Origin of the sequence: Paenibacillus sp. UMB7766-LJ446 (genome assembly GCF_030226665.1) — a bacterium.
Taxonomy (GTDB): domain Bacteria; phylum Bacillota; class Bacilli; order Paenibacillales; family Paenibacillaceae; genus Paenibacillus; species Paenibacillus vandeheii.
The window spans coordinates 461372-576714 of record NZ_JASOYM010000004.1; the positions used below are offsets into that span (position 1 = coordinate 461372).

The following is a 115343-nucleotide window of genomic DNA, read 5'->3' on the forward strand; positions in this document are numbered from 1 at the left end:
TTTCCTCTCGGAAGATTAAGGGATTGTTCATTAGGATCTCGAATGAAATAAAATCCAGCGAGTCCTGCGTAGATGTTCAATCTTGTAATTCCTACTGTGTGGTCGTGATACCATAACATCGTAGCTCGTTCAATATTTGGATACGTATAAACCTCTCGTTCAAACAAAGGCCCCGTTTGCTCGAAATTTCTCGTAAACCAAGCTTCAGGATAGCCATCACTATGAGCCGGCGTTCTTCCTCCGTGTAAATGCACAACGCTTCTTCCTTCTGGAAGAGTTATTTCCGAACCATGAATCGTATTATCAACGGGAAGAAAGTGCTTATTGGGCAGGTCGTTCATCCATTTAACAAACACGGTTTCATTCTTCATCACTTCAAACGTAGGACCTGGAAATGTTCCGTCATAACCCCATAAACGGGTTGGCCCGAGGTCTCTATGCAGCTTCTGAGAAAACTCTTTCATAGTCACTTCGTAATATGAACTATGACTACTTCGTTTCTTGGGAGACAACGTATTTGGAATAGGCAGTTCATCCACGAATTTTTGCAGTTTTATCTTTTCAGGCATAAGAATTGGGAGCCTCCCTATGGTTAGGATCATTATGTAATTTTATGATCTTGAACTTGTTCATTATGTTAGCTATATAGAGGAATAAAGGAGAAGCAAACAATATCTTACCTTCGTGCTATGACCCAGCAATTAATACAGTAACGATTGATGCTGCATGCTCTTGGTGTGTCAGCATCAGGAATATAATCGAGTGTTGAAGGCAGATCTAGGTCAGCAACTGGTTCATGTACGTTTGCAGGTGAGCGTATTGCGGTTCGAGCCCTTTTTTTTGAAGATGACGTAAATAGCCTTGTCAATACACAAAGAGTTGAATACCTTATGACATAACACAAAAGAGGAGGAGATTACATGAGCGAAGTAGGATATGGAAATGTTGGAGGTCTGGGTGGATACGGTGGTTTCACATCCACCGGCGCAATCCTTGTTCTGTTCATCTTGTTGGTCATCATCTCTAAAGCATTCCTGGTTTAATTCTTTCATCTTCTGAACAACCCTGCTGGCATCACGCCGGCAGGGTCTTTTTGTCATGATTGTATTACCTTCGAAGGCTTAATCAGGACTTGTGTTCATACAAAATACAATTTGAAAGCGTTTGACTTATTGAATTATCAATCTATAATTATGGAGTTATGCATTCAACATAGAATGGATGAAGTTAAGGAGAATAGGTTGGAATGACACTCAAAAAAAGAATCTTTTTGCTGTTTTTTCTCAGTGCGTTTATCCCCTTCATAAGTATATTTGCAATTTCCTACTACACCATTGATTCCATTTTTGCGAACAAAATCGATGATGGCATTCGGAGCAATTTACAGCAGGTAACTTCCTCACTGGAGAATTCGATCACCAACCTGAATCATGTTACTCAGCAATTGTCCTACAGTGGTACATTAGGCAAGAAGCTGGATGAGGTGTTGAAACCGTCCTCCAATATATTTGAATTGATTGAAACGCGGGATGAATTAAAGAGCGAATTAAATGTCGTGACGTTTACCAATCCGAATATCGGTTTGACGTTGTATTATTTTCAGGAGGATGGCACGACACAGTTCGGTAACTTTCCCATAAAGGATCGCTTTTCACCGGAATCTTTGCCTATGCTATCCAAAGCATATGGGATTACCTACTATGGTCCTCATGTCAGTATGAACAGGTTTGATGATCAGCTCGTTCTATCCGCTATGCGGAAGGTAAAACTGCCCCAGAGGGACGATGTTTATATTTACGTTGAATCCGGATTTCACCTTGCGCAGGATATATTGGGTTACAATCAGTACAAAGGGGATTTATCCCATCTGATTCTAGATGGAGAGGGAAACATTGTGTATAGTGAGATTCCGGAAGCGATGAAAGTCGGTGAGAATTTCTCCAGCTTATCCAAAGATGCGGCATCGGACGGAATAGCTCGCGGTCACCATTGGTTCAGACAGGACTCCACTCAGAACTGGAGTGTTGTATCGGTGATCTCGCAGGCCAAGTATCAACAGGAGAAAAACCAGTGGTTGCTTCAAATATTCCTGGTCGCTTTATTTTTCCTGGGCTTTACCGTATTTCTGGCTTGGCTGCTGTGGAAGATGGTCTATAAACCCCTCGGTCTGTTCCATTCGGAAATCAACGGAATGTCTCAGAACCCACAAACGACAGGTAGTCAGACCCGAACGCAAATTCCCGAATTCGATTTTCTGTTGGGCGAATTCTCCAATATGCAGCATCAAATCGGTGACCTTTTCAAAGAGGTACAGCTGAAGGAGAAAATTCGTGCAGATCTTGAAGTGGAAAAGCTGCTGTATCAGATTAATCCTCATTTTTTGATGAATACACTGGATACGGTACACTGGCTGGCCGTTATGAATGGACAAGGGGAGATTGACAAGCTGGTGCAGTCGCTGAATAAGCTGTTGTATTATAATTTGGGCAAATTAGGTCAGGTTTCCACGATGGAAGAGGAAATTGACGCGCTTAGACAGTACTTGATCTTGCAGCAAATCCGATATGACTTTGAATTTGATGTACGTATTTCGGCTGATGAGCAAGTGCTTCAAATACCAGTACCTCGTTTTATTCTACAGCCGTTAGTTGAAAATTCACTTTACCATGGACTGAGTGACGAAGGTTTTATTCAGATTGAAGTGACACGCAAAGAAACGTTGAACATTATGATTCAGGATAATGGAGCAGGTATGACGGAGGAAGCGATTGAAAGGCTTCTGAATAATCGTACACCTGAGCATAAAAAAGTAGGCATGGGCATCGGGCTCAATTATGTTCACCGCATGTTAAAAGCACAGTACGGGGATCAAGCTCAACTGGTGATCGAGAGTGAGTTGGGAACAGGGACAAGTATATTGCTTATACTTCCTATCAAAGGAGAAGATATCTCGGCATGATTAAGGTATTGATTGTGGATGACGATAAATTGGTACGAAAAGGAATAAGCTCCGCGATGCCATGGAACGAGTTCGGCATGGAGGTTGTTGGAGAAGCAAGTAATGGGGCCAAGGCGCTGGAATTTCTGGAATCCAACCCGGTAGATCTGATGTTAACGGATCTTGCGATGCCGGTAATGTCAGGCATTGAGCTAATGCGAGCCGCAAGGCAGCACTACCCGGAACTTCATATTGTCGTGCTTACCCTACATCAGGATTTTGATTATATCCAGGAAGCACTCAGGCTGGGAGCGATCGACTATATAGCCAAGGTTCAGCTTGAGAAGGAGCAATTTGAACACGTCCTGAATCGGATACATACCCGGATTGGTGAGTTGGCTAATACAAGACGAAAGCTGCCGCTAATCGGTGAAACCAACGTTCATTACCGTAAAGTGTATGCACTTGTTTCACTGGACCGGAAGTCCGGACAGAGCTGGCCGTTTGAACTTGAATCCAATGTAGACGAGATTCGCTTTGAAGTGGAACGGAACAGCTGGATGTGGGCGACACCCCTGAATGGTGAGGATCAACTATTTGACAGATTGAAGGGATACTTGGATCAAATTCCACAAGCAGCCCTGCTGGTATTGTCTGATGTGCAAGAACGGACATGGTCGCAAATCCAAAACTGGATTATGAACTATACAGAAACGTCCTTATTTTATGCGTATGACCCTCAAGATCCGGTGGTTGCCGTTTCGCTAGATGAAGAAGACTCCTTTCCAATAGAACCTCAGGATGAGGAGATGGATCGTATTAAACGAAGTTGGTTTCTGTCTCCATGGACTCATAACGACCATTATTACAACCAACTTATTGAAGAGTTTAAATCATTAAGACTGCAAAAAGGTCAGCTGATGGGATTACTGTACTCTCTGGTCATGGAGTGGAACCATCTTTTTGCCCAGACTACGCTGGGCAGAATCGCCATGATCCATTCTTTTCAATCCTGGTACGAAGTGGAACAGTGGACCAAGCAGACCTCTGAGAGTATTCGAAAGGCCGATGAACAGACTTCGTATTCTCAGGAAATGATAGATGGGGTGAAAAAAGCCGTGATGATCATGCAGAATGATTTGGATCAGGCTTTTACAGCTTCAGGGCTGTCCCAGCAGCTTAACATTAGCCGAAGCTATTTCAGCCAATGCTTCAAGGACATCATGGGCAAAACCTTTAACGATTATTCCCGATATATACGAATGGAGAAGTCAAAAGAGTATTTATTGAACACAAACAACACGATTTTCTGGATTGCAGAGCGGGTGGGTTATACGGATGAAAAATATTTCAGCCGAATTTTTCGCGAACTGACAGGCTTGCTGCCTAGTGAATTTCGACAGCTGGGCAGAGGGGACAAATAGCGTAGGTTCCGCATACCCAACTGAGAATCCGGATGAAAGAAGGGAAAGAGATGATCAAGAAGATGGCTGCGTGTATTGTTGTCGTCAGCTTGATTGCAGGTATAGTATTCTTCAGCATTTCGTACTTTCGGGAATCTCTGGAATCGTCAATGGGGCAAGCGCCAACCATATCTGACACTGCCGCCACCGAGCCATTCACCAAATATGAACATCCGGTCTCCATCCGGTTGGGATATGTGGTCGATCCGACAGGAACGGATCTCTCTGAAGGAGAGACATTAGAGAAGAATATGTGGAAAACGATGATTAAGCAAAACCTTAACATGGATGTTGAAGTCATGTGGCAGGTATCCAAGGAGAATTTCGGTCAGAAAATTGATTTGGCTATCGCCAGCAATGATTTACCAGATGCAATGATCGTTAATCAGGTTCAGTTGAATGAGATGGTCAAAGCAGGAGAAATTGAAGATCTGACCGAGGCATATGCAAGCAGCGCTTCACCCGAGATGAAGAAAATTATCGACAGCACGAATGGATTGGCTCGGGAACAAGTGACCTTTGAAGGGAAAATGATGGCTGTACCGTCTGTCACGGCGGAAGATTTCAGCATGCTCTGGATCAGGCAGGACTGGCTGGATCGTCTAGGATTGAAACCACCAAAAACGGTGGATGAACTGGAAGCGATCGCCAAGGCTTTTGTGGAGCAGGACCCGGATGGAAACGGGAAACGGGATACGATCGGGCTTGCTTCAAGCACGGGTCTATTTCAGGATTTTAACAACAGCGCATTTGCTTTTGATCTAACGCCGATTTTCTCGGCTTATGGGGCTTTCCCCGGATACTGGCTCGAAAAAGATGGAAAACCTGTGTACGGTTCGCTGCTGCCAGAGACAAGGAACGCCTTGGTTAGGCTTCGTGATATGTATGCCAAAGGTCTCCTTGATCCAGATCTGGGCATCCGCAAAGAACCAGAGGAAACCGTCATTAACGGACAGGCGGGCATGTTCTTTCAAGGTTTCTTTGCAGGATACTGGCCGCTTCCAAGCGCTTGGCTGAATGATCCAAAGGCTAACTGGCAGGCCTACGCGCTCCCGCTGGATGCAAACGGAGCCTATCATGTGAAGGTCGATAATCCTTCAAGCTCTTTCCTTGTGGTTCGAAAGGGATACGCTCATCCGGAGGCGATCATTAAAATAAACAATCTGTACCTTCGTGATGAGTTCAAGTATGGTACGAGTTTTATGCTAAGTCGCAATTTCTTTGCTCCGGCAGATGAAGCCCGATATGAATCCAAAGCTGTGCAGGATATTCTGGCAGGCACCAAAACACCAGCCGATTTCAAGGACAAGTCCGAATATAAACTGCTGGAAAATACAGTTTCGACGATAAAACAAACCAAGCTAAAGCCTTATGACCAACTTGGCATTTCATATTGGGACCAGCACAACGAGAATTTTATGCGAGGTTACTCTCTTCTTGTCGGAGGAAGAAACTTCTTTGATCCGAACATTCATAAAGTACGAAGTCTTACTTACAAGCGTACACCAGCAGTGGAGAGGTTGTGGGGCAAACTGTCCAAGCTGGAACATGATACATTTTTGAAAATTATTTTGGGTGCTGCGCCTATGGATTCATTCGATCAATTTGTAGAGGAGTGGAAGGAACAGGGGGGCGACCAAGTGACTGCTGAAGTGCTGGCTTCCCACAGTGCACACTTGAAGTAGCTAAGCATTAGACGATTCGATAACTTTTACAGGACTGTTCTGAATTCCCATCCATAGCCGGCATTCTCCTGTTCAAGGAGCTTGCTGGTTTTTTTATTTCACGTGCCTGATGAAGAGAGGATAGACAAATGTAAGTCGATAGGTAAGATAAATGCTCACAACCTCAATGCTGCTCGTTGAACCCAGCAAAAATTGTACACATTTCTCTATCCAAAGAAGCGTTTAATCCCTATCTCGATTAGGCTTCTCCAAGTTTTATAATGAAAGCGCAAACAACATGATAGAGAAATAAACAGAACGAAGGGGAGTTGAATTTGATGAGAAATAATTGGTCAATAAAAAGCAAACAGTTGACGAAACGACTGGCTGTGCTGTCCATGTCCGCCTTAATGGTTTCCATCCTTGCAGCATGTGGGGGGGCCTCCAATCCGCCGACTGCTGAGGATGCGGGCCAATATGAGGTGACACCTGGAGACCCATTCAGTGCCTATAAAGACGAAGTAACGGTAACGATGGGACGTGTTACGACGGCGAACCCGAAATTGCCCGCAGGAGATACATACGAGAATAATGCGTATACCCGTCTGGTCAAAGAATCGTTCAACGCACAAATTAAGGACCAATTTGAGGCCAATGGTGAAGATTACAGCCGTCAAGTTTCTCTTGCAATCGCTTCCGGGGAACTGCCTGACATGATGCGTGTGGATTCCAAGGATGAGCTCAAAGAACTGGTTGATAATGATTTGATTGAAGATATGACGGAAGTGTACAAACAATATGCTACGGATAATATCAAGCAGATTTACGACTCCTATGATGGCCGTGCACTGGACAATGCCACGATTGATGGACGTCTGATGGGTCTTCCGGCGACTTCGCTGGATTCTGCGCCAACCATGGTCTGGGTTCGGCAGGATTGGCTGGATGTGCTGGGAATCAAACTCGATGCTGACGGAGACGGTGCCATCAAGCTGGAAGATGTAGAGAAAACAGCAGAAGAGTTCCTGAAAAAAGATCCTGGGCAAACCGGGAAACCGGTAGGCATCCCTTTTGTGAACACTCTGAATACGACAGACTATAACGGATCTGCCTATACCATGCTGGGCGTCGCTTCTACCAAAGGCGCGTTTCCTCAATATTGGATGAATGGCGAGGACGGCAGCATCGTTTATGGCTCGACTACAGCGGAAACCAAACAGATGCTGGGTGTTATGGCCGACTGGTTCAAGAGAGGCATCATTGACCCGCAATTTGGAACCCGTACATTTGACGATATCACTGCACTTTACACCAACGGCCAGAGCGGGATTGCTTTTGGACCGTGGCACATCCCAGACTGGGGACTGAGCAGTGTCAAACAGATGGATAAACACGCGAAATTCACCGCTTACACGCTGGAAGATGAAGATGGCAAGGTAAATGTGGCACACGCCAATCCATCCGGTCAGTTTATCGTTGTGAGAAAAGGGTATGAGCACCCTGAGCTGGCCATTAAAATTATTAACCTGTTCTACGATAAATTGGCTAATGACAAAGACGTGGCAACCTCCATGCCAGAGGCAGCCAAATATTTGGAGAGCGGCGTAGACGGTTCCACCAGACCGTTTAACATTGAAGTCAACTCGGCTACATCGCTGCTGGATGATTACTCCGATGTCGTTCGCGGAATTAAAGGCGAGATTGGTCTGGATCAGGTCCGGACAACGGAATCGAAGAACAATATTGGCAGTATCCAAACGTACTTGAAAGACCAGGATACAGACGATATAACGGCTTGGTCGAAATATCACTCCCGTATGAACGGAGTGGGGCTGATCGACAAGCTGACCCAGGAAGGCAAATTCAACTGGATGACGCCAGCGTTCTCCGGAACTACTCCAAGCATGAAACAGACGTGGGCTAACCTGACCAAAATGGAACAGGAATCTTTCATCAAAATCATAACGGGTGCGGAACCGCTGGATTACTTCGAAACGTTCGTCAGCAACTGGAAGAAACAAGGCGGCGATCAGGTGATTCAGGAGATTGAAGCTGAAACCAAAACTCAAAAATAATAAGGCTAACACTGCTGACAGGCTGCGATAAGCAGCCTTTCTTCAGGAAAGGGGTTCATCCATGAAACAGGAAAATGTTAAAGCAAGAAACCGATTGGGCACAGGTGCCATGTATCATATGATGATGCTGCCGGGCATTTTATTTTTGCTGGTATTCAGCTACATTCCCATGGTTGGTGTCATTACGGCGTTTCAGGACTATGTACCAGCCAAAGGTATGTTTGGCTCCGAATTTGTTGGGCTCAAGCATTTTATTTATATGTTCAAACTGCCGGACATCGGCCAAGTGATTAGCAATACGTTGGTGATTGCCATCGCCAAGATTCTGCTCGGCACACTGATGGCCATCATTTTTTCCATTTTATTAAACGAGATTCGCTTTAAATTTGTTAAAAAATCCGTGCAGACGATTGTATATCTGCCTCACTTTTTGTCTTGGGTCGTTCTGGCCTCCGTGGTTGTTAACATGTTCAGCCTGGATGGAAGTGTGAATCAGATATTGGCCTTTTTCGGATTGGATAATATTAATTTTCTAGGAAGCAACACCTGGTTCCAGCCGCTGATTATTGGAACAGACGTATGGAAGGAATTCGGCTACAGTTCCATCGTTTATTTGGCAGCCATTACCTCGATTGATCCGGGTTTGTACGAAGCGTCAGGGATTGATGGAGCAAGCTGGTGGAGAAAAGTATGGCATATTACGTTGCCGGGTATGCTGCCAATTATCCTGCTCATGGGGGTCATGAGTCTGACCAATATTTTGAGTGCAGGCTTCGACCAAATCTACAATCTGTACAATCCGGTTGTCTATGAGTCGGGCGATATTCTGGATACCTATGTATACCGGATTGGTCTCGTTGGCAGACAGTATAGTTTTGGTACAGCTGTTGGACTGTTCAAGTCAGTGATTGGTATTGTTCTACTATTGTCAGCCAACCAATTGGCCAAAAAATACACCGACAGAAAAATATTCTAAGGAGGCGAAACTTGTGTCTTATTCCGCAAGCCTGAAAGACCGAATGGGCCGGTTTGTCATCTACGCCATCGTTATACTGCTGGCCTTGATCTGCCTCCTTCCATTATGGAATATCGTTGCGATTTCATTCAGCAGCAGCGAGGCTGTCTCGGCCAACAGCGTAGGTCTGTTACCCGTCAATTTTACGACAGCAGCTTATTCGAAAATTATTGATGATGCGCAGTTCTGGCGCTCCTTTGGCATTTCCGTTCTACGTGTGGTTCTATCCCTTGCGCTCAACATGATTCTTATTGTTTTGATGGCTTATCCGCTATCCAAGTCGAAAAGGGAATTTAAGGGCAGAAATATTTATATGAATGTCATGATTTTTGCCATGCTGTTCAGTGGTGGCATGATTCCCAGCTATCTGCTGATCAAAAACCTGGATATGCTCAATACAATTTGGTCGCTTGTCCTGCCAGGTGCTGTTCCAATATTCAGTGTCATCCTTGTAATGAACTTTTTCGCCGCAGTGCCGAAAGCGCTCGAAGAAGCGGCTTTCATTGACGGGGCGAACGCATTGCAGGTTCTGTTCAAAGTGTATGTTCCCGTCTCTATTCCGGCACTGGCGACGGTATCCCTGTTCAGTATCGTAGGCACGTGGAATGACTTCTTCAGTGGACTGATCTATATGACCAAAGTCAGCAATTATCCGCTGATGACCTATATTCAGTCGCTTAATGTAAATATTGCCGAACTTCTTCAAGCCGGCACGAACTCCGCTCAGCTCAGCAATCTGACTGAGATTTCGAACAAAAATCTGAATGCAGCCAAAATCGTAGTGGCTGTCATTCCGCTGCTGCTGATTTATCCGCTGCTGCAAAAATACTTTGTGACCGGAATTGTTGTGGGATCGGTAAAAGAATAAAAGATAAGGGTTGAAGGCGAAAAAAAGCCTTCAATCCTTATTTTTTGACGAAAAGAAGCTTCTGTAAAAAGACATCCAGTGCCATGGATTGGGAATGCTCCTTGTTGCGAATGATGGAGAAGCTGCGTTCCAGATGCAGCTGTCTGATTCGCAGCTCTTCGACTTCCCCGGTTGCCAGCTCCTTATGAACGATCCATCTGGATACCATCGCAATTCCGAGCCCGGCAGCAACAGCTTCCTTCACACCCTGACTGCTGGTGAAGACATAGGACCGCTTGGGACGGATCGCTGTCTGTTCCATAAAATGATCGCTGAAAGCACGTGTTCCCGAACCCAACTCACGAAGGACCCAGACCTGATCCTGAAGCATGTGCTGCTCTACCACGACGGAACCGGAGAGGGGATGGCCGGAAGGAGCTACAACAATCATTTCATCCTTCATATAAGGGATAACGTCAAGATCTGACGAGGCTTGCGCTTCACCCTCCACAAATCCAATATCCAGCTGATTTCCCCTAACCGCAGACAGAATCTCCTGGGTATTGCCAATAGTAACCTGAAGGTTGACCTGCGGATATTGAGCTGCGAATTCTGCCAGCTTCTTAGGCAAAATATATTCACCTATGGTGAAGCTGGCACCGATCTGAATACTTCCGGTCACTTCATCCCGCAGCATCTGGATCTCCTGCCTTGCTTCATCGTAGCGAGCCTGAATGACCTTGGCATGTCTGTAGAGGATCGCCCCCGCTTCAGTCAGAGATACCTGCTTTGGCGAACGATGTAGCAGTTTGGCTCCCAACTCATTCTCCAGATTTTTGATATGCAGGCTCACCCCCGGCTGGGACAGGTTCAACAATTCTGCGGCCTTCGAGAAATGGCTTTGCTCCGCAACGGTAACGAAGACCTTTAATGCATCAGTAATCATTATAATTCCTCATTTGTATAGTGAATTTTCATGGGAATAAGCCTATTGAACTCATTTTAGCATAAGATAGGCAATCAATCATAAGTTTTTGTAATGATTAGGATCGCAGATTCATATTTCACTTCTTATCATTCTGCTTCTATAGTGAGGATATACTTTATCCAATAAGGAAGTGCAGAGCTATGATCTTACAGACACAGTTGAGATTCGTCAAAAATATAAAAGTGGTTAGAAACCGGGGATTTTTGCAGGGGATTGGACTGACCTTACTACTCTCGTTCATTGCCAAGCTGCTGGGTTATCTGCCGTTTCTGAATATCATGGGACAATTGGTTATTGCCATTCTGCTTGGCATCCTGTACCGGGCCATACGAGGCGTACCGCTGAGCGCTCAATCCGGGATCTCCTTCTCGGGAAAACGATTGCTGCGATTCGGCATCATTCTGCTGGGGCTGAAGCTGAACCTGCTGGATATTGTCCATGCAGGCTACAAAGTGGTTGCGCTAGCGGCAATCAATGTTGCGGTTACGATCTTTGTCGTCTACGGACTGAGCAAGTGGTTAAAGATCGACAAAAGAATAGGGCTGCTGACTGCATGTGGAACAGCCATCTGCGGTGCCGCAGCCGTGGTCGCGATTGCGTCACAGATCAAGGCTAAAGATGAAGAAACCGCAGTAGGTGCAGCCACGGTGGCTATATTGGGCACCATTTTCACTCTGGCTTATACATTCCTGTATCCGGTATTGGGTTTAAGTGCGAATGGATATGGCGTTTTCACAGGCGCTACACTGCATGAAGTGGCCCATGTCATCGCGGGGGCTGCACCAGGAGGGCAAGCAGCACTGGATATGGCAGTTATCGTGAAGCTAACCCGGGTCGCGATGCTGGTCCCGATTGCGCTGATCATCGGTTTGTGGAGTGGACGACAGGCGCGTGGGGGAGAGCAACAATCAGCTAAAGGAATCCGGTGGCGTGAATTGCCTGTACCCTGGTTCATTTTCGGTTTTCTGGCGATGAGTGGATTAAATACGCTGGGTATTATTCCGCAAGAGATGATCTCGGGGCTTCTGGTTCTTTCCTATATGCTGCTTGCGATGGCCATGGCTGGATTGGGGTTAGGTGTGGATATTGCTACCTTCCGCCGTATGGGCAAAAAGCCTTTCTTGGCAGGGCTGCTTGGCTCTATTGTTTTGTCGGTAATCGGCTTCGTGCTGGTTTGTGTTTTTGGTCTGAACTAGGTCGTTTGTTTAAACTCAGGCAGGCCACAACGAACACTCTTCTGCAAGCCGAATGACTCAACCAAACACAACAAAAAGCACGCATTGACTCTTAGTGGATCAATGTGTGCTTTTTGTTGTTCGACAGATGGTGATCATCAGATCCAGAAGAACACGACCAATGAAATGACGAACATCATGCAAATATCATGCCGAAAATATAAATATTTTCCTTTTATGGTTGAAAAGTCCGAAATGCACACAGGAAAGTCTGGATAACGATGTACTTTATGTTCGCAAGTATTCAGGTTGTACGTAAACATCCGAAAAGGAACATTAGAAGTCCGAATACCGTATCTAGGGGTCCGATAAGGAGAATGGGAAGCGGTTTATACTGAAGCTAATCCAGCGATGGAAGATCCAAGTAAGATAGCAGGATGAGTATTTTAATAAGGGGGTGATGATCGGCGCAGAGAAATAGGCTGGAATTCAACCGTTCGTTTATTGAATAACAATTTTGCTAATAACCTGAGGAGGAATTTAATGCGCAACAAGTATATCGTATGGTCACTCGTATTGACACTACTAGTCTCGAATTTATTTCTGACTGTCGGATCCCCAGCTTCTGTATCAGCAGCAGGAGGACCAGACTTGGCACAGGGCAAAAATGTTACTGCGAGCGGATACAACCAAACATACAGCCCGACCAATGTGATTGACAACAACCAAGCAACCTATTGGGAAAGTACCAACAGCGCTTTCCCCCAATGGATTCAAGTGGATCTAGGAAGCAACACCAACATTGACCAAATCGTATTGAAGATTCCGGCAGCATGGGAAAAGAGAACCCAAACCATAACCGTGCAAGGCAGCACGAACGGTTCAACCTTTACGGACATCAAGGGTTCCGCGGATTATGTATTTGATCCATCCGTTGGGGAGAACTCGGTTACCGTCGATTTTCCTGCTGTCGAGACAAGGTACGTTCGCTTAAGCGTAACGGGTAATTCCGAGTGGCCGGCAGCTCAACTGTCTACATTTGAAATCTACGGCCCGAGCAGTGAGGGACCAACTGTACCTGGCCCCGATCCTGTGGAGCCTCCACTCCCTACAGAGGGAAGCAACATTGCCAGTGGTAAGTCGATTACTGCATCGTCCAGCACCTTAAACTTCGTAGCTGCGAATGCAAACGATAACAATATCAATACGTACTGGGAAGGCGGCAGCAATCCAAGCGCATTGACGCTGGATCTCGGTTCGAATCATAAGATTTCATCCATCGTGCTGAAGCTGAACCCGGATTCCGTCTGGAGCACGCGTACACAGACCATTCAAGTGCTCGGACATAATCAGGACACAACAACGTTCAGCAATCTGGTATCCTCACAATCGTATACATTCAACCCAGCTTCCGGCAACACCGTGACCATTCCCGTATCAGCAACGGTTAAACGTCTGCAACTGAACATTACGGCGAACTCAGGCGCTCCGGCTGGGCAAATTGCTGAATTTCAAGTGTTTGGCACACCTGCACCCAATCCTGATCTGACGATTACAGGCATGTCCTGGTCTCCGTCTTCTCCAGTGGAGAACAACTCAATAACGCTTAATGCCATCGTCAAAAACATTGGCTCTGCTGCTTCTCCAGCTTCTACCGTGAACTTCTATTTAAACAACGAACTGGCTGGTTCATCACCGGTAACTGCTCTGCAAGCAGGAGCTTCAACAACGGTCTCGCTTAATGCAGGTAATAAAGGAGCTGCATCATATACGCTCAGCGCCAAGGTGGATGAGAATAACCAGATCATCGAAGAGAATGAAGGAAACAACAATTACACGCACTCCTCAGCTTTGGTGGTTGCGCCAATCACAAGTTCTGATCTTGTAGGCACGGTCTCTTGGAGTCCCAGCAACCCTACAGCAAACAGTGCAGTAACGTTTACGGTTAATCTGAAAAATCAAGGCAACATGGCCTCCGCAGGCGGTGTGCACGGAGTTACGGTTGTTCTCAAGAATGCTGCCGGAGCAACGCTTCAGACGTATAACGGTTCCTATAACGGCACATTGGCACCGGGAGCTTCAGTCAATGTCAATGCTGGAACGTGGACTGCTGCCACCGGTAATTACAATGTGACAACTACCGTAGCAGTGGATACTAATGAAGCTCCGGTAAAACAAACGAATAACGTAGTTACAACAAGTTTGAACGTATATTCTGCCCGTGGTGCAAGCATGCCTTATACCCGTTATGATACGGAAGATGCTACGCGTGGCGGCAGTGCCGCACTGAAGTCCGCACCGACTTTTGATCAGGCATTGACGGCTTCGGAAGCATCTGGGCAGAAATATATCGCTCTTCCTTCCAACGGTTCTTATGCACAATGGACAGTTAGACAAGGGGAGGGAGGCGCAGGTGTAACCATGCGCTTCACGATGCCGGATTCCACAGATGGCATGGGGCTTAACGGTGCCCTTGACGTCTATGTTAACGGTTCCAAGGCCAAAACAGTTCCCCTGACCTCTTATTACAACTGGCAGTACTTCTCCAGCGATCATCCGGGAGATACGCCAAGTGCGGGACGTCCGTTGTTCCGTTTTGATGAAGTGCACTGGAAAATGGATACGCCTCTAAAAGCTGGAGACACCATTCGTATTCAGAAAAACAATGGAGATAGCTTGGAGTACGGTGTGGATTTTCTCGAAATCGAACCCGTTCAGGCTGTGATTCCGCGCCCGGCTAACTCCGTCTCTGTAAGTGATTTTGGTGCGATTGCTAACGATGGAAAAGACGATCTTGCTGCATTCGAAGCAGCAGTCCAATCCGCGGTTTCCACAGGCAAGACGTTATATATCCCGGAGGGCACCTTCCATCTCAGCAATATGTGGAAGATTGGCACACCGACGAATATGATTAATAACCTCACCATTGTGGGTGCAGGGATCTGGCATACCAACATCCAGTTTACCAACCCCAATGCAGCCTCTGGCGGGATTTCGTTCCGTGTGCAGGGCAAGCTGGATTTCAGCAATATTTATATGAATTCCATGCTGCGTTCACGCTATAACGAAAATGCAGTCTACAAAGGTTTTATGGACAATTTCGGCAAAGATTCAAAGTTCAGCAATGTATGGGTCGAACACTTTGAATGCGGTTTCTGGGTAGGGGATTACGCCCATACACCTGCAATCATTGCCGATGGCCTGGTGATCGAGAACAGCCGTATTCGGAATAACCTTGCGGACGGCGTCAACTTTGCCCAAGGTACGAGCAATTCAACTGTTCGCAACAGCAGTGTTCGCAACAATGGTGATGATGGTCTGGCCGTATGGACCAGCAACGTGAACGGTGCGCCTGCAGGCGTGAACAACACCTTCTCGTTCAACACGATTGAGAATAACTGGCGCGCAGCAGGCATTGCATTTTTCGGTGGAAGCGGACATAAGGCAACCAACAACCTGATTGTTGACACGGTTGGCGGTTCGGCGATTCGGATGAACACGGTTTTCCCTGGATACCATTTCCAAAATAACACAGGTATTGTGTTCTCTGATACAACGATCATTAACAGCGGCACAAGCAAAGATCTGTACAATGGGGAACGTGGAGCCATTGATCTTGAAGCTTCCAACGATTCCATCAAGAACGTTACGTTTACCAACATCGATATTCTCAATACGCAGCGCAGTGCCGTTCAATTCGGATACGGAGGCGGTTTCCAGAACATTGTGTTTAACAACATCAATATTAATGGTACCGGTCTGGACGGAATTGAGACATCCAGGTTCACAACTCCGCATAAAGGTGCAGCCATTTACACCTATACAGGAAATGGCTCTGCCACATTCAATAATCTGACAACCAGCAACATTGCCAATCCTAATGTAAATCAGATTCAAAGTGGGTTTAATTTGATTATTCAATAAATTTTTTCAACAAAAACAGGGAGCTCTAAGAGTTCCCTGTTTGTTTAGGTTAAGTGGAGGAGGAAAGGGTGAACATGGATCCGGTTCTGAAATACGGCAAGACAGCAATTGCCGAAGGAAGATTTAAGATATCCCATATTTTTTTCTATAGTGACTTAGTGTCAGTAGAGGCCAAATATATGTATAGCTGTGATAGTGGGAATAGAAGTTGCCGGGGAGACCGGCGCCAGTTGGATAAGAGGTTCTCCAATCGTTTTCGCGTATGGATGCAATAAGCCTTAAGATGCCTTGATTCACTTCGGGTGTGGGTTTGGGTTGAACAGCGATAAGGGCGTCAAGCGCCCAAGCAGTTTGGGAGGGAGTGCTTTCCCCTAAGGGTACATAGCGTAGAAGTCGGTCACTTTGGCAGGATTCTCCCCATCCACCGTCGGAATTCTGGATGCTTAAGAGCCATTGGGTTCCTTTTTGCACTGTATCATGGCTTGCAGGTAGCCCAACAGCCGTAAGACCGGTTAATGCAGCCCAAGTACCGTAGATATAACATACACCCCATCTTCCGTACCATGAGCCATCCTTCTCCTGGTTTCGAATAAGCCATTTCGTTCCACGGTTGATCCATTCATGCCTGGTATCAAGCCCGGCGAAGTTTCCGAGATACTCCAGAGTACGTCCTGTTAGATCAGCCTCCGATGGGTCTGTAGCCGCAGATTTGGCACCGTCGATGGCGAGCCAGGTGAGCACTTCCTTGTTTGTATTTTTTTCGAATGCCGGCCAGCCGCCGTCTTTATTTTGCATGGACAGAACCCAATTCAGCCCGCGATTCCAGGATTCCTGAAAAGTTGGAAGCGTGGTGGACAAGCTTCGGATTGCCCGTAAAGCTGCTGTTGTATCATCCACGTCTGGATTGAGCGTATTCGACTCCGAAAATCCCCATCCTCCAGGGACTGTATTCGGATTATGAATGCTCCAGTCGGCTGTTTTATCTTGCTGACGGGAGAACAAATAGGAGGCCGCACGTTGAATAGCCTTATGGTCATCGGTAATGGAAGCCTCCTGTAATGCGTAGGTAATCAGAGCCGTATCCCATACAGTGGATGGGGAGTTTTGAATTGTCGTTTTACCTTCAGAAGAACGGCACTGCATGGCAGTGAGTCCGGTTACGGCTTTTGTAATCAGGGGATGCTGATTATCGTATTTTAGGGCCAATAAGGCAAAAACCATCAGAATGGTACTGCTGGCATAACTGTATAAAGTGCCGTCAGACTCAATCCGCTCTATCATAAACTGTTCCGCCTTGGTTCTTGCAGTGTCGTGAATGTGGCGAGGGTTGCCTAGGAGTCTGCTTCTCCCGGTTTGAATATCGTCCTGCATTTCCTGATATTCTCGGGAAGTTGACTCATCTGCAACAATTCGCAAGTCGGTCAGATCAGACAGATCGGGAGCATCTGGTATGGTGAGGGAGAAGCGCAGGTCTGCCATAATGAGCATTGGGGTGAGGTGGACTCTAGAATAACCGGAAAATTCGAAATAGTTGATGGGAAAATAGGTAGGGAACATCAGTATCTCCAGGGGGATCATCGAGATGGATAAAGGCCATTTCATTTGTCCGGTAGCGGCGAGTATTGCTTTGGTCAAAATGCTCGTTACTTTCCCGATACCTCCTTTGGACTGAATATAACGTTTGGCCCTTTGGATTGGCTCGTCCGTACTCTGGCTGTACCCGGAGTATAGCAGAGCGTAGTAGGCTTCAACCGATGCAGATAAATTTCCTTCCTCTTCATCGGGGTATAGTCTCCAGCATCCACTCGGTTGCTGCTCGTTAAGGATACGATCATGTAACTGCCGGATCAGCGCTTCATTCTGAACATCCAATATCCGAAAGAGAATGATGACATATGCATCAATTACTGTACCGTTCTCAAAACAAAAATGCCAGGAACCGTCTTGTTGCTGCTGTTGAAGCAAGGAAGTCGTCATCCGCCTAATTTCCTCATCAACTTCGCTCAGTACATGGCCCATTCCACGGATACCTCCAAAGTACGTCATTTATATATTATATGATGACAAACAGGGGGAAATGAGGAGGGGATGAAAATGAGGGTAAAATCAGGTCGACTCATGTTTTTTACAATTTAAAATAAAAAAATGAATTTTACTATTGAAATATCTTCCAATAAAGTGTATAAATATCTTTGTTAACGCTTACAAGAATTTGATCTATTTCTTTCTCCGAGACTCTTCAAAAAGGAGGTGTGAGTACTACGAACATGCAACAACTGAAAAATGGACGACTTGCTTTGAAAAATGAAATCGATTTCATTTTTGGGGAATTCAATATTTGGGAGCTCAAATTAAATCATTCAAAGGAGATATGTGTATGAAGATATGGAAAAAGAGCGTGTTAGTGTTACTGTCCACTTTTCTGCTAACTACGGGTTCGTATGTGCCTAAGACCGCCCATGCAGCGGGTGAACAGGTGGAGGTATGGATTTCAACTTCAGACCCCAATTCCGAACCGGCTGTAGGGCTAAGAACGGATGCCAGGCTCACCAAGATTGCATCCAAAAACTTCAGCAGCAGCTCAGGCAATGCGGATGTTACCATAACCGTAAACGAAAACAAAACGTATCAGCAAATGGATGGATTTGGCGTATCATTAACGGATGCTTCCGCATGGCTCATGAACTACAAGCTGGATAACAGCAAGCGCGCGGAAGTGATGGAGAAGTTGTTTGGCAACACAGGAATCGGACTCAGTTTATTGAGACAGCCGATTGGCAGCTCCGATTTTGCCTGGGCAGCCTACACCTATGCGGATACGCCAAATGAGACTTCACTCAACCAATTCACGATTGACCGGGACAAGGCTTACATCCTGCCCATGGTCAAAGCGGCAATTGCTAAGAATCCTAATATCAAAGTGATGGGTTCCCCATGGAGTGCGCCTGCCTGGATGAAATATTCCAACAATCTGAACGGTGGCAAACTGAAAGCGGAGCATTACGGCACATATGCGAATTATTTTAAAAAATACATCGAAGCCTACCAGGCTGAAGGCGTACCCATCTATGCTGTAACGTTGCAAAACGAGCCAATGTACGAGCCATCCCACTATCCTTCCATGGGTATGGATGCACAGGATCAGACTGGCTTTATCGGTGATTACCTTGGACCAACGCTCCGGAATGCCGGAATCAACACCAAGATTATTGCATTCGACCATAACTTTCTGGATTGGAACTTCCCGAACCAGGTCATTACAAATCTGAAGAACGCAGGCAAGGGCAGCTACGTATCAGGCAGCGCATTCCACCACTATGATAGCGGTGACGGTTCGACAATGACCTCCATTCATAACAATCATCCAGACAAGGACGTTTGGTTCACAGAGGGTGGTTTTGGTAACTGGAATGATCCGCAGAATGGAACCTCATCAGGCTTCGATAATATGATGAATGAGTTCATTAATATTACGAGAAACTGGTCCAAATCGATTATTCTCTGGAATGCTGCCCTGGATCAGAAAGACGGTCCAGCTTTGCTTTCACCGAACAATACGAATAAAGGCATGATTACGATCCGCAACTCGGACAACCGTAATGACGCTCCCGAAAATAATGTCACATATCACAAACAATATTATTTGCTGGGTCACTTTAGTAAATTTGTTGTACCAAATGCATACCGCATTGATAGCAACACCGGATCTGAAGTTAAAAATGTAGCTTTCCGCAATCCGGACGGTTCCAAAGTGGTTGTCGCCTACAACTCTTCCAGTTCGTCGAAAAATGTGAAGATCCAATGGGGCAGCCAAAGCTTCGTTGTCACTATTCCAGGCAAGTCTGCTATGACGTATAAATGGTATGGAAATGTTTCTTAAGGGGTAGCAGGGATTCAGATTCCCACAACCAGGAAGCTAGGAGCCGCGAGCAGTCGCGGCTCTTTTCATTTGCTTTTATTAATGTCATCCATCCTATACATTCGTTGTGAATTTTACATATTCAAGGGTTTTACAATTTTGATATTATGATTTTTTAGTTTAACTGTCCTCTTACATTGGGTTGATATACTTGCCTGAGCTTTATATGGGAGAGGGGTTAGACAACTTGAAAGACATCAATCAACGCTGGGTAGCGACGATCCTTGTGGCAGTAATGATTGTTCAATCATTCTGGACATTTTCAGGAATTGGATACGCAGCATCAGAAAACCTTAACACCAGTAATTTGGCGAAAAACGTGGTCATCAGCCAATTTTATGGAGGCAAGAAAGACGATGTGCTCGACGTGTACGGCAACGACTTTGTAGAACTATATAATCCGACAGCAGAACCTGTTTCGCTGAACGGCTGGTCCATACAATTTGCGGATACCAAAAACAATAATTGGAAGTTAGCCCAGCTAGGTACAACGACTGCCCAGATTCCGGCATATGGTTATTATCTGATTGCGCTTGGCAGCAATGGTAGTGTCGGGGAGCAGCTTCCACAGCCAGATGCCACTGAAGCTTCATTCAAACTAGATAACAACAACGGAAAGTTGGTTTTATTGAATACGACACAACTGTTGACGGCCAATGATCCGATGGCTGACGCATTACAGGAACATGTGGTTGATTTTGTTGGATATAATGCGGATGCTTATTGGGGAAGTCCGGCTCCACAAGCTGGCAAACAAAACACGATGCAACGATATGTGTTCGATCCGCTGAATCCGGAGAAGAGTACTACTGAAGCTGCGTTCCCGAATCGCGGAAACAACTGGGACACACGGAATAACGGAACGGACTTTGAGAAGGTCAAAGGTGCAAAGGCTCGCAATTCAAGCACAACTTCCGCCTATGTTATTCTGGAAACTAATCAAACGATAGAGATGCAATCAGCTTCGAGCGTAGATCCTGTACATAACAAGGTTACGTTGAATGCATTTGGAGGCTTGGTTAAGCAGGGGCTCTGGACATCCGATGATTTCAGTGTGCTTGGCCTCCCGGTAGGATTCTCTGCTGAAGCCAGTGCGAGTGGAGATCAGATCGAAGTCACCATCACTGGAGACGGTAACGGGAATGTGGTTTCAGATAGCCTTCTGACATTTGAGATTCATCCTGGGGCGTGGGATCAAGTCCACAAACCAGCCTCATCCTTAACGGTGTACCAAGGAAGCAATACCGTAACAATGGCTCAATTCACGCCATCCAATAAGATTGTAGCAGCACTGGACGCCTCATCGTCCAACATTCGTATGGAAAGTGCAAAGGGCCTGAACACCACGATCCAACTCAATCTTAGCGCCGGCGTTCCCGTGGATGGGGTTCTGGACCCGGAAGCTTACAGTTTGACAGGGCTCCCCGAAGGTGACTGGAGTATCCAGGCTGAGGGCCGAAGTAGTGACAATACCATCACGATTACCATTTCGGGTACATCCGCTTCCGCTGTCATGGACACGGCTGTGGTTCGTTTGACGTTAATGGCTGACGCTGTGCAAGATAGGGACTGGCTGGCCTCGGAAGCGATTAACGTATCTCTGCTTCGGTACAGTCAACCGGTACTTGCGAATGAGACTCGAAAAATGAAAGTTGAAGAAAGCATCATAGCGGACAATACAGGCTTTAATGACCCTGCCACCAAAGAATATAAATATGGAAGTGATGCCATGGGAGCGAACGAATACACCTTCCTCCGCGGTACACATTCCTTATTCAAGGATGATCTTGCTGCGGGTCTTATTCCTTCTCCAGATTCAGTAATTTCAGACTGGAATCAGAAGGACATCCTTACTTACACGCAAGGCGATGCCCATATTCAGAATGTGGGGACCTTTAACGACAGTACCAATCAAATGGTGTTCAGTCTGAACGATGTGGATTCTTCCGGAATCGGCAGCTTTTATGACGATCTGATTCGTTTTGTTACAAGTATTTATGTAGTCAAATACGAAAAAGACAGCGCTGCGATTGCCAATCTGCAGGATGCTGATTTCCGGGAAGTATCTCGCGTTTTTCTTAAGACCTATAAGGATACTTTGGTTGATATTAATAACAAAATCAGCCCGAAAGACACCAAGCTGACCAAAAGCAATGTAACCCCTTATACGAAAGAGGTTATGGACAAAGTCTCCAAAGTGTCTTACGAGGAAGCATTGCAAAAATTGCTGGGCAAGCGGGCGCTTGATGGAAAATTAAACATCGCTGGTAATTCGGACAAGTTTGAGGCCGCGACAGAGGCGGAGAAAGCTTCCCTTCAAGCCGCTTGGGAAGCATACAAATTGCAAGTCAGAAGCAATTTCCCAAACCTGACTGACGATGAATTCAATGCCTATTTTAAGATAAAGGATATTGTGCGCCGTATTCATCAGGGTATTGGCAGCATTGGGGTTGAACGCTACAATGTGCTAATCGAAGGAGCAAGTGAGGTCAACACGGACGATATTCTGCTCGACGTGAAAGAGCAGACACGGGACGCCAATCTTTCGAAAGATGCATATCTTAAAACGGCAGTCGATCCCGATTCTTATCTGGGTGTGCTTGAAGCAATGAATCGCTCGTACCTGATTAAGGAAGTCTCACCTTTTAAAGGTGATTACACGGATAAGCCGTTCAAGAACAAGGAAGAGCTGGAGCAGTATTTGGTCGATGCGGCCAGAGCCTACGCGTATGCAAGCTCGCGCCTGGACAACGTATCCGATGAGTTGAACTACAAGTTTGAGGAACGTTTTGTAACGAATATCGTACCGATCTGGGATGATTTGCAGAATTTTATTGTTAATGCGGCTGAGGATTACTCGCATCAGGTCGCAGCGGATTTTGCACTTGTGAAGGAGGATATGCGGACCGGGAAGCTGATTGACGTTTCTACATTGGAAGAATTATCCGTTGATCAAGGTTCCTTGAGTCCAGCATTTGATCCTGCAATTATGGCGTACAGTGTGAATGTTGAACAAGCCGTAGACTCCATCCGTATTACTGCGAAGGCTACCGATAGCCAGGCAACTTTGTCTGCTAAAGGTGAACCTTATGTGAACGGTATAAGCCAACCGTTTGGGCTTTCTGTTGGGAAAAATGTAATTCCAATTACGGTAATAGCACGTAATGGTTCAAGCAAGACCTACAGTGTAACTGTTGTCAGAGCCGGAGAATCCACCACGGTTCCATCGACACCTTCAACGCCTTCGACGCCAACTGGAGGAACAAATGATAATCAAGCAGGTACTTCTGGCAATAGTGGAACTGTTACTGTGAATGGTGGATCGTTGAGCCTGAGCGGGGTTAAAATCAATGTGCCAGCCGGAGCGATGGATAGCAGCGTCGTAATTTCCGTTAATAAAGTAAACCAAACCTCGAATCTGTTCTCGGATTCCACATTGAAACTGCTTGGGGATGTTTATGAGATTACGGCGAGCAAGAGCGGGGACTTCACCAAGCCGGTGACTGTTACCTTGCCATTCGACAAGAACAAGGTGAACTTTGAGAACTCGGTTGTGGGATTGTATTGGTTCAACGAGCAAACTCAAAAGTGGATTGCACTTGAACATCTGCAAGTGGATCAAACGAATGGAACGGTATCTGGAACCATTAATCATTTTACGAAGTTTGCTGTTCTGGTATCCGATAAGACTGTAACGCCAACTCCGGAAGGAACCACCAAAAACTTCACGGATCTCGAAGGACATTGGGCTTCCGGCAGTATTATGGATCTGGTTGAACTCGGTGTGATCCAAGGTTATCCGGACAACAGCTTCAGACCGGATAAAAAAATGACCAGAGCCGAATTTGTTACTATTGTCATTAAGGCTTTAAATTTACAAGGCTCTTCTGATAAAGAATTTGCGGATACCACCAGCCATTGGGCGCAAGACGCGATTTCCACTGCGGCAGGTCTAGGTATTGTTAATGGATATAGTGATAATACCTTTGGTCCAGATGAATTGGTGACCCGCGAGCAAATTGCGACGATGGTCGTTCGTGCAGCGCAAATTGCGGATACTGAGAGCAATATCCGCTTCTCTGATGTCGCTGAAATATCAGGTTGGGCACGTTCAGCACTTGCCGCAGCCATTGCCAATGGTCTCGTTAACGGTTATCCAGACGGAACATTGAAACCGCAAGGAAATACGACTCGTGCCGAAGCCGCTACACTTATCCTAAGAGCTATTCAATTGACAAAATAAAATCAAGATTTCAGAAAGGCTGCCCTCCAGCAAGTACAACTTGTTGGGGAGCAGCCTTTTTGTATCTTGGAGTCTGGTTAATTCGTTTTGTTATAACGATATACCATTGTCTATAATAACGCGATTGAGCTTGGTATTCACCGAATTGGAGATCGTATCACCTACAGGACATTTGCTTTCCAGAAATTGTACAAACGGTTCAACCTTTTCGTCAGATGAACTGGTTTTAATATAGAACGTGTATCGAATATCGGAATAACCGGGGCGTACATCAGATCGGTTGAAAAATCCGTCAAGGTCCAGATCACCTTCAACCTCCACTCTGAAATCATCAAGTACGACATCGAATTTGGAGGCATAAACCCGGGCCACAATGGATTGACATGCGCCAAGGGAGGCAAGTAAAGCTTCTACAGGATTCATTCCCGTGTCAGTACCACCGAGGCTTGTTGGCTCATCGATGATCAGTTCAAATTGTCTCACTTTGGTGATTACTTTTACCCCGTCTTGTAGATGTGCGGTAGCTTTGAAAGTCTGAACATTAGCCATCCGATACCTCTCCTTTATAAAGCATGGTATGTAACTTGGTTTAGTATGGATTATAGTTCCATGTCTCACAAGCTGTCAATACAAGGTAGATAGAATTCGGTATTCTCTGTCAATTGAAAAATGGATAGCCTTGTGGCTATCCATTTCTATGGCTTCTCAACTTTTGATCCAATGTGCTTATTCACTCATGGCCTGATCGTATTTTTCCTTCAAACGTTTGATGTCTGCTCGCGGCGGTGCTCCGAACATGCGGGAGTATTCCCGACTGAATTGCGACGCACTCTCGTAACCAACCCGAAATGCTACATCAGCGGCATCAGCCGATTCAGCCATGAGCAGCCGACGGGCCTCCTGGAGCCTAAGTTGCTTCTGAAACTGAAGTGGGCTCATGGCGGTGATTTCTTTAAAATGCCGGTGAAACGAGGACACACTCATGTTGGCAGTCTCCGCAAGATCTTCAATCCGAAACGATTGCTCCCAATGCTGAACAATATGCTCGATGGCCTCCCGAATCCGGTAGCTGCTGCTGCCTTCCACCGCAATCTGGGCCAGTTCGGCTCCATAGGGTCCCTGCAGAAGCCGGTACAGAATTTCTCGCGTATAGAGTGGGGCAAGGAACGGGATTTCTCCCGGTGTATCCAACAGCCGAACCAACCGCAGTACAGCATCTTGAATGGAGGGCTCCATCTGTCCAACGAATAGGGCGCGTCTGGCGTTTTCTTTGGACGTGACCTTAATATCACAATCGTTTAACACTTCAAGAATCTGATGCTGTGTAAACTCAAGCTTGAGACTCAGGTAAGGCATAGCAGAGGAAGCTTTTATAATCTGACCAATCACCGGCAGGTTCATGGAAGCAATCAGATAATTGGAGGGTCCGTATTCGAATCTTTCCTGTGCCAGCAAGATTTCTTTCAAGCCTTGAACGATTACACAAAATGAAGGCTTATAAACCCGGTAAGCAGGTTCGCTAATGCTGGAATGCTGATAGACATACAGGGAAGGGATTTCCGTTTCCTTGGAGCTATTATGAATGGAATGACGCTTGATCAGTTCGGTGAGCTCCTGTTGCTGCTGACCTCCGTTATCGGACATACAAATCCTCCTTGAGAGTTGTTCTTGCTTCATTATAAGACTTAACGACCTTAGACAAAAGTGGGTGTGAGAGGATCAGGCAATCAATTAAGACAAATGATATACCGTTTCGTTCTGCTAGTTCGGCATAATAATATTAGGTTGCAGATTATGAAATCAAACGAAGAAAGGAAGTTTGTATGATGCAAAAACGAACATTGGGAAATAGCGGCTTGGAAGTTTCGGCAATTGGGCTTGGTTGTATGGGAATGAGCTACGGGTATGGTCCAGCTTCGGACAAAACGGAGATGATCGCGGTCATACGGGAAGCTGTTGAACGCGGTGTAACTTTCTTTGATACCGCCGAAGTCTATGGTCCATATATCAATGAAGAACTCGTCGGCGAAGCGCTTTCTCCTGTACGCGATCAGGTTGTCATAGCGACGAAGTTCGGATTTGACATTCAGGGTGGCAAACAGAGCGGGATGAATAGCCGTCCTGAGCAGATCAGGAAAGTTGCCGATGAGTCTCTTAAGCGACTAAAGATCGATGCGATTGATTTGTTTTATCAGCACCGTGTTGATCCGGATGTGCCGATTGAAGAGGTTGCCGGAGCCGTGCAGGATCTGATTCGCGAAGGGAAAGTGAAGCATTGGGGGCTGTCGGAAGCCGGCGTAAACACGATTCGACGTGCACATGCCGTTCAGCCGGTAGCAGCTGTCCAGAGTGAATATTCCTTATGGTGGAGACGTCCAGAAGAAGAACTGATTCCAGCGCTTGAGGAGCTGGGTATTGGTTTTGTCCCTTTTAGTCCTTTGGGTAAAGGATATCTCACGGGAAGTTTTAACGCGAATACAACGTTTGATCAGGGGGACTTGCGTAATATTCTGCCACGCTTCACGCCAGAGGCGTTGGAGGCCAATCAGGTGCTGGTCGATCTGTTGAAAGAGAAGGCGGAGAAAATCCAAGCCACCCCTGCACAAATCGCACTTGCTTGGCTGCTGGCCCAAAAACCATGGATCGTGCCAATCCCGGGAACGCGCAAGTTGAGTCGTCTCAAAGAAAATATGGGTGCGGCGGACATTGGCCTCACACCCGAAGATGTACAGAGCATTAATGATGTAGCTTCAAAAATTACCCTGATGGGTTCGAGATATACAGAGGAGCTGGAGAGAAGAACGGGTCTCTGATGCATTTTAGTATGCCAGAAAGCTGGTGGAAAGATTGAGTAAACGGTTATCGAACCAAGTGAAGCAAATCGTAATCGAGAGATTGGAGTCCCAGATCAAGTGGGAAGAAAATCCGATTTTCAAAGAAATGTACCTCAGTTATTGGATAAAATTAACGTTAGATTCATCCCAATCCAATTAAAGGAGTGTTTGATTATGGAATATGTAAAACTGGGTCGTACCGGACTGGACGTTTCAAGATTATGTCTTGGTTGCATGAGCTATGGAGTCCCTGAACGCGGAATCGCTCCATGGTCGTTGAACGAGGAAGAAAGTCGTCCTTTTATCCAAAAAGCGCTGGACTTGGGTATTAACTTCTTTGATACAGCCAACGTCTATTCGGATGGTACAAGCGAAGAAATCGTGGGTCGTGCGTTGAGGGATTTTGCTCGTCGTGATGAGGTTGTTATTGCAACAAAGGTTTACTTCCGCATGAAGCCGGGGCCGAACGGCGCAGGTTTATCAAGAAAAGCTATTATGAATGAGATTGATAATAGTTTAAAGCGACTAGGGACTGATTATGTGGATCTCTATCAGATCCATCGTTGGGACAGTAGTACTCCAATTGAAGAAACCATGGAGGCCCTTCATGATGTGGTTAAGGCGGGTAAAGTACGATACATTGGAGCTTCTTCGATGTACGCCTGGCAGTTTATGAAGGCTCAGTATACCGCCGAACGCAATGGCTGGACCCCATTTGTCTCCATGCAAAATTTACTTAATTTGTTGTATAGAGAAGAGGAAAGAGAGATGTTACCTCTTTGCGCAGAAGAAGGAATCGGCGTCATTCCCTGGAGTCCACTTGCCAAAGGAAGACTTACACGGGATTGGAATGAACAAACAGCCCGTTCATCGAACGACGAAGCAGGAGACCGACTTGCTGCGGGAATGGTTGATGCCGATCGTAAAATAGTGGAGACTGTCGCTGATATTGCGAACAAACGGGGTGTTTCCAGAGCAACCGTTGCGCTGGCATGGGTTTTGCAAAAAGAAGGTGTCACCGCACCAATTGTGGGTGCAACGAAGGAACATCATTTGGAGGATGCTGTAGCAGCGTTGACCGTGAAGCTGGATGCGCAGGAAATTGCAAGCCTAGAGGAATACTACGTACCACACAAAATATTCGGCATGTAAGTTCCCTCTAGATTAATAAAAATAAGATAGTTCCCGCTTAAATTGCAAATGTGTAAAAGGGTTGCCAATCGAATAGAAATGTGTATAATTGGAGTCACATCAGAATATTCAAATGTTTTCTAGGGTTCCGCGGCAATTGTGTCGGTCTGGTCCGAGAGAAAACTCACAGCCTGTTGGTTGTGTCACGGAGGGACAAAAGCCTGGGAGATGAACTGCTTCATGCAGTTTATTTCCCGGGCTTTTTTATTTTGGCTTCATGTAACTAATAATACACGTAGCAATATTTGAAAAGGAGTGTGACAGAGATGAACAAAACCTGGTTGTCCGTCGTTATTGCAGCTTTATTTGAAGTCGGTTGGGTCATTGGATTGAAACATGCCAGTGGTTTTCTGGAATGGGGGGCTACACTGATCGCCATTATTGTCAGCTTCACCTTGATGATTGCGGCTTCCCGCTCACTTGATGTAGGAACGGTGTATGCGGTGTTTGTTGGCCTGGGTACGGCAGGGACTGTACTGGCAGAGATTGTTTTGTTTGGTGCAGCGGTTCAAACCGGGAAAATGGTGCTGATCGGGGTTCTTTTACTGGGTGTAATCGGTCTTAAAATGCTTAGCAAAGGAAAAACAAAGGAGGTCCATGAATCATGAACTGGGCATTTCTAGTTTTAGCAGGTGTCTTTGAAATGATTGGGGTTCTGATGATTAATAAACTGCACAAAGATCGTAACCTGATTTCTATGGTGCTCTTGATTGCAGGTTTTGGATTAAGCTTCCTGTTCCTGTCCCTGGCGATGAAGACTCTTCCAATGGGGACGGCATATGCCGTATGGACTGGAATCGGCGCTTCCGGGGGAGCCATTCTTGGTATGATATTTTATGGAGAACCCCGAAATGCGTTAAGGATTCTGTTTATTGCCATGGTGCTCGGATCAGCGGTAGGGTTGAAATTGGTGAGTTAATGGATTAGTGTTACGCAGTAGCTCAAGGCCGACGTAAGTTCAACCAAAATCGCAATAAGGGCTGAATTTTAAAAAGATAATATACAGATGCGTTTTTTAATGTTATCCTTATGTGTTACGTTTTGAAATGAGAAATACGTCAAATGAATATTTGTTGCGTAAATTAAGGAGACCTAATGACATTTAAAGACTTGAATATTATACCCGCAATTTTGGAAGGCTTGAGCAAAGCAAACTATACTGCCCCGACACCTATACAGGAACAGGCAATTCCAGCCGTATTGGCAGGCAGAGATTTGCTTGGCTGTGCGCAAACAGGGACAGGGAAGACGGCAGCATTTTCTGTACCCATCATTCAATTATTAAGCGAGAAGTCGAACGGCCCCAAAGCCGCACGTCATATTCGTTCATTGATTCTAACACCCACAAGAGAACTGGCGATTCAGATCTCGGATAACATTAAGGCTTATAGCCGTTACACGGATATTCGTTGTGCCGCTATCGTAGGTGGTGTTTCGCAAAAAGTTCAGGAACGTGCACTCAATCAAGGTGCAGATATTATTATTGCAACGCCCGGAAGATTGATTGACCTGGTCAATCAAAAGCGTATTGATCTGAAACATGTGCAAATACTGGTTCTTGATGAAGCAGACCGCATGTTGGATATGGGCTTCATTCACGATGTGAAGCGAATCATCGCGAAGATGCCGAGTAAGAAACAGACGCTGTTCTTCTCAGCTACCATGCCTCCGGAAATTACAAAAATGGTAAAAACGCTGTTGGTGGATCCGGTAAAAGTAGAAATTACACCGGTATCTTCCACAGTGGATCGAATTGAACAGTCTGTGTATTTATTGGAAAATGGAAAAAAACAGAATCTGTTGAATCATATCCTACAGGATAAGTCCATCGTTTCGGCACTGGTGTTCACCCGTACGAAGCGCGGAGCAGACCGTGTAACTCGTGATTTGTCCAAAGTGAATATTACGGCCCAGGCCATTCATGGCAACAAATCGCAGAACGAGCGTCAAAGAGCTCTGAATAATTTCAAAAGCGGAGTTACGCGGGTGCTGGTAGCGACAGATATAGCGGCAAGGGGTATTGATGTTGAAGAGCTTTCACATGTAATCAACTTCAACCTGCCTAATATTCCAGAAACGTATGTCCACCGAATTGGTCGTACGGGCCGAGCTGGACATAGCGGAATGGCAATTTCCTTTTGTGAGAAGGAGGAACTTCCGTTCCTCAAGGATATCGAGAAGGTAATTAAGAAAACCATTCCTGAAGTGAAAAATCATCCTTATCCGATGACAAGTGCTCCTGCTTTTGTAAAATCGAATCAAACATCGAAGTCTGCAGGCCATAAATCAGCAGCTGATAAACCTGCGAAGGCAAAAGCGAATCCTGCTCGCAAGCCAAAGTCCGAGTGGTTTAAGAAGAGTGGCAAAGCCAATCATAGTAAACCAAACAGTAGTAAGCCAAATAGCGGTAAACCAAACCACAATAGTACAGGTCACAGTAAACCAAAGAGCAGCAAAGTGAATAAAGCTCTTTAAAATAACGAGCAAAATGCCTTCTCCATTTCGTGGAGGAGGTTTTTTTTGTATACAAAAATGGATGCGATATTGATAATCATTTTCAATAAGAATAGAATAATAGAGTGAAAGTTAAAAAAGTCACAAGTCTTGTATACTGCAGTGACTTGAGGCAATCAGGAGGCGTAATTTATGTTCATTCAAACTCGCGTTATGGTAGTCGAAAAAGGTCACAGTCATAAACTGGTGGAACGTTTTAGTGCCCCTAGCCCTGTAGAGGAAATGCCGGGACTGATTGATTTCAGTGTGATGGTTAACAAAAAGAGTAAAGAACATGAAGAAGTAATGGTGCTGATTCGTTGGGAATCGGAAGATGCATGGAAGAATTGGGAGAAGAGTGATGTGCATATTAAGGGTCACCGCGAGAAGAGAGGGCAGGAGAAACCAGAATATTTAATTAGCACTACCGTGAATATGTACGAGGTCCAGAAAGTGAAGACAGCCAGGGTATCTAATACTTAATTTGAATGATGTAAAGCCTATCACATTTATCATGAGATAGGTACATTCAACATGCTGGTTTACATGCAAACGTACATTCGGTATCATTGGATTGGGCAGGAAAAGTTGGTCTTCCGCGCAAAGGAGAGGTACTGAATTGAAGAATAAGATCATTGATTACTGTTTGAAGAAAAAAGGTGCCATCAAGGATTATCCCTTCGGAGCCGATACGGTTGTGATCAAAATTGGAGGGAAAATGTTTGCACTCATTTTTGAGGGCAAGGCGGATAACATTCGCTTGAACCTAAAATGTGATCCGATCATTGCAGAAAACCTGAGAGAGCAGCATGAATCCGTTCAACCGGGGTATCATATGAACAAAAAGCACTGGAATACCATTATTCTTGATGGTTCCTTGTCGGAGCAGGATATTTATGTCATGATTGACCATTCGTACGACATGGTTGTCAAAACCCTGCCCAAGAGTCTTTTGGAATCCATCTCGTAAGTAGGCCACATGAAAAGAGAGGGTCAGCACCTCAGGTGAATAAGGCATTTCGTTCTTAATCGTAGTATAATTTATATCGTTAAGAGCGTCGGTTATTTCATGATGTGGAGGCTTACTGCATGTTCATTAGAGAAATAGAGGAAAAAGATAATCAAGAAGTAGAGTCTCTGATTCGAAGTTGTCTGATTGAATTTGAGGCTAATAAGACAGGAACGGCGTGGGCTGATCCAAATTTGGGCGATTTTTATCACCTTTATCAACGGGAAGGCTCCAGATATTGGGTGATTGAGGATAACTCAACCATTGTAGCTGGTTGCGGGATCGGACCCGTGGACGGATTTCCTCATATTTGTGAATTGCAGAAGATGTATGCATTGAAAGAAGCACGAGGAACCGGGATTTCATATGATTTGCTTCGGATTTCCCTTGATTTTGCCAAAGACTACTATGAACAATGTTATCTTGAAACGCTTAGCAACATGGTCGCGGCTAACAAGTTCTATATCAAGAACGGTTTTATTCCGTTAGAGGCACCGTTAAATGCAACGGAACATTTTGCTTGTGATGCATGGTATATGAAAGCATTATAAAATCAGATTTCAACCTAAAAAAGCCTAGTTCAAGCGGCAGATTGCCGACGATGAATTAGGCTTTTTGGTATTTTCATATACCCATATACGTTAAAGAAACGTTAAACAGAGCTGCTCCACAATGCGGTCGGGAGAGTTGCCGCGCACGTTTTTTTGAAACAGATAGGAATCATTGCTCATGGCGGTCAGGAGCATGTCTGTTTTGAACAAGCTGATGGCCTGTGATTCGTCGGTCTCTGTTGCTATTTCTTCGAATAACTCGAATAGCTGCTGGTGCAATTGGTCATATAGGGGACTTGAGGTTCTGGAGTCTGATCCCTGATATACCGCATTCTCGATGCCCGAGAGCAGCTCCGCATTTTTCTCTCTGAACTGGATAAATAACGTCAGCAGACCACGCAACCGCTCAGATGGGGGATGCAATGCGTTCTCCTGAAGGTATGTCTCTACATCCTCGAAGAACAACGCTGCGTTATCTTTAATCAAATCCATACATAACTCACTCTTATTGCGGTATCGGCGGTATAAGGTACCCGCTCCAATCTGCGCTTCGGAAGCGATCTGATTCATGCTGACCCGCTCGACGCCGTGCAGCTCAAATAATCTGAAAGCCACATTCAGAATACGTTGGCGGTTCTCGGCTGCATCCCGTCGTTCCGAACGAGAGGTTGTGTTGGTTTTATCCACTGTCTGTCACTTCCTATCCTTCAACCTCCAAAATTTGACAAGGGGAGAACTCTCCGTTTAATATCAAGAAGAGGATAAGCGGAGAGTTCTCCTCTTGATCTTAATCAAAACGAGAGGGATGTGCAACCCATGGAGAGTCATCATAACAACGCTGCACTTCTGGTCATGGATATGCAGAACATCATTGTATCGTAGTATGCGAGCACGAGGATGCACTGTTCCCGTTTCAGAAAGCAGTAGAAGCAGCTCTCGCAGACATAACGTACCCGTGATTTTTGTGAAGGTTGGTCATCGCCAGGGAGTCCCTCCAATATGCAATAGTTTAACCTAATAAAATTGTCGAAGCGAAAGGGTGGTTATAATGAGTGAGTTAGATCTTAATGCTTCACAACAAGCAGCGCTAAGTCTGTTTAGTGGGGATAGTGGTGAAAACCCGTTTTCACTTATCAAGCAGTTGCGTGAAACAGGTCCTGTTATTCCAGTGTCTCTGCCAATGGGTGGCACAGATCGCGGACAGTGGTTGGTTACACGAATGGAAGAAGCTTCACAGGTACTTAAAGATCATGCGCACTTCACAGTAGACCCGCAATCCATCGACGGTAATGAGAATGCCCTGAAAGCCTATGTAGGCAATATAGATCCAGATGCCCCTCCGACGTTCTTCACTGGAAAATCGATGCTCTCCGTGGATGAGCCTGATCATCGGCGATTACGACGACTGGTCTCCAAAGCCTTTACGCCCAAATATATGGAAAGTCTTCGCCCGCGTGTACAGCAGATTGCTGATGAATTACTGGATCAGGTTCAAGCCCAGGGTGAGATGGATTTGGTCAAGGACTACGCCTATCCCTTACCGATCCATGTGATATCCGATATGCTGGGTGTGCCTAAATCAGATCGCCCTCAGATCCAGAACTGGTCCTCCGCGATTGCACACGGTTTGGGTTTGGGAGTGCGTGATCCGGGAGTAGAGGAGCATCTTCGAGCCTTCGGGGACTATACCGCACAGCTGGTAGCTGAGAAACGCAAACATCCTGCGGATGACTTGATTAGTCAATTGATTGCTATTGAAGAAGAGGGTGATCGACTCAGTGAACCTGAACTGCTGTCCATGATTACATTATTGATCTTTGCCGGTCATGAGACGACATCCAATCTGATTGCTACAGGTGCAATGATGTTATTGGATCATCCTGAACAATTGGAGAAGCTCAAGGCTGATCTCAGTCTGGCCCCGTCTGCTGTCGAGGAATTGCTGCGTTTTAATGGACCTGCAACCATTGCTGGACCCCGGTTTGCGACTCAGGATATCGAGCTGGCAGGACAACGGATTAAAAAGGGAGATATGGTCATTCCCGTGTTGAAATCTGCCAATCGGGATGAGCTTCAGTTTGAACAGCCCGAGGATCTGGATGTTACACGTCATATTAATCGTCATCTGGCTTTTGGTCATGGTATTCATTCCTGCTTGGGGGCTCCACTTGCTCGTGTGGAGGGAGATATCGCCTTTACAACATTGTTAAGACGTATGCCTAATCTGCGACTTAATATTCCTCGGGAAAACATTGAGTGGCATTTGGCGCTAAGTTCACAGAGCCTAGCTGCCTTGCCTGTCGCATTTTAGCACAAAGAGTTGGAGCTTTTATTGGTAAGAGGAACCTATACACCCCAAGAATCCGCCTAACATGGCGGATTTTTTGGTTTGGGGCTATGGTTTCATTCCGATAGGAAACACACAGAAATTGTATGAAAACGAAGATTAATGATGAAGTAAAAAGCAATTTGATACAAAATAAATGTTTTGTTACAATATTATCGACTGAATTAAACTATTCGATTACATTTGTTGTTCCATAAATACATAAGAGGTGGTGAATAAATGCTTGAGTTGAGTTTTGATAATCCGGATGAGTTGGTCACGGTCACGCATGCTTTATCGACCCGCTCACGAGTGGATATCCTGAGACTATTGATTTCCCAAAACCTGAATATAGTAGAAATTGCGGAAGCTCTCAAACTTCCCGTATCAACAGTAGCCAGTAATATCAAGGTTTTGGAAGCGGCGAGGCTGATTAATACGGAACTGCTGCCCGCCTCTCGCGGGGCAATGAAGGTATGCAGCCGCAATTACGATGATATTCATATTGCTCTTAATCTGGAGAAAGCAATTCCCAAAGGCGATATTCAGGTATACGAAGTGGATATGCCTATTGGTCACTATAGTGATTGTGAAGTATCACCAACCTGCGGCATGGCGAATGGTGAGGGCATGATCATTCGAGAGGATGAACCTGCCAGCTTTTTTCATCCAAAGCATGTTGGCGCGCAGATTATGTGGTTTCGCAAAGGATATGTCGAATATTTGATGCCGCTGGAAATTCCGGGAGAAGCGGTAATCGAATCACTGGAACTGTCCATGGAGATGTGTTCTGAAGCACCAAACTATGATCATAATTGGCCTTCCGATATCTCCGTATGGATTAACGGTGTGGAAATTGGCATGTGGACATGTCCTGGTGACTTTGGAGATCGGCGCGGAAAGCTCAACCCGGCTTGGTGGTTTGAATGGTCAACACAGTATGGGTTATTAAAGACATGGCGAGTGGACAAAAATAAAACGACACTGGATATGGAGAAAATCTCAGCAGTTGATCTGGATCAGCTTAACCTGCAGAACAGCCACAAGTTAAGGGTGCGGATTGGCATTAAACCGGATGCTGTTCATCAAGGAGGCGTTAATCTCTTTGGGAGACAATTTGGAGATTATGACCAAAATATCAAAATGACTGTACATTATGCTATTCATTAGAATACTATAAGGGAGAAAGGCCTTGGTTGCAGATATTATGTAACTAAGGCCTTTTTTTAATTAATAATTACATTAAATATGTTTGAAAGCGTTGACACAAGAGAAATACCCTTATATAATCCCCTATAGATACAGTAATAATGTAACAAAACAATTATATCGTTTGTATCTACAAATTAGAGTAAAGGGGATACTCGCATGAAAAAGAAGATCGGCAGGTTAGCACTGACATTATTGCTCTCATTCTCTACCGTTTTAAGTGCATGTAGCGGAGGCAGTAACGACGCTGGGGATAGTGGCTCCGGTGATGGAAAAGTGACATTGTCCTTCTGGACACTGTTCGATGGTGGTGATGGCGCCAATATGCAGACATTGGTCGATGAATTCAACAAAACCCACCCGGACATTGAAGTCAAGAATACCAAATTGGCCTGGGGCGAGTACTATACGAAGCTCGTTACTGCTGTTGGTAACGGTAATGGACCGGATATCGGGATTTCCCATTCCTCCAGACTGCCCGATCTGATCAATCAGGGGGTCGTCACAGAGCTGGATACTCCGGCTACGGATGCAGGTGTGGATTGGAGCACGTATAACCAAAATCTCTTGGATGCGGTTACCGTAGAAGGCCAACATTATGCTGTACCCATTGACACACATCCCTTTATCATGTTCTACAACAAAAAACTTTTAAAAGATGCAGGCTTGCTTGGGGAAGACGGGAAACCGATTCTGGAGCAATCTGCTGACGGATTTGTAAGTTTCCTTCAAACGTTAAAAGAGAAGCTGCCTGCCAAAACTACCCCGTTTGCCTTGTCCAATAATAATGATGACCCTTACCGCTTGTGGTGGTCACTGTACTCCCAGTTGGGTGGCAACGACGTCGTATCGGATGATCTGAAATCTGCAGCCATTGATAAGGAGAAAGGCATCAAAGCCGCAGACTATATCCAGAAGCTTTATACCGAAGGTTATATCAAGAAAAATGATCCGGACTTCTATAAAAATTTCCAAAGTGGTACAGCCGCCATTATCATGACAGGGGTCTGGACGACTGGAACCTGGGAATCCACCAAAGGACTTGAGTTTGGAGCCATGCCAATTCCGAAATTCTATGATCAGGAAGCAACATGGGGAGATTCTCACACGATTGTTCTGCCGCTGACTAAGGATGAGGACTCGGCTAAACGCAAAGCCGCGATGATCTTCGCCGACTGGGTTGCTGACAATGGTCAGGTCTGGGCGAAAGCCGGACATATTCCATCCAAGCCATCCGTGCTGGAAAAGCAGGAATTCAAGGATCTGCCGTACCGCAGCGATTATTCCGAAGTGGCAAGTGTAGTAAAATTCAGCAAACATTCCACCAAGAATGCACAAATCCGTGATGAAGCTGCCTTTAAATTTTTGAATGAGGTATGGATGAACAAAATGACCCCTGCGGATGCCATGAACAACATGGAGACAGCCATTCAGAAAATTCTGAGCGAATAGAAGGAAGACGGGTCACGCAAGCCGTGCGTATTCATCATCTGTAGACTAGAAATCGCCGGCTTGTGTGCCAATCAAAGGGGAGACGCATATGAAGATCAAAAAAATGAGAGCGGATTTGCAGGCACTGGTATTTCTGCTTCCATTCTTAATTGTTTATGGTTTATTTACGATCTGGCCCATGATTAAAGGCGTGGAGATGACCTTCTACAAATGGACATTGATTAAAAAAATGGATTTTATTGGCCTAGATAACTTTCGAAAAGTTCTTCAGGACAGAGAGGTTTGGGAAGCGATTTGGCATTCTACCTTTTTTGTTTTCTTGAGTACACCGACCATGATTATACTCGCGATTTTGCTGGCTATGATTGCCAACCGTAAATCGTCTTTGCAGAAGTTCTACCGCATCATCTTCTTTATACCAAGCGTACTCTCCGTCGCCGTCGCAGCTTATCTGGGTTTATTCGTATTTCAGCCTTATACGGGATTGGTCAATTCCGTCCTGCATCTTGTCCAATTATTGCCTCAAAATTCTGAGGTTTTCTGGCTGACGGAAACTGGGCTCGCTTGGGTCGTTATTACCGTAATTACCTTGTGGTGGACAGTCGGATTTAACTTTATTTTGTACCTTTCCGCGATGCAGGAAATACCGGATGAAATTTATGAAGCGGCAAGATTGGATGGTGCAAGTGATACTCAAATATTTTGGAGAATTACTCTTCCATATCTAAATCCATTGACCAAAACCATAACGATGTTGCAGATCATCGCTTCCTACAAAGTCTTTATGCAAATTTATGTCATTACGGGCGGGGGACCGCTGGATCAGACACGTCCGATTATTCAGTTAATCTATCAGACCGGATTTAAGAATAACAACCTGGGTTATGCCGCAACGATGTCCTACATTTTATTCGTGATCCTGCTGGTGCTGTCGGCGCTGCAATACTGGATGACTAACCGGAAAGGGGCGGAAAACTGATGAAATGGTTGTATCGCACAGGTTCTGCGTTGATGGCGGTTATGTTTGCGGCCCCACTTGTGTGGATGCTGATGGTCTCCATTAAAGAAGAAGGCATGAAGATTATTACAGTGCTGGACTGGTTTAAACCTCCTTACTCGCTTGCCGTCTATAACGAGATTCTGACGACGACAAAGCTGTCACAGTGGGTGGTTAACAGTTTGTTTGTCGCGGTGATTGTGACCGTGTTGACTGTTATTTTCGCCGCTATGGCCGGATTTGCCCTGTCCAAAGTACCGTTTCGTTTCCGTACATTTATTTTCTTCTTCATTCTTGGCGGGCTGTTGATTCCCGGTGAGGCTACCATTATTCCACTCTATCAGGTGGCCAAGGATCTTCATTTGCTGAATTCATACAGTGGATTAATTATTCCTGCGTTGGCTTCGCCTGTAGCAGTCATTGTACTCAAAAGCTTCTTCGACGGTATTCCCAATGATCTGTTGGAGAGCGTGCAAATTGACGGTGGGGGCTTTTGGCGGATTTTCACCAGCATTGTACTGCCGCTGACCCGGCCAGCGATGGCTTCCATGGCCATCCTGACGTTTATTGGTTCATGGAACAATTTTCTCTGGCCTTTTCTTTCGATCACCGACGACAATCTGTTTACACTGCCAATGGGAATTCCCACGCTGATGGGACAGTATTCAGAGGATTATGTTAAACCAATGGTTATCAATGCCGTCGCTTCTGTTCCTATCATTATATTATTTGTCATTTTTGAGAAGCAGATTGTCAAAGGTATCAGCATGTCTGGTATTAAGGGTTAACACTTTTTCAGGCCAACGCGCCAAATATAGAGGAGATCGGGGAGAACAATATGACTACCAAATCTTATAGCAAACATTATCCAAGACCACAATTTGTCCGCAAGGAGTGGCTGGATCTGAACGGGGAATGGGATTTTTCCTTCGATGATGGCAAAGTAGGCGAAAGCGAGCATTGGTATGATGAAGAACAATTTCCGAAGGGCACCCAAATTATTGTTCCTTTCACCTATGAAACCAAAGCAAGCGGAATCGGGATCGAGACGTTCCATCCACGGGTCTGGTACCGAAGAAATGTGCTGATCCCACAGGAGGCTCAAGGGAAAAGGACGATTCTTCATTTTCAGGGTGTAGACTACAAGGCAAAATGCTGGGTGAACGGGACAGTTGTCGGAGAGCATGAAGGAGGTTATGCGGCCTTTTCCTTCGACATCACTCCATACGTTACGTACGGTTCAGAGAACAATATTGTGCTTGAGATAGAGGACAGTCAGAGTGCAGTGCAGCCTCGCGGAAAACAACGCTGGGTGGATCAAAATTTTGAATGCTTCTATGTACAGAGCACCGGGATTTGGAAAAGTGTATGGCTGGAATATGTGAATGAGGCAAGAATTGATGCGGTCAAAATGACACCGGATATTGATCGGCATATGATTCGATTGGACTTTCAACTGCATGGAATTGAAGGCAGAAACAACTTGCGTCTGGAGACGCGCATTGAGCTTAAGGGGCAGCATGTACAAACGATCAGTCTGTCTCCAGACAGACCTTGGATGACGATAGAGGCCAGTGTAAAACATGAGGCTGGCGGTCCGTGGAAACAGTCGTTGTGGTCACCAGGATCACCGAACCTGTACGATATTGAGTTTGTTCTGTACGAGGACGAGAAAGAAAGCGACCGGGTTCAGTCCTATTTTGGCATGCGAAAGATATCGATTGAAAATGGGCAGATTCTCTTGAATAACGCTCCACTCTATCAAAGGCTGATTCTGGATCAGGGCTATTGGCCAGAGACTCATCTAACACCTCCTTCCGAGGAAGCACTGATTGAGGATATCGATTACATTGCGGCAATGGGATACAACGGAATCCGTAAACATATGAAGCTGGAGGACCCGCTCTTCTTATATTGGTGTGATGTGAAGGGCATGCTGGTCTGGTCAGAAATGGCGGCGACCTTCGAATTCAATGACGAGGCTGTGACCCGTTTCACCAAAGAGTGGCTGGAAATTGTACCTCAACAATATAATCATCCATGCGTAATTACCTGGGTTCCTTTCAATGAATCTTGGGGGGTACAGACCATTGCCCATGATGTAAGGCAGCAGCAGTTCACTCAAACCATCTATCATCTGACAAAAGCGATTGATCCGTATCGTCCGGTGGTTACCAACGATGGCTGGGAGCATACGGTATCCGACATTCTGAGTCTCCATGATTATGTGGAGACGGGAGACGCTTTTCTGGAGCGTTATCAGGATAAGGATCTGATTGTAACGAACCAGATCGCATCCAACCGATGGAAATTTGCTTTTGCAGAAGGATATACGTACAAAGGCCAACCTATCATCATTAGTGAATTCGGCGGAATCGCTTTTCAATCGGATAAAGGCTGGGGATACGGTAACCAAGTGGATTCGGTAGAGGCTTTCCTCGAACGTTTCAGATCCATCACCGGGGCAATTCAATCCATTCCCTATATCTCTGGCTATTGTTACACACAGCTTACGGATGTGCAGCAAGAGATCAACGGACTGCTGACGGAAGACCGCAAACCGAAGGTTCCACTGGAAGAGATACGAAAAATCAATCTGGGATGAAGCCTGGACTATATGCTAGAGATCAACTTAGAACAGGAGAGCTGAACATCATGCTGCGACAGGATTATCCACGGCCGCAATTTGTGCGGAAGGACTGGATGAGTTTGAACGGGGAATGGGAATTTGAATTCGATGATCATAACAAGGGACGTTCGGAAAACTGGAATGAAGGCAAACAAGCATTCAGCCGCCGAATCCAGGTGCCGTTTGCTTTTCAAAGTCAGCTCAGCGGGATAGCAGATCCCGATTTTCACGATAATGTCTGGTACAAACGGACTTTTGACATTCCAGAGAACTTCACCGGCAAACGGCTGCTGCTGCACTTCGGAGCCGTGGACTATGGAGCCTCTGTATGGATGAACGGGAAACTGGTGGTTCGGCATGAGGGCGGGCATACGCCATTTCATGCCGATGTTACGGATGCTTTGCTGGAAGGAAGCAATGTGCTGACCGTACAAGCGATTGATTATAGCAGGGATGTAACGCTGCCGCGGGGGAAGCAGTTCTGGCAGGAGCAATCTGCCCAAATTTTCTATACGCGCACTACTGGAATATGGCAATCGGTGTGGCTTGAAGCTGTCGCACCCGTTCATCTGCAGAAGGTACGCCTGACTCCCGATGTCGATCGCAACGAAATTGAAGTTACGGCTCATCTTCAAAGGGAACAAACTGATCCAAGGGATTGGGACGCTCAGGATGTCAGACTGCGTGTACAGATTGCTTATCAGGGAGAGCAGCTGTCTGAGGACGAATATCGAATCAGCGGCAAAACAGAAACCCGTACCATTGGGCTTCATACCTTTAACGAGCATGGCCTTGGCAGGCTGTGGTCACCGGAGCATCCTAATCTGTATGACATTCATTTCACTGTGTTGGTGGATGGTGTGCCAGTCGATGAGGTCGACAGTTACTTCGGCATGCGCAAGATTTCCATTGAACAAGGCAAGCTGTTTCTGAATAACCGTCCATATTATATGAAGCTTGTTCTGGATCAAGGGTATTTCCCGGATGGTAATCTGACCCCGCCGAGTGATGAGGCTATCCGGCGTGATGTGGAATTAACAAAGGAAATGGGATTTAACGGCGCCAGAAAACACCAGAAGATTGAAGATCCAAGATACCTGTATTGGTGTGATCAGCTTGGGCTGCTTGTATGGGGAGAGATGGCGAATGCCTACGATTACTCGGAACAGTATATCGCCCAGGTAACACGTGAATGGCAGGAGGCGCTGGAAAGGGACTACAACCATCCCTGTGTTGTGGTCTGGGTACCTCTTAATGAAAGCTGGGGCGTTCCCAATATCCTGACCAGCAAAGAGCAGCAGTATCACGCCTTGTCGATGTATTATTTGACCAAATCGCTGGATTCCACCCGTCCGGTCATTTCCAATGATGGCTGGGAGATGGTACAGACCGACTTGTATAACATTCATGATTATGAATGGAGAAGGGAAGTTCTGGCGGAAAGGTATCGTACTCGTGAAAACGCTGTAAGTGCCCTTCCGGGCAGTCGGAATCTGAGCGTGGGTGGCTACCGTTATGAAGGACAGCCTATATTAATTACCGAATTCGGTGGAATCGGGTATAAGAAAAGTGAATGGGAAGGCTGGGGTTACTCCGGAGCGGAAAATGACGAGGATTTTGCCCAGCGGCTGCATGCCGTAGTACAGCCGATATTGGATTCACCAGTTGTCGAAGGATTTTGTTACACACAGCTGACGGATGTAGAACAGGAGATTAACGGTCTGTTGACGTATGATCGACAGCCCAAGATGCCGATGGAACAGATAAGAGCCATTATTGAAGGACATTATCCATCGTCTGCTGGCGAATAAGGAGGGGAACACATGTTGAACACAAGGGAGACAAGTAATTCCTGGGAAGGCGATTTTCAAGGGGAAAAGGCCATTTACCTTCGTTTCGGTTCCAGTGAGGCTGTGATGCTGCCGGAGATAGGTGGTAATCTGGTCGCGTTTCGTGATCTTGAGCGAGGGCTTCGCTTCCTTCATGAGCCGTCACCCGAAGAAATGGAATCATTCAAGGCAAAACCGATGATTCACGGGATCCCCGTCCTTTTTCCGCCTAATCGCTATGAGGATGGGCGGTTTGCCTGGAACGGGCAGACACTTCAGCTCCCGGTGAATGAGGAAGCAACAGGAAATCACTTGCACGGATTTTTGTATAATACGCCCTGGGTTGTGGATGAGTATGGACATACCGAGAAGGAAAGCTATGTCTCGGTGTCCATCACCATTGATGAAACTCATCCGGTGTATGTGACCTTTCCTTTTCAATTCAGGATCACATTGCGCTACTCGCTGAGCAGTGATGGACTTATGCAGCATGTGAGGATTCGCAATCACGGAGAATCCTGCATGCCATGCCTGATTGCTTTTCATACCTCAATCAACGCACCGTTTAATACGGGAGGATCGGCTTCTGATTACAAGCTCAAGCTGACCATCGGAGACAGATGGGAATTGGATCAACGTATGCTGCCAACGACACGTTTTCAGCCCCTGGTTCAGGAAGAAGAGCTAATGCGTGACTCCGGGGTATATCCGTTCTTTGCAGAAATGGATAACCATTACACTGCTGTACCGCAGAACGGAAGAAACCGGATGGAGCTTCAGGATACAAAGCATGGAATGACACTGATCTACGATGTGGGAACCTCTTATAAACAATGGATGATCTGGAATAACAATGCGGAAGAAGGCTTTTTCTGTCCTGAACCCCAGATCAATCTTGTGAATGCACCTAATCTGGATATGCAGGCCGAAGAAGCGGGATTATTTAGTCTGGAGCCCGGAGAGATCTGGGAGGAAACGAGCAGATTATACCTGCGTCAATCGTAAAATAAAATGAAGGGGCGCAGCCAGGACAGCTATTGCTGTGATCGCGCTGCTCCTTTTAAAACCATTGAAGGGAGTAACCTGTTTGAAAAAAGGGTAGCAACTTACATTTGTCGGCGGAGAATCTTCCTTGGTCGCCATGCTGGCTTTAGAATAAAATAATGCCAGCGGCTCCGGCAACAATAAGAACCAGCAGGGGATGAAGCTTGTACTTGAACAGGAGAAACAAACATACTCCGCTAATGAGCAGTGTTGCAATCCATACCCAGCTTATGCCTGTATCTTCACCTGGATAACCAAAATGAATGGCAGCATAAATGATGAGTCCCGTCGTTACTGGACGCAAGCCGTATAAAGATGACTTGACCCATGAATTGTCATGCACCCGATAAAATAGGGCAGAGAGTAACACAATGACAACTAATGAAGGCAAAATCATACCCGCCGTTGAGACCGCGGCTCCGATATAACCTGCCGTTTTATATCCAATCAACGTTGCCGCATTGGTTGCAATCGAGCCGGGCGCCATGCCGGCCAGCGCTACGGTTTGCTGGAATTCTGAACTTGTCAGCCAACCTTTTTCCGTGACCTCGTGTTGAATGATCGGGATAACCGCATAACCGCCACCAAACGAAACGAGGCCTACACGTATAAACATCATGAACAGGTCCCAGTACATGTCGATCGCTCCGATTCGTCTTTCTTAAATGTAGTATTCCAGTTCCGGGTAGCTTCCTGTTACAGATTCTTTTTCCATTTTCACTTGAAGCCCTAACCGCTTTTTGATCCGAATTACGGCCATACCGCTTATCATTCCCGAAACAATAAGATAGAGGGGATGGATACCTGCAAACAACAGCACAGCTACGGTCACAACGGCAGCTATCGTTGTTGTTGTATCTAAGATGGAATACTTGGCCGTCCGATAAGCTGCCATACTGATTAAGGCAATAATGCCACCGTTCATTCCTTTTAAAGCGGCGTCAACTTTGGGTTGGTTACGAAATATGATGGCGAACACGCTAATCAGAATCACAATCAAAAACGTGGGACATGTCACGCCGATGACGGCCGAAACAGCTCCCGCGATGCCTGCCTGGCGATGTCCGATCATCGCAGCGGCATTTACGCCAACACCTCCAGGAGCCGAGCCGGCAAGCGATATAAGCTCACCGATCTCGTCCTCTTGCATCCATTTTTTCTTGTTCACCACTTCACGTTCAATAATGGGCAGCATTGCATATCCACCTCCAAAGGTGGAAGGACCGATGCGGAAGAAAATCCAAAAAAGCTGTGCCAGTACCATACATTGTTCTTTCAGGTTTTTGATGCTACCCTCATCCTTTCCATCAGGCATGATGAATTCGAGGCATTGGCATGGACTCTTTGCCAAGCTCAGCCCAGATATATTTGAGCAGCAGCTCTGTCTTGAGATGGGTGTATTCTGGTTCATTCCATAGGTTGAATCGTTCATCGGGGTCCTTTTCAAGATCGAAAAGTTCACCATAGGTTTGATTGTAATAAACGGTGATCTTGTAACGCTCTTCAATATATGTTTTTTGATGAATCGTCGTGGGTTCGTGTCGAAATTCACAGAGAGCGTGATTCCGAACGGCTTCCTCAATGCCAAGCCACACGTTCTTTTGATCCAATCCCGTCATGGCGTGAGGAATTGCAATGTTGCAAAGGGACAAAAAGGTGGGAGCCAGATCGACCAGCGATTGTATGGCATTTGATTTTCTAGCAGCAGGCACCTCACCTGGATATCTTACGATAAAAGGGATTTTGATGAGATCCTCGTAATGGAATCCGCCCTTGGCCTGAAGACCATGCTGCCCGAAGAAATGACCGTGATCGGTTGTGAAAACGACGATAGTCTCATCTGCAATGCCCAACTCATCCAGCTTATCGAGAATTTTGCCAATATATTTATCCATCATGCTGATCATCCCGTAATACACGCCGACCAATTTTTTCTTGTCATACTCTGTTAAGCGGGACTTGTCGCCATATTCATAATAATGATGCGAGCGGTAGCCGTGAATGCCGAAGCCGGTTTCAACCCAATCTTCAAAATTCGGATTTTCTACTTGGGTCAATTGAAAATGGGGCGGATTACGATCATGCTCTCCGGGTGTTATGGAGGGGATCGTAAGATCATCCGGGTCATACATCGAATCCCACGGTTCCGGTACAAGATATTCCGGATGCGGGTCGAAGAAGCTGGCCCACAGAAAGAAGGGATCATCGGCATCGGTATATTGCTGCAACAGGGAATTGGTTCGCTCAGCGATCCAGGTGTTGTAGTGATATTTCTCAGGAATGGGCCACGTATACGTTACGGAAGGATCCATCGTTCCAGTTGGGGGAAGGAAGTAATCCCTCCAGTTGGTACATCCCTGTTCTTCCAGCCACAGTGCGTAATGCTGACCGATATGCGCTTCATTCGTATGATTACGGGTCAGCTCAACGTGGTCAAAACCGTAAAACGGTCCATGGAAATGTCTCCAGTACTCCAAATCCTGCAGGATGGGATAGGCTTCTACCGACGGGTAGACTTCTGTGGATTTTAAAGGCTGAAAATGTGCTTTACCCACCAGTGCGGTGCGGTAGCCTGCTTCACTGAAACTTTCCCCAACGGTATGACGGTCTTCAAGCAATTTTGTGCCCAACGTCCAAGCCCCGTGCTGACTGGGATACATGCCCGTAATGATGGAAGCACGGCTAGGAGTGCAGGTAGGGTTCGGGCAATACGCCCGCTCGAACGTTGTTCCTTGCCGGGCGAGCCGGTCCAGATTGGGTGTGGAAATTTCAGACTGAAAAGCTCCAATTGTGTTCCAGTGCTGCTGGTCGCTGGTGATTAGCAAAATGTTAGGTGTTCTCGACAAATGAAATCGCCTCCTAGGATGATGATATTGAAAAAAACGAGATATAAAAATAGCCCGGTGTTATAATTTTGTTGTCATTTTGTTATTATCAAACAAAAAAGAGAAGGAGGGGACTCGCCAAAATGCAGGAATATGAGTACGAGTATGCAGAATTCATCTACTATAAGCCGGGTTATTTGGATAAAGAGGAGCACATTTGGCCAGTCCGGGCAGGACGAAGTGTAGCCAAATCCAATTACCGGGTTGGTCCCAAGCGTATTGAGTGTTACAGTCTTCATTTTGTGCATGAAGGCATGGTCAGGTTTGAGTTTGATGGCAAGCGAGTGGACCTGCAGAAGAATGATCTGTTTTGTCTGTTTCCCGGCAGAACCTATTACTATCACATGCTTCCCTCGGAATCTCCGCTGCGAATGAACTGGCTGGCATTGGATGGGGCTAAAGTCAAACCATTATTGGAGCTGGCTGGCTTGACTCCGGAAAGCCCGTTCGGCAAACAGATGGTTACTTCTCGGGTCCAAGAAACGTCTGATCGTCTGATTCATGCATTGGCATGTGTGGAACGGTGGAAGCCTGCAGTATCACTGGAGTTGCACGGGTTGGTATACGGGTTGTTGGCTAGTCTTGTTCCCGACACCAACTATACACAGCCTACGGAACTGGCGAGTTGGATTCATGAATGCATGGATTACATGGAATTGCATGCAACAGAGGGCATTTCCGTGCAGCAGGTCGCCGACTTCGCGGGGGTGCATCGTTCGTACTTCTCCAACATGTTCACCAGTCAGGTCGGTCTGCCTCCGTTAAAATTCATGCAGCGAATACGAATGGATAAGGCCAAACAGCTTCTAAAAGATACCGATGCAACCATTACGGAGATTGCTTTGTCGCTGGGTTACCCGAATTTATATTCATTTACAAGAGCATTCAAAATCTATTATAAAGTTCCTCCAATCATGATGCGGAGAACCTCAAGCTGATCCAGAACATACTGCTGTCCAGTTTGGAGAACGCTTACTTTTTTTGATTGGATTTTGAAAAAGGAGACTCCCACAATGAAGCTCTCTACAATGCAAAGATGGATTTCACCGAAACGCAGCATTCAGGGGAAAATTTTTATCGCTTTTATTGCCGTTACGCTTGTATCCATCGTTTCGATTACGGTCATTGTTTATATGAGCATGCGTGAGACGATCATGCAAAATGCCATCACGTCAGTTTCGGACAGCATAAGGCAGGCGGATGAATCATTGAACATGATGCTGGAAGAGATTGATCGTCTGAATACCGTCGTGGTGACTAACAAAAACACGGTCATTGACACTTTGCTTAGTCCGAATGAGGAGATCAGTTATGAGTGGTTTCAGGAGCAGAAGCGGATGGATGAATTTCTATCGTCCCTGATTGATTATAAGGCTTACATTTCACGGATCGCCGTTGTGGGCCTGAACGGGAAGGTGTTCTTCTCGGGTGGGCCTTGGCTGGACAGAACGATTTTGGGTACGCCAGTGATGGACTATATGCTGCAAAATGGATCAAGGCACGCATATTTCAAACAGACAGGGGTATCAGATGCTGTCACTATTGGTCGGGAGATTCGTTATGACCGTGCACCCATTGGGGTTGTCATGGTTGACGTGAATTATGAATTTATCCAGAAAACATATGACGTGAGGCCGACTACAGATAGCATGATCTATGTACTGGACAAGGAAAATCGCTTCATCTATGAAACCCGAGCTACCGCATCTCTTGCTCCTTCATACGAGGAAATTAAGGACATTAATCAGCAATTCGGAAGGAATGGTGACGCGGTCAGGCAATATATGGATGGAAAAGAATACATCGTTCTTTGTCGTCAATCCGACTATACTGGGTGGAGCACTATAGCTTTAACTCCAATAGATTCTCTTCTGACCGAATCTGTAAGGCTGCGCAAACTGCTGGCAGAGGTGTCCATGATCGTATTTGTCGTTGTGCTGATCGTTTCACTGCAAGTCTCTTCCCGAATTACCCTGAATATTCGAAAACTAAAATCGCTGATGATGTTTGTGAAGGATGGCAATTTTACGCTACCCAAAAAAGAGATTAAAAGCGAAGACGAGACAGGGCAACTGTATCTTGTCTTCATCAGCATGATGGAAGAATTGAAAAGACTGCTCGAAGGAATCCGCCTCAGCGAGAAAGAAAAGCGGGAAGCTGAACTGACCGCGCTTCAAGCACAAATCCATCCTCATTTTTTGTACAACTCGCTCAATACAATCAAGTATTTGGCCAGATTGAACGGAGTGCCGAACATTGAAGAGGTGTCGGGATCGTTGATTGAGCTCATGCGGAGTGTCCTCGGAAATTCAAGCGAATTTCTTACACTACGGGAGGAATTAGCATATGTTGAGCACTATGTCTCCATCATGAAGTACAGATATATGAAGCCGATTCGACTGATTACCGAGATTGAGGATGACGCATTGTTGGATTGCCGGGTATTGAAGTTGATGCTGCAGCCCCTGGTTGAAAACGCAATTATTCATGGTATTGGACCACTCGAACAGGATGGATTCGTGTTGATACGGGTGTATGAGGATGCAAACCATCTCCATATTGATGTGGTGGACAACGGCAAGGGGATCACGGAGGAGCAACAGAAGAATTTACTGGAAGGTACGGGCACAAAAGGCGAAACATCACGTTTTAGTGGAATGGGTGTACGTAATGTACACGAACGAATTGTTCGCATGTATGGCGACTCCTATGGCGTCCATTTGTGCAGTGAACCGGGGTTTTACACCAAAGCCGAGATTCGGCTGCCCAAACTCGAGAAACGTATGGAAAATACCAAACGAGAGGTGACATAAGCCATGTTTCAGGTACTACTCGTCGATGATGAACCGTTGGTACGCCATAATCTATGGACGTTATTGGACTGGGCAAACTATGGATTCGAATTATGCGGTCAGGCGCATAATGGGTTAATTGCTTTAACGATGATTGAGCAGTCGCCACCGCATATTGTGATTATTGATGTAGATATGCCTGAAATGAATGGTGTAGAGCTAAATCGGACCATCAAGGAACGTTTTCCGTGGATAAAGACCATTATGCTTAGCAGTTATGACGATTATGACTACGTGCGGGATTGCCTGAACAATGGCTCCATCGATTATTTGCTCAAGCATCGGTTGGACGATTCAACGCTGCTCCACATTTTGAATAAAGCCGTATCGGAATTGCAGCAGGCAGATCGGTTGCGTGAGAAACACGTCGCTGAGAAGGCAGAAGCAGAGAAAGGGAATTCCGAAGTTATGCGCGATTATTTGCTGTATTTGCTCAAAAGACAGACGAAAGCAACGTATGGATTTGAGGATTTTTCCCAGAAATACAATCTGTATCCGCATGCGTCCAGATATGCAGCAGCAGCTTTACAGATTGTTCCGTTCCTGCTGCTGACAGAGTCATACAGTGACGTGCAGACCAATGGTCTGATTCAGCAGGTCGTCGATATGATGCAGCAGAGCCTGGGTGATATCCATGAGCGGACAGCGGTGTACGTAGAGGAAGGGCGATTTGTTATCGTATTTTCTTTCAAGGAACGAAGCGAGCACATCATACAGCGCGAGGTAGATGGACAACTGCGGAAGATTCAGCATGCATTGGAACTGTTCTTGAATCTGCAATGTGTAACCGCTGTGGGACATGTATGCACCAGTCTGTCCCAGTTGGCATCCAGCTACTGCTCAGCCGAAAGTACACTCGATGGATCTTCGTCGAAAACGTTCAGTAGTCCTATCATTCCCGAAGAAAGCCCATGTTCGGACAAACATCCATCGGACAAGCGTTCAGATGAATTCCATCAACGCCAGCGTGTTTCACTGACCATTGAGGAGCACAAACAGCTTCTATTATCCATAGAAAGGTTTGATAAGGTTGGCGTGCACCAATTGATTTCCTCTATTTTTGCTTCGATAGACCACCTGCCTATCCACTCACATACGGTTCAGATGATGGTCAGCGAGCTCATGCAAATGGGTGATAAAGCATGGAAGAGCTGCTTGCCTTCCACAGATCCAGCGGTAGCTAAGCTGCCTTCAAGAAGCGAGCTTGGTCGAATGAAAAACATAAGAGAGCTGGAGCAAGGCCTGCAATCCTTCTTCTCCAGCCTGTTTCATTTGCTGAATCAGCATCGTGTGGTGGGGTCCTATTCTCGGCATGTCACGCAGGCCATTCATATCATCCTGGAGAAGTATCCAGGTTATGTCACATTAGAGCTTGCTGCAAATGTCATTGGGCTGAATGCCTCCTACTTAAGCAGAATATTCAAGGAGGAGACGCAGCGGACTTTTTCGGAATATCTGAATCGTGTTCGGATTGATGAAGGGTGCAAGCTGCTGGACAGCGGTCAATATTCAATTAAGGAAATAAGCATGCAAGTGGGTTTTACGACGCACAACTATTTTTTTAAAGTGTTCAAAGAAATAACGGGTTTGACACCGCAAGCGTATTTGAGCAATCCGGGAAAAAGAAAGAACGATATAAAGCACCCTGACATACTCACGGGGAACGATGCCGATCAGAGCAAAACTCAAAACTTGTAAAATATGTGGAGTAAAGGGTCATATTATTGTAATTGCCTTCCATGCCTAGTGAATTATAATGAGCACACACCAATAGCAAACGCTTACAATTTACATTTGGTGATAAGAATTGGGGGGCACAACTTATGCGTAAACGCTGGGGAAGAAATGTGATTATGACAATGATCGCTTCCAGTTTGATGCTGGCTGGATGCAGTTCCGGTGGAACCGCTAACGAATCTGCATCAGAGGTATCGAAAAACGACGTTCATACGACCGGGTTTCCAATTGTGGACCAACCGGTAAACCTCAAGATGTTTACCCGAATTGCACCCGTAAATGGCCCTTTCAAGGAGATGCCGGTTTTCCAGGATTACGAGAAATTGAGCAACGTGAAAGTCGAATTCATTGAAGCGCCAACAGATGGTTTTCAAGAGAAAAAAAATCTGCTGTTTGCATCGAATGAGCTGCCTGATGCCTTGTTCCGTTCAGGTCTTTCCCCGCTAGAAGCCATTCGCTACGGTTCGGCAGGCCAGTTAATTCCGTTGGAAGAACTTATCGATGAGTACGCTCCGAATTTGAAGAAATTAATGGAGGAATACCCCGAGATTCGCGCAGGCATCACTACACCGGAAGGTCACATTTATACGATTCCGGGGATTGTTACGCTGAGTGCGGCCCGGACGGATAAGAAATGGATCAATCAGATGTGGCTTGACAAGCTGAATCTGGAAGTGCCGGAGACGACCGAAGAACTGTACAACGTTCTGCTTGCCTTCCGTGATGGCGATCCGAATGGAAACGATAAACAGGATGAACTACCGATGACAGCCCGTGTGGGATTGGCTGTTGTGAGCGCGATGAGCGGATCCTTCGGTTTGGATTCACAGCTTGGATATAACATTAATATTGATAATGACAAAGTTAGCATCTGGATGGGCAGTGACCAGAATAAAGAAATGCTGATGTATTTAAACAAACTGTATAAGGAGAAGCTTCTGGATCAGGAAATATTTACACACACGGAAGCACAGTATCTGGCCAAGCAGGGTTCAGGAAATACAGGCTTTTTCTTTGACCAGACAAACAATAACTTTTTGTCGATCAAAGACCAATATACGGGTATCGCCCCACTGGAAGGTCCGCAGGGTGACCGATTGCAGAGCCAGGCTTTGCCCATTGCCAGAGATTTTGGAGCCTTTGCGATCACATCCGTCAATAAATATCCGGAAGTCACGATGCGTTGGATTGATTATTTCTACAGTGATGAGGGTTCTACGCTGTTGAGATTCGGAAGAGAAGGCGAGCATTACGAGATAAAGGATGGTATTCCCTACTATACAGAGGACTTCTTGAAGGATATCAGCAATCAGGCCAAAATCACGCCTTATGCCGGAGGAGGCGCGCCACATCTCATCAGCGAACAGGTTGCCTCTTTTATTAATCCACCGCAGGTGCAGGAGGCACAGCAAAAGCTTGATCCGTTCATGCCAAAAGTCCGCTATGCAGCTCCAATGTTTGATGAGCAAACCGCCCAGGAAGTCAATATTTTGCGAAATGATATCGACAAATATTACGAAGAACAAAGTACAAAATTTATCGTAGGTGCGCTTGGCTTTGACAAATGGGAGCAATTCCAGTCCACGCTCAAAAAGATGAGAATCGAGGAACTGGAGAAGATATATCAGGATGCTTATGACAAGATGCAGAAGTAATGCTGAAACATCATGGATGAGGAGCAGATGCCCATGAAAAGCGCCAAAACGGATACAACGATTACGATGCCACGAAGTCATTCAAAAAAGAGTTCAGGCCTCTTAAGGCAAATGGGCAAAAGATTGGATCTATACCTTATGCTGCTTCTTCCAGTCACTTGGTATGTAGTATTTCACTATGCTCCGTTATATGGACTGCAAATTGCGTTCAAAAATTTCAATCCGGCCAGAGGAATTCTCGGCAGCAGCTGGGAAGGCTTCGGTCACTTCGAACGATTTTTCAATTCATATTATTTCTGGAGACTACTATGGAATACACTGTCCATTAACCTGTTCTCCTTATTGATTGCCTTTCCGATTCCCATCCTGCTGGCACTAATTATCAATGAAATTCGCAATAAAACCTTCAGCAAGTGGCTGCAAAATATTACGTACATTCCTCACTTTATTTCAGTGGTTGTTATCGTTGGCATATTGAATGTGTTTCTCTCGCCCCATACGGGTCCAGTCAATCTGCTGATTGAGGCATTCGGAGGTACACCGATCCGTTTTCTAGAGGAAGCGGGTTGGTTCAAGACCATTTTTATCAGCTCGAATATATGGCAGAACATGGGCTGGCAATCCATTATCTATATTGCAGCCTTGAGCGGTGTGAACCCGCATCTGTATGAAGCTGCCAAGATGGATGGAGCGTCAAGACTGCGGCGTATTTGGCATATATCGCTGCCCGGTATTGCTCCAGTTGTTATCATTTTGCTTATTTTGGATATTGGTCATTTCATGAACGTGGGGTTTGAGAAAATTTTGCTGATGCAAAACAATCTTAATCTGGAATCGAGTGATGTCATTTCAACGTTTGTCTATACGACAGGGATCTTAAAGGGAGAATACAGCTATACAGCTGCTATCGGACTCTTTAATTCAATCATTAATCTGGTGTTGCTTTTACTGGTCAATCGGATTGCGCGCAAGACGTCTGAGACGAGTTTATGGTAAAGGAGGGCAAGGTCCCATGTCCAAGCAGGCGACACTACAAGCCAGTTCCAATGAACGAATTTTCGATGTAATTATATACATCATCGCTTCAATTATTATCATCGCTGTGCTGTATCCGTTGATTTTTATCGTCAGCGCTTCGTTCAGTGATCCCACGAAAGTATTGAATGGAGAAGTGTGGTTGCTGCCCAAAGGACTGACTTTGGACGCCTACACGAACATTTTGCACAACGAGAAGATTTGGATGGGGTATCGCAATACGATAGTTTATACGGTTGTGGGCACCGTGATTAACATTATCATGACCGTGTTGGCAGCATATCCCCTTTCGAGACCTGATCTTCCCGGGCGTAATATAATCATGGTTTTTATCACGCTAACAATGTTTTTCAGCGGTGGATTAATTCCAACGTATCTATTGATCAAAAATTTGGGCATGGTGGATACGATGTGGGCTCTGATTGTACCCGGCGCGATCGCCACATACAATCTAATCGTGATGAGAACGTATTTCCAGTCGAGTATCCCCTGGGAACTGCAGGAAGCTGCCCACATGGACGGGTGCTCCAATTGGCGGCTGCTTCTGAGCATTATTCTGCCCCTGTCCAAGCCGATTCTTGCTGTGATGGTGCTGTTCTATGCTGTAGGACACTGGAATTCATTTTTTAACGCACTCATCTATATTCGCAACGAAAATCTGCATCCGCTTCAACTGGTACTACGCGAAATTCTGCTGATCAGCCAATCCGATGCCGTAGACGGTAACATTGGACTGGAGGACAAAATCCTGCTCGCGGAGAGCATCAAGTATGCGGTGATTATCGTTTCCAGTTTGCCTGTACTGTTGATGTATCCTTTTGTGCAGCGGCATTTTGTTAAAGGGGTCATGATTGGATCGATTAAAGGTTAAATCCATATCAATCACAATGATGGAGGAACTATGTTGAAATCTAACGCAAGGATCAGTATCCATTGTAATAGCTTAAGCGAGCACACGGTCAACCCTTATTTATTTGGACATTTTGTGGAAGACATTCGGGACCATATGGAGGCGATGCTTGCATTTCCATTGAAGGATATGGACTTTGAAAGCGAAGCTGAATCAAGAATTTCTGTATCGGGGAGCTGGCAGGCTTACACCAACGGAAGAAATACTCAATATGCGATGGAACCCCCGGCTCTCAGACATTCGGGTCGCGCTCAGCGTATTCGAATCTTAAGTGATGATGAAGCGTACGCAGGGATTGTACAGAGGTCCGCATTGAAAGGGCCGATGGATTACACCTTCCATATTGTTGCGCGGGCTTCCATCGGACTACAATATTTGATGGTCGAAGCGGTCGATAGACGAACTGAAGAAGTTCTTGGTCAGTTGAAAGTCGAGTTGGACAGCCATAACTGGCGGGATTATGAAGGACGGCTGACGATCATGCGCGCTTGCCCCGATGCAGAAATTCGAGTGTATATTCCGGCCGAGCATCCAAGATGGATTGATCACGTCTCTACTGGAATGCTCTGGCTGGATCATGTGTCTCTATTGCCTGTCGATCATATTGCCCTAGTGAAACGTGAAGTGGTAGAGATGACGAGAGCACTAAACGCAGGCATGATGAGACTCGCAGGTAACTACATTAGTGCTTATCACTGGGAGCATGGCATCGGCCCGGTTCTGGAGAGACCCGTCATGTACAATGAGGCATGGGGAGGATGGACCAGCAAATATTTCGGAACGGATGAATTTATCCGCTTTTGCCACGAGCTGCAGGTAGAACCTTTGATTTGCGTGAACGATGGCTCGGGTACACCTGAAGAAGCCGCCCAATGGATCGAATATTGTAATGGTAGTGTGGATACGCCGATGGGGGCTCTTCGGGCGAAGAATGGATCGCCTGAGCCTTATCACGTCAAGTACTGGGAGATTGGCAACGAGGTTTGGGGGCAATGGCAAGTGGGTGCATGCTCTGCGGAACAATTTGCGGAGCGGACCGTTCAGTTTGCAAAGGCGATGAAGGAAGTGGATGATTCCATTGTGTTACTGGCCTGTGGACATTATGAGCAGGATTGGAATAAAACCGTGCTTGCTCTGGCAGGAGAGCATATCGATTATCTAACGTTACATCTGTATCATGGCTACGGTCCCTTTGGCATGAATCAGGATACGCCGGCTGAGGAGCGGTACAAAGCAATGGCGAGTTATCCCGAGTGGACCCGGCACTATATCCGCCAGACAACGGAGGTCATCCATTCCGATGTCAAACATCAACATGTGAAGCTGGCGATCACTGAGTATAACACGATGTATTATCCAAACACTGTGCGAAAAGGACTGCCAGACGAACACACCCTTGGCGCTGCCGTGGCGAATGCGGCTAATCTGAATGAAATGATTCGTTGCAGTGATAGCGTGCACATCGGAAGTTTCTCCGATCTGGTCAATGGTTGGCTAGGGGGATGCATTCGCGTCGGGGATTTCTATGCGGATCAATATCGGGGCAAGCAGGCTGGATGGAGTGGACGTCCACTCACGATCTATGGTACTCCAACCTATGAAGTATTAAAGCTTTACGCGAATCGGGATATTCATCATCTTCTACCCGTGAAGACCGAATGTGGAACATTCTCTGTAGCTTCAACCAAAAAAACGCCTATAGAGCTGGACGCTCTTCCCGATCTGGACATTGTAGCCGGGACGAATGTTGATCGCAGCCTGGTCACCCTGTTTATTGTGAACAGAAGCTTGGAGGAGGTACGGGTTGAGCTGGATTTGCAAGCTTTCGATGGAAGCGAAGAGGCGACCTTATATGAGATAACCAGCGAATCACATAATCATATCAACTCCGTGTTCCAACCAGATCATATCAAGTGCACAGAGCGTAGGGTTTTGACCGAGGATTGGCAGCGTGGTTACTTATTACGTCCGTCATCCATCTATGTACTGGAGTTTGGAAAGGTAGATTAACTGATGAGTTGACGTCCCGTAATGTAGATAACAGGGTTTCAGAATGTGTACCTAAGTTCTGAAACCCTTTGATCTATTCCAGATGGTGTCTCGACCACCAGATCAATAAGTTACTTGTCTAATGAAAATAGGCATTTTAAATATTCACCAGCGTTCTTTTATACAACACGGGTATTGCTGCTGCTATAAGGATTACACCCATGACAGCAGGTGCGGCATGACCAAGGGATACATAGATTTGACCTCCAATGATAGGACCAATCATTCTCGCTAAAGCCCGTATGGATTGGCTACCTCCCTGAACCCTTCCTTGTTCACTGGAATCAACAGATTTCGAGAGCATCCCGTTGAAGGAAGGCCCGAAGATCGAATCGCCAAAACCAAATATAAACATGCCAGCGATAAAAAGAGGATAGAAGGAGAACAAAGTAGACAGCGCAATAAAACCGTAGCCTATAATCTCCGCGATCATGCCAAGAATGGCTATCTGTTTATCACCAAGTTTTTTCAAAAGCTTTGGCATGATGAGACTTTGTGAGATGATGTCCTGAACACCCATAATCGAGAACATAAGTCCAATGAGTGCTGGCTTCCAACTGAAAGTATCTATTGTTAATTGTGAAAAAACGGCCTGTAATGATCCGTTGGGTATCCACAGTAAGAATGCTGAGATAAGCAACCTGTTTAAATTTTTCATGGAAAGCAGGTTTGCAAGCTGTATGAATGGATTAAGTCTTGCAAAAGTAATTTCTTTCAGTCTATTTTTCTTGTCAAGGCTCTCAGGCATAAAAAAGAATCCATATATAACATTCACTAAAGTGATAACTGCTCCAAAATACATGGGTGCAGCATAATCGATCTTCGCCAGTAACCCGCCTACAGTCGGGCCAATGACGGTACCTACACCTACAACTGCGCTCACCCACCCAAAGTATTTGGTTCTCTGTTCTGGAGGAATAATGTCTGCAAAATAGGCGAAGATCGTGCCAATGCTCCCGCCTGTTATCCCCTCAATGATGCGCCCCGCAAATAGTACCCATAGAGCACCTCCTATGCCAAAAATCAAGTACCCGATTGCAGAACCCAAAAGGCATATCAGGAGCAATGGACGACGGCCATATTTGTCGCTCAGAGCGCCAAGTACGGGGGATGCAAAAAACACGCAGAAGGCATACACAGAGGTCAACAGCGTAACAACAATAGCTTGTTCTCCCGGACTGCTTATATAAGGCTGCACTAAGAACGGGACGACAGGTGCTATGATACTGAAGCCTATTCCGCAAAGAAACACAGAGATAAGACCGAATAATAAAGCATGTTTATCTATGGTTGGTTCTGTTTTTTGCTCGATTTTCTGTTCGGTTTTCTGTTCCATGTTCTGTTTATGGTGTGATCGTGATCGAAATTTAAACATTAAATTCTCCTCTCCAGAGTAGCGATTTTATTTCCTTGGAAACATTAATAGCGTACAACCACTTTGTTTCCTTGTCAACAAAATAATAACGATAAAAAATGCAGCCTGCTCTTTATCGAGCACGGCTGCATTTAGTTTACTTTCATGATTCGGATTTATTCCGACTTGATATCTGCACCCAGTTTCTTCTTGATCTCTGCATCCAAATGCCGATTATACTTGTCCACGAAGTGAAGCATGCTGTCGAATTGTTCCTCGGTTACCTGCTCAAATACGGCTTTATCTCGCTCTTGAAACTCGTTATGCAGATCCTCATGAATTTGATAAATGGCTTTCCCTTGCTCCGTCAGCCTAAAGTAGATTTCTTTCTTGTTATCCGACTTCTGGTAGCTTTCGATAAGGCCCTTTTGTATGAGCTTTTTCGTTAATTTACTTATGGCACCGCGAGTCATATAAAAGGACTCCGCAAGTTTGGTTACATTGGAATCTACATTTTTTTCAATGTATTCGATGCAATGCACTTCAGAAGGCTTATAGCCCTTAAGACTGTCTTCCATTTTATCTTTATTAAGCCGAACGATCTTGTTATATAAGTCTCTGAAACCCACTAAGACCTGTTCTTCTTTGTTCATGGCTTATCCTCCCACCCGTTGGTGCATTATAACATTATATTAAATTTTGGTTTCCAGTACAAAAGCCTTTCTGACTACTGCATAAATCAAGATGCCTTTCTGAATAAACTTTTTTCTGAACGACATACTACTTCAAAAGAGGTGGTAAAATTTGCAGCGATTCCATGAAAAAGATCTTCACGATATAGAAAAGCAGCTCTCTGAACATTTCAAAAAGAGCTCGGATTTCTTAAGCAAGAACGTGGTTATCGCCGATCAGGAATTCAGAGCGTATTACATGGAGAGCCTTGTCGATTTTCCAACCACATTGTCAGCAATGAACCAGGCAGCGAGTAGCGATGAGAACGGATCATTTCAAAATATGTTCAGTCCATTTGAAGAAGAGGCCTCCATGTCAATGGATGAGATATCCGACCATATTTTGCATGGAAAGCTTGTTCTGTTCAGCACAGAAGGAATGGCAGCTGTCATGGAACCGGAGCATACTGACATTTCGCGATCTGTCAGTGCACCGGAGAGCGAGAATCCACTTCAATCGGCGTACGATGCTTTTACAGAAGATATTAATAAAAATATCGGTTTGCTGCGGAAAAAGATGATCTCCGATGATTTGGTTATTGAACGACGAGAAACAGGAACCCGGTCTACCAAGAAAATTGCCATGGTATACCTGGAGGGTGTTGCTCAAGCCAAGGTCATTGCGTCTATCCGGGATAAGCTGGATCAAAATAAGGACAAGGAATTGACTACGGTAAGGGACCTGATGAGTATATTGGGGCATCCGAAATTCTCATTAACACCAACGTACGTCTCTTCGGAGTTGCCAGGAGAGATGGTACAGAATTTGATGAACGGAAAAGTGGTCATATTGATTGACCAGTTTTCGTTTGCTTTTGCTTTCCCGGTGATCATAACGGATTTGTGGTCAACAACGCTGGACGTTAACTATCCATATCTGTTTCAAGTGTTTTTACGAACTATCCGGGCGATTGGTGCACTTTTGGCTGTCACGCTTCCAGGTCTATATATTGTGCTGAATTCGGTGAATCCGGAATTGCTGCGAATACAACTCGCCATAACGGTAGCCAAGAGCAGAGAAGGGGTTCCGTATCCTTCGTTGATCGAAATGCTCCTGGTTATGCTGCTGCTGGAGATGATTATTGAGGCTACGATTCGACTTCCCAAAAACATTGGTCCGACGATAACGATGATTGGCGGTATTCTGTTAGGACAAGCGATTGTTCAGGCTAAACTCGTCAGTAATCTATTGATTATTATCCTTGTTGCCTCTGCGATTGCTAATTTTGTGCTGGCAGGTTACATGAATACGACAGGTATACGAATGTATAAATACATTGTCATGCTCATCAGTTCCTTTTTTGGGATATGGGGTCTTGAGGCGGCAATGATTTGGATTATACTGTATTTTGCCTCGTTGAGCACTTGCTCCGTTCCTTACTTAAGTTTAAGTGTGAAAGGAAAAGCTTCAGATGAATAAAGCTCAGATTTTGACTCTGTTTGTTCTGCTTCATCTCGCTTCGATCTTTGCTATCTTCCCCGAACGCATCATCTCTGCGACTACAAAAGGGCACTGGATTCCCATAACAATCCTTTTTCTGGCTGAGCTGCTGGTTCTGTGGCTCTACTTAAAAGCGTTGTCCCAGTTCCCAGGAAAAACAGTGGTCGACATCTGTAATGAGTCATTGGGCAAATGGGGAACGAGGCTAATCGTTCTGCCTTTGCTCATCTTTCTATATATCGAGTTGTTTTTGCTTATGTATTTCCAGTCAGGTGAGATTAAAGCTGTACTTCTACAAAGAACACCGCCAGCAGCGACAGGGGCTCTGTTCATCTTGGTTTGTTTCTATGCTGTTTGGAAAGGACTTCATATAATCATCCGAGCGAGCATCGGTTTGTGTATCCTTTTGATGCCATTCATTTTTTTCTCCATGATGATTAGCATCCAGAATTTCAGAATCAGCTACATATTTCCGATTTGGGATAGCGAAATGTCGTTTTTCTCCAATTCGGATTTCTATGTATGCACGGTTATTTCAGCCGGGTTTTTATTCCTGGGCATGATTCCCTCCAAGAAACGCATTAGCTTTGGTAAAGCTGCTGCTGCGGTCGGCATTATATTTGTGTTTGCCTTGGGGTCTGTATATGTTCCACTGCTTGTATTCGGGCAGGAAACGGTAGTGCACTTGCAGTATCCGATGCTTATGGCATCAGATACCATTGATTTGGAGTGGGTTGTATTTGATTGGCTCCCCAGCTTTTATGTGGTGGCCTCAAGTGCGCTGGGCGTGTTGAAGGTTTCGGTTTTACTCTGGATTCTGGTCTCCCTGGTGCAACAGCTGTTTATGCCCAAGATCAACAGATTATGGATTATTTCCCTGGCGTGCGTCTCCTTGTACCTGGTTAGTCTGTGGATACCGGATATGAACGCATTGAATACATATCTGTATCTGAATTCTTACTTTTGCGTTTACAGCGTGATCGGTTTTCCGATCATTGTATTCCTGGCGGCGCAATGGCGGCGAAAGAAGGTGGGTACATGAACATGCGTATTGCAAGCACATTAATTGTAACCCTAGCTATGCTCTTGTTGCTTCCGGGATGTTGGGATACAAAGGATATTAACAAACAATATCTGCCAGTTGTCATGGGTGTGGGTAAAGGCGCTACCGAAAAATACAAGATCATTCTCCAAATACCGGATGCATCAGGAAAAACCCAAATTATTGAAAAAGAGGCAAAATCCATTAGTAAAGCCATCGATTTGATGCGAACCGATTCTGAAAAAAGCATTGAATTGGTACATCTGAGGTTGCTATTAATCGACAAACAGGTCGCAGAGCAGGGGATTGAGAACATCATCAATTTTGCGGTGAGAGCAAACGACATATCGATTAAGGGCTTGGTAGGGGTAATTGATGGTGATTTTGAGAAGACGATGTATCATCAGATCTCACCAACACCTGAAATTTCTTCCTACGACTTTTTTAGCCAAGAAGCCGGATGGACACCCAATCAATCGATCGTCCGAATATGGGAAGCCTATCAAAACCAAAACTCATACACGGAAGATATGGCCATCCCAATGCTCAAAAACGGCGAGCGAACCTTGTTTACCTTTAGGGGCACAGCCGTCATGCGGGAGGACCGTATGGTAGGAACGCTGAGTAAGGAAGAGACGCTTTTGTTTAATTTGTTCAAAGGGAAATATACAGGGGGAACCATTGAAGTGGCACAGAACACAAGTGTTCTTATTCAGGATGCGCATATCAAACATCAGACCCGGTGGTCGGAGAAAGGCCCGTCAATTCAGACCAATGTTGTTCTCGATGTAGAAATTACGGAAAGTCCTGAAGGAAAAGGCAATGGCGTAATTGAAAAAGAAATGCAGGAGCAGCTGAGCCAGCAGTTCAATAAAACCGTGAGAAAGATTCAATCCTTCAAATCGGATGTATTGGGCATAGGAATGATATTCCGTCCCCAACTTTCGGAGGAAAGGTTAAAGGAATGGAAGACCAAATGGTTTCCGATGCTGGAGCAGAAGATTACCGCCCGTGTGAACGTTCTGAACGAGATCTATTTTAAAGAAAGTGGCAACAATAATGAAAATCAGGGACAAATGATAAAGAAATAACCCTAACACCACAAGGTCGCCAATTTTGGCGGCTTCTTTATGTTTGTATCCGGTGATGCAGCATCGAATGGATTTGTTCTGCAGGGTCATGGAATTAAGGAGTCTGAGATCTGGGATAGCTTAGTAAAATAACATATCGCCGTTCTTACGAGTATAAGGATTGGTTAGAGGGGATAATTGTTAATTAGAGAAAATCACTCCCAATGTATAGCTGTAAAGGAGCGGGAACATGTCTTTCTTTAGAACACTATCGGTACGGGCAAGAGAAGACGAGTTGATGGACGATTTTTCCATGGGTGGAGAAGAATTGAGCGAAGCGCTCAAACATTTGAGACGGCTGAACAAAATATTTGCTGCTCCCGGTCCAACCCGTGCAGGGGTGGAGAAGTTATGGAGAGCGATTGGCAGTCCAACTACGCTAACCCTTCTTGATGTGGGAGCAGGTTCAGGTGATGTAAACCAGAAGTTATTGCATTGGGCAGACCAAAAGGGAATTAAGCTTGAGATTACTCTGGTCGATCTGACTGAGGAGGCATGTGAGGAAGCAAGAAACCTCTTCCGGAATGAACCCAGAATCAAGGTTCGGCGTGTCGATGTCAGGGAATTGCCGGATGCCTCAGCAGATATCGTGACTGGCTCGCAATTTGTCCATCATTTCGAGGGAAAGCAACTGGTTGATATGGTCTCGCATATGCTGCGCGCCTCCAAATATGGCGTTGTCATTAACGATATCCATCGGCATCCTGTATCCTATGCGGCCGTCTGGATTACCACTCGAATGATCTCACGCAATCGGTATATTCGTCATGATGGACCACTGTCTGTTGCAAAAGGCTTCACGGGAAGGGATTGGCGGGATTTGAAACAGCAGTTGAATCATGACACGATGACTTATGAATGGAAGCCTTTATTCCGCTATTCCGTTGTGATTCCCCATCATGGGACGTTAGCATAGCTCGTGACAACAATAGGTTGTTATCATAATGGACAATGAAAGGCGGGTGTTTTAGGTGTCTAAACCAATCGATGCCATAGTCATCGGAGCGGGAATTGCTGGCAGTACATTTGCGTTGCAGCTTGCCCGGCAAGGGCATCGGATACTGCTGCTGGATCGGCAGGAGTTTCCACGTCACAAAACCTGCGGTGAATTTATGTCGCCTGAAACAACGGAGATGCTGAATTATCTGGGTATCCATCTTGGCGAACAAGAGTTAAAACCAAGCACCATGGATCATGCCAAGATCATTATGCCTCAAGGCGGAGAAATCGAAGCAACTTTGCCGGGATTGGCCTATGGCATCAGCCGATATGAGCTGGATCGGATTTTACACGAGAAGGCCGCAGCCGCAGGCGTTGAAATTGTTACGAGAGCAACGATAACCAACATTCAGCGGTTTGATGATGATAGCTATGAAGTTGAAGTCAAACAAGGAAATGACGACCAGATTCAATATAGAGCAAGAACCGTTATCGGAGCCCATGGCTCGAAGAAGCCGCGCAGGATGACCTCGCCAGTCGAGCTGCGGGATAAAACAGCATATGTTGGCGTCAAATCGCACTTTCAGGGAATCACCATTCCGTCACGGGTAGAGTTGTATTTTTGCAAGGGAGGGTACGTCGGCATTTCGCCAATTGAGGATGGGATTGCCAATGTAGCTGCATTGCTGACACTCGATACGGTGCGGGGGAGCGGCAAGTCTGTGAAGGATATTTTGCAGGCGGCATCCTTGACCAACGAAAGATTGGCAGTGAGGCTTGCCGAGGGAAGCCCGGTCCAAGGGACACAGGTCTCGATTGCCCCACTCCATCTATCCAATGTTCCTGAACCCTGGTCCCAATATCCTCATATTGGTGATGCCATGCTGATGATACCTCCCCTGTGTGGTGATGGAATGTCCATTGCCCTTCGCTCCGCGCTGCTGTGTGCTGAATGGACTGACAAGTATCTTCAAGGGAAGATTAGCTTCGAGCAGTGGCAGCACGAATATTCGAAGGAAGCCAATCGCGAATTCACACGCCTGCTCCGGAGGGCACGGGGAATCCAGAAGCTGGCCTTTGCCAAGGCGAACAAATTCTATCCCGGTTTAGTCCGGATGGTCCCAGGATTGGCAACTTATTTGGTGAAGGCAACACGGTTATCGGAGATTAATCTGATCCATCGATAATACATGGAAGGAATGTGAATTCCATAGGAAAAGGGGCGGCGTATGTCGGCCTCTTTTTGTTGTTCTCTGTTAATTTTGAAGAGACCGTTTAGAAATCTGCCAAATACTCGTATAATAGAATCTAATTGTGGTTATTGAGACAACATTCAGATTTGAATTCGGGAGGATTATTCTAAGATGAACTATTCATTTTCCAACCGGATTGCTGCATTGCAGCCATCCATTATTCGTGAGATCCTGAAGGCTTCTTCGGGTCAAAATGTAATTCCTTTTTCTGCGGGTAATCCCGCTCCGGAAACTTTCCCTATTGAGGCGATTCGGACATTCACCCAATCGATTTTGGAACAGGACCCGGTAACAGCACTGCAATATGGAATTACCGAAGGTTATGCCCCGCTGCGGGATACATTGACTACACACCTGAGTTCAGGCTTTGACACGGGCAAAGCGTCGGATGAACTGTTCATCGTATCTGGAGCACAGCAGGGAATTGAACTTGCTTGTAAAGTATTCTGTAATGAAGGGGATACAATTATCTGTGAAAGCCCAAGCTTTATCGGTTCATTGAACTCTTTCCGGGCTTCAGGGGCAAAGCTTGTTGGTGTTCCGATGGAGACAGACGGTATGGATATCGGGAAGCTGGAGCATGCTCTGCAAACCGAGCAGAATGTAAAGCTGATCTATGTGATTCCGAGTTTTCAAAACCCCACAGGTATTACCACAAGCCTGGAGAAGCGCAAAGCGATCTATGATCTTGCTAAGAAATATGGTGTCATGATCCTGGAAGATAACCCGTACGGAGAACTTCGGTTTCAAGGAGAAGATGTAGCGACGATCAAATCGATGGATGATGAAGGTCTTGTTATTTACGTAGGCTCTTTCTCCAAGATTCTGTCTGCTGGTCTGCGTGTTGGTTATGTTCTGGCTCCTTCCGAGGTTGTTCAGAAGATGGTTGTTGCCAAACAGGGAGAGGATGTACATACAGCCATGCTGCCGCAAATTCTGGCATACAAGTTCATGACTGAGTATAACTATGCAGAGCATATCAGCAGCATCCGTGCGATTTATCGCAGGAAGTCTGCCTTGATGATTGACAAACTGCAGGAACATGTGGGCGAGTCGATCACCTTTACTCATCCGGATGGGGGGCTGTTCCTCTGGTGCGATCTGCCGGCTCATATCCCGATGCTGGATTATGCCAAAACAGCTGCTGCAGAAGGTGTGGCGGTCGTTCCGGGTACTGCTTTCCTCGTTGATGAGAACGAACCTTGTAATGCGATCAGACTTAATTTCTCAACACCTTCTGATGAGCAGATTGTGAAGGGCATCGAAATTTTGGGACAGGTTCTGCACAAATTCTAATAGGAGGCATATTTCATGAATCAACGTTTTCGTATCACTCGATCCATGCAAGAAAATAACGCAGAGCAATCCATCTCCTTGGAAGAATGCAAACAGTATTTTTCATCCAAGCCCGACTTTGCCTACTCAACCGTCCTTACCGTCCAAGGACCTGAGAGCGTCATGTCCATCGATGGGGATTTCTTCATGTGGAAGTACGAGGACCTGCAGATTCCATTTCGTCTGTATATGGGAGATCTGTATGTTGCCATTGTCAATGAAGCTGTCGTTCCGCAAATGATTGAGGTTGCAACGGATTTACGAGCCGATGTGGTTGAAGGGTAAGCTGAGTCGTGGAATGAAATGAAATGCAAAATGCATTCGTCTAATTGTAACCATATAAGTGTCGGAGAAGTCGCCAATCTGGCGGCTTTTTGCCGTGAACCTATTCATTAATATGCTTATTGAAATATTCAATCGATAGGGGAATTGACGCTCAGGACCTGTTCGTGATAATTTATATAAATCACAAAAGCCTATAAATCCAATGAGGGAGAGGGGTTTTACGCAATGTCGTCAATCGTGCTTGCTGCCGCTGAAGATATACGAAGCAAGGATTCGGAACTTTTAATCAAGGAGCTAAGCGAAGAACTGGGATTGTTATATGGCGGCGATGGGACGGCGGGATTTCAGCCATCTGACGTGGAGACACCTCGAGCGGCCTTTATTGTTGCGCGTTTGGATGGATATCCAGTAGGCTGCGGAGCCATCAGACCCCTTGATGATACTTCCGTGGAGGTTAAGCGCATGTACACACGTTCGGATTTCCGTCGCAAAGGTGTGGCTCAGGCCATTCTGACGGAAGCGGAGCGTCTTGCGCTCGAATTCGGGTACACCAATCTGAAGCTGCAGACTGGCCCGAAACAGCCTGAGGCTGCGGCCCTTTATGAAAGAGTTGGGTACTATCGGATACCGATTTTTCACGGGGACTGGGATCAGGTACTTGCCTATCAAAAAGATCTGGTGCTAAGTGCAACCCACGGAAACGAGCATTCCTCATTGAACGCATAGATAATATCCTTGTATAACAAACGAACCGAAATCTCTTGTCAATTATCAGAGATTCCGGTTCGTTTTTTTAGTGTGTAGAAAGTCTGTTGAGTCCAGAATATTTAAATCTTTACTCTTTTATAACGGAGGCATTTACAGCGTTTTCCATCTGATTGCTGTAGGTACGGAATAATCCAAGGCGCCAGAAGGCAGCTCCCTTGAGATCATAACGCTTGGCAAGACCCAGTTTATCATCTATGGAAGAGGAGGTTTCACTATTTAAGCTTATCCCGAGCAAAAGCTTTTGCTTGGAGACGCCAGCATCTAACGCAAGCTGAATGGCCTGATCCACAAGACTGTTCGGCTCAGGGACCTGCGATTTGGTACCAACAGGATTATATTGGTATGCCATAATGATAATGTCGTCTGCCAACGAAGCGAGCGTTTTGTAATCATAACCTTTATACGCACTATTTAGTGGGGGGACGGCCAAGGATAGAGCGATGTCTTTAGGCAAGGATTCCTTCAATTGCTTGACGTAATTGTTAAGCAGCTTCTGTTGCTCTACAGCCTCCAGCTTGAAACCCAGTCCTTCAAAATCAAGAACAACGCCGCCAAAACCATTTTCAGCTATTGCAGCCGTTATACCCTCAATGGACTTCTGACGCATGCTGCTATCACTCAGCACCTTGGTCAGTTCTCCATTTCCATCCAAAGCATACACCATGAGATACGGTCTAATGCTCTGATTTGCTGTATTAGCAACGATGGATTGAGGTGTAACGTCGCCGTCAGCAGCAGGGAGTTGATACTCCTTACCCTGAAGCGTAAATTGACCTTCACGATCGATGCGACTCCAACCAAAAGCGATGGAGTTCATGGATGACACCAAATCGATTTCCTTATAGGATTGCAGCGCATAGAAAGCTCTCAAATGCATTTCTCGTTGAGGTGAAACCAGGGAAACGGTACGAGTTGACTGGTTCCAGCTCACATCAACACCGAACTGACTACTGAACGAACTGAGTGGAATGAGCACACGGCCTTCCCGCTGAACCGGTGGTGCTGCAAGCTTGACTTTTTCTCCATTGACGGTTGCTGTGGTGCTTCCCACTTGAAGCAGGACCTCCGTCGCCTGGCCTTTCACATTTCCATTCGCTTTTACGGTTTGCGTCTTGCTGTTCCATGTAATGCTGATTCCTAGGGCTTCGCCAACTGTTCGGAACGGAACATAGGTAACGCCTTTGTCGATCCGAGGTTCTGCATCGAATTTCAACGGAACGTCATCCAGCATGACCGAAATGGCGGGTGCAGCATAGGCATCATGAAGGCTTGGAGTGGTGCCAAGCAAGGATAGGGCAAGGATAGTGGCAGCAGCTGTCTTTCCTATTCGTGTATGTAACATGTTATGCGTTCCTCCAACTCTTCAAATATAGTAGAATTGCAGTTCATCTGAACGGAAATCTATCACGAAATAGTATAGCAAAATTTTCATAGAATTCCAATTATAAGAGCTGTTGTGCGTTCGAAAAGGAACTTTAGTTTTTCAAGGCTGGAGTTATAGCGAATGATATTATGAAGAGTAATAATTACCTGGTTGTATTAATTTTGGTTAGTAGGAGGAGGCTGTTTATGTCACCCAGAAACCTTTTGAAGGATCAACAGGACCTATGAGCAATTGGCTGATTTGATGCAACAATGGTTTGAAGAGTATGGCTGCGACGGATTTAACATCATGCCGCCCATTCTGCCGGGAGATTTAAATGAATTTGTTGAGCATGTGATTCCGATCCTTCAAGCACGGGGGCTCTTCCGAACAGAGTATACGGGCAGCACGCTTCGTGACCATCTTGGGCTGGAGCGTCCCGGCATAAGCCATTTTCAAAAAGAGAACACGGTAGATAAGAGCTCCGTAACAATATGAACAAATCAAATTATTTGCGGGAGAGTGCCCCATCGTTGAGGTGCGAGCCTTAGCCATACCGGTTCAAAAGTAAAAGTAAAGAAGTCGCCTATGGGCGGCTTTTTTTGATTTAGGACGATATATGTTTTTGTTTCCAAATAAAAAAAATTCATTGTTTTAAAACTTTTTTAGACTTTCCGCTGTCTAACATGCGAAACAACATTCAAAGTAAGCTTTACTAAAAATGCGGCAATAATCAAACTATACAGTCGCAACGGGGGTGGACAAACTGAGCAAGGTGAGTACAGCACTAACTGAACAGCAGTTCAGTGAACGTCTGGAGGCATGTAAAGAAAAGCTTTATCGCTTCGCGTTCTCTTATGTAAAAAATGAACAAGAAGCATTGGAAATTATATCCGAGGCATCTTATAAAGGTTTTCTATCTTATGAAAAAGTGAACAGTCCAGATCATTTTGAAACCTGGATGACCCGGATCGTCATCAACTGTTCCCTTGACCACATCAGACGGAAGAAGAAGTACACGTATATGGAAGACAGTACAATACCTTTTGCGGCACAGGAGAGCTCCATGGGGCTTGAAGAGCAATGGGATCTATACGAAGCACTTGATCACCTGCATCCTGAAGACAAGGCATTTATCGTTCTGAAATTTTTCCAAGATCAGCGATTCAAGGATATGGCGGAGATACTGTCCCTGCCGGAAAGCACGGTGAAGACCAGGTTTTATAAGATCTTGAACAAACTCAAAAAACATCTAACCAAGGAAGAGGTTGATTTCACATGACAGGGAAAGAACGATATGAACAGATAGAGATTCCATCCGGCCTTTCCGGAGTAATTCAGCAAGCTCGCCAGCGGGCACGAAACCAGAAGCGAAGAAAAATGGTAATCTGGCGTAGTTCCTCCCTGGTGGCTGCTTGTGCTGCGGTAATGATAACAGCTAACGTACCCGGTGTAGCTAAGGCATTATCCGATGTACCTGTTATCGGTTCTGTCGTCAAGATTCTGCAAGTTGGTGGTGGAGGGGAGCGCACAGATGGTGTTTCGGTTACAACGACCAAAGAATCGGATACACTAAACATTAATTTTCAGATCGATGGTGAACAGATCGCTTCTGCTCCATCCTACACTGTGGATCACAAAGAAGGGCCGAATCGTCTGATCTTCACTTTCAATGGTGTACGTCATCTGGATTATGACAAGCTGGAGAAGGATATCAAAGCACTTAAGAATGTAAAAGATGTCTATCAAAATATCATTTTGGATGATTCCGCGATTGGCTTTGTGGTTGAACTCAAGGATGGTGTGGATTATTCCGTGTCAGAGTATCAGCAACCTGGATATATTCAGTTGAAGCTTTCTTCCAACGGGAAGTCAACGCAAGCGCATGAACTTTTCTTCGTGCGGAGTGAAGACATGGAGCAGGGCGAAGCTCTGGCCATGCTGGCTGAACAGTATTCTGCAGATGGCAGCAGCGTTGTGCAAACCCAAAATGGAAAATTCACCGTCGTCATTGGTGCCTTCGACAATCAAGCAGATGCAGAGAAACAGTTGAAAGAATTTACTGGCCAGGAGGACTATAGTGGACCCCTGCATGTCGACTGCTGGATGAGTAATGAAAATCCCGAATAATGAAAGAAGCCTGCCCTAACGCAGGCTTCTTCATTTTAGACTTTATTATCAGAAGTCCATTTCCGTTGTCTTTTACGAGTCGCCCTATTGGCGGCTTTTTTTATTGTAACTATGAGATGTGGGGAAGTGCAAATCTGTAATCTTACATCGTTGTCAGTTTTGTGTAAGTTTGATCGATAGGAGCTGAAGTGGCCTTAATATACACTTAAATCAATTCAACGCACTACATTCACAGCTTTAGGAGGCCAAACAATGAAAAGTGCATATGCGGATCTATTGAAAATAGTAATTAAAAATAAACGATTTATTCGGTTGAGGAGATCCTTCGGATGTACCGAGATACTTGGGCTGAAATAGATTTAACGCAAATTCGTAAGAATGTCATACAGATCCGCAAATTTTTACCCCGTTCGACCAAATTAATGGCAGTTGTTAAAGCAAATGCATACGGGCATGGAGATATCGAGACAGCCAAAGAAGCAGTAGAGGCAGGCGCGGATTATTTAGCGTGTGCATTCATTGAAGAAGCCATCCGCATTAGAACTGCCGGCTTAAAACAACCGATTCTCATTTTGACTCCGATTCGTCCCGAACTTGTACCTCTGGCTCTAGAACACGAGTTGATGCTTACCATTACACAAGCGTCATGGTTTCATGAGATGAGAAAATACAAGCCTATTCATACCCCACATAAGTTATCTGTGCATGTGAAAATGGATACTGGACTTGGGCGAATAGGTATACGCACGCAAGAAGAGTGGCTTGAAATGGTTCCTTGGCTCAGAGCACCAGATGTAGTAGTCGACGGGTTCTATACCCACTTCGCGACTGCAGGTGAGGCAGAGAACCGTTATCTACAGCTTCAGATTCAACGCTTCCTGGAAATGAAAGAATGGAGCAGTATGTCACGGATTCCAATCAATCATTATCACTGTGCGGGAAGTGTAGCAGCACTTCGATTCCCGGAATTGTGTATGGATATGGCTCGAATAGGAGCTGCAATCTATGGCTTTTATCCGGAAAAACTAGTGCCTAACATCCAACTAAAGCCGGCATTCAGTATGCACAGTAGATTATTACAAACGAAAAAATTAAAAAAAGGCGAATATGTGGGCTACAACAATGCTTATCAAACAGACTCAGATCAATGGATCGGAACAGTGCCTATCGGCTATGCCGATGGATGGTCGCAGAGAATGCAAAATTCGGAGGTGTTAGTGGAGGGGTATCGTGCAGAAATTATAGGGAAAATCTCCATGGATCAATTGATGGTCAAGCTTCCCATGTATTTTCCGGAAGGATCAAAGGTGACCTTCATTGGCTATTCAGGTGAGCAGGAAATTCCGATTCAGGAACTGGCCAATCATATCGGTGGTGTCTCTCAAGAAATATCGAGTTCCATCACGGACAGAGTATTACGAATTTATAAAGAAGGTGGGGAGTTTCATCATGAAATCACGGGAAGTCGTACAAAAACATATTGAAATCAGCGTAAGTAACGAAGAATTATTTCAAGGGCACTTAGTGTTAATAAATGATCAAAACCCAATCAGAAGGCAAGTACAAGTCCATCAACTAGAGTCATTGGATTCTTTACCTTCAATAAAGAAGTTAAATAACGAGATGCTTCTGGAGAAACAGTGTTTCAAACAATTTCATGCTCTGCTTAATTAGCCTTGCCTGACTATAGTGAACACCAAACGGGGTTGGCTATCGATGTGGGTAAATTGAAATCGAATATCGATTTTATTGCTCCTTCCTTTCCGGATACGGGCATTTACAAGTCCTTCAGACAACATGCCATACAATTCGGTTTTATCCTTCGATATAAACAAGAAAAAGAATCAATCACTCGTATTGCTTATGAGCCATGGCATTTTAGATATGTAGGATATCCCCATTCCAAAATCATGGAAGAGAACAATCTATGTTTAGAGGAGTACATCGATTTTGTACAGCAATATCGGTACTCTGGAGAGCAGCTTACGATTAAAGAAAAGGATATGACAATCCAGATATATTATGTTCCCGCGGATAAAGGGACATCTAACCCTATCCCGATCTTGAGTTGTGATTCTTATCGGATATCAGGAACGAATCGTGAAGGATTCATTGTTACGACATTCTCTAAAAATTAAGTTATAGCAATAAGGATTATTTAGACATATCACATTTTAGGAGGCTTTTACGATGCAGAAGAAGTCGATTGCGGTATTGTTTGGCGGATGTTCAGGTGAGTATAACGTATCTTTGAGCTCGGCCGCTTCAGTGATTGAAAATTTGGATACCGAAAAATACAATCTTGTGTTAATTGGAATTACACAGCAAGGTTCTTGGCTCAGATATAGTGGAACGGTTGAGGATATTCGCAATGATCGATGGCATTTGCATCCGAGTTGTATCCCATCCTTTTTCTCGCCGAGTAGAGAAGTCAGAGGACTCATTGAGCTTGTGCATATGGAATATCATGTAACACCGATTGATGTTGTGTTTCCAGTGCTTCACGGCAAATACGGTGAGGATGGAACCTTGCAAGGATTATTGGAACTGTCGGGTATACCGTTTGTTGGATGTGGCATGTTATCCTCTGCGTTATGTATGGACAAGGAACTGGCTCATAAACTGGTGCAGGCAGCAGGCATAGATACGCCGTGTTCCCTTACAATACATAGGAGTGAACGGATGGAAGAAGTGTTATCAGCAATAGAAGCACTGGGCTTCCCACTCTTTGTTAAACCGGCTAGATCAGGATCGTCATTAGGCATATCGAAGGTGAACAACATGCAAGAGTTGATTACCGGAATAGAACACGCCTTCATACACGACAGCAAAGTAGTCATTGAGCAAAATATTAACGGTTTTGAAGTGGGTTGTGCTGTATTGGGCAATTCTGATCCCATAATCGGCATGATCGATGAGATTGAACTACAGGGGCACTTTTTTGACTTCTCGGAAAAGTACTCCTTGATCAGTTCGAAGATTCACTTGCCAGCCCGCATTGATGAGGACACTGCAATGAAGGTTAAAGAGAGCGCTCTGACTATTTATAAAACGCTTGGATGCAGAGGGTTTGCCCGAGTAGATATGTTCCTGACCGCTGACGGAAGAATTGTGTTCAATGAAGTCAACACGATACCTGGTTTCACATCGAATTCCCGCTATCCCAACATGCTCCAAGCTAGCGGCATGACTTATGCAAATATTCTTAACCAGCTCATCGAGCTCGCCATTGATGAGAACTGAGAGCGGTTGAAGGGAACATAAAACTGAAAAAGAAAAATTTGATTACCCATTGTGTAATAATACACAATGGGTAATAATATTATTATGAAGGAATGAAGACATAATCTATTGTTAGAGAAGGGTAGGCTCATCTATGATGAATAAACCAAGCTTGCGTGATATCAAAAGAGAGGCAACCACAAAAGCGCTGGCCGGCGCAGCGTTTGAACTTGCGGTTGAGCGAGGACTGGATGGATTCATTATTGATGATCTCGTACAAAGGGCCGGCTACTCCAGAAAAACGTTCGCAAACCACTTCTCCTGTAAAGAGGAAGCGATAGCCATGGCAGCTATTCTTACTACAGATAACCATGAGGATCAGCCAATAAATGAGGTTATGCAAGAAAACATACTCCCGCTTGATGCCTTATATCTCTTAATAAAGAGATCACTCACCGCAGAGTATGTTTCTAAAATGCGTCAGCTCGTAGCGTTATCCAAACAGTATCCAACGCTTGACCCATATCTCCTCAGCGTTCTTTCTCGTTTGCAAGCTACGGCTCAGGAAACATTAACCGATCTATCTCAGGGACGGTATCCCCAAGGATACGCTCATCTTCTCTCTGGTGCTGTATATGGAGCTGTTCTGGCTATATTCGACGGAAGTATTAGCGTGCTACTTCCAGGCCAATCCACAAACGATTTTCCTGGGGAAATGACGTTGGATCAATATTTGGACGACATGTTCAGCTACTTGCGGACCGGTTTCTAGACGTTTTGAATTAACTCCTGGAAGGATGGAAAAATGATGAAAGTTACAACGAAAATGATTGATAAGCAATTAAGAATAAAAGGCAAACTTATTGATTTGTTAATGAAATCTTCCCATGAAGAAAAATGGCTTGCATCGATGAGGAAAATAAAAAAAAGATCGGATGCGTCAGCGGGAAAAGACATCGAGGGATTACAATGCAGTGAAGAGTGGATACCGCGCAAAAGTGGTGGATCCAAAATACGCATTCGGATCTATAAACCTCTGCATCCCACAGGAAATGCGCCCGGGGTTCTTTGGATACATGGTGGAGGATATGCCATGGGAAACCCCGAGCAATTCGGGGAAACCTACAAAAAATTAATTGACGCAAGTCATTGTGTAGTCGTTGCCCCTGATTATCAATTATCCATTGACGCTCCTTATCCAGCAGCTTTGGATGACTGTTATGACACACTTTTATGGATGAAAAGCCATGCAAAAGAACTTGGAATCAGAGAGGATCAGCTCATGGTAGGCGGAGAAAGCGCTGGAGGAGGTTTAACCGCTGCAATTACTCTTTACGCCAGAGATCAGGGAGAAGTGAACATTGCATTCCAAATGCCACTGTATCCAATGATCGACGACAGAATGATTACGGAATCCGCAAAGGACAATAATGCTCCTATATGGAACTCTAATTATAATCATTGGGCTTGGAAATTGTATCTTGGGAAATTGGCAGGGAAGGATGTACCTCCGTATGCAGCTGCTGCCAGAGCTACCGACTATAGTAATCTCCCTCCGACGGTAACTTTTGTTGGTGATTTGGAACCGTTTCGAGATGAAACCATCCAGTATGTCGAAAATTTAAGAAAAGCAGGTGTTCCTGTCGATTTCGAACTCTACAAAGGCTGCTTCCATGGCTTTGATATCATTCAACCCCATGCAGAAGTAAGCAAAAAGGCCATTTCAGCTTTTATTCATTCATTTAAATATGCAGTAGATCATTATTTTGCTGAGCAGACAGCGAAAAGATGATATTAAAAGGCGGACATTCCATAGCATAGGAATGTCCGCCTTTTATAAACGAATTCTTGAATTCTTTATCTATTTAACTTAAACCGTTGTTGCAACGTGCTTTTCACGGGCAATCTTGGTTGCATCAACCATGTTGCGCAAGGAAGCAACAGTTTCTTCGAGGCCACGTGTTTTGAGACCGCAATCCGGATTAATCCAGAACAGTTTAGGGTCCAATACACGCAAGGCGCGTTCGATCATGCTCGTCATTTCATCTACACTTGGAACACGTGGGCTGTGGATATCGTATACGCCAAGTCCAATGCCCAGTTTATAAGTATTCAACTCAAAACTATGAATGAGTTCCCCGTGACTGCGGGATGTTTCGATCGAAATAACATCGGCATCCATCGCTTCGATGGAATCAATCATGTCATGGAATTCGCAATAGCACATATGCGTGTGGATTTGAGTTGTATCTTGAACCGTGCAAGTGGAAATGCGGAATGCTTTGACCGCCCATGCCAGATAATCGGCTTGCTCCGATTCCTTCAGTGGCAATCCTTCGCGAACCGCAGGCTCGTCGACCTGGATCATGCCAATACCTGCTTGCTCCAGTGCTTCAACTTCTTGTCTCAGTGCGTACGCCAATTGATAAGCAATGTGCTCGCGTGGGATGTCCTCACGTACAAACGACCAGTTCATGATGGTAATTGGTCCAGTGAGCATTCCTTTTACAGGACGCTGTGTCTGGGACTGTGCATATTTGGTTTCTTCTACGGTCATTTCCCCCGTAAATGCTACGTCTCCAAAGATAATTGGTGGTTTGACACAACGGGAACCGTATGATTGTACCCATCCGTATTGGGTGAAGGCGAATCCTGCAAGTTTTTCGCCAAAGAATTCTACCATGTCGGTACGCTCAAACTCACCATGTACGAGAACATCAATCTCGATCTCTTCCTGAATCTTGATCCAGATATCAATTTGATCCCGGATAAAGGCAGCATATTGCTCATTGTTCAACTCACCCTTACGCCACAATTGACGTGCTTTACGTACTTCAGCGGATTGTGGGAAGCTGCCAATGGTTGTTGTCGGGAAAAGTGGCAATTTCCATTTTTCCTGCTGCGCGATATGACGTTCGGCAAACGGACGGGAGCGTTCCGGCTGTTGAACGCTGAGTGATGCCACGGCCTCTTGAACAGCAACACGATTACGCTCTTCGGACTGCTGGAGAGCCTGAATCGTACGATCGGAATTTTCAATCTCAGCGATAATTTCAGTGCTTCTTGAAGACAATGCTTTCGTCAACAGAACAATCTCGTCCAACTTTTCGTCTGCAAATGCGAGAGCATTCTTAAGTTCAGATGTGAGCTTAGTTTCACGCGCTGTCGTTACCGGAACATGAAGCAAGCTGCATGAGGATTGAACGAATAAGCGTTCAGGTGTCACGAGTTCAGCCAGTTCATCCAACAGCTTCAGTTTTCCTGGTAATGAGGCTTTCCAGATCCCGCGCCCGTCAATAACCCCAGCACCCAAAACTTTATCCGCTGGGAAACCTAACGCCTGAATGGATTGAATGTTGCCCGTCGCCCCGTGGACAAAATCAAGTCCGATACCTTGAACTGGTAATGCAACAATGTCACTATAGTTTTCTACAGATTCAAAATAGGTTTGCAGCATAATGTTTAGACTTGGTACAGCAGCTGCAAACGTCTCATAAATTCGGTTCAGCAACTGCAGGTCAGCATCACTTGTTTTAGTAACAAGGATTGGCTCGTCAATCTGTACCCACTGAACGCCTTCATTTGCAAGCTCCTGAAGCACTTGTACATAGAGTGGAAGCAGGCGGTCCAGCCAAACGTTCGTTTCGGATTTATCGTATCCTTTGGACAGCTTCAGGAAAGTCAACGGTCCGACAAGAACCGGTTTGCCTTCAATACCGAGCTTCTCTTTGGCTTCACGATAAGCAATAAGAGGCTTATTCTCCGTAAGTGCAGGGGAGGCTCCGTCCAGTTCAGGAACGATATAGTGATAGTTGGTGTTAAACCATTTTGTCATTTCACTTGCTGCTGCATCCTTCGTTCCCCGGGCAATTCCGTAGTAGACAGACAAAGGCACAGCGCCACCATCATATGCAAACCGTTTTGGTACAATCCCGAACATAACGGCTGTATCTAGAATGTGATCGTAATAACTGAAATCATTGACAGGAATAAGATCGATTCCTTTTTCTTGTTGCTTGCGCAAGTGATCTAAGCGGATTTCCTGTAATCGTGCTTGAAACTCTGTTTCTTCCAGCTTGCCTGACCAGAATGCCTCCAAAGCTTTCTTCCATTCCCGATCGGCACCAATTCGTGGATATCCCAATACACTGCTTCTCACCATTAAGTAAAACTCCTCTACAATATGTTACCAAAAAGTTATCACATATCTGGGGTTATAAAGTAATTCCATTAAGTTATATCTAGCTATAGCCTATAACTATACCAAAGTTGCGTGAGAACATTGATAATGGCAAGCATGCATAAAGATACTATAGAAACTTTGCAAATAAACCGTCCAGACGGTATAGTTAACTAGAGTGAATTACTTTACGTATACGTTAGGAGGAATGCATGCATGGGTGCGTATTTTTTATTGGGTTTGGCGATCGTATCTGAAGTTTTTGGAAGTTCCATGATGAAGTTATCCAATGGGTTCCAAAAGAAACTTCCGATAATAGGGCTAATTTTGGGCATGAGCACAGCGTTCTTTTGTCTTTCTCTAGCTTTAAAAATCATTCCGCTAGGGACCGCTTATGCAACGTGGTCGGGTGTGGGAACTGCTCTTACGGCACTCGTTGGAATTGTATTTTATAAAGAGAGCGTGAACATCAGAAAAATCTCAGCTTTAATTTTAATCATTGCTGGGGTCGTGATTATGAAATTGGCTCATAGCTGAGTAAGAGTGGAGGATGAACAATGAAAGGTTATTTTGCACTTGGCATTGCCATTATAACTGAAGTTTTCGGTACTACCATGCTAAAATTGTCGGAAGGATTCACGAATCTGCTTCCTTCGATCGGACTTGTTGTTGGAATGTCGTTGTCATTTTATTTTTTGACGATGTGTTTGAAAACCATTCCTTTGAGCACCGCATACGCCATATGGGCAGGTGCAGGAACAGCATTAACCGCCTTGCTTGGCGTCATTTTATGGAACGATCCTTTTAACATTCTGTCGGGAATTGGACTCATTTTGGTCATTGGGGGAGTAGTGCTTTTAAACTTATCCAAAAGTCCCGTCAAATCATCAAACGCAAGTCAGTCATAAATAAACGTATATGAAGGAGGTTATCTTTTGAGAAGTAATTCAAGACGTCATGAGCTTTTGGCATCAGCATCATATATTGTCGAACATCTGGGCATGGAAAAATTAACGTTGGAAGCTGTAGCTAAACATGCGGGAGTAAGTAAGGGGGGATTGCTTCATCATTTTCCGAATAAAGAGGCAATCGTTACTGCCATGATCGAGGAATTTGGGGATACGTTTTTCTCGGAACTACAGCAAAAATCAAGCGAAAGCATAGATGAAGCCGGGAAATGGAGCAGGGCTTATATCGAAACGACCTTCCATGACTCCAAAACGACGGCAGCCTTGTGTACAGCGCTTTTGGCCGTGTTATTCTCGAAGCCGGAATTACTTGCAGCATACAATAAAAAAAATAACATTCTTCAAGAAGATATTTTAAATGATGGCATTGATCCCGTGAATGCTGCTATTATCAAATTAGCCACAGATGGGCTATGGTTTTCAGAGATTTTTGGAGTCGGAATTTTGGATCAGGATATTCGAAATCAAGTAGAAGAAAGACTAATGAAGATGTCTTTCGAAGCGAAATGACAATGCCTGCATCAACTCCTTTTTTCATATCTGAAGACCGAGAACGTAGCTATATGAATTGCAATTCTTTTAATCAGTATATGACCATTCACGGCAGTAAGCGCAGTGTTGAACTAATGACCTTTGGTGGAGGTCATACCCAGAGCGATGCATTGGTCTATATTCCGAAAGACAAAATTGCCATAATGGGGGATCTGGTGCTATCCAAACATCATCCAGTTCTGATGTATGCCAATCCACAGCAATGGCTGGAGATTTTGGACAAAGTCGAACAGCTGAATATAGAAACAATCGTACCAGGCCACGGCGAAGTGTGTTCGTTGACTGAACTGCATGAAGTCAAAGCTTACATAACCGATCTATTGGAAATCGTGACTGCTGCTGTTCGAAGCAACCAAAGCCTTGATGAGATATCTGTGCCAGCAGCCTACCAGCATTGGTCTTTTACCACGTATTTTAAATCGAATTTGCAAGCCATTCAGGAATGGCTCACTAAACGTGGTAAAAACTGATCCTGACTTACAGGTTATTGAACAGAGATACGTATCCTCTTTTTTAAGAAGTCGCCATTTCAGGCGACTTTATTTTTTGGTTAAGATTCAATGCAATATCAACTGTTTTTTTAACTCCATTAGAAGGGACAGGTTCATTTGATGCATAATAAGGATACTTAGAGAATTGTTGAACTGGAAAATGAGGAAAGGATGATTTGATGGGTGTACCTACTTTTCTTGAAACAGGTCATATGACGGAAGGTTTTCCAATCCGCGTAATTCATACCGGGAAACAGTTTAACTTTGCTGCACACTGGCATGAAGAGGTTGAATTGGTAGTGGTCCATGGCAAAAGCGCAAAAATCGGCGTAAATAGCCATATCTTTGACCTCGAACATGGAGACGTACTGCTTATTAAGCCGGGGGACGTTCACTGCTTCTTGCCAGGTACAGATCATTTAACCATTATATTGTTTCGGCTGGAATTGTTAACAGGAAGCTTCACAACGGAAAGAGAAACCCAGGAACTGGGAGAGCTTTTCAACAAAACCACGATCATCCCATGCAAGCTTTCCACGGAGAAAAATCTGGACAAATATATAGGTGCAATAGCGAATGAAGAGAAGGATCAACAGGTGGGGTATCGCTGGTTAATGGTTGCCCGATTATATGATCTCATCGTTCATATGTTACGTACAAAGGAACCCATTACAGAACAATTCACTTCAGGATGGCCCTGCACCCCTTCAAAAAAGTTTGAATTTCTGGAATCCGTCTGCGAATATCTGGAGGAGCATTATGCAGAACCCGTCAAGCTGGACCAGGTCGCGGAGCACATTAAATTCAGCAAGTTTCACGTATGTAAACTGTTTAAAGAGGTCAAGGGAATCACGCTGATGGAATATCTCAATCATTTTCGAATTATCAAATCGGAATGGGCGTTATTGTTTCGTGAAGAATCCATTCTGGATATTGCCATTGGTCATGGATTTAACAATGTGAACTCTTACAATCGTCTTTTCAAAAAATATAATGATTGTACTCCGTCCGAATTTCGGAAAAAGCATCGTACGAATAACACAACATATGAAGGATGATTCACAATATTTGAGGAGAAAGCCCTCTCCAAAATCCATATACTCTAATAAATTGTAAGCGTTTCCTTTTTGAAGGAGGGGGCCTATGAAGAACTTTAAGCTTAAATATATCTCCATGATTGCACTCGTAAGCGCAGTGATGATGGTATCCGGTTGCCAGCCGGGTGGAGCGAATCAACCCAAGCAGGAGGAGATTACGGTATGGAGTTTTACGGATGAAGCGGGTTATGCCATTGAGAAATTCGAGGAGAAGTATCCGGACATCAAGGTGAACTTTGTTAATATTCCGGGCAATTTCTATATCACCAAGTTAAAGTCGGCGCTTCAGACGACGTCCAAGGCTCCGGATGTGTTTATGATCGAGAATGCAAATATCAGAGAGCTGATTGATGTGCCTTATCTGGAGAATTTATCGGAAGCACCGTATAACGCCAATGAGCTGATTCCAGAGCAGTATGCTTTTGTGCAAGCTAATGAGAAGGATAGTGAAGGAAATATTAGAGCGATCGGTTATCAGGGAACGCCTGGAGGCATTTATTATCGAAGAGATCTGGCCAAAGTATATTTGGGTACGGACGACCCGGAGAAGGTAGCGCCGCAGATTGATACTTGGGAGAAAATATTTGAGATTGGAGAGAGGGTAGCTCAGCAAAGTGGAAATAAAGTTCATGCGCTTGCCAACTGGAACGCGATCTCGAATTCGTATGATGGTATTCCTTGGGTTAAGGATGGGAAGTTAGTTATCGATCCCACTTACATGAAGGTGCTTGACCTTGTGCGCGAAGCGCGTCAGCGGCATGTGCTTGCAGAGTTGGATGATGGGAGTGCCGGATATGCGGCTTCCATGCAAAAAGGCCAGGTGATGTTCTATCCGGGTGCTACTTGGGCATTGCAATACACGTTTAAGGCGAACGCTCCGGATACCGAAGGCTTGTGGGGTCTCGCACCGGGGCCATCCGCTTTTAGTGCCGGTGGAACGTATATTGCCATGTACAGTAAAAGTGACAAAAAAGATTTGGCTTGGAAGTTTATTGAGTTTTATAACTTTGATCATGATTTTCTGTCCGAGCTTGCAAAGGAACAGGATTATTTCACAAGTAATAGGGTCGTGAATGATCAGCTTGCGGGATCTGTATCTTCAGCGTATTTGGGAGGGCAGAAGCATTTTGAGTTTTTCTCGGAAGCGGCCAAGCAGGTTCCTGTATATGAGCGAACCAAATATGATTCAATCATTAACAACGATATTTTCAAAAATGTACTCCAGTTGTATCTCAATAACGACATTCAGACCCAAGAAGAAGCGGTAAAACGAATAAAACGTGATGTCAAATTGAGATTTCCGGAGCTGGAAGTGGATTAGCTTAGAAGTAAGCGAATGCCTTTTAATCATCCGATGACTGGGGGTACAAATCATGTTTGCCAAGTCAATCCGCAAAGACCATTACGGATACTATTTCATTGCTCCGTTTTTCATTCTTTTCGCCATTTTTGGGCTTTATCCAATCCTGTATTCGCTCTATATCAGCTTTACCAACTTTGACGGGATCACAACGCCCGACTTTGTTGGAATAGGTAATTATGTTGCGGTGCTACAAGATCCTCTTTTCTACAAAACGTTATTTAATACCCTTTTTATCTGGGGTGTCTCCGTAGTCCCACAGCTAACCGTTTCACTTGTCCTAGCCTTTATTCTAAATGATAAGTTGCTTAAGGGAAGAGACATTTTCAGAGCGGTTTATTTCTTTCCCAATATCGTTACTGCTGCATCGTTGGGTCTGCTCGTGAGTCTGATCTTTGATTGGCAATCCGGCGGTTTGAATCATTTTCTCGTTCAAGTTGGACTCATCGACGATCCGATTAACTGGAAAAATGATCCCTGGTTTATGCGACTGATCGTTTCATCCATTCTGTTCTTTCAATACTTTGGTTACTCCATGGTCATCTATCTGGCAGGACTTCAGGGTATTGATCCTGCTCTGCAGGAAGCCGCTCAAATGGATGGAGCGAAAAAGAAACATATTTTCATTCATATCATCGTCCCAATGCTTCGCCCAATTATTCTGTTTCAGATGATCACGTCCATTATTGGAGGCATTCAGATTTTCGATCAGCCGTTTACATTGACGAATGGAACGGGAGGTCCGGATCGTGCAGCCATGACGAGTATTATGTATCTGTATAATGTGGCATTCCAAAGTACACGTTTTGGTTATGGAGCGGCCATTGCATTCTGTCTGTTCATCATCATTATCCTGCTATCGGTCGTATCCTTCATGATGACGAAGCGCAAGAGCCGTGCATAGGGAGGGGGAAATGAAATGCAAACCGTCAAACCAGTTGAACAACAAAAAGTCACTCTGCAGCAATATGATACTGTAAGGCGTCTGACACTGGGCAAAGTTATGATTTATCTGTGTTTGATAAGCCTCGCCGTGATCTGTATCATTCCATTTTATCTCATGCTCATCTATTCCACGCATAACAATGCAACGATTGCATCGACATTTACATTTCTGCCCGGACCCTTCTTGGTGGATAATTATATGAACATGGCCTCCAAAATCAATATCTGGCGCGGGTTTGCCAACAGCTTTTTCATTGCCGGAACCTCTACGGTGTTATCCTTGTATATCGGTTCCCTGACGGCATATGGCTTCGCCAAGTTCAAATTCAAAGGTCGCAACTGGCTATTTCTATTTTTGCTTGCAACTATGATGGTGCCAGGGCAGCTCGCTCTAATCGGGATGTATCGTCTGTTCAGTACGTTAGGTTTACTGGACAGCTATGCAGCGATCATTTTGCCTGCAGCAGCGAATGCATTTAATGTATTTTTTATCAAACAATTCATGGAGAGCAGCATTCCCGACGAAATCATCGAATCGGCACGTGTGGATAGTGCAGGGGAGTTTCGCACATTTAATCAGATTGTCTTACCCATTCTGGGACCGGCCATTTCGGCCCTTGGCATATTTACCTTTATCGGTTCATGGAATAACTTTCTCACGCCGCTCGTCCTGTTTTTCTCCCTGGATAAATATCCGCTTCCGGTACTCGTTGCACTGGTGCAAGGATATTACGGAATGGACTATGGACTGTTGTATTTGGGTGTTGCGATCTCGATTTTACCTATTATTATTGTCTTTGCGATATTCTCCAAGCAAATTATAGGCAGCGTTGCGCTGGGTGCGGTGAAAGGGTAAGTGTACATGTACAAGTCAACAAAACACCACGGAAAAAGTCGCCATATGGCGGCTCTTTTTGTTTTTTTACACGATCGTATTTATGTCATTGGGGGTTTAAATCACTGATCTCTATATCTTAAAAAGAAGAGGAAAACCATTTTGAAAGCCCTTTCTAAAATCTATGCTATACTACCATATGACTGGAAATAGCAATGCATAATATGATATTCCACCCTGAAGTTTCCTTCACTTCACATGCAAAGGAGATGTCATGATGTTTAATGTTCTTGTTGTTGACGATGAGTGCGTTCAAAGAGAAGGCATTAAGGATTGGATCTCTCACTACGGGTTTCCCTTTCAAGTATTGGAGGCCGAGAATGGCAAAGCAGCAGAGCAGATTCTGGTTCAAAATGCGATTGATATCCTCATCACCGATGTCAGAATGCCTCTGATGGACGGACTGGAGCTTAGCAAACAAGCCCGTAAGACCCAGCAGAATGTAAAGATCGTCATTTGCAGTGGGTACGATGAATTCGAATATGCCCGCAGTGCGATTCGGCTGGGTGTGGTGAATTATTTGCTTAAGCCGCTGGTCAGGGAAGAGTTTCTACAGGTGATGGAGGATATCACGCAGATCCGTCCTTATGGCGGAGGTCCTGAACCGGAATTGATGGAATCGAAGGTCATCCGACAGGTGAAGGATTATGTGAAGGATAATCATCAGAGAGATATCTCATTGTCGGAGGCGGCTCACGATGTGTATCTATCTCCAGGGTATTTAAGCATTTTGTTTAAAAAAGAGACCGGGGAAAACTTCTCGAAATATTTAACGGATTACCGCTTGCGGCGTGCAAGCCATCTGCTGGCTCACTCGAATATGAAAATCAATGATATTGCAGGGGCTGTTGGCATCGACAATCATTCTTATTTTGCCAAGCTGTTCAGAAACCGGTTCGGCGTCAGTCCGTTACAGTTCAGAGAGTGCGGGGTGCTTCATGATCGGATGGATCAAGAGCAAATTCAATGATATCAAGTTCAGAAACAAGCTGCTGCTGTCCCATCTGGTGATTGCACTCATTCCGATTCTTCTGCTCGGACTGCTCTCCTTCATTCAGTCCTACCGTATCCAAATGAAGGAGCTTCGGAGCGAAGCAGAAGCAAGTCTGGAGCAGGTGGCTAACATTATGGATTATAAGATTAATCGGTACAATACGCTGAGTGAGTTCATGGTGCTTAATCGGGATTTATCGCAGATCTTTACGAAAGACTACGAGGAAAACTATTATAATATGTACCTGGATTTCCGGGACATTCTGGAACCACTGATCTCGAATATTCGGCTGATGGACGATGATATTGAAGCCATTACCTTTTATACATCCGGGGAGCTATTGGGAATCCGCAACAATATTTTGCCTATTGGGGATCTCAAGAGCAAGGCTTGGTATGACGGATTTCGAGGCAGGCGCTGGATTGTGGATGGAGAGAAGCTCTATCTCGTTCAGGAACTGATCAGCAATCCGAAAGACAGCAATTTTATGGTGATCTCCATTCAGCATGATAGCATCTTTGCAGACCTGGACAATCTGTCGGAGCATGTAGCCGTTCATATTGAGGACGCGAAGCAGCATGTGATTTTCCAGAAAAACCACGAGCGTGCTGTTGGGGCCGTAGGTTTGAAAGTTGGGGATCCTGGTGATCTGAGTCTAAGCCGCTCGCTCGCCAACAATGGCTGGACAATTCACTATAATCTGCTGAATACCAATGCGTACGCAAATGCCATGGGCATTTTTCAAATTACGCTGTTTGTCATCATCCTCAGTCTGATCATTACTTTCCTGCTCATTTATGTCATTTCCAATAACTTTACGCAACGAATTATCCATATCAAGAACAAAGTGGACAAGGTGGAGCGGAACAATCTGGATGTAATTATCCGAAGTTCATCCAGAGATGAATTCGGTGAGCTGACTAACGGTATCGGTAAAATGCTGAAAAGGATCAACAGCCTGATCTCTCAGGTGTACCATGCCGAAATTGCCAAGCAGGAAAGTGAGTATAACAAGTTGATTAGTCAAATTAACCCTCATTTTCTGTATAATACGCTCTCATTTATACGATGGAGGGCCGAGAAAAAAGCGGATATCGAGACGAGTTATATGGTATCTGCATTAGCCCGTTTCTATAGAACAACACTAAATCAGGGGAGGCATATGGCTACAATTGAGGCTGAGATCCAGCATATTAAGGCATATCTTGATTTGCAGCTCATTATGAACGATGGCCGATTTGAAGTGGATTACCAAATCCATGACGAGGTATTACATACCGAGGTGATTCATTTTATTTTGCAGCCGATTGTTGAAAATGCCATCAAGCACGGTTTTGTGGAGGCAGATGCGAGAGATTATTGCATTCAGATTGCGGTTAGTCGGATTGGGGAGAGCATTAAATTGATGGTTCGTGATAACGGTGTAGGCATGATGCCAGTACAGGCGGCCCTTTTGCTAACCGGGGAGAATGGCGGGTGTGGTGTCCGGAACGTGAATGACCGGATTAAGCTGTATTATGGACGGGATTACGGGCTTGTGATTCATAGTGAACCGGGCAACGGAACGGAAGTGTCCATTGTCCTTCCTGCCTCATGAGTGTATAAACATATACTAAAAACATAGCTGGAATACTGAAGCGGTTGCTGGTGCAACCGCTTGTTTGGTTCTTGTTAGGATCTCTGATGCAGAGCATCAAAGTTAATTTGGAGGTCATAAAAAAAGTGATACATATCCGAAAAATGTGGCATATACGCCATTTTTGAAAACGCATACAATTTGGTTATCAAGAGCAAATCAGATAAAGGGGATGACAGGATGAGCAAGCGCAGAACGATGGCTACGCTGCTGATTGGCAGCATGATGCTGGCTGTATTCAGCGGATGTACCGGGGGCAATAACGATAGTGCACAGCCCCAAGTTTCAGATCAGGATTATGAACCATACGGTAAATACGAGACGCCAGTGGAATTTACGATCGGCCGGAATACCAATCATGTGAACAACTTGCCTTCCGGCGACACCATTGAGGACAATCTGGCTACACGCTATGTAGAAGACCGGGTGAACGTCAAGGCCAAGGTGGCTTGGGAAACAGATGATATGGATCAGAAGCTGTCACTCTCGATGACCACAGGTGATCTGCCGGATGTCATGCTGGTCAGCCGCGAAATATTTAATCAGCTGGTGGATAACGATCTGATTGCCGACATGACGGAAGTGTACGAGAAGACAGCATCCGAAGGCGTTAAAAATATTTATGGTTCCTTCGGAGATTTGTTGCTGAATCAAGTGAAGGTAGACGGCAAAATCATGGGTCTGCCCATGACGAATATCGGAAACCAGCACCAATTGCTGTGGGTCCGGAAGGACTGGGTGGATAAAGTCGGCGCGAAGCTGCCGGAAACCGTCGAGGATGTATGGAATCTGGCCAGAACGTTTGTGGAGAAGGACGTTTCGGGAACGGGCAAGACTGTAGGCATGGTGATGGACTCCAATGCCATGAATTTTACGCCAATCTTCGCTGCGCACGGAGCCTTTCCTATGAACTGGATACAGAAGGACGGTCGGGTTGAATATGGGTCTGTTCAGCCTGAAGTGAAGCAAGCGCTGACGGAGCTAAGCGCGATGTATAAAGAGGGCTTGATCGATAAACAGTTTGCTGTCCGTTCCAATGAAGAGAAGGAAGCCCTCGTCATCAACGGACAGGCCGGAATGCTGTTTAACCCATGGTGGATCGGCTACACCAACTACAAGGATTCCATCAAGCAAGATCCTGAAGCAGTCTGGGTTGCCGTATCTGCACCTGTGGATGAGAATGGCAAGTTCAAGACGATTCGGCAGGATCCGGTGGGCGGAGGTATCGTCGTTGTAAAGAAGGATTTTGGTTATCCTGAAGCGATTATGAAATCCATCAATTTAACAACGGATTTCCTATACTCCTTAACGGAGGACGCGATCAATTATAAGAAAGAGCATCCCGACGAGTTGCTGACCGATGCAAGCCGCTGGAACAATGATCCTACCCAAATTCCGATGCAAGTGGATTATGACGATGTGCTGAAGCGTTATTACGATGATTTGATTAAGGCGGATAAGGCAGGAGATGCTTCCGCTGTTCAGGAAGATCGAGTGGTTTCTTTCAAGGCCTATCAAGAATTCAAAGAAAAAGGGAATGAGATTGATGCAAACACCTACGGCGAATACCTCTCCCGGATCGAGGGGCAGCGTGAAGCAAACAACCCGAATCTGGAAGTGATACCCGCAGGCTTCTATGGAACAACCGAGACGATGAAGCTGAAGTGGGCGAATCTGCAGAAGCTCGAAGAGGAAACCATGCTCAAGATCATTATGGGTGAAGCCTCTGTAGATGAATTTGATAAGTTTGTTGACACTTGGAAGCGTACGGGTGGCGATGAGATTACAGAAGAAGTCAACGAGATGAGCAGCAGATGACGATTGCGTGAGCTTAGGTGCGGAAGCCAAGTATGATGGTGGGCTTCTGCACGGGCTTTCGCCGATAATGCCTGTCCAATTAGGCACATGATGGAGGTGGAACAGACAATGGCACAGATGGAGACAGCCGTTAATCAAGAGCGGAAAGTGCGTTACCCGAGGAAAAAGAAACGTAAAACCTTTGACGAAATGACCTATCATTTTATGCTGCTGCCGGGCATGGTCATGCTGTTCATTTTCTCTATAGTACCGATGTTCGGGGTTGTGATGGCATTCCAAAAGTTCATTCCCGCCAAAGGTATATTCGGGTCCAAATGGGCAGGGCTTTCCAATTTCACGTATATGTTTCAACTGCCGGATGCGAAGCAGATCTTTGTGAATACGTTGGTTATCGCAGTCGGGAAGATTGTTCTGGGGTTAATTGTACCCATCGTATTCGCTCTGCTGCTTAATGAGGTGCGTCTGAAGGCATTCAAAAGCACGATTCAAACCGTCGTCTATTTGCCGCATTTTATGTCATGGGTGGTTCTGGGCACAATGTTGACCATGATCTTTTCCTTTGATGGCATGGTAAACAACATACTTGAATTTCTCGGCCTGGAGCGGATTATGTTTCTGGCGAGCAATGACTGGTTCAGGCCGCTGCTGATTGTAACGGATACCTGGAAGGAATTTGGCTACGGGACGATTGTCTATCTGGCTGCATTAACGGCGATCAACCCTGCATTGTACGAATCGGCCGCAATGGACGGCGCGAGTCGCTGGAAGCAAACGCTGAACATCACGCTGCCGGGTATGTTCCCGACGATTATTTTGCTGGGGACGCTAAGTCTTGGCAATGTGCTGAATGCGGGCTTTGATCAGGTGTTCAACCTGTATAATCCGCTGGTATACGAAACAGGCGATATTATCGATACTTTTGTGTACCGTATGGGTCTGATCAACATGCAATATTCATTTGCAACAGCGATTGGACTGATGAAATCAGTGATCAGCTTTGTTCTGATTGTGATTTCCTACAGGCTGGCTTCGAGGTATGCGGGGTACAGAATTTTCTAGGAGGGTTAGCATGATTCAATCCAAATCGCTCGGATCCAGGCTATCCCGCCTGTTGATTATGTTTGCGTTGATCCTAATTACGTTCATGTCCCTGGCTCCGATCGTTAATACCATTATGGTGTCGGTCAGCAGCAGCACGGCTGTTAATGCAGGCCGGGTCTACTTTTTTCCAGTAGAACTGAATTTCTCATCGTATGGGCAGATTCTGAATGATACGAAGTTTTGGAAAGCTTTTCTTATCTCCGTCGAGCGGGTAGTGCTTGGGGGAGCCATCAACATGATTTTGACCATCCTGATGGCGTACCCGTTATCTCGCAGCGTTACACAATTCAGATCGAGAAACACATATATGTGGATTATAGTGTTTACGATGCTTTTCAGCGGGGGAATCGTGCCTTGGTATATGGTGATCAGCAATTTGGGGTTAATCAACAGCATCTGGGCGCTGGTTCTGCCAGGAGCAGTCCCTGTCTTTAATGTGATTCTCCTGATGAACTTCTTCAAGGGAATTCCGAAGGAGCTGGAGGAGGCCGCATTTATTGACGGAGCCAGTCCGCTTAAAATTCTGCTCAAAATCTTCATTCCCATTTCCATGCCGAGTCTGGCAACCATTACGCTTTTTGTCATTGTCGGGCATTGGAACAATTTCTTTGACGGCATTATTTTGATCAACGACAGCTCCAAAATACCACTTCAGACCTATCTGCAGAGGCTCAGCCTCACACGTGATCAGATGCAGAATCTTTCGGTCGAACAGCTGCAGCAGTTTAATAAAATCTCTAACACCACACTGAACTCTGCCAAAATTCTGGTCTCCATGATTCCCATTCTGCTGATTTATCCTTTTCTCCAACGTTATTTAATCCACGGTATCGTTCTGGGTGCTGTGAAGGAATAGCTCGGGCAAGCAGCATCATTGGCTGCCCAGCCTGAGACATGTGGAAAGGGGGTGAAAGACAACGTCAGGTACAGGTACGAATGAACAGAGCTGGAGCAAGGGATTGATACAGCTTTACGAGTGAACTATTTTGGTTATACGTCGATTGGAGAAGGGAAGGGATCTGATGAGCAAAAGGAAAATAGTGAGCCTCACGCTGGTACTCAGTATTATTCTGGTCACTACGATGGGGGCAACAAGCGGCGGTAAGAATCGTTATGCGGATCAGGCGCAGTGGGCACAAGGGAAGCTGCATGAATACTACTGGAACGATGCATCCAAAATGATGAATAATGCTTATCCTTCAACGCCTGAAGGTGAACAGGCCCTAAATTACTGGTGGAAGGCTCATGCGGTCGATGCATTGGTGGATGGATACGAACGTACAGGAGATAAGGCGTACACGGAGCGTGCAGAAGAACTTGTTCGCAGTATCATTGCACGCAACGGCTCACTTCACAATGAATTCTACGATGATATGGAATGGCTCGCGCTTGCCGGGCTTCGTCTGTATGATGCAACAGGAAGTGAAGAAATGAAGGGATATGTTCTGGAGTTGTGGGATGACATCAAGACCGCCTGGTGGGAAGATGAGCTTGGCGGTATGGCTTGGAAAAAGGATCAGCGTGATAACCGAAATGCGTGCTCCAACGGGCCTGCCGCCATCTTGGCTGCAAGACTGTACGAACGTTTTGGCGATAGGATGGATCTGGAATGGGCCAAGAAAATATACGATTGGGAGAAAAAATATCTGGTTCATTCGCAAACAGGCCAGGTAGCAGATGGATTGGTGCTGCGGGAGGATGGCACACTGGATGTAAATGAAGCATGGATCTTCACGTACAATCAAGGCACGTTTATTGGAGCAGGTGTCGAGCTCTACCGGATAACGGGGGAGAAGGCTTATTTGAAAGATGCCGAGAAAACGGCAGCCGGTTCTTTGAAGGCCTTAACAGATGAGAAGACGGGCATATTTAAAGAGGACGGCGACGGGGATGGTGCTTTGTTCAAAGGCATATTGATCCGCTATATGGTTGAGTTGTATGAAACCGGGCATAACAAGAGCCTGAAAAAGGCGATTTACCGCAACGCCGATGCCCTGCTGAAGGGCAGCCGGGATAACGGTTTATTCGGTCAGGCTTGGGGCAAACCCGCCCAGAACCCGCTCGACCTTTCCGCTCAGCTCAGCGGGGTATTTCTTCTGGAAGGAGCTGCAAAGCTGGAAGCAGGCAAAGTGGATAAGCCAGATAAGCCAGATAAACCAATAAAGAAGTAGCTGCTTTGAAATTGAGGATCGTCAACGGTACAACAATCGTTAGAAGTCAGCGTCAACAGCATATAATCTTTCCGAGAGATAGACTATATGCTGCTGACTTATGATGTCTGTAATTGAACCCGGCTCCGTCATGGAAAAAAGCATCGTACCCGACATCACGGGGGTACGATGCTTTTATGCGACTGCACATTTCCTGTAAGTATCGTAATTACTTGCTAGCGGGCAAGTGGTAACTTTCTCGAATGAAGGAGAAATAGTCATCAGCACGGACAACCTTGAATTCCGATCCGAGCTTTTCTGTGATTGCCAAGGCATCGGATGGGGTCGTGCTCCATGCAAGCAATCCAAGAGAAACGAACAACGGGGATTTGCCGTCCCAATTTGCTTTTGCGTCATTCAGCACTTGTAATCCGTCCTGCACGGTACTTATCCCACGAATCGTGGATACCGGCAGACTGTCGCCAACAATCTCAACACCATAGTTGTCTTCATAGCTAATGAATAAGCCGGGTGCCTTATAATCCTGTTCGTAAGCGCTTGCTTTAAATGGCGTGAGAGGTACATTCTCGCTGTCTGCACGATTCAAAACATAAGGGATCGTCATACCTGTCTTTTTCATATACTTCTCGGTCTGCTGCAAGAATTGTCGGAAGCTTGAATCGGGCCATGCCCCCGGATAGAAGTATCCTGCACCGGATGGTCCTGCGATCAGCAGATCATTCGGTGTTGCGGTGTTCAAATAATAATTCAGGATCGCCGGGGCTGCCTCGTAGAGAAGCGGGCTCGAAGTCCAGTTGATCGGAACCTTTCCCCTGGCAGGATCATCCCACATCACACGCATGCGATGCTGATTATACTGAAAATTATCGCCTTCCGTGAAGGTATACGTTACATAGATTTTGTTCTCCAGCGCAGGTCGCGGAGATTTTTTCACCGGGCTGAACTTCGGCTCGGTTCCCGAGAAAACGGTCAGATTACTGAACCAGTCGGCAGCGAGAACGTAGACACCATAACGTGAAGCAATCTCAACGGAGCTAAACTCACCCTCAACATCATTGCTGAACCAGCCGAGGTAGGGAGTTCCCGGTTTTACGTCAGACATGATCTTCTCGAAGAGTGTCTTTTGCTCAGGCACATTGGAATCCAACCAGAACACCATCGCTTTATTCGCGACTGCATAATCTCTTAAATAGGCATAGGGTTCCTGTTGCTCAGCGGAAAGTGGACGGATATTCCCCGCTGATACTTTGTACTGGTTCCACATATCCACTTCAGCCGTCAGGTTCTGAGTTCCGGCAGGAGGACTGAATTCAAATACAAAATAGTTGCCATTATCGGCGAAACGGTGGCCACCTTGACCTTCATTAACCTTGGAATTCTGTCTGTCGTAAAGAAATGTTTCTTCTTCCGGTGTTCCTGCGACGAATTTTGCAATCTCTTTTCCATCAGCCTTAACGGTAATCTCATGCACAGCTGGTCCCCAGCCATCCTGAGTGAAGGCATCATCAAATCGCAAATATACCGAAGTTTTGCCCAGAAGTGAGGAGAGGTCCAGAGAATACGTATCACGGTTGCTTGCATCCCGGATCTGCTGCTTTTCCTCTGTAATCGTCACAAATGATTCTGGCATTCCGGAAGGGATGCGAATCGCTGTATCTGGATCAAGTCCAACTAACATCTGATGACTCGTTTTCTTCCACAGATTCTCATATTGCCAGGTATAAGCATCCATCCGACTATTGAATTTACCTCGTAGATCATCCATAATCTTTAATTTGTAAGGTGCTTTGGACAATTTGGTTGCCAGCTCGGGGCTGGCCACAACAGCATTCTTCAGTCCTGCGAGCGTGGTTGCTACGTTAATCGTATCCGGTACATTGGGATCATATACGATCATGCCTTTGACCTCGCTGCGATAAGCAGAGAATACCTCCCAATAATCTGGATGGAGCGTGTACGGCACGTTGATATCTTTAAGCCAGGTCAATTTCCCTTCTTCCTGTGATTCGATGAGATAGATTCGGGGTTGTTCCCTGTTAACGATTCCCTGCAAAGTTCCCATCAACAATTTGATGTCACCTGGCGCATCATAGATGTCGGCTGCATCCAGGTGTTTCGGCTTTTTGAAGCTTGGTAGTTCACGGTGTTTGGAACCATCAGGTTTAGCTGTTTGTACATCTGTTTCCGAAGCGGAAGCTGCACCGGCTGTTAATGAAAAAGCGCATAGGAAGGCTAAACAGAGAATCGTGAATCTACGAGCCATGGCGAATTCACTCCTTGTTATAGTCAGAAATTAGAGCGTGTGCCTTCGTAATACCCATCCTCCTTTTGCGGCCGAAAGCCGATCAACACATCTCTATCCAACACATATTAAATATATTCATATATAATTTTACAAGGGGTTCGACAAAAGTTCCCATCATTCCTGGAAATCTGGCATAATAAATGGGGTGATATCAGGAGAATGATCTTTACAACTGCAGATAAACCCAGCTTGTTTATTGCACTTGTATGTGAAAGGATATATTATATATCTCAAATATTATGAATGAATTGGTGATGTGATCAAAATGAGTACAAACGATCGAATTCCGTTGTATCAACAAATCCAGGACTATATCAGACATGTCATAACTTCAGAAAATATGAAACCCGGTGATCGCATACCGACAGAGAAGGATCTGATGGATCAGTTTCAGGTCAGTAAAATTACGGTTGCCAATGCGCTGACCGGATTAGCAAATGAAAAATTAATTGCACGTGTGCCGGGGAAAGGCAGTTTCGTAGCAGAAGAAGCCGATAGTGCTTCTGTGACATCAACGCAAGCTGCCACGATGAAGGGCAGAGAAGGGATACTTTCTAGCGGAATGGTTGGCATCATTATGCCCTCTATTCATGATTATTTTGCCATTAGACTCGTTGAGGGAATTGAGCAAGCACTGCGCGAGGAAGGGTATCGCAGCATGATCATGTTTACTCATGGCAAGCTGGATAAAGAGAAAGATGTCATCAAGGAGATGAAGGCACTTGGGGCAGAGGGTCTGTTAATCTTTCCTGTAGATGAGGAGAACTACAACGAGGAGATCCTCGGTATGAAGCTCTCTGGTTTTCCTTTTGTACTGATGGATCGCTATTTGCCAGGGGTGGAGACGCATTATATTGCGGCAGATGGTAGGCGGGGCACGAGACTAGCCGTGGAGCATCTGTGGGAGCTTGGACACCGGGATATCGCCATTTGCTCGGATTCTCCCCTGCAGACGGTCACGGTTCAGGAGCGGATTGAAGGTTATATTGAGGCTTTAAAAGGCAAAGGGGCTTTAATCAATCCTGCGCATATGATTACGGATTTCCAACCGCTAAGCGAACTGAAGGATGCGGAGGCCCACCCCTTGTACCGATATATCCAAAACCGAATGGTCACGGCATATGTTTCGCTTAACGGTAGACTGGGTGTACAAATCTATCAAATGGCCAAGCAAGCAGGACTTAGGGTGCCTGAAGATGTATCAATTGTAAGCTTCGATGACCCGACATCCATTGTGGAGGAATTCAGCATTTTTACCCATGTGAAGCAGTTTGAGCGCAATATGGGATATCAGGCAGCTGTTAAATTACTTGAAGTATTGCGTGGTCATGGGGAAGTGAAAAGCTACAGCAAAATTCTGATTGAACCCGAACTGGTCATACGTCAAACCACCGGAACGGTTCCTCAAGCCTGAATTTCACAAAAAAGAAAACCTTTTCCGTCAAAAACGGGAAAGGTTTTTTTATGTTTCTATAAAAACATATTGAATATATTCATATCATATATTATAGTCTAGAAAATGATGGATAGTCATACATTGCAACCCAAATGAAATACGAGCAGGGGAGGCTAAGAATGTGGCACGAGATCGAAAGGAAGAGCGTACCGGATTTCAAGAATCCGCTCCTTATCATGCCGACTATGATTTGCAGACTGACTTTGTAATGGTTTACGGGATTGACGAGTCGATGCAGGAACGCATTCAGAAGTGGAAAGAAAAAGGGTATATCGTTCATCTGATGACAGGTGTTGCCTGGGGGACCTACAACAACTATCTCGATGGCGAGGTTGATGGCGCAACGCATTGGGATGAAGCTCAAACGGACCGTCAGGGGAATATGATTCTTCACGGGGACAAACCGGTCATTCCATACATGGTGCCTACGATTTCCTTTGGCCATTACATAGCGGAGCGAATACGTCTCGCTGTTGACGCCGGTGTAGAGGCCATCCATCTGGAGGAACCTGAATTTTGGGTAAACGGAGGATATTCGGAAGCTTTTAAACGGGAATGGCAGCTGTATTACAAGGAACCCTGGATTCCACCCCATGCTTCGCCAGATTCACAATTTCGAGCTTCCAAATTAAAAGCGTATTTATATACACGCGTCCTGGACCGATTATGTGCCGAGATGAAGGACTACGCGTTAAAACGTTATGGTCGTGTCCTTCGCTTTTATGTCCCGACCCATAGTCTGATTAATTACACACAGTGGCGAATAGTCAGTCCACAATCTCAGCTTTTAGAGCTGCCTTCCATCGATGGATACATTGCACAGATCTGGACCGGGACATCCCGAACCCCCAATGTGTATGAAGGCAAGCGTAAAGAACGTACCTTTGAAACCGCTTACCTTGAATATGGCGTAATGCAAGAGCTGGTTCGTGGGACCGACAGACGAATGTGGTTCCTACATGATCCGATTGAAGATAACCCGAATTATACCTGGGCCGATTACCGACAGAACTATTTAAAGACTGTGGTTGCCTCGCTCTTGCATCCCGGGGTCGCCCATTATGAAGTCTCACCTTGGCCTCGACGAATCTTCCAAGGTACTTACCCATCCGAGGACGGCTCTGGCAAGGAGCAAATTCCGTCAGACTATGCCACAACTTTGCTTCAAGTCATGCACACTCTAGGTAACATGGATCAGGATGTGGTTGAAACAGCCGAGGAACCATTACAAGTTGGCGTTTTCATTGCAGACTCAGCGATGTATCAACGGATGAAGCCAGATCCCAATGCACCCCATGCCGGTAAATACGATGGAACAGACCCTGAAGGATTTCAGGAGGATGGCGATACCGAACTGCTCGATTTCTCCCCTTTTTACGGACTTACACTGCCTTTATTGAAACACGGGGTTCCCGTGAGACCCCTTCAACTGGATAATGTAAGGCGGTATCCGGGTTACTTGGCAAGTTATCGTGTGCTCATACTAAGCTATGAATTCATCAAACCGGAATATCCGGACATTCACTATGCCCTTGCACAGTGGGTGCAGGATGGTGGAGCGTTAATCTACGTTGGCGACGACAGCGATCCGTATCATAATATTCGTGCATGGTGGAACCCTGACGGCCAGGAAGGGCAGTCTGATCCGGCACATAACTCTCCTCGAGCACATTTGTTTGAGCAGCTAGGTCTGAAAGATAAGAGGGAAGGGATCAATAAGGTTGGAAAAGGGATCGTTTGCTGGCTGAATGAACATCCGGCTGACTTCACTTTATCCAAGGCAGGGGCTGATCGGTTGCGCCAATCCGTCAAAGAAACGATGGAGACCCTTCACGGACCAGAACTTGAGTGGAAATCGAAGCCATATTTCAAAATTAGACGAGGTCCTTATCTAATCGTATCGATTCTGGATGAGTCGGTCAGCGAAGAGCAGGTGGTCATTTCAGGTCCGATGGTGGATTTGTTTGATTCAAAGCTCTCCGTTCTGAGTCAAGTGGCTCTAAAACAGGGAGAGCAAGCCCTGCTTTACGATATCGAAGCGGGTCGTCCAACAGATGGAGAAGTATCCGTTATTGCTGCTTCCTCCCGAATAGAAGGTCTGTCACAGTCTGCCACGGGTTTTCGATTCATTGCGAAAGGTCCTGCCAATATGAAGGCAACGGCAAGGTTGTACTGCAAGGCCAGACCATTGTCTGCCCAGTATGTCGTTCAAGAGCGGACGGCACCCGCTGTGTGGGAATGGGACCCGAATTCAAAGACCGTTCTTCTTCAGTACGAACATGGTGATGAGAACAACGCAGAGGTTTCTGTCCGCTGGACTTCCTGATTTTATATAACCTGATTGATGTAACAGAGAGGAGTATACTAGCATGCCATACGAACCGATAAGGCCTGAACGGTTAAAACAGATGTTAAACAAACTTCGGGAAGCCATATATGAGCCGATTGCCGAGTTGGAAGTGACGGCATGGGTTACCCCAGAGCCCGTATCATACGAGGAACGGATGTCCGGCACAAAAGTGACTCTCACGCAAGGAGAACGATGGGGGGATTTATGGGACTGTGCCTGGTTCCGCTTTGCGGGCCGTCTACGGGCAGGCGAACGACATCAGAATGCAGTCCTCTTGCTGGATGTCAGCGGTGAGCTGTGTCTGGTTGACCATGAAGGCTCACCGATCCAGGGATTAACTACCATTAACTCTGAGTTTGATTTTTCACTAGGTCTTCCTGGTAAACGAGTCGTGCAGCTCCAGGAGATGTCTGTGAATGGGCAGGAAGTTGAAGTGTGGGCAGATGCAGGCAATAATGATCTGTTTGGCAAGTATCGGGGAGGAACATTGAAAGAGGCCGTGATCGCCTTCTGCAGGGAAGATATTCGGAATCTCTATTATGATACCGAGGTGCTTTTGGAAACGGCAGAGCAGCTCCATGAAGGTTCCGCTCGTAAGGAGAAAATTTTTCAAACGCTCTATGACATTTCATTACAGCTGACAGCATTTTCGAAAGAACACATTGAGCAAGCGAAGAAACGACTGGATAAACAGCTTAGCATGCAGGGAGGCGATCCGGTTTTAACCCTAAGCGCTATCGGTCATGCCCATATTGATTTGGCCTGGTTATGGCCGATCCGTGAGACGATCCGGAAAGGAGCTAGAACGTTCTCCACAGTGCTCCGCATGATGGAGCGTTATCCCGATTATGTGTTCGGAGCAAGCCAACCACAGCTGTACGATTGGATGAAGCAGCATTATCCCAAGCTGTATGATCAGATCAAGGAACGGGTACGTGAAGGCAGATGGGAACCGCAGGGGGCCATGTGGGTGGAGTCGGATACCAATGTGCCTGGTGGTGAATCACTCGTACGCCAGATTCTGTATGGCAAGCGTTATTTTCAACAGGAATTCGGTCTGGAAATGAAATCACTCTGGATGCCTGATGTATTCGGCTACTCGGCAAGTTTGCCTCAGTTGTTAAAGAAATCAGGTGTGGATTATATGATGACCCAGAAGCTGTCCTGGAGTGAGTACAACCGACATCCCCATCATTCCTTTCTGTGGGAGGGGATTGATGGTTCAGCGGTATTAACACATATGCCGCCTGAGGATACCTACAATAGTCCGGCAGCTCCGCGTTCGATCGTCAAAGCTGAGCGGGAATACCTGGACAAAAATGTATCCAGCCATGCACTGATGCTCTTTGGTATAGGAGATGGGGGCGGCGGGCCAGGTGAGGAACATTTGGAGCGGCTGAAACGGGAGAAGAACCTGCTTGGCTTGTCTCCTGTTATACAGGAACCTTCGTGGAAATTTTTTGAACGACTTAATGAAGAGCGTGAGCGATTCCAGACGTGGCGCGGGGAGCTTTACCTAGAAAAACATCAAGGAACGCTGACCAGTCAAGCCCGAAGCAAACGATATAACCGAAAGATGGAGAAGGCGCTGCGCGAATTGGAGTTCGCCTCTGTACTGGTGACTGCCCAGATAGGTAAGTCTTATCCGTCCGAGACATTGGAAACGATATGGAAGGAAGTCCTCCTGTATCAGTTCCATGATATCCTTCCCGGGTCTTCAATCAAGCGAGTGTACGATGAGTCACTCCTACGATACGAAGAACTTTTGGAACAGACAGAAAAAATGATTAGCGAAACCTACAGCCATTTGGCAGACCAGATCTCTTCAAATGTCGATTCCTTACCCAACTCCTCCATAGTGATATTCAATTCATTGCCTTGGGAGCGGCAGGAGTGGCTTCACACAAATGGAAGCTGGCGCCAAATTCAGGTGCCGTCCATGGGATACACCGTGATATCTGATCATGTGGGCCAGGATGCTATGGATGAAATTGCATCCTCCACTGAGGTGGTCCCGGGAATGCGGGATTCGGGATTTCAGGTTTCTGCTAATGAGCGTGTCGTGGAGAATGACACCTTCATCGTAAGGTTTGATCGAAACGGAGCTATCATCTCCATCCGGGATAAGGCAGAAGCTCGAGAAGTCATTCCGCAAGGTTATCCGGGAAATGCACTTCGTGTGTATCACGACGAGGGAGATGCTTGGGATTTCAGTCATGACTATTCAGCGCATACGGGTATGCCGTTAACGCTTCAAGACATTCACGAGCTTCGTGATGGTCCCAAAGTTGGGTTGATTTTCGAGTATAACTATGGAGAATCCGCTCTGATCCAGACTGTCGTTCTGACAGAGGGAAGCAGACGCATTGATTTTGAGACGACTGTCGATTGGAGGGAGCATGGGAAAATGCTCCGTACTTCATTCCCGCTGAATATCCGTACAGACCAGGTTCACTGTGAGATCCAATTTGGCAGTTTGACCAGACCGACCCATCGGAATACCATGTGGGACTTCGCCAAGGATGAGATATGCGCTCATCAGTGGATTGACTTATCCGAGCCGGATTATGGAGTTGCACTGCTTAATGATTGTAAATATGGTCATCGAGCCATCGATAATGTGCTTGATCTGAATTTGCTGCGCAGCAGCTCATACCCAGACCCCGAAGCAGATCGTGCGGAGCATAAGTTCACCTACTCGTTATATCCGCATCAAGGCAATCATGTTCAGGCTGAGGTCTATCGAAGAGGTAATGAACTGAACATCCCGCTTCGTACGGTTTCCTTATCATCTGGATCTGCGAAGCAGAACGGTAAGCTCCCGTATTCCAAAGCATTTCTTCAACCAGATCATCCGCACATCATGGTGGAATCGGTCAAAAAAGCCGAAGAGGGTGACGACATCATCGTCCGTCTATTTGAAACTTCAGGAACCCGTGCCTCCACAGCATTACACCTTGGATTTCAGGTAGCAGAGGCTTGGACGACGGATCTTATGGAAAATATGATTTCAACCGTTCCAATTGAAGAAGCATCCGAGATCGCTCTGTCCTTCACACCATTTGAAATCATTACGATACGACTGAAGTTAAGCCAGGTATAGCTGGGGCGGTTCTCCGTCCCTTATTAAGAAAGGAGAGGTGGGAATGTGATCAAGACACGAGAGAGCAACAATCGATTGATGAAGCGAATCTGGCAGCATAAGCTCTTTTATTTGTTCATGTTACCCGGCATCGTCTGGTTTTTTCTGTTTTCTTACGTGCCGCTATATGGAATCCAGGTTGCTTTCAGGGATTACAACTTCATTGGCGGTTTCACGGGAAGTCCTTGGGCTGGCCTCAAGTACTTCGAACAGTTCTTCAATTACTACCAGTCCGGTGACATCATCCGTAACACGATTATCATTAGTCTGATGAAACTGCTGATTGGTTTTCCAATGCCGATTATTCTTGCACTCCTGTTAAATGAAGTCCGAATGATCAAATTCAAAAAGACGGTTCAGACCCTTTCCTACTTGCCTTATTTCGTATCATGGATCGTTGTGGTCACCCTGATGCAACGGCTCCTAACGCCGTATGGGGGTCCAGTCAACGACTTATTGGGGTCATTTGGAGCGGAGTCGATCCAGTTCCTGAACAATCCAACGTGGTTCTATCAGATGATCGTTGGTTCGGACATCTGGAAGAATATCGGTTGGAATTCCATCATCTTTATGGCCGCTATTGCGGGTATTGATCAACAGCTTTACGAAGCTGCCAAAATGGATGGTGCAGGACGCTTCAGGCAGATGTGGCACATATCACTTCCGGGTATCCGCAATGTGGCCATCATATTATTCATACTCGCCGTGGGCAGTCTGATGAGTGCGGGGTATGAACAACTGCTTCTCCTGAATGGACCGGCGACCGCAAGTCTGGGCAGTGTACTGGACGTACACGCCATTAACTCTGGGATCCGGGAAGGGCGTCTCAGTTACGCTGCAGCTGTCGGACTATTCCAAAGTGTTATCGCACTCATTCTGGTTGTAACCGTCAATCGCATCGCCAACAAAGTCAGTGATGTATCCCTGTTCTAAGGAGGTGACCTTATGGAACGAAAATGGTCCTTATTCTCAGTGCTTAACTATACCTTTCTCGCTTTAGTTGGATTCTCCATGATCTACCCGTTCATTTACATTTTGGCTTATTCACTGAATGACGGTAAGGACTCGATGCAAGGGGCAATTTATTTTCTTCCTCGCCAATTCACGTTGGATAACTATGCCCAGGTATTCGATAACGCACGAATCTGGAAGGCCTATCAAATTACGATTATGCGCACCGTGCTCGGTACTTTCCTCCACGTTGTGTTGTGTACACTCATGGCCTATGCACTTTCCAAAAAATCATTGCCTGGTCGCTCTTTTTTTACCTTTTACATCTTTTTGCCCACGATTTTCAGTGCGGGATTCATTCCGTTCTTCATTACGCTCCAAAAGCTGCATCTGATCAATAGCTTCTGGGTGTACGTTCTGCCTATGCTGTTCAATTTCATGCACATCATCATTATTCGAACGTTTCTGCAAGGCATACCGGAAGAGCTGGAGGAATCCGCCCGTATTGACGGGTATGGTGATTTTCAAATTTTTATACGAATCATTCTGCCTCTCTCCGGACCGGTACTGGCAACCATCTCGCTCTTTATTGGGGTAGCCCACTGGAATGACTGGTTCTCGGGCGCTTATTACGTATCCAACAAAGATTTGATCCCGGTGCAGACCCTATTGCAAGAAATGCTGACTGAAGCAGAGGCGCTGTCCAATTCGATGCAGCGTGCAGCACAGCAGGGTGGTCAGACCGTTGGTGGTGTCGGCGGGGCAGGAGCAACACCTGAATCCCTTCGCATGGCTTTGCTGGTCATAACGGTTTTCCCGATCTTATGTATATATCCGTTTCTGCAACGATATTTCGTGAAGGGGGTTATGATCGGTTCGGTTAAAGGGTAGATCATCCTGACCTGAAATTGCTAGAGCTTGACCAGATCATATATTCAAGGAGGCGATTGGTTTGAACAGCATTTGGTCAAAAGGTGTATCCATGTTGCTCGTGTCCATCATGGTTGGAGGTTTGCTGAGCGGCTGCACGAGTTCATCCGGGAACGGGGAAGGTGCAGAAGGGGAGAACGGTAGTAAACTTAAAATATTGCATAATTGGAATGGCTCAGGCGGATCGGATAATGGAATGACACCTGTGGAGGAAGTGATCAAAGAGAAAACAGGCGTTACCTTGGAGTGGGAATATACGAAAGGAAGCGAGACGGAGAAAGTAAACCAGATTTTCGCTACACAGGATTTGCCGGATATCTATACCGGGCCTGCATGGGGAGGCGAGCTGGACGGAATCATCAAGGCTGCCAAAGAGGGGCAGCTGGTTGATATATCCGATAAATTGGGAGATTATCCGAACCTGGCCAAATCCATTGCCAAAGAGAATGTACCGCCAGCACTCTATGAAAAAGCAATAGATGCGTATGACGGTAAGAAATATTTACTCTTACAAAATCAGCCCGCGACGAACGAAGATGGCATGGATTGGTTGTATGGCTTCTATGTTCGCAAAGACATTGCCGAGAAAGTCGGCGTTGATCCACAGTCTGTGGTGACCAAGGAAGACTTCTATAACTTCCTCCAAAAAATTAAAGATGCCAATCTGAAGGAGAGCGGTCAGCCCGTATTTCCGCTGGGCGGCTTCAGTAACGGATGGTCCGTGGGTATCGGCAACACCATGTTCTATTCGGGCGCAGGCTATGTAGACAAAGGTGACGGAACGGTAGAGCATAACTTTTTCACCAAAGGTTATGAAGAATACACGCTGTTCTATCGTAAACTGGTTGAAGAAGGGCTGATGGACCCCGAAGCCTTTACTCAGACCGATCCCATCGCCAAGGAAAAAATCAATCAAGGACGCATTGCTATCCTTGCTGCACATTATCCGGCCATTTTGGACGCCTCCAAAGAATATGTTACTTCCCATCCTGGAAGCGATTACATCCCAATCGGACCATTGGAACGAGCAGATGTTGATCCGAGCCGGCCTGTCGATCTTGGCATTCAAGGAAACAACGTAACGGCTATCACCAGTAGCTGCAAGGGTGCATGTGTAGATGCAGCACTTAAGTTTCTCGATTACATGGCATCTGACGAAGGCTTCATGTTGGCCCGGTACGGAGTTCAAGGGGTTCATTGGGATATGAAGGACGGCAAACCCGTACCGAACCAGGATTGGTTCGACAAGTTTACAGCAGATCAATCCGGTAAAGCTCGCAAGAATGAGGGCATTAGCATCGGACTGGAATCGATCACAGGACTTGATCGCATCAACTCGGCAGCAGGCGGAGACATCTGGGCAGATCAGGATCGGCTCGATGCCATGGAAAATGCCCGGAAAATCCTGCGTCCCAATGGTATTCACGTAATAACAGCCTATAACCCGGGCGATGTGATTACCAAGTCACCGGAATGGGAAATGCTCAAGCCTTCCATGGACCGGATGGGAGATGCCTGGAAGGAAGCCATTTTCGCAAAATCAGATGAAGCGGCCCTTAGCATTATCAACGATCTCAGGGATCAGCTTCGGAAGACCGGATACGATCAAGCGATGCAGTTTACCAATGAGAACCTGAAAGGAAAAGATATCGTAACTGTTCAAATGCCGAACTAATGCCGAAGTGGCAGGTTACCGATTAGCACGGGAGTCACATAGGCTTTGCAGCGCCTTGGTCAACAAGTCGAGCAAAGCCTATCCCTTTTGAATCAGGAGCACAGTTTATGCTGGGAAAAATGAATTGAAGGAGATGTAACCAATGACGACGTTTAGACCACCATCAGTTCCGTTGATCACGGTAGACCCTTATTTTAGCGTATGGTCTGCTGCCGATCACCTCTATGATGATACCACTCGGCACTGGACGAACCATCCGCAGGGCATGGTCGGCATGATTGCCATTGACGGCAAAATCAGAAGGTTTATGGGAAAAATAGGTATTCGTGAAGATGCAGCCGTTGACGAGCCGGATGCGCTCATGCAGTCGAATCTTACCGTTGAGCCTGTAACTACCCGTTACACCTTTGAAGGAGAGGGCATAGAGCTGGAAGTTCATTTTACCACGCCACTATTGCTCGATGATCTGGAGTTGTTATCCAGACCAGTGACGTATGTTACGTTCCATGTTAGAGCGATAGACGGTCAGGGCCATCACGTGAAAATCTATTTTGATGTGACAGGGGAATGGTGTGTACATTCCCCTGATCAGCAAGTTACCTGGGCATCTCATGTAATCAATGAGCAGTTGCTTGCATTGTCCATGGGAACAGTGGAACAGCCTGTATTAAAGCGTGCCGGCGATGATACGAGAATTGACTGGGGACATATGTATCTGGTGGTTCAGCAGACTTCTCAAAGTCATTCGGTCATTCATTCGGTATCCAGCCGTGAACAGTATGCCCGAACGGGTCGTTTGAAGACAGAAGATGACTCTCGTAAGCCGCGGTCCATCACTGGCGATATGCCTGTTATGGCAACCGAAATGGATATGGGATCTATCCATGAAGAGTCAGCCACACGCTATCTGATGCTCGCCTATGATGATATTCATGCGATTGAATATTTTCACAAACCGCTGAATGCGTATTGGAAGAAAGATGGTGTGACATTCCATGCAATGCTGGCAAAAGCAGCGGAGCAATATGAAGAGATTATACAGCGGTGCAATCGCTTTAATCAGGAGCTTTTAGCGGAAAGTCAGGCCGCAGGCGGGAACCAATATAGAGACATCCTGGCACTGACCTATCGGCAAGCGATTGCTGCACATAAATTGGTTGCTGACGAAGCGGGAGAAGTATTATTTTTCTCCAAAGAGAATTTCAGTAACGGCTGCATCGCTACGGTGGATGTGAGCTACCCGTCGATTCCGTTGTTCCTGAGGTATAATCCCGAATTGGTCAAAGGAATGATGCGCCCAATCTATAGGTATGCGGAGAGCACGGATTGGACATTTGATTTTGCTCCGCATGACGTCGGAACTTATCCTCAAGCCAATGGTCAGGTTTACGGAGAGAACAAGCTTGAATATCAGATGCCTATCGAGGAATGTGGCAATATGCTCCTGATGGCAGCAGCGGTATGTAAATATGAGAAGCAGGTTGAATTTGCACGTGAGCATTGGGGGCTTCTGACAACATGGGCTTCGTATTTGCTGCAGCATGGTCTGGACCCGGACAATCAGCTGTGCACCGACGACTTCGCTGGACATCTTGCGCACAATGCGAACCTGTCGATTAAAGCGATTTTGGGTATTGCCGCTTATGCCTACATGAGCGCCGAACTTGGTTTGCCCGATGGTGTCGTTTACCGTGAAGCGGCTGAAAAAATGGCAGATGAGTGGGTATCCATGGCAAATGCAGAAGATCACTACAAGCTTACCTTTGACAGCTCGAATGAGTCATGGAGCATGAAATACAATCTGGTATGGGACCGCCTGCTCGACTTCAACCTTTTTCCAAAAGAAGTGGCTGCCAAAGAGTTGGCATATTATCAGCTAAAACAGAATCGATACGGCATTCCGCTGGATAGCCGTGAGACATATACCAAGTCCGATTGGCTCGTATGGTGTGCCTCCATGAGTGAAACACAAGCCCAGTTTGAGCAGATGATCTCACCACTTTGGGATTTTATGAATGAGACATCGAGCCGTGTGCCCGTAACGGACTGGTATGATACCCTCACCGGAAAGCAGTTGAATTTCCAAAATCGTTCGGTCGTCGGTGGATTTTTCATTCCTTTGCTAACCACAGCATTTGCATCTGATCAACATGAGAACAGGTGATGAATGTGAAATCGGAAATCACGGACATTCACAAATTACTGCAACAATTCAAAAATCCTGAGGCGACGTATCGGCCACAACCCTTTTGGTTTCTAAATCATAATTTCACCAAGGCTGAGCTTGAAAGCCAAATTCAATCCATGTATGAAGCGGGTGTTGGCGGCGTAGTTTTGCATGCACGTCATGGAATGCAGACCCCGTACCTGTCCGAAGAGTTCATGGATACGCTGGAATTTTGCACAAAGGAATGCGAGAAGCGCGATATGGTGGTCTGGCTGTATGATGAGGACAATTGGCCGAGCGGAACACTTGGTGGTAAGCTGACAAGGCAGGATCCCGAATATCGGATGAGATACCTGAGGGTCGAGGAACGAAGATACTTACACAAAGCACAACAGGGAACGTTACCTCTCGATTTTGTCGCCTACGATAACAATGAACTCATCGCTATTCTCGTTTATCGTGGCATCCAGCAAGATGGGGAATGGCTGATATATGATCAACCCGAAGATATTACAGCGTTATATGGGCAGGAATGGAAACCGAATTCGGACGATGATTATATCATACTCGGCTGTTGGTCCTGTGAAATTGCCGAAGGGATCACGTTTGCAAAAGGCTATTACCTGGACACCTTGAATCCGGAAGCCGTTCAGGCTTTCATTCAATTGGCTTATGAGCCGTTTCAGCAATTACAGCCACACTTCGGTGCGACCATTCAAGGCGTATTTACGGATGAACCTGGACTCATGATCCACGATGGTTTTTTTGGCGTAGAAGCCATTCGAACGTCGGTTCAAGATGTGAACGCAACTTTGCCCGGAATGGTGTTTGCTTGGACACACAGGATGGCGGAACGCTATCAACAGGAGAACGGATATGAGCTAATTCCCTGCTTAGGCGCTTTGTTATATGGGATGGCTGATGGCAACAGATCTGTGAGGCAGGATTATTATGATACGATTACCCGTTGGTATGTGGAAGGGTATCATGCGGCTATTCGTACGTGGTGCGAGTCACACAGTCTGCTGTATATTGGCCATACACTGGAGGAGCCAGTGTGGGGGCAGGCTCGGTCGCAGGGCAATCAAACCCGCGTATTGCAACAATTCCATTATGCAGGTGTGGACTATCTGACACATGGGATCGGCACAAGGGAGAATCCGCATCGTATCGTATCCGTAAAGACCGCAGCGTCTGTCGCTCAGCTGAATGGGAAAAAGAGAGTCATCTGCGAGTCCTTTGGTGCGAGTGGTCATGCCTACGCTATGCGACAAAGGAGGCTTGATGCCAATTTCATGGCATTTCTGGGTGTGAATCTGTTTATTCCGCATGCATTCTATTATTCGTTTGCAGGGTATCGAAAAACGGATTTCCCGCCTACTGAATTCAAGCATGCTCCGCACTGGCCTCATTATCGGGCTTTTGCCGATTATCTTGGGCGGCTGAGTGTACTGGGGGCTTCCACGAAGCGCATGCCGGAAGTGCTGCTATTGTCACCGATCCATACGGTGTATGAGCATATGTTCGTATCCGGTGAATCGAACCAGCATCCAACTGCGGATCAATTATTCTCCTTATTGTCTGATCGTATGCTGCGCAGCTCCATCGATTACGATTATGTAGATGAGTGCCAGTTGAGAGAGGTAAAGAATGCTCATGCTGACGGATATCCGTATGCCGGTAATCTAAACGCATATTCGATTTTGATTTTGCCTGAAATTACGGTTATGTCCACGGATATCGCAGAACAGCTTGTATCCTTTGTCAACAGAGGTGGAACGCTGATTGCTATTGGGGCAATTCCTTGTGATAGTGGAATCCTGCGGCAAGATCCGGAAATATTGAAGCCTATGAATGTACTATTTGGTTCCAACCCTCAGCACGGGAAATTACAAGCAGTTGGCAAAGGGCACAGCCTATTCTATTCCATGAAGAATACAGTCCATGAAGATGAGGTAGCGGAAGGAGAAACGGACGAGGACGAGGACCCATATCATAATGATACCCTTATGAAGTTTTGTGTTCTTTTAAAAGAGTTATTGACGGTACAACCGGCCATTGCTTGGACACAGGTTGAAGGGCACAGCGAGGATCTAATTCGTGTTGAACGAACATTCGAAGCCCATGTGTATACATGGCTGATGAATTGGTCGGAGCGGCCCGTGTCCATTCAATTCGATCCGATTCGAATAAACGGTTTCATGGAAGAATGGGATTTGGAAAACGGGAGTGTGAATTCGCTAACTCATGATGCTGTTCTAGCATTGGTACCGGGGGAGCTTCGTGTACTATCGGTTAGATATGATCAAGTGACCGATTCATTTGACCCCGATGATCATAGATTTTCCTTACCGCAAGAGCACGGGAAGGGTAAAGCTCAGTGTTCCACCGAAGTGATGGTTTTAGGTGATCATTGGCAGTTTCAGACCGTAGAACCCAACGTACTTGTGCTGGATCAATGGCAGGTAACGTTGAATGACCGCAAGTCCAGGATGAATGCAGCGATGCCGGGTCAAGTCAATACGTACCGTACAACATTTGTCGTGACAGAGGAATGGATCGAGCTTATGAACTCGCAGAAGGGTTCAGAACATACAAACGAATCAGGAGAGGAACGTCGCTTCACCAAAATGGAGCTGATTCTTGACGAAATTGAGCAGAAGATTCCATCCCATATCGGTTTTCTGCAGCGCAGACGTAATGTTGAAATCTTTATTAATGGAGTACGGATGGAAGCACTCCGACCATCGCTATGGCAAGATATTCATTACAATGGTGTGGACATTAGCAAATACCTCGTGAAAGGCGAGAATGAGCTTGAAGTTCTCACGGTTTCATTGCTGGAGCCTATGCCTGCCATTTCCTTTCCTGCTTACCTGATTGGTCCATTTGTTATAGAAGATCAGACTACTTTAACCGTGGAACGGGAACAACTGGCAGGGGTATGGAATGCCGCCGGTTATCCATTCTATTCGGGAGCAGCATCATACTCGCAGCAAGTGGACTTGTCCAATGTCAGCTTGAATCAGGCAGATGAACTGTGGCTGGAAGCGGAAGATATTAGAGAGACAACAAGGCTTTATGTGAATGGGGAGGATGCTGGCATCCGCTTATGGCCCCCCTATCATTGGAATGTCACGTCTTATATTTTGCCGGGGATTAATGTAATCAACATTCAAGTGGGCAATACACTGGAAAATGTATACGGAAAGTCATCACTGCCTTCGGGCATGAACGGGTCAGTAAAACTGGTGACTAGAACCTTAAAATAATGCAATATTCCGGTTCTGGGCAAGTAACTGTTGAGCAAGAATACGTACACATAAAAGTCGCCATATTGGCGGCTTTTTTGGCATTGAACAGGAAAGACTGAAGTTTGCTGTGCTGGAAATAATTATATTTAAAGCAGGTTATTCATTAAATCCTTGGACCTCACACGTTATGAAAGCGATTTAAATATGTGTTGACGAAAACCATTTTCATAATTATTATGTAAATGAAAATAGTTTTAGAGAGGTGGATATCACAGTGAAGCAATATTTTGAGAAGGCTCAGAAGTTTGGTAAATCGTTCATGCTTCCTATTGCTGTTTTACCTGCGGCGGGTCTATTACTGGGGATTGGAGGCGCCTTATCCAACGCCAATACAGTTAATTCGTATCCGTTTTTGCAGATCACGTGGCTGCAGCAAGTGTTTACAGTGATGAGCAGTGCAGGAAGTATTGTGTTTGATAATCTGGCATTGATCTTTGCCATTGGTGTGGCGGTTGGACTTGCCAGAGCGGACAAAGGTACAGCAGGTTTGGCTGCAGGTCTTGCCTATCTGGTGATGAATGCATCCATTAATGCGATGTTGGTCAATTCGGGGAAACTTGCCGCAGATCATTTGGCTAGTGCCGGTCAAGGTATGGTACTCGGAATCCAGACACTGCAAACCGGTGTGCTCGGAGGGATCGTCGTAGGATTGGTTACCGCATGGCTTCATAATAGGTACAACAAAATAGAACTTCCGCAATTCCTTGGCTTCTTTGGAGGTTCACGTTTCATTCCTATCGTTTCATCCTTTGCGGCCATCTTTATCGGTATTGCGTTGTTCCTGATCTGGCCAACCATCCAGCTCGGCATAACGCAGCTTGGAGGTTTGGTCGATAGAACTGGGTATATCGGAACACTGTTGTACGGATTTGTTTTACGGATGCTGGGTCCACTTGGGTTGCACCACATCTTTTATCTGCCTTTCTGGCAGACTGGAGTCGGAGGAACAATGGAGGTTGCGGGAAAAGTTTACGAAGGAACACAGAATATTTTCTTTGCTCAACTGGGAGACCCAACAACCGAGAAATTCTTCTCGGGTACATCCCGATTTATGTCAGGACGTTTTATCACGATGATGTTTGGTCTGCTGGGTGCCGCACTCGCTATTTATCATACAGCCAAGCCTGAACGTAAAAAAGTAGTCGGCGGACTGATGTTGTCTGCGGCGCTCACCTCGTTCTTGACAGGAATTACAGAACCACTTGAATTCTCATTCCTGTTTGTTGCTCCAATCCTGTATGTGATTCACGCTGTATTTGATGGTTTGTCATTTATGTTATCGCATATTTTTGAGATTACCATTGGTCAAACGTTCTCCGGTGGATTAATCGACTTTATTCTGTTCGGGATACTTCAGGGTAATACGAAAACCAACTGGATTATCGTTCCTATCATTGGTGTGGTCTGGTTCTTCCTGTATTACTTTACCTTCCGAATTCTGATCGTTAAGCTCAATTTAAAAACTTCAGGACGTGAGGATGAGGGAACAGCGGAGCCAGAAGCCAAAACACAAAGTCAGCAAACGAATACACCGTCATCTGCAAAAGGGGAAGAACGATCGATAGCCATCCTGAATGGATTGGGCGGTGCAGACAATATCAATGAATTGGATTGCTGTGCAACGCGGCTTCGCGTATCCGTGAAGGATATCGAGAAGGTTCAAAAGGATGCACTTACAGCTACGGGAGCCAAAGGAGTCGTCCTGGTCGGTAACGGAGTGCAGGTTATTTACGGCCCTCAGGTAACGGTGATCAAAAATGAAATCGAAGAAATTATGGAAACGGAGTAATTGCAATGAATATAGATAAATTGGGTTTACAAAGCGGTCTCGTTGTATCATGTCAGGCATTGGAGCATGAGCCGCTTCATAGTTCGTTCATCATGGGACGCATGGCAATCGCAGCAAAAGAAGGTGGAGCCATAGGTATTCGTGCCAATACGGCGGCTGATGTGAAAGAGATTAAGGAACAGGTTGATCTTCCAGTCATAGGTATTGTGAAGAGAAATTACGGAACCAATCCGGTGTTCATTACACCAACGATCCGGGAAGTGGATGAGCTAGCCGAAGTGCATGCGGAGATCGTTGCGGTAGATGCGACGCTGCGAGCACGGCCGGATGGTAAAACATTGGATGAATTCGTGCATGAAATTCGTACCAAACATCCTCAACTTCTATTAATGGGGGATATTTCAACCCAAGAGGAAGCTATAAATGCAGAACGGCTCGGCTTTGATCTGATTTCTTCTACATTAGTCGGATATACAGAGGAGACAGCAGGGATTAAGCTGTATGATAATCAATTTGCGGCCTTGAAGGAAATTCTGGCAAGTGTGCAAACACCTGTTGTTGCGGAAGGAAATATCATGACGCCGGAGATGGCAGCAACGTGTCTCGAAGCTGGAGTCTATTGTGTTGTTGTCGGTGGGGCCATTACGCGTCCCCAACAAATTACGGAACGTTTTGTCGCTGAAATTGCAAAATTGAAGGAGTCTTCTCCTTCTGCTAAATAAGAGGAGAAAACATGAAAACAGCCAACGAATCAAGTTGGCTGTTTGTTTATTCAGCAGAATAAAGAGCTTTTAACGTTTGCTGCCGCGCATGAAGTAAATGTTCATCCTCAAGTAATAGAAGCGAGATTACATCCAGGATGTAAATAATGGCCAATTGGCTGTTAATGAAGTTCACATCTCCGTTTCGCCCGATATCCGGGGTGAAAATACACAAATCCGAAATTTCAGACAGGGGTGTATGATCAAAATTAGTAATTCCCACGACTTTGCTTCCTCTTTTTTTGGCCGCGTTTAATGCGTCGCTGACTTCTAATGTTCGTCCAGAATTAGATAAACCAATAACCAGATCGTCTTCGCCCAGAAGAGAAGCACTCATGATCATCATGTGAGAATCGGTTACCGCATCGATTACGATATCCATCCGCATGAGCCTGTATTTGAATTCCAAAGCAGACAAGCCTGAACTTCCCAAACCATAGACATAAATTTTGCGAGCTTTTTTTATGTACTGGACCACTTGTTCAATTTTGTCGGTATCCAGCATTTCCGCGGTCGCATTTATAATATCATTGTGAATCTGTTGTGTTCGTATAAAAAAATCCGTTTCATTGCGGGGTTGGTGTACTTCACGGCTGAGCCGAATTTTAAAATCGACAAAGGTGGAACAACCTACTTTTTTGCAAAATCGAGTAATGGTGGACATGGAAGCATTGGTGTACGTAGCCAGATCCCTAATATTGATGTTATTAATGGATGATTTATTGCGCATAACATAATCGGCTATTTCCTTTTCTTTTGCTGAGAAGCGCTGGTATTCAAGCTGTAGCATATCAATGACACTGGAGGACATTCGGATTCTCCTTTCCCAGAACGTGTTAACTTCTATATAGTCTATCCTCATTAGTCTACTTCCTAAAAGCCAAATCATCAAACCTTTATAAATAGACGTATCGTTTCATTCGATGAGGTTAAAGACCATATTAATTATTATGTTAACTTAAAAGTATCATACGTGAACAGAATAAATAAATGTAAGAGTTTACATACGTTTTACTTCAAGCTGACTGGATGCTGAATTCCATTTGCTATGATTGGCCTGTTTGGATTTTGATAATCCAACTAATCATACATAAAAAGGAGAGAATTATGATCAGTCACCTCTACAAAAAGTGTTTACCCATCCTGTTATCGCTTTCTTTGGTATTCGGATGGTTCGCGGGATTTGGGGGAGCTAATTCAGCCCAAGCCGCATTGGCTAATGCGCCATCGCTGGATATCAGCAAAGTTACGGTTACTTTCTATGGTGATGCGACAAGTGCCAAAGGTTTCACTTGGTATACTCCTCTTGCATCTACACAGAGCACTGTTCAAGTGGTACCTAACCAGGGAGGTCTTGCAGATTTCAACCAGGCTCAAAGCTTCAACGGACGTGAATCCGTAGCCTCCAACTCCCCGGGAGAAATGGTGCATAAGGCGGAAGCGACGGGGCTTATGGCAGATACCGCTTATTATTTCCGCGTTGGTGATCAGAACCTGGACATATGGAGTGAGGTTGGAACGTTCAAAACGGCTCCGGTTGATGGTGACTTTACCTTCATTGACCTGACGGATACGCAAGCAAAGGAAGAAGATGAGGCGATTCTGTCCGGCTCTACACTTGCCAAGGCACTCGCGACTGTTCCGAATGCTGAATTTGTCGTCCAAAACGGAGACGTTGTGGAGAATGGCACGTCAGAGCAAGAATGGAACTGGCTGCTTGGTCACTCACAAGACAGTCTGCTGAACACGACCATTGCACCATCCGCTGGTAATCATGAGAACAAGAATTATGCGTTCTACGAGCATTTTAACGTAAAGCAGCCAGAGGGTGCTGAAACAAAAACAGGCGCATATTACTCTTATGATTACAGTAAAGCCCACTTTATCGTACTGAACTCCAACGAGAATTCAACCGAGTATGCCAATTTCTCGAATGAGCAAGTCGCATGGATGAAGCAGGATGTAGCGGAGGCAAAAGCTGCAGGAGCCGAGTGGATTATTGTTAACATCCATAAAGGTCCGTACACGACATCGAATCACGCCACGGATAGCGACATTATTGGTGCAAACGGTGAACGGAAAAAAATCGCCCCGCTCATGAACGAACTGGGAATTGATCTGGTCCTCCAGGGACATGACCATATATATGCTCGCACCAAGCCAATCAAGAGCGATGGCACCGCTGAAGAAGTGTCCAAAATAACAGAGACTTTTAATGGTCAGAGTATCGAGTACTCGGTCAAACCGGATGGAACCATTTATATGATTCCCGCAACTGCCGGGGCCAAAGTGTATTTCAAAAACGTAAAGCCAGAACTGGGTGAAGCATATTTCAGCTTGTTCGACCGTGCGGAAGAAAACCAT

Annotated in this window: 88 protein-coding genes, 2 pseudogenes and 1 riboswitch (2 of these 91 running past the window's edge); of the genes and pseudogenes, 75 read left to right on the plus strand and 15 right to left on the minus strand. The window is 45.7% G+C overall.

The features are described from left to right. Positions 1–569: the start of a multicopper oxidase family protein gene (locus QP794_RS13095; protein WP_285077121.1), read on the minus strand. 958 nt of this gene lie to the left of the window's left edge; only the first 569 of its 1527 coding nucleotides appear in the window; it begins with the start codon at positions 567–569; its stop codon lies off the left edge, out of view. 351 nt (positions 570–920) lie between these two features. Here QP794_RS13095 and QP794_RS13100 point away from each other — a divergent pair, with 351 nt between their 5' ends. From QP794_RS13100 to QP794_RS13130, 7 genes are all read left to right on the plus strand, one after another. Beyond that, positions 921–1043 (plus strand): sporulation protein YjcZ, encoded by a 123-nt coding sequence (locus tag QP794_RS13100; RefSeq protein ID WP_143805268.1) that lies wholly within the window; start codon positions 921–923, stop codon positions 1041–1043. 203 nt (positions 1044–1246) lie between these two features. Further along, positions 1247–2959, plus strand: coding sequence for a sensor histidine kinase (locus QP794_RS13105; protein WP_285077124.1), 1713 nt, complete (start codon positions 1247–1249; stop codon positions 2957–2959). After that, positions 2956–4362, plus strand: coding sequence for a response regulator transcription factor (locus QP794_RS13110; protein WP_285077126.1), 1407 nt, complete (start codon positions 2956–2958; stop codon positions 4360–4362). Before QP794_RS13105 ends, QP794_RS13110 begins: the two co-directional genes overlap by 4 nt. 32 nt (positions 4363–4394) lie before the next feature. Beyond that, positions 4395–6086 carry an extracellular solute-binding protein gene (locus QP794_RS13115; protein ID WP_285077127.1) on the plus strand — a complete coding sequence of 564 codons (1692 nt, stop codon included), beginning with the start codon at positions 4395–4397 and terminating at the stop codon, positions 6084–6086. 317 nt (positions 6087–6403) lie between these two features. Then, positions 6404–8140 (plus strand): type 2 periplasmic-binding domain-containing protein, encoded by a 1737-nt coding sequence (locus QP794_RS13120; protein WP_094936518.1) that lies wholly within the window; start codon positions 6404–6406, stop codon positions 8138–8140. Between the two features lie 61 nt (positions 8141–8201). After that, positions 8202–9116, plus strand: a complete 915-nt coding sequence (locus tag QP794_RS13125; RefSeq protein WP_079344427.1) for an ABC transporter permease — start codon at positions 8202–8204, stop codon at positions 9114–9116. 13 nt (positions 9117–9129) lie between these two features. After that, positions 9130–10023: a carbohydrate ABC transporter permease gene (locus tag QP794_RS13130; protein ID WP_285077128.1), complete on the plus strand. Its 894-nt coding sequence runs from the start codon at positions 9130–9132 to the stop codon at positions 10021–10023. A 37-nt stretch (positions 10024–10060) separates the two neighbouring features. Here the strand turns inward: QP794_RS13130 and QP794_RS13135 are convergent, their stop codons facing one another. Next, the gene (locus QP794_RS13135; protein ID WP_285077130.1) at positions 10061–10948 is read right to left on the minus strand and encodes a LysR family transcriptional regulator; all 888 of its coding nucleotides are present in this window, start codon (positions 10946–10948) and stop codon (positions 10061–10063) included. 182 nt (positions 10949–11130) lie between these two features. On the opposite strand from QP794_RS13135, the gene QP794_RS13140 reads away from it, so the two are divergent. Both QP794_RS13140 and QP794_RS13145 read left to right on the plus strand, forming a co-directional pair. After that, positions 11131–12186, plus strand: a complete 1056-nt coding sequence (locus QP794_RS13140; RefSeq protein WP_285077132.1) for a YeiH family protein — start codon at positions 11131–11133, stop codon at positions 12184–12186. A 522-nt stretch (positions 12187–12708) separates the two neighbouring features. After that, on the plus strand, positions 12709–16089 hold the full coding sequence (locus tag QP794_RS13145) for a galactose-binding domain-containing protein (RefSeq protein WP_285077134.1): 3381 nt from the start codon (positions 12709–12711) through the stop codon (positions 16087–16089). Positions 16090–16212: 123 nt separating this feature from the next. Here QP794_RS13145 and shc read toward each other — a convergent pair whose 3' ends face one another. Next, the gene (shc, locus tag QP794_RS13150) at positions 16213–18108 is read right to left on the minus strand and encodes a squalene--hopene cyclase (RefSeq protein WP_285077135.1); all 1896 of its coding nucleotides are present in this window, start codon (positions 18106–18108) and stop codon (positions 16213–16215) included. A gap of 358 nt (positions 18109–18466) precedes the next feature. Between shc and QP794_RS13155 the strand changes: the two genes are divergently transcribed. Beyond that, positions 18467–19969, plus strand: a complete 1503-nt coding sequence (locus tag QP794_RS13155; RefSeq protein WP_285077138.1) for a glycoside hydrolase family 30 protein — start codon at positions 18467–18469, stop codon at positions 19967–19969. Positions 19970–20195: 226 nt separating this feature from the next. Further along, positions 20196–24251, plus strand: coding sequence for an S-layer homology domain-containing protein (locus QP794_RS13160; RefSeq protein ID WP_285077140.1), 4056 nt, complete (start codon positions 20196–20198; stop codon positions 24249–24251). 90 nt (positions 24252–24341) lie between these two features. Here QP794_RS13160 and QP794_RS13165 read toward each other — a convergent pair whose 3' ends face one another. After that, positions 24342–24800, minus strand: a complete 459-nt coding sequence (locus tag QP794_RS13165) for an OsmC family protein (RefSeq protein WP_024634318.1) — start codon at positions 24798–24800, stop codon at positions 24342–24344. Between the two features lie 177 nt (positions 24801–24977). Beyond that, complete coding sequence (locus tag QP794_RS13170; protein WP_285077142.1) at positions 24978–25895, minus strand: AraC family transcriptional regulator; 918 nt, start codon at positions 25893–25895, stop codon at positions 24978–24980. Positions 25896–26077: 182 nt separating this feature from the next. Here QP794_RS13170 and QP794_RS13175 point away from each other — a divergent pair, with 182 nt between their 5' ends. The 8 genes from QP794_RS13175 (at position 26078) to QP794_RS13210 (ending at position 32329) form a co-directional block, all read left to right on the plus strand. Beyond that, complete coding sequence (locus tag QP794_RS13175; RefSeq protein WP_285077474.1) at positions 26078–27064, plus strand: aldo/keto reductase; 987 nt, start codon at positions 26078–26080, stop codon at positions 27062–27064. A gap of 195 nt (positions 27065–27259) precedes the next feature. After that, positions 27260–28237 (plus strand): aldo/keto reductase, encoded by a 978-nt coding sequence (locus QP794_RS13180; protein WP_079344441.1) that lies wholly within the window; start codon positions 27260–27262, stop codon positions 28235–28237. A gap of 108 nt (positions 28238–28345) precedes the next feature. Then, positions 28346–28446, plus strand: a riboswitch (guanidine-I (ykkC/yxkD leader). Between the two features lie 96 nt (positions 28447–28542). Continuing rightward, on the plus strand, positions 28543–28884 hold the full coding sequence (locus tag QP794_RS13185) for a DMT family transporter (protein ID WP_024634313.1): 342 nt from the start codon (positions 28543–28545) through the stop codon (positions 28882–28884). Further along, positions 28881–29195, plus strand: a complete 315-nt coding sequence (locus tag QP794_RS13190) for a DMT family transporter (RefSeq protein ID WP_285077147.1) — start codon at positions 28881–28883, stop codon at positions 29193–29195. The genes QP794_RS13185 and QP794_RS13190 overlap by 4 nt, the downstream gene beginning before the upstream one ends. A gap of 176 nt (positions 29196–29371) precedes the next feature. Next, a complete protein-coding gene (locus tag QP794_RS13195) occupies positions 29372–30751 on the plus strand; it encodes a DEAD/DEAH box helicase (protein ID WP_285077149.1) in 1380 nt (459 codons plus the stop codon). Between the two features lie 171 nt (positions 30752–30922). Next, on the plus strand, positions 30923–31252 hold the full coding sequence (locus QP794_RS13200; RefSeq protein ID WP_024631801.1) for an antibiotic biosynthesis monooxygenase: 330 nt from the start codon (positions 30923–30925) through the stop codon (positions 31250–31252). A 136-nt stretch (positions 31253–31388) separates the two neighbouring features. After that, complete coding sequence (locus tag QP794_RS13205; protein WP_285077151.1) at positions 31389–31739, plus strand: MmcQ/YjbR family DNA-binding protein; 351 nt, start codon at positions 31389–31391, stop codon at positions 31737–31739. Positions 31740–31858: 119 nt separating this feature from the next. Next, on the plus strand, positions 31859–32329 hold the full coding sequence (locus QP794_RS13210) for a GNAT family N-acetyltransferase (RefSeq protein ID WP_285077152.1): 471 nt from the start codon (positions 31859–31861) through the stop codon (positions 32327–32329). Between the two features lie 90 nt (positions 32330–32419). On the opposite strand, the gene QP794_RS13215 is transcribed toward QP794_RS13210, so the two are convergent. Beyond that, on the minus strand, positions 32420–33016 hold the full coding sequence (locus tag QP794_RS13215; RefSeq protein ID WP_285077154.1) for a TetR/AcrR family transcriptional regulator: 597 nt from the start codon (positions 33014–33016) through the stop codon (positions 32420–32422). 361 nt (positions 33017–33377) lie between these two features. Between QP794_RS13215 and QP794_RS13220 the strand changes: the two genes are divergently transcribed. The 8 genes from QP794_RS13220 to QP794_RS13255 all read left to right on the plus strand — a co-directional run bounded on the left by QP794_RS13220 (position 33378) and on the right by QP794_RS13255 (position 43776). Further along, complete coding sequence (locus QP794_RS13220) at positions 33378–34640, plus strand: cytochrome P450 family protein (RefSeq protein ID WP_094936537.1); 1263 nt, start codon at positions 33378–33380, stop codon at positions 34638–34640. Between the two features lie 255 nt (positions 34641–34895). After that, on the plus strand, positions 34896–35825 hold the full coding sequence (locus tag QP794_RS13225) for an ArsR/SmtB family transcription factor (RefSeq protein ID WP_285077157.1): 930 nt from the start codon (positions 34896–34898) through the stop codon (positions 35823–35825). 198 nt (positions 35826–36023) lie between these two features. After that, entirely contained in the window at positions 36024–37316 is a 1293-nt protein-coding gene (locus QP794_RS13230; protein ID WP_079344451.1) for an ABC transporter substrate-binding protein, read from the plus strand. A gap of 88 nt (positions 37317–37404) precedes the next feature. After that, positions 37405–38295 (plus strand): carbohydrate ABC transporter permease, encoded by an 891-nt coding sequence (locus tag QP794_RS13235; protein ID WP_079344452.1) that lies wholly within the window; start codon positions 37405–37407, stop codon positions 38293–38295. Further along, the gene (locus QP794_RS13240) at positions 38295–39101 is read left to right on the plus strand and encodes a carbohydrate ABC transporter permease (protein ID WP_079344453.1); all 807 of its coding nucleotides are present in this window, start codon (positions 38295–38297) and stop codon (positions 39099–39101) included. Before QP794_RS13235 ends, QP794_RS13240 begins: the two co-directional genes overlap by 1 nt. 50 nt (positions 39102–39151) lie before the next feature. After that, the gene (locus tag QP794_RS13245; protein ID WP_285077159.1) at positions 39152–40918 is read left to right on the plus strand and encodes a glycoside hydrolase family 2 protein; all 1767 of its coding nucleotides are present in this window, start codon (positions 39152–39154) and stop codon (positions 40916–40918) included. Further along, positions 40915–42753: a glycoside hydrolase family 2 protein gene (locus QP794_RS13250; protein ID WP_285077161.1), complete on the plus strand. Its 1839-nt coding sequence runs from the start codon at positions 40915–40917 to the stop codon at positions 42751–42753. The genes QP794_RS13245 and QP794_RS13250 overlap by 4 nt, the downstream gene beginning before the upstream one ends. Positions 42754–42765: 12 nt before the next feature. Further along, positions 42766–43776, plus strand: coding sequence for an aldose 1-epimerase (locus QP794_RS13255; RefSeq protein ID WP_285077163.1), 1011 nt, complete (start codon positions 42766–42768; stop codon positions 43774–43776). Between the two features lie 145 nt (positions 43777–43921). On the opposite strand, the gene QP794_RS13260 is transcribed toward QP794_RS13255, so the two are convergent. Genes QP794_RS13260 through QP794_RS13270 form a run of 3 tightly spaced genes read right to left on the minus strand, consistent with a single transcriptional unit; the run spans position 43922 to position 46661 of the window. Beyond that, a complete protein-coding gene (locus QP794_RS13260; RefSeq protein WP_285077166.1) occupies positions 43922–44452 on the minus strand; it encodes a chromate transporter in 531 nt (176 codons plus the stop codon). 24 nt (positions 44453–44476) lie between these two features. Next, a complete protein-coding gene (locus QP794_RS13265; RefSeq protein WP_285077168.1) occupies positions 44477–45130 on the minus strand; it encodes a chromate transporter in 654 nt (217 codons plus the stop codon). Further along, positions 45123–46661, minus strand: a complete 1539-nt coding sequence (locus QP794_RS13270; protein ID WP_285077170.1) for a sulfatase family protein — start codon at positions 46659–46661, stop codon at positions 45123–45125. The genes QP794_RS13265 and QP794_RS13270 overlap by 8 nt, the downstream gene beginning before the upstream one ends. Positions 46662–46783: 122 nt before the next feature. On the opposite strand from QP794_RS13270, the gene QP794_RS13275 reads away from it, so the two are divergent. From QP794_RS13275 to QP794_RS13305, 7 genes are all read left to right on the plus strand, one after another. Then, the gene (locus QP794_RS13275) at positions 46784–47638 is read left to right on the plus strand and encodes an AraC family transcriptional regulator (protein WP_285077172.1); all 855 of its coding nucleotides are present in this window, start codon (positions 46784–46786) and stop codon (positions 47636–47638) included. 75 nt (positions 47639–47713) lie between these two features. After that, complete coding sequence (locus QP794_RS13280; protein ID WP_285077174.1) at positions 47714–49513, plus strand: sensor histidine kinase; 1800 nt, start codon at positions 47714–47716, stop codon at positions 49511–49513. Positions 49514–49516: 3 nt separating this feature from the next. Then, complete coding sequence (locus QP794_RS13285) at positions 49517–51250, plus strand: response regulator (RefSeq protein ID WP_285077175.1); 1734 nt, start codon at positions 49517–49519, stop codon at positions 51248–51250. A 125-nt stretch (positions 51251–51375) separates the two neighbouring features. Further along, the gene (locus tag QP794_RS13290) at positions 51376–52944 is read left to right on the plus strand and encodes an extracellular solute-binding protein (protein WP_285077177.1); all 1569 of its coding nucleotides are present in this window, start codon (positions 51376–51378) and stop codon (positions 52942–52944) included. Between the two features lie 33 nt (positions 52945–52977). After that, positions 52978–53940: an ABC transporter permease gene (locus QP794_RS13295; RefSeq protein WP_024631782.1), complete on the plus strand. Its 963-nt coding sequence runs from the start codon at positions 52978–52980 to the stop codon at positions 53938–53940. A gap of 16 nt (positions 53941–53956) precedes the next feature. Further along, a complete protein-coding gene (locus QP794_RS13300; protein WP_285077179.1) occupies positions 53957–54850 on the plus strand; it encodes a carbohydrate ABC transporter permease in 894 nt (297 codons plus the stop codon). 33 nt (positions 54851–54883) lie between these two features. After that, positions 54884–56899 (plus strand): alpha-L-arabinofuranosidase C-terminal domain-containing protein, encoded by a 2016-nt coding sequence (locus QP794_RS13305; RefSeq protein ID WP_285077476.1) that lies wholly within the window; start codon positions 54884–54886, stop codon positions 56897–56899. 136 nt (positions 56900–57035) lie between these two features. Here QP794_RS13305 and QP794_RS13310 read toward each other — a convergent pair whose 3' ends face one another. Together QP794_RS13310 and QP794_RS13315 are read right to left on the minus strand one after the other, a co-directional pair. Then, on the minus strand, positions 57036–58313 hold the full coding sequence (locus QP794_RS13310; protein ID WP_483311904.1) for an MFS transporter: 1278 nt from the start codon (positions 58311–58313) through the stop codon (positions 57036–57038). A gap of 155 nt (positions 58314–58468) precedes the next feature. Further along, entirely contained in the window at positions 58469–58945 is a 477-nt protein-coding gene (locus QP794_RS13315; protein ID WP_094936551.1) for a MarR family winged helix-turn-helix transcriptional regulator, read from the minus strand. A 151-nt stretch (positions 58946–59096) separates the two neighbouring features. Between QP794_RS13315 and QP794_RS13320 the strand changes: the two genes are divergently transcribed. From QP794_RS13320 to QP794_RS13355, 8 genes are all read left to right on the plus strand, one after another. Next, on the plus strand, positions 59097–60443 hold the full coding sequence (locus QP794_RS13320; RefSeq protein ID WP_285077184.1) for a spore germination protein: 1347 nt from the start codon (positions 59097–59099) through the stop codon (positions 60441–60443). Further along, entirely contained in the window at positions 60436–61506 is a 1071-nt protein-coding gene (locus tag QP794_RS13325; protein ID WP_285077186.1) for a GerAB/ArcD/ProY family transporter, read from the plus strand. The genes QP794_RS13320 and QP794_RS13325 overlap by 8 nt, the downstream gene beginning before the upstream one ends. Further along, the gene (locus QP794_RS13330; RefSeq protein ID WP_285077188.1) at positions 61503–62597 is read left to right on the plus strand and encodes a Ger(x)C family spore germination protein; all 1095 of its coding nucleotides are present in this window, start codon (positions 61503–61505) and stop codon (positions 62595–62597) included. Before QP794_RS13325 ends, QP794_RS13330 begins: the two co-directional genes overlap by 4 nt. A gap of 229 nt (positions 62598–62826) precedes the next feature. Further along, positions 62827–63552: a methyltransferase domain-containing protein gene (locus QP794_RS13335; protein ID WP_285077190.1), complete on the plus strand. Its 726-nt coding sequence runs from the start codon at positions 62827–62829 to the stop codon at positions 63550–63552. A gap of 55 nt (positions 63553–63607) precedes the next feature. Continuing rightward, on the plus strand, positions 63608–64762 hold the full coding sequence (locus QP794_RS13340; protein ID WP_285077191.1) for an NAD(P)/FAD-dependent oxidoreductase: 1155 nt from the start codon (positions 63608–63610) through the stop codon (positions 64760–64762). Positions 64763–64939: 177 nt separating this feature from the next. Beyond that, positions 64940–66124, plus strand: a complete 1185-nt coding sequence (locus tag QP794_RS13345; protein ID WP_285077193.1) for an aminotransferase-like domain-containing protein — start codon at positions 64940–64942, stop codon at positions 66122–66124. Between the two features lie 15 nt (positions 66125–66139). Then, complete coding sequence (locus tag QP794_RS13350; RefSeq protein ID WP_285077195.1) at positions 66140–66448, plus strand: hypothetical protein; 309 nt, start codon at positions 66140–66142, stop codon at positions 66446–66448. A gap of 225 nt (positions 66449–66673) precedes the next feature. Then, positions 66674–67174, plus strand: a complete 501-nt coding sequence (locus QP794_RS13355) for a GNAT family N-acetyltransferase (RefSeq protein ID WP_285077197.1) — start codon at positions 66674–66676, stop codon at positions 67172–67174. A gap of 109 nt (positions 67175–67283) precedes the next feature. Here the strand turns inward: QP794_RS13355 and QP794_RS13360 are convergent, their stop codons facing one another. Then, positions 67284–68558, minus strand: a complete 1275-nt coding sequence (locus QP794_RS13360) for a stalk domain-containing protein (protein ID WP_285077199.1) — start codon at positions 68556–68558, stop codon at positions 67284–67286. A gap of 261 nt (positions 68559–68819) precedes the next feature. On the opposite strand from QP794_RS13360, the pseudogene QP794_RS13365 reads away from it, so the two are divergent. From QP794_RS13365 to QP794_RS13400, 8 genes and pseudogenes are all read left to right on the plus strand, one after another. After that, positions 68820–69077, plus strand: a pseudogene (locus tag QP794_RS13365) (nitrilotriacetate monooxygenase); the annotation flags it as partial. A gap of 259 nt (positions 69078–69336) precedes the next feature. Continuing rightward, entirely contained in the window at positions 69337–69861 is a 525-nt protein-coding gene (locus tag QP794_RS13370) for a sigma-70 family RNA polymerase sigma factor (RefSeq protein WP_350338865.1), read from the plus strand. Further along, a complete protein-coding gene (locus QP794_RS13375; protein ID WP_285077201.1) occupies positions 69858–70709 on the plus strand; it encodes an SPOR domain-containing protein in 852 nt (283 codons plus the stop codon). The genes QP794_RS13370 and QP794_RS13375 overlap by 4 nt, the downstream gene beginning before the upstream one ends. A 329-nt stretch (positions 70710–71038) precedes the next feature. After that, entirely contained in the window at positions 71039–72193 is a 1155-nt protein-coding gene (alr, locus tag QP794_RS13380; protein ID WP_285077203.1) for an alanine racemase, read from the plus strand. Between the two features lie 234 nt (positions 72194–72427). Further along, positions 72428–72659, plus strand: a pseudogene (locus QP794_RS33325) (D-alanyl-D-alanine carboxypeptidase family protein); the annotation flags it as partial. 240 nt (positions 72660–72899) lie between these two features. Continuing rightward, a complete protein-coding gene (vanG, locus tag QP794_RS13390) occupies positions 72900–73952 on the plus strand; it encodes a D-alanine--D-serine ligase VanG (RefSeq protein WP_285077206.1) in 1053 nt (350 codons plus the stop codon). A gap of 133 nt (positions 73953–74085) precedes the next feature. Continuing rightward, a complete protein-coding gene (locus QP794_RS13395; RefSeq protein WP_285077208.1) occupies positions 74086–74703 on the plus strand; it encodes a TetR/AcrR family transcriptional regulator in 618 nt (205 codons plus the stop codon). 33 nt (positions 74704–74736) lie between these two features. After that, on the plus strand, positions 74737–75723 hold the full coding sequence (locus tag QP794_RS13400) for an alpha/beta hydrolase (protein WP_285077210.1): 987 nt from the start codon (positions 74737–74739) through the stop codon (positions 75721–75723). Positions 75724–75801: 78 nt separating this feature from the next. Here the strand turns inward: QP794_RS13400 and metE are convergent, their stop codons facing one another. Next, positions 75802–78093 (minus strand): 5-methyltetrahydropteroyltriglutamate--homocysteine S-methyltransferase, encoded by a 2292-nt coding sequence (metE, locus tag QP794_RS13405; protein ID WP_285077212.1) that lies wholly within the window; start codon positions 78091–78093, stop codon positions 75802–75804. A 234-nt stretch (positions 78094–78327) separates the two neighbouring features. Between metE and QP794_RS13410 the strand changes: the two genes are divergently transcribed. The 14 genes from QP794_RS13410 (at position 78328) to QP794_RS13475 (ending at position 92139) form a co-directional block, all read left to right on the plus strand. Beyond that, positions 78328–78648, plus strand: coding sequence for a DMT family transporter (locus QP794_RS13410; RefSeq protein ID WP_285077213.1), 321 nt, complete (start codon positions 78328–78330; stop codon positions 78646–78648). A gap of 20 nt (positions 78649–78668) precedes the next feature. Then, positions 78669–79019 carry a DMT family transporter gene (locus QP794_RS13415; RefSeq protein ID WP_285077215.1) on the plus strand — a complete coding sequence of 117 codons (351 nt, stop codon included), beginning with the start codon at positions 78669–78671 and terminating at the stop codon, positions 79017–79019. Between the two features lie 27 nt (positions 79020–79046). Continuing rightward, on the plus strand, positions 79047–79589 hold the full coding sequence (locus QP794_RS13420; RefSeq protein ID WP_285077217.1) for a TetR/AcrR family transcriptional regulator: 543 nt from the start codon (positions 79047–79049) through the stop codon (positions 79587–79589). Between the two features lie 80 nt (positions 79590–79669). Then, positions 79670–80101, plus strand: a complete 432-nt coding sequence (locus tag QP794_RS13425; protein ID WP_285077219.1) for an MBL fold metallo-hydrolase — start codon at positions 79670–79672, stop codon at positions 80099–80101. 200 nt (positions 80102–80301) lie between these two features. Further along, on the plus strand, positions 80302–81180 hold the full coding sequence (locus tag QP794_RS13430; protein ID WP_285077221.1) for an AraC family transcriptional regulator: 879 nt from the start codon (positions 80302–80304) through the stop codon (positions 81178–81180). 85 nt (positions 81181–81265) lie between these two features. Next, positions 81266–82540 carry an ABC transporter substrate-binding protein gene (locus QP794_RS13435; protein WP_285077223.1) on the plus strand — a complete coding sequence of 425 codons (1275 nt, stop codon included), beginning with the start codon at positions 81266–81268 and terminating at the stop codon, positions 82538–82540. Positions 82541–82592: 52 nt separating this feature from the next. Continuing rightward, the gene (locus QP794_RS13440; protein ID WP_024631747.1) at positions 82593–83483 is read left to right on the plus strand and encodes a carbohydrate ABC transporter permease; all 891 of its coding nucleotides are present in this window, start codon (positions 82593–82595) and stop codon (positions 83481–83483) included. A gap of 15 nt (positions 83484–83498) precedes the next feature. After that, positions 83499–84380, plus strand: a complete 882-nt coding sequence (locus QP794_RS13445; protein ID WP_285077225.1) for a carbohydrate ABC transporter permease — start codon at positions 83499–83501, stop codon at positions 84378–84380. A 253-nt stretch (positions 84381–84633) separates the two neighbouring features. Then, complete coding sequence (locus QP794_RS13450; protein ID WP_285077227.1) at positions 84634–85389, plus strand: response regulator transcription factor; 756 nt, start codon at positions 84634–84636, stop codon at positions 85387–85389. Then, a complete protein-coding gene (locus QP794_RS13455; protein WP_285077229.1) occupies positions 85358–87010 on the plus strand; it encodes a sensor histidine kinase in 1653 nt (550 codons plus the stop codon). Before QP794_RS13450 ends, QP794_RS13455 begins: the two co-directional genes overlap by 32 nt. Before the next feature lie 219 nt (positions 87011–87229). After that, positions 87230–88867 carry an extracellular solute-binding protein gene (locus QP794_RS13460; RefSeq protein WP_285077231.1) on the plus strand — a complete coding sequence of 546 codons (1638 nt, stop codon included), beginning with the start codon at positions 87230–87232 and terminating at the stop codon, positions 88865–88867. A gap of 108 nt (positions 88868–88975) precedes the next feature. Then, positions 88976–89926, plus strand: coding sequence for an ABC transporter permease (locus QP794_RS13465; RefSeq protein ID WP_483311905.1), 951 nt, complete (start codon positions 88976–88978; stop codon positions 89924–89926). A 10-nt stretch (positions 89927–89936) separates the two neighbouring features. After that, a complete protein-coding gene (locus QP794_RS13470; RefSeq protein WP_024631741.1) occupies positions 89937–90824 on the plus strand; it encodes a carbohydrate ABC transporter permease in 888 nt (295 codons plus the stop codon). A 166-nt stretch (positions 90825–90990) separates the two neighbouring features. Beyond that, a complete protein-coding gene (locus QP794_RS13475; protein WP_285077232.1) occupies positions 90991–92139 on the plus strand; it encodes a glycoside hydrolase family 76 protein in 1149 nt (382 codons plus the stop codon). 208 nt (positions 92140–92347) lie between these two features. On the opposite strand, the gene QP794_RS13480 is transcribed toward QP794_RS13475, so the two are convergent. Beyond that, positions 92348–94402 (minus strand): GxGYxYP domain-containing protein, encoded by a 2055-nt coding sequence (locus tag QP794_RS13480; protein ID WP_285077234.1) that lies wholly within the window; start codon positions 94400–94402, stop codon positions 92348–92350. Positions 94403–94709: 307 nt separating this feature from the next. Here QP794_RS13480 and QP794_RS13485 point away from each other — a divergent pair, with 307 nt between their 5' ends. From QP794_RS13485 to QP794_RS13530, 10 genes are all read left to right on the plus strand, one after another. Beyond that, positions 94710–95858 (plus strand): GntR family transcriptional regulator, encoded by a 1149-nt coding sequence (locus QP794_RS13485; RefSeq protein WP_285077237.1) that lies wholly within the window; start codon positions 94710–94712, stop codon positions 95856–95858. A gap of 163 nt (positions 95859–96021) precedes the next feature. After that, a complete protein-coding gene (locus QP794_RS13490) occupies positions 96022–98226 on the plus strand; it encodes a hypothetical protein (protein ID WP_285077239.1) in 2205 nt (734 codons plus the stop codon). A gap of 43 nt (positions 98227–98269) precedes the next feature. Further along, positions 98270–101353, plus strand: coding sequence for an alpha-mannosidase (locus QP794_RS13495; protein WP_285077241.1), 3084 nt, complete (start codon positions 98270–98272; stop codon positions 101351–101353). A gap of 45 nt (positions 101354–101398) precedes the next feature. Then, complete coding sequence (locus tag QP794_RS13500; protein ID WP_285077242.1) at positions 101399–102325, plus strand: ABC transporter permease; 927 nt, start codon at positions 101399–101401, stop codon at positions 102323–102325. Positions 102326–102337: 12 nt separating this feature from the next. Continuing rightward, on the plus strand, positions 102338–103234 hold the full coding sequence (locus QP794_RS13505) for a carbohydrate ABC transporter permease (RefSeq protein WP_024631734.1): 897 nt from the start codon (positions 102338–102340) through the stop codon (positions 103232–103234). Between the two features lie 61 nt (positions 103235–103295). After that, positions 103296–104948, plus strand: coding sequence for an extracellular solute-binding protein (locus QP794_RS13510; RefSeq protein WP_285077244.1), 1653 nt, complete (start codon positions 103296–103298; stop codon positions 104946–104948). Positions 104949–105090: 142 nt separating this feature from the next. Beyond that, positions 105091–107112, plus strand: a complete 2022-nt coding sequence (locus tag QP794_RS13515) for a glutaminase family protein (RefSeq protein ID WP_285077246.1) — start codon at positions 105091–105093, stop codon at positions 107110–107112. Next, positions 107112–110387 carry a glycosyl hydrolase gene (locus QP794_RS13520; protein WP_285077247.1) on the plus strand — a complete coding sequence of 1092 codons (3276 nt, stop codon included), beginning with the start codon at positions 107112–107114 and terminating at the stop codon, positions 110385–110387. The genes QP794_RS13515 and QP794_RS13520 overlap by 1 nt, the downstream gene beginning before the upstream one ends. A 256-nt stretch (positions 110388–110643) precedes the next feature. Continuing rightward, entirely contained in the window at positions 110644–112218 is a 1575-nt protein-coding gene (ptsG, locus tag QP794_RS13525; RefSeq protein ID WP_285077249.1) for a glucose-specific PTS transporter subunit IIBC, read from the plus strand. A 5-nt stretch (positions 112219–112223) separates the two neighbouring features. Continuing rightward, the gene (locus QP794_RS13530; protein ID WP_285077251.1) at positions 112224–112940 is read left to right on the plus strand and encodes an N-acetylmannosamine-6-phosphate 2-epimerase; all 717 of its coding nucleotides are present in this window, start codon (positions 112224–112226) and stop codon (positions 112938–112940) included. Between the two features lie 46 nt (positions 112941–112986). On the opposite strand, the gene QP794_RS13535 is transcribed toward QP794_RS13530, so the two are convergent. After that, positions 112987–113790: a MurR/RpiR family transcriptional regulator gene (locus tag QP794_RS13535; protein WP_285077253.1), complete on the minus strand. Its 804-nt coding sequence runs from the start codon at positions 113788–113790 to the stop codon at positions 112987–112989. A gap of 296 nt (positions 113791–114086) precedes the next feature. Here QP794_RS13535 and QP794_RS13540 point away from each other — a divergent pair, with 296 nt between their 5' ends. Beyond that, a protein-coding gene (locus QP794_RS13540; RefSeq protein ID WP_285077255.1) for an S-layer homology domain-containing protein crosses the window boundary here: on the plus strand, positions 114087–115343 show its 5' end (the start). 2256 nt of this gene lie beyond the right edge of the window; the window shows 1257 of its 3513 coding nt (coding positions 1–1257); the start codon lies at positions 114087–114089; its stop codon lies off the right edge, out of view.

What these genes read in the sequence shown, in the direction of transcription:
- QP794_RS13245 (WP_285077159.1), top strand. Translation starts at nt 39,152, where the DNA reads ATGACTACCAAATCTTATAGCAAACATTATCCAAGACCACAATTTGTC.
- QP794_RS13410 (WP_285077213.1), top strand. Translation starts at nt 78,328, where the DNA reads ATGGGTGCGTATTTTTTATTGGGTTTGGCGATCGTATCTGAAGTTTTT.
- QP794_RS13220 (WP_094936537.1), top strand. Translation starts at nt 33,378, where the DNA reads ATGAGTGAGTTAGATCTTAATGCTTCACAACAAGCAGCGCTAAGTCTG.
- QP794_RS13285 (WP_285077175.1), top strand. Translation starts at nt 49,517, where the DNA reads ATGTTTCAGGTACTACTCGTCGATGATGAACCGTTGGTACGCCATAAT.
- QP794_RS13310 (WP_483311904.1), bottom strand. Translation starts at nt 58,313, where the DNA reads ATGTTTAAATTTCGATCACGATCACACCATAAACAGAACATGGAACAG.
- QP794_RS13480 (WP_285077234.1), bottom strand. Translation starts at nt 94,402, where the DNA reads ATGGCTCGTAGATTCACGATTCTCTGTTTAGCCTTCCTATGCGCTTTT.
- vanG (WP_285077206.1), top strand. Translation starts at nt 72,900, where the DNA reads ATGCAGAAGAAGTCGATTGCGGTATTGTTTGGCGGATGTTCAGGTGAG.
- QP794_RS13155 (WP_285077138.1), top strand. Translation starts at nt 18,467, where the DNA reads ATGAAGATATGGAAAAAGAGCGTGTTAGTGTTACTGTCCACTTTTCTG.
- QP794_RS13470 (WP_024631741.1), top strand. Translation starts at nt 89,937, where the DNA reads ATGATTCAATCCAAATCGCTCGGATCCAGGCTATCCCGCCTGTTGATT.
- QP794_RS13355 (WP_285077197.1), top strand. Translation starts at nt 66,674, where the DNA reads ATGTCGTCAATCGTGCTTGCTGCCGCTGAAGATATACGAAGCAAGGAT.
- QP794_RS13210 (WP_285077152.1), top strand. Translation starts at nt 31,859, where the DNA reads ATGTTCATTAGAGAAATAGAGGAAAAAGATAATCAAGAAGTAGAGTCT.
- QP794_RS13110 (WP_285077126.1), top strand. Translation starts at nt 2,956, where the DNA reads ATGATTAAGGTATTGATTGTGGATGACGATAAATTGGTACGAAAAGGA.
- shc (WP_285077135.1), bottom strand. Translation starts at nt 18,108, where the DNA reads ATGGGCCATGTACTGAGCGAAGTTGATGAGGAAATTAGGCGGATGACG.
- QP794_RS13145 (WP_285077134.1), top strand. Translation starts at nt 12,709, where the DNA reads ATGCGCAACAAGTATATCGTATGGTCACTCGTATTGACACTACTAGTC.
- QP794_RS13520 (WP_285077247.1), top strand. Translation starts at nt 107,112, where the DNA reads ATGAATGTGAAATCGGAAATCACGGACATTCACAAATTACTGCAACAA.
- QP794_RS13335 (WP_285077190.1), top strand. Translation starts at nt 62,827, where the DNA reads ATGTCTTTCTTTAGAACACTATCGGTACGGGCAAGAGAAGACGAGTTG.
- QP794_RS13195 (WP_285077149.1), top strand. Translation starts at nt 29,372, where the DNA reads ATGACATTTAAAGACTTGAATATTATACCCGCAATTTTGGAAGGCTTG.
- QP794_RS13255 (WP_285077163.1), top strand. Translation starts at nt 42,766, where the DNA reads ATGTTGAACACAAGGGAGACAAGTAATTCCTGGGAAGGCGATTTTCAA.
- QP794_RS13495 (WP_285077241.1), top strand. Translation starts at nt 98,270, where the DNA reads ATGCCATACGAACCGATAAGGCCTGAACGGTTAAAACAGATGTTAAAC.
- QP794_RS13265 (WP_285077168.1), bottom strand. Translation starts at nt 45,130, where the DNA reads ATGCCTGATGGAAAGGATGAGGGTAGCATCAAAAACCTGAAAGAACAA.
- QP794_RS13120 (WP_094936518.1), top strand. Translation starts at nt 6,404, where the DNA reads ATGAGAAATAATTGGTCAATAAAAAGCAAACAGTTGACGAAACGACTG.
- QP794_RS13435 (WP_285077223.1), top strand. Translation starts at nt 81,266, where the DNA reads ATGAAGAACTTTAAGCTTAAATATATCTCCATGATTGCACTCGTAAGC.
- QP794_RS13535 (WP_285077253.1), bottom strand. Translation starts at nt 113,790, where the DNA reads ATGTCCTCCAGTGTCATTGATATGCTACAGCTTGAATACCAGCGCTTC.
- QP794_RS13400 (WP_285077210.1), top strand. Translation starts at nt 74,737, where the DNA reads ATGATGAAAGTTACAACGAAAATGATTGATAAGCAATTAAGAATAAAA.
- QP794_RS13460 (WP_285077231.1), top strand. Translation starts at nt 87,230, where the DNA reads ATGAGCAAGCGCAGAACGATGGCTACGCTGCTGATTGGCAGCATGATG.
- QP794_RS13395 (WP_285077208.1), top strand. Translation starts at nt 74,086, where the DNA reads ATGATGAATAAACCAAGCTTGCGTGATATCAAAAGAGAGGCAACCACA.
- QP794_RS13475 (WP_285077232.1), top strand. Translation starts at nt 90,991, where the DNA reads ATGAGCAAAAGGAAAATAGTGAGCCTCACGCTGGTACTCAGTATTATT.
- QP794_RS13360 (WP_285077199.1), bottom strand. Translation starts at nt 68,558, where the DNA reads ATGTTACATACACGAATAGGAAAGACAGCTGCTGCCACTATCCTTGCC.
- QP794_RS13225 (WP_285077157.1), top strand. Translation starts at nt 34,896, where the DNA reads ATGCTTGAGTTGAGTTTTGATAATCCGGATGAGTTGGTCACGGTCACG.
- QP794_RS13445 (WP_285077225.1), top strand. Translation starts at nt 83,499, where the DNA reads ATGCAAACCGTCAAACCAGTTGAACAACAAAAAGTCACTCTGCAGCAA.
- QP794_RS13260 (WP_285077166.1), bottom strand. Translation starts at nt 44,452, where the DNA reads ATGTACTGGGACCTGTTCATGATGTTTATACGTGTAGGCCTCGTTTCG.
- QP794_RS13530 (WP_285077251.1), top strand. Translation starts at nt 112,224, where the DNA reads ATGAATATAGATAAATTGGGTTTACAAAGCGGTCTCGTTGTATCATGT.
- QP794_RS13415 (WP_285077215.1), top strand. Translation starts at nt 78,669, where the DNA reads ATGAAAGGTTATTTTGCACTTGGCATTGCCATTATAACTGAAGTTTTC.
- QP794_RS13330 (WP_285077188.1), top strand. Translation starts at nt 61,503, where the DNA reads ATGAACATGCGTATTGCAAGCACATTAATTGTAACCCTAGCTATGCTC.
- QP794_RS13170 (WP_285077142.1), bottom strand. Translation starts at nt 25,895, where the DNA reads ATGTCCGATAACGGAGGTCAGCAGCAACAGGAGCTCACCGAACTGATC.
- QP794_RS13300 (WP_285077179.1), top strand. Translation starts at nt 53,957, where the DNA reads ATGTCCAAGCAGGCGACACTACAAGCCAGTTCCAATGAACGAATTTTC.
- QP794_RS13165 (WP_024634318.1), bottom strand. Translation starts at nt 24,800, where the DNA reads ATGGCTAATGTTCAGACTTTCAAAGCTACCGCACATCTACAAGACGGG.
- QP794_RS13235 (WP_079344452.1), top strand. Translation starts at nt 37,405, where the DNA reads ATGAAGATCAAAAAAATGAGAGCGGATTTGCAGGCACTGGTATTTCTG.
- alr (WP_285077203.1), top strand. Translation starts at nt 71,039, where the DNA reads ATGTACCGAGATACTTGGGCTGAAATAGATTTAACGCAAATTCGTAAG.
- QP794_RS13115 (WP_285077127.1), top strand. Translation starts at nt 4,395, where the DNA reads ATGAAAGAAGGGAAAGAGATGATCAAGAAGATGGCTGCGTGTATTGTT.
- QP794_RS13430 (WP_285077221.1), top strand. Translation starts at nt 80,302, where the DNA reads ATGGGTGTACCTACTTTTCTTGAAACAGGTCATATGACGGAAGGTTTT.
- QP794_RS13425 (WP_285077219.1), top strand. Translation starts at nt 79,670, where the DNA reads ATGACCATTCACGGCAGTAAGCGCAGTGTTGAACTAATGACCTTTGGT.
- QP794_RS13135 (WP_285077130.1), bottom strand. Translation starts at nt 10,948, where the DNA reads ATGATTACTGATGCATTAAAGGTCTTCGTTACCGTTGCGGAGCAAAGC.
- QP794_RS13190 (WP_285077147.1), top strand. Translation starts at nt 28,881, where the DNA reads ATGAACTGGGCATTTCTAGTTTTAGCAGGTGTCTTTGAAATGATTGGG.
- QP794_RS13250 (WP_285077161.1), top strand. Translation starts at nt 40,915, where the DNA reads ATGAAGCCTGGACTATATGCTAGAGATCAACTTAGAACAGGAGAGCTG.
- QP794_RS13465 (WP_483311905.1), top strand. Translation starts at nt 88,976, where the DNA reads ATGGCACAGATGGAGACAGCCGTTAATCAAGAGCGGAAAGTGCGTTAC.
- QP794_RS13315 (WP_094936551.1), bottom strand. Translation starts at nt 58,945, where the DNA reads ATGAACAAAGAAGAACAGGTCTTAGTGGGTTTCAGAGACTTATATAAC.
- QP794_RS13275 (WP_285077172.1), top strand. Translation starts at nt 46,784, where the DNA reads ATGCAGGAATATGAGTACGAGTATGCAGAATTCATCTACTATAAGCCG.
- QP794_RS13295 (WP_024631782.1), top strand. Translation starts at nt 52,978, where the DNA reads ATGAAAAGCGCCAAAACGGATACAACGATTACGATGCCACGAAGTCAT.
- QP794_RS13185 (WP_024634313.1), top strand. Translation starts at nt 28,543, where the DNA reads ATGAACAAAACCTGGTTGTCCGTCGTTATTGCAGCTTTATTTGAAGTC.
- QP794_RS13105 (WP_285077124.1), top strand. Translation starts at nt 1,247, where the DNA reads ATGACACTCAAAAAAAGAATCTTTTTGCTGTTTTTTCTCAGTGCGTTT.
- metE (WP_285077212.1), bottom strand. Translation starts at nt 78,093, where the DNA reads ATGGTGAGAAGCAGTGTATTGGGATATCCACGAATTGGTGCCGATCGG.
- QP794_RS13375 (WP_285077201.1), top strand. Translation starts at nt 69,858, where the DNA reads ATGACAGGGAAAGAACGATATGAACAGATAGAGATTCCATCCGGCCTT.
- QP794_RS13515 (WP_285077246.1), top strand. Translation starts at nt 105,091, where the DNA reads ATGACGACGTTTAGACCACCATCAGTTCCGTTGATCACGGTAGACCCT.
- QP794_RS13345 (WP_285077193.1), top strand. Translation starts at nt 64,940, where the DNA reads ATGAACTATTCATTTTCCAACCGGATTGCTGCATTGCAGCCATCCATT.
- QP794_RS13100 (WP_143805268.1), top strand. Translation starts at nt 921, where the DNA reads ATGAGCGAAGTAGGATATGGAAATGTTGGAGGTCTGGGTGGATACGGT.
- QP794_RS13230 (WP_079344451.1), top strand. Translation starts at nt 36,024, where the DNA reads ATGAAAAAGAAGATCGGCAGGTTAGCACTGACATTATTGCTCTCATTC.
- QP794_RS13440 (WP_024631747.1), top strand. Translation starts at nt 82,593, where the DNA reads ATGTTTGCCAAGTCAATCCGCAAAGACCATTACGGATACTATTTCATT.
- QP794_RS13240 (WP_079344453.1), top strand. Translation starts at nt 38,295, where the DNA reads ATGAAATGGTTGTATCGCACAGGTTCTGCGTTGATGGCGGTTATGTTT.
- QP794_RS13290 (WP_285077177.1), top strand. Translation starts at nt 51,376, where the DNA reads ATGCGTAAACGCTGGGGAAGAAATGTGATTATGACAATGATCGCTTCC.
- QP794_RS13175 (WP_285077474.1), top strand. Translation starts at nt 26,078, where the DNA reads ATGCAAAAACGAACATTGGGAAATAGCGGCTTGGAAGTTTCGGCAATT.
- QP794_RS13455 (WP_285077229.1), top strand. Translation starts at nt 85,358, where the DNA reads ATGATCGGATGGATCAAGAGCAAATTCAATGATATCAAGTTCAGAAAC.
- QP794_RS13505 (WP_024631734.1), top strand. Translation starts at nt 102,338, where the DNA reads ATGGAACGAAAATGGTCCTTATTCTCAGTGCTTAACTATACCTTTCTC.
- QP794_RS13125 (WP_079344427.1), top strand. Translation starts at nt 8,202, where the DNA reads ATGAAACAGGAAAATGTTAAAGCAAGAAACCGATTGGGCACAGGTGCC.
- QP794_RS13180 (WP_079344441.1), top strand. Translation starts at nt 27,260, where the DNA reads ATGGAATATGTAAAACTGGGTCGTACCGGACTGGACGTTTCAAGATTA.
- QP794_RS13485 (WP_285077237.1), top strand. Translation starts at nt 94,710, where the DNA reads ATGAGTACAAACGATCGAATTCCGTTGTATCAACAAATCCAGGACTAT.
- QP794_RS13350 (WP_285077195.1), top strand. Translation starts at nt 66,140, where the DNA reads ATGAATCAACGTTTTCGTATCACTCGATCCATGCAAGAAAATAACGCA.
- QP794_RS13450 (WP_285077227.1), top strand. Translation starts at nt 84,634, where the DNA reads ATGATGTTTAATGTTCTTGTTGTTGACGATGAGTGCGTTCAAAGAGAA.
- QP794_RS13200 (WP_024631801.1), top strand. Translation starts at nt 30,923, where the DNA reads ATGTTCATTCAAACTCGCGTTATGGTAGTCGAAAAAGGTCACAGTCAT.
- QP794_RS13140 (WP_285077132.1), top strand. Translation starts at nt 11,131, where the DNA reads ATGATCTTACAGACACAGTTGAGATTCGTCAAAAATATAAAAGTGGTT.
- QP794_RS13280 (WP_285077174.1), top strand. Translation starts at nt 47,714, where the DNA reads ATGAAGCTCTCTACAATGCAAAGATGGATTTCACCGAAACGCAGCATT.
- QP794_RS13325 (WP_285077186.1), top strand. Translation starts at nt 60,436, where the DNA reads ATGAATAAAGCTCAGATTTTGACTCTGTTTGTTCTGCTTCATCTCGCT.